This is a genomic window from Lysobacter sp. TAF61 (assembly GCF_052113485.1).
GTDB lineage: Bacteria > Pseudomonadota > Gammaproteobacteria > Xanthomonadales > Xanthomonadaceae > Lysobacter_J.
This window is the reverse complement of the sequence record NZ_JBFRDH010000005.1, coordinates 113,161-225,695: the sequence shown is the minus strand read 5'-3', so window position 1 is coordinate 225,695 and position 112,535 is coordinate 113,161. Positions and strand designations below refer to the sequence as shown.

The following is a 112,535-nucleotide window of genomic DNA, read 5'->3' as shown; positions in this document are numbered from 1 at the left end:
CGGCGAAGTCGAGGGCAAGGAGGCCGGGCTGATGTACGTGCGCGATCTGCTCCACGGCGCCCATGGCGACGTGCTCGCGCGCATCACGCTATTGCTGGTGCCGCTGTTCAACGCCGACGGCAACGAACGCATCGACCCGGAGAACCGCCGGCTCGACATCGCCCACTTCACCGGCCAGCTCGGCCCGGACAGCGGCGTCGGCACGCGCGTGAATGCCGCCGGCATCAACCTCAACCGCGACTACATGCGCCAGGATGCGGCGGAGATGCGCCTGCTGCAGACGCGCGTGATGCATCCGTGGAACCCGCACCTGAGCATCGACTGCCACGCCACCAACGGCTCGATCCACCGCTTCGATCTCACCTACGACATTCCGCACACGAGCCTGAGCGGGCGCAGCGAGCCGATCGAGTACATGCGCCAGCACCTCTTGCCGGCGGTGACCGCGGCGGTGAAGGAGAACGACGGCCGCGACACCTTCTACTACGGCAACTTCCTGCGCGACGAAGGCGGCGAGGGCAGCGGCTGGATCACCTATACCCACCACCCGCGCTTCGGCGGCAATTACCGCGGCCTGTGCAACCGCCTCGACCTGCTGCTGGAAACCTACGCCTACATCAGTTTCGAACAGCGGGTGCTGACCACTTATGGTTTCGTTCGCGAGACCCTGGCCTACGTGGCGGAGAACGGGGCGCAGATCGTGCAGCTGCTCGACAACTGCGAGATGCCGCCGGACGAGATCGCGGTGCGCTATCGCCTGGAGCCGTTCGAGGACGTCGAAGTCGAAGTGCTCACGCGTGCGCCGTACATGCTGGAAGGCGAGCCGATCAGTGTGAAGGTGCCCTATATCGGCCGCTTCGTCGGCGAGCAGGTGGTGCGCAGGCCGCTGGCGTACGCGGTGCCGGGCGACATCGCAGCGCGTCTGGAAGGCCACGGACTGGTGATCGAGCGGGCACCGGTGCCGCCTCAGCTCGATGCGGAAATCGCCACGGTGACCGCGCATGAATCATCGGCGGGGCGCGAGATACTGGAGGCCGATGCAACGCCATTCCTGGCGGTGGAATACAAGCGCGAGAAGCGACCGCTGCCCCAGGGGTGGGCGATCGTTCGCACCGAGCAACAGCGCGGTGCGGTCGCGGTGTATCTGTGCGAGGCCGGGAGCGATGACGGGTTGCTGGCTTGCGGCTGGATCGGGACGCCGGAAGTGGGCAGCGAGTTTCCGGCGTGGCGGGTGATTGCGATCGAGCACGGGTGAGTCGAATCACCGTTAGCATTGTGCGCAGCCCCCGCCACCGTTCGTCCTGAACGCAGCCCCCACCACCGTTCGTCCTGAGCGTAGGTGCGGAGCGCCGGAGTCGAAGGATCCACCGCGTATCACACGCGTCAGGCTGCCCTTCGACTTCGCGCCTGCGGCGCTACGCTCAGGGCGAACGGAGTTGTGGAATGGCCAGCGAGGCGATTCGAACGGGGGTGTGGGGTGGCCAGCCAGGCGCTGCCACTACGGCGCCGGCAACTCCGAGTCCGCCCGCAGCTCCAGCTCATCCAGACGATCCAGCAACCGGAACAGCAACGCCCGCTCGGTATCGTCGATGCCCTGCAACAGGCGGCGCTCGAACTGCAGCGCCAGCGGCGCGACCTCGTCGTAGATCCCATAGCCCGCTTCGGACAGGCGCAGCACCGAGCGGCGGCGGTCGTCGCCGTGGATTTCGCGCTGCAGCCGGCCGGCATCGAGCAAGCGCGCCACCGCGCGGCTGACGGCGACCTTGTCCATCGCCGTTCGCTGGGCGACCTCGTTGGCCGACAGGTCCGGGTAGCGCCCCAGCACGGCCATGACCCGCCACTCGGTAATGCTCAGGGCGAAGCGCTCGGTGTAGATGCGCGCGATCGTGCCGCTGACGCGGTTGCTCAGCACCGACAGGCGATAGGGCAGGAAATGCTCGAGGTCGAGCTGGGCGTGATCGGACCCTGCCTCGGGGCGGGTCGGACGCTGAACGGGCGTGCGGTCGTTCATTTGCTGCAATGGGCCTTGATTATGGTTTCAATTGAAACTATAACGGCCTCTTCCGATCCAGGCCGTCCCCAGCGGACGTCGCCGCTACCTGAGAACAATGCCATGAATGCGCAGCCCAACCTCGGCATGCAGGTCACCACGTTCGAGAACCCGCTCGGCATCGACGGTTTCGAGTTCGTCGAATTCGCCGCCCCGGCCGGCCAGGGCGAGCTCCTGCACGACTACTTCCGCAAGCTCGGCTTCACCGCCGTGCTGCACCACAAGACCCGGCCGATCACGGTGTACCGCCAGGGCGGGGTGAACTTCCTGGTCAACGAGGACCCGGACAGCTTCGCCGCCGATTTCGCCGCCAAGCACGGCCCGAGCGCCTGCGGCTTCGCGATCCGCTTCAAGAAGCCGGGCGCGGACGTGTTCGCCGCGGTCGTCGGCAACGGCGGCGAAGCGATCACCGACAAGGCCGACAGCCGCGCCGTCGATGCCCCGGTGGTGAAGGGCATCGGCGACTGCATGCTGTACCTGGTCGACCGCTACGGCAGCGCCGGTTCGATGTACGAAGACGACTACCTGCCTGTGCAGGGCGCCGAGCAGGACCCGAAGGGTTTCGGCCTGACCTTCATCGACCACCTGACCCACAACCTGTACTTCGGCAACATGCAGCAGTGGTCGGACTACTACGAGCGTCTGTTCAACTTCCGCGAGATCCGCTACTTCGACATCAAGGGCGCCAAGACCGGCCTGGTGTCGAAGGCGATGACCGCGCCGGATGGCATCGTCCGCATCCCGCTCAACGAATCGTCGGATCCGAAGTCGCAGATCAATGAGTACCTCGACGCCTACAAGGGCGAGGGCATCCAGCACATCGCCTGCTTCACCGACAACATCTACGACACGGTCGAAGCGATGCGCGCCCAGGGCGTGGAGTTCCTCGACACGCCCGAGACCTACTTCGACGTGATCGACCAGCGCGTGCCCAACCACGGTGAAGACGTGCCGCGCCTGGCGCGCAACAAGATCCTCATCGACGCCGACAAGGAAACCCACCAGCGCAAGCTGCTGCAGATCTTCACCCAGAACGCGATCGGCCCGATCTTCTTCGAGATCATCCAGCGCAAGGGCAACGAAGGCTTCGGCGAGGGCAACTTCCAGGCGCTGTTCGAGAGCATCGAGCGCGACCAGATGCGCCGCGGCGTGCTGTAAGGTCCACACCAGCCCTCACCCAACCCCTTTCCCGCGAGCGGGGGAGGGGCTTCAACAAAGCGACGCCTGCATGACCACCCGCAGCAACGGCTACCAATCCGGTTTCGGCAACGACTTCGCCAGCGAGGCAGTAGCCGGCTCGTTGCCGCAGGGGCGCAACTCGCCACAGCGGGTGGCGCACGGCCTGTATGCCGAGCAGCTGTCGGGCACGGCGTTCACTGCGCCGCGCCACGCCAACCGCCGCAGCTGGCTGTACCGGATCCGCCCGGCGGCGATGCATGGCACTTTCGCTGCGTACGCGCAGCCGCGCTTCCACAACGACTTCGGCGATTGGCCGGTGCCACCGGACCAGCTGCGCTGGAGTCCGTTGCCGATGCCGCAGCAGCCGGTCGATTTCGTCGACGGGCTGTTCACCATGGCCGGCAATGGTTCGCCGGCCGCGCAGCATGGTGTCGGCATCCATCTGTATGCCGCCAACCGCGACATGCAGGGCCGCTATTTCTACGACGCCGATGGCGAGCTGCTGATCGTGCCGCAACAAGGTCGCCTGCACATCGCCACCGAGTTGGGCGTGCTCGAGGTGGAGCCGCAGCAGATCGCGGTGATCCCGCGTGGCGTGCGCTTCGCGGTGTCGCTGCCCGACGGCGAGGCGCGTGGCTACGTCTGCGAGAACTTCGGCGCGATGCTGCAACTGCCCGACCTCGGCCCGATCGGCAGCAACGGCCTGGCCAATTCGCGCGACTTCCTCACTCCGAACGCCGCCTACGAAGACGTCGATGGCGCGTTCGAACTGATCGCCAAGTTCCAGGGTCACCTGTGGCGCGCCGAGATCGGCCATTCGCCGCTCGACGTGGTTGCCTGGCACGGCAACTACGCGCCGTACCAGTACGACCTGCGCCGCTTCAACGCGATCGGCTCGATCAGCTACGACCATCCCGACCCGAGCATCTTCCTGGTGCTGCATTCGCCCAGCGACACGGCCGGCACCAGCAACCTGGACTTCGTCATCTTCCCGCCGCGCTGGCTGGTGGCGCAGGACACGTTCCGGCCGCCGTGGTTCCACCGCAACATCGCCAGCGAGTTCATGGGCCTGGTGCACGGCGCCTACGACGCCAAGGCCGAAGGGTTCTCGCCTGGCGGCGCCTCGCTGCACAACTCGATGAGCGGGCACGGGCCGGACGCAGCGACGTTCGAAAAGGCCAGCGCCGCCGATCTCGCCCGGCCCGATGTGATCGCCGACACAATGGCGTTCATGTTCGAGACGCGTGCCGTGATCCGGCCGACGCTGCAGGCGCTGGACGCCGCGCACCGCCAGCGCGACTACCAGGCGTGCTGGACTGGCCTGAAGAAGCACTTCACCGCGAAGTGAGCACCGCGGTGTCGCGGCGCACCTATGCGCTGCGTTCACGGCGGCGGGGTAGTCTGCCCCACTGCCTTTGCGCGCCCGTGGGGTTGTGTCGTGAAGTGGTTGTTGTTCCTGGCCGTGACCAGCCTGTGTGCGTGCGCCGAGCGAGCGACCAATGTGCCGCCCGCATTGGGCACGGGTTCGTCGCCACTTGGCGCCGTCGCACCCGCGCCTGCATCGACCACGATGCCCTCAACCACGGCGGTTGGGTTTGGTGGCTTCGCGACGGCGCCGTTCGGTGCCGGCCAGGAGCGGGTGCGCATGGCCTGGGGCTCCGATCTTGGCGACGAGAAACCGCAGCAGCCGGGAGGCTGTTACTACCTGCTGCCGCAACCGCGCACCGCCAAGGGTTATCGCATCGCCTTCATGATCGAGCAGGACCGCTTCGCGCGCATCGACGTCGACGCCATCGACATCACTGCGCCCGGCGGCGGCAAGGTTGGCATGAGCACGCAGGACATCGACACGCTGTATGCCGGGCGCGTGCAGAAACAGCCGCACAAGTACGTCGAAGGTGGCCAGTATCTGCGCGTTGCCGATAGCGGCGGCGGGCCGGGCGTGCTGGTGTTCGAAACCGATGCCACGGGCCGGGTCAGCTCCTGGCGCGTGGGTGTATCGCCGCAAATTGATTATGTCGAAGGGTGTTCCTGAGACGCATTGCTGGACGCGGACAGGGACTGTGGGCATAGAATCGACGAGTGAATCGTCTTGTCACCGGGGGGGATGGGCGCGATGTTCGATGCCATGGGCTGGTTCGTATTGGGTCTGGTGCTGCTGGCACTGGGCGGCGACTCCATCGTCAAGGGTGCGTCCGGACTGGCGCAGCGCATCGGCGCCTCGCCGTTCGTCGCAGGCCTGGTGCTGGTTGCGTTCGGCACATCGCTGCCGGAACTGGCGGTCAATCTCCAGGCGATCCTGCGCGGGCAGCCGGCGCTGGCGCTCGGCAACGCGGTGGGCAGCAACGTCGCCAACTTCGGCCTGACCCTGGGCGCTGCCGCGCTGGTGTCGCCGGTGGTGCTGCGCTGGCGCGCGCTGTCGCCGATGCTGTTGATGCTGCTGGCCGGCACCGTGGCGGTGGTGATCATGGGCCTGGACGGCGTGCTTTCGCGCGTCGACGGGATCGTGCTGCTGCTTGCCTTCGTCGGCGTGGTGGCGTTCGCAGCGGCGCGCACGCGCCGGGAGTCGCCGGAACTGCAGGACGCCATCGCGGCGTTCGCGCGGACCAGCAACGACCTGGGCCTCAATCTCCTGCGCTTCGCCATCGCCGCGGTGCTGCTGTATTTCGGCTCCAGGCTCGTCGTCAACAGCGCGCCGACCCTGGGCGAAGGCCTGGGCATGGCGCCGTTGCTGACCGGCCTGCTGCCGGTGGCGATCGGCACGGCGCTGCCTGAAGTCGCCGCTGCCATTGCCGCTGCACGACGCGGCCAGGGCGACATCGTCGCCGGTCACGTGATCGGCGCGAGTCTGTTCAACCTGCTGGTAGTGGTGGGTGGCATGGCCGCCATCGACGGCTCGCTGGCCTTGCCCGAATCGTTTGTCCGCTTCGAACTGCCCGCCGCCGGCGTGTTCGCATTGATGCTCTATCCGATGCTGCGCGGCGACCTGCGCGTGAGCAAGAACGAAGGCGCGGCGCTGATGATCGCCTTCCTCGCCTGGGTGGCTTTCGAGATGCTGATCATGCGGGCCTGACGGTCCCTGCACCCGCGGTCGATATACTTCCGCGATGAACGAATCAGCCCATGGCCACCCCCGGCCTGCCAGTTCGCCGCGCGGACTGCGCGCCCTGAGCGAATTCTTCCGCCTCGAAGCGGCCGGCGGCATCATGCTGATCGCCGCGGCGGTGCTGGCGATGATCGCGGCCAACTCGCCGATGGCCGCGGCCTACGACGCTTTCCGCGACATGCCCGTGGATGTGCGCGTGGGCGGATTCGAGATCGCCAAGCCGTTGCTGCTGTGGATCAACGACGGCCTGATGGCGATCTTCTTCCTGCTGGTCGCGCTGGAGATCAAACGCGAATCGCTGAGCGGCCAGCTCGCCAGCCGCGAGCAACTGGTCCTGCCGATGGTCTGCGCCCTCGCCGGCGTGGCCGTGCCGGCCCTGTTGTTCACCGCCTTCAACCATGGCAACGCCGAAGCCATGCGCGGCTGGGCGGTGCCGACAGCGACCGACATCGCCTTCGCGCTGGGCGTGCTGGCCCTGCTCGGCTCGCGCGTGCCCAGCGGCATGAAGCTGCTGCTGTCGACGATCGCGGTGGTGGATGACCTGATCGCCATCGCCATCATTGCGCTGTTCTATTCGCACGGCATGTCGATGGTGGCCCTGGCGTGGGCGGGCGCGGCGATTGCCGGCATGTTCCTGCTCAACCGCCGTGGCGTCAGGAAACTGGCGCCGTACCTGCTGCTGGGCGTGGTGCTGTGGGTATGCGTGCTCAAGTCGGGCGTGCACGCCACGCTGGCCGGCGTGGTCACCGGCCTGATGATCCCGCACGTCGACCGCAGGAACGCCGTCGACGACGAGGTAGAACATTCGCCGCTGGAAACGCTCGAGCACGCGCTGCATCCCTGGGTGGCCTACGCGATCCTGCCGCTGTTCGCATTCGTCAACGCCGGCCTGGTCCTGGGCGGGCTGAGCGTGGACGACATGCTGTCGCCGTTGCCGATGGGCGTGGTGATCGGACTGTTCGTAGGCAAGCCGGTCGGAATAGTGGCGGCGGCGCTGCTGATGCGCGCGCTGGGCTGGGCGCGATTCCCCGACGGCATGGACCTGCGCGCGATGCTCGGCCTGGGCGTGATGTGCGGCATCGGTTTCACCATGAGCCTGTTCATTGGTTCGCTGGCCTATCGCGACCCCATGCTTTACGAAGAGGCGGTGCTGGGTGTGTTGCTGGCGTCGCTGGTGTCGGCGCTGGTCGGCTATGGCTGGTTGCGCATCACGCTGCCCGACCGCGCCAGGGCGGGTGCCTGATCGATGAGGCACGCACTGGTATTCGGCGCCAGCGGGCAGATCGGCTATCCGTTGCTGGGATTGCTCAACCGCGATGGCTGGCGCGTGACCGCGGTGTCGCGTACCGCGCAATCCGACGAGCCGGGCCTGCACTGGCTGCGCGGTGACCTGGGCCGTGCCGATGGCCTGCCCGGGCGGGTCGATGCGATCTACAGCTGCGGGCCGCTCGATGCATTCGCGCAGTGGTACGGCACCTCACCCATCGAGGCGGCGCGGGTGGTCGCATTCGGCTCGACCAGCATCGAGGTCAAGCGTGGCTCGGCCGACGCCGAAGAGCGCGATGTAGCCCGGCGCCTGCGCGAAGGCGAGCAGCGGCTGTTTGCGTCGGCCAGCGAACGTGGCGCTGCCGCCACCGTGCTCAGGCCGACGCTGGTGTACGGCGCCGGCCGCGATGCGACCCTGACGCGTATCGCCCACCTGGCGCAACGCTGGCGGCGATTTCCGCTGCCACGCGGTGCCAGTGGCCTGCGCCAGCCGGTGCATGTCGATGACCTGGCGGCCGCCGCGTTCGCCTGCCATGGCGCCGCCGCCACGCACGGCCAAGCCTATGCGCTGCCAGGTGGCGAAACGCTCAGCTACCGCGACATGGTCGCGCGCGTGCTTGCCTGCCTGCATCCTCCGGCGAGCCTGGTCGAACTGCCATCGCCGCTGTTCAACCTGTCGCTGCTGGTGGCGCAGATGACCGGTCGCGCGACCGGCATGGGCGAAGCGGCGGTGCGGCGCATGCGCAGCGACCTGGTGTTCGATGCGACGCCGGCGCAGCGCGATTTCGGCTATTCGGCACGCGTGTTCCGTCCGCGCGCCGAGATGTTCGAAGCGCGCGACGACGAGGCGTGATTCCTACAGCTCTTCGGCCATCGCGACCGGGCGCGACTTGCGCAGGGCGCGCAGCGCGATCAGCAGGACACCGCCGAGCACCATCGCCCCGCCCAGCAGCAGGCGCGGACCGGGGCGGTCGCCCCAATACGCCACGCCCAGGGCGATGGCCAGCACCGGCACCAGCAACAGCCACGGCGTGACCTGCGCGACGGGGTAGCGCTGCACCAGAACGTAGTACAGGCCGTGGCCGAGCAGCGATGAGACGAACGCGGCGTAGGCGGCGCCGGCCCAGGCGACAGCGCTGACATGCGGCAGCTGCGCAATGGCGCCCGGTTCGAGCCAGGCGCTGATCGCGATCAGCGGCAGCACGCTGAACACCGCGGTCCAGCCCTGCTGGCTGAATACATCCAGGCCGCGCAGGCCCTTCATCAATACCGTGCCGATCGCCAGGAACGCGGCAGAGATCAGCATCAGCACCAGCGCCATCGGCCGGTCCAGCACGATTGGATCGAAGCCCAGCACCAGCACGCCGGCGAAGCTCACCGCGATCGCCAGGCCGGTGCGCCAGGCGAAACGCTCACCCAGCCACCACCACGCCAGCAGTGTCGTCATCGGCACGTAGCTCTGCATCACGATCGCCGGCGACGACAGGTCGCCGGCAAGCTTGAGCGCGGTGAAGCTCAGGCCGAAGTGCAGCACGCCGATGCACAGGCACACCGCCAGCAGGCGCGGCCATTGCCCAGGCGCCGGCCGCTTGAGCAGCCAGACCAGCGGCAGCGCGAGCAGGGCGAAGCGCAGGGCGGTGAACAGGAACGGCGGAATCTCGCGCATCGCCAGCGCCGAGGTCAGGAAATTGACTGCCCAGGCGACAACGACAAGCAGGACGAGGACGAGATCGCGTGGGGTCATGAAGGTTCCGTCATTCCCGGCTGTGCGGGAACGACGGATTATCGCAGTGTGGCGATCAGTACGCCCAGCCCAGCTTGCGATACAGCTTGGCCAGCACCCACGCCGGCCCGATCAGCAGGTAGCGCAGGTCGGTGAAGAAGCTCGGGCGCTTGCCTTCGAACAGCTTGCTGTGGCCGACGAACTGGCCGATCCAGGCGACGACGAACACACCCACGCCGAGCCAGAGCAGCGTCGTGGTGCCGTAGCTGTCGTGGATCCAGCGCGTGAGCAGGCCCAGCAGCACATAGATGAAAGCCATGCCCAGGCCGAGCGCACGCGAGGCGCGGTAGTAGAACAGCACGCTGGCGAGCATCGCCAGCCCGGCCCAGAAGCCGGCGCGGAACCACGTGCCCGGCGCGGGAATGCACCACAGCAGCGCGATCACGCTCCACAGGATCGCCGGTACGCAGATCACATGGATGAGCTGGTTGGTGCTGTTGCGATGGTCGCCGGAGTAGTTGGCGAACCATTGGTCGATCTGGCGTTGCGATGACCCGGTCGTCGAGTCGGCTGCGGTGTTCATGGCGTCCCTCCCAGGCGCGCTCGGCCGACGCTCAATGCGGGGCCGAATGGGAGAATAGCTGGATCACGCGCACGCCGGCCACGATCGCGACCACTCAGGCCGCGATTGCGCCAGCCAGGCAAGGCAGGCGCCGGGAGGCCAGGCTCAGCCGACCGTGCTGGCCGGCTCGGCTTGGTCGACGCTGATGCCGGCCAGTTTCTGCAGCGCCTCGGCGTACTTGGCGCGGGTGCGCTCAATCACCGATGCCGGCAGCTTCGGCCCGGGCGGGGTCTTGTCCCAGTCGAGCGTTTCCAGGTAGTCGCGCACGAACTGCTTGTCGTAGCTCGGCGGGCTGGTGCCCACCTCGTACTGGTCGGCAGGCCAGTAGCGCGACGAGTCCGGCGTGAGCACTTCGTCCATCACGTACAGGTGGCCATCGGCATCCAGGCCGAACTCGAACTTGGTGTCGGCCAGGATGATGCCGCGCTGCGCGGCGTAGTCGCGGGCGAACTTGTACAGGCGCAGCGTGGCGTCTCGGACCTGCTCGGCGAGATCGGCGCCGACCGTGCGCACGGCGGTGTCGAAGTCGATGTTCTCGTCGTGGTCGCCGACAGCGGCCTTGGTCGACGGGGTGAAGATCGGTTCGGGCAGCATCTGCGCCTGGCGCAGGCCGTCGGGGAGGGCGATGCCGCTGACGCGACCGGTGCGCTGGTAGTCCTTCCAGCCGCTCCCGATGAGATAGCCGCGGGCGATGCACTCGATCGGAACCGGCTTCAGGCGTCGCGTCACCACCGCGCGTTTGGCGTACAGCGCGGCGTCGACACCGGCCGGCAGCACCGACGCGACGTCGATCCCGGTGAGATGGTTGCGGATGATGTGCTCGGTCTTGCCGAACCAGAAGTTGCTGATCTGGCAGAGCATCTCGCCCTTGCCCGGGATCGGGTCGGGCAGGACCACGTCGAAGGCGGAGAGGCGATCGGTGGCGACCATCAGCAGGCATTCGCCGGCACCGGCGGGCAGGCGCTCGGCAGGCAGGTCGAACACGTCGCGGACCTTGCCGCGGTGGCGCAGGTTCAGGCCGGGCAGATCGGATTGGAGCAGTGTCGTGGACAACGCGAAAACCCTCAGGATATGCACGAAGGCCCCGCCGCACGCTCGCCTTGACTCGGGTGTCCTCGCTGTCCAGGACCAGGCGGATCGCGCGCGTGCGCGACAGGGCCGGCCAGTGTACGCCGGCTTGGCGCGGCGTGCAGGTACACTGGCGTCCGCTCTGGACACGCGTCCGGGAAGGCGGCCGCCGGGGCCGCGGGGAGGACGATGAAACGCTGGTACGGCAAGTTGTTGGGCTTCTTCGCCGGAGCCGCCCTGTTCCGCACCAACCCGCTGTTCGGCGCCCTGGTCGGGCTGCTGATCGGGCATGCCTTCGATATCGACTGGTTCAGGCTGCGCCGGGACAACCCGTATGCCGCCCTGGGCCTGACCTCCGACGCCACCGATGCCGAGGTCGACCGGGCCTACCGGCGGCTGATGTCGCAGTACCACCCGGACCGCGTGGCCGGCGCCGCCGCCGAGCTGCGCCAGCAGGCCGAAACCAAGGCGCGCGAGATCAACCAGGCCTACGACCGCATCAAGACCCTGCGCCAGCGCAGGTGACGCCTTTCCCGCTCCCAAGCCTTCCCCCGGGCGCCGGGGAACAGGCAGACTCCAAAGCACCAGGACATCCCATGCAATCGACCGTCATCGCCCCGTCCATCCTTTCGGCCAACTTCGCCCGACTCGGCGAGGAGGTCGACAACGTGCTCGCCGCCGGCGCCGACTGGGTGCATTTCGACGTGATGGACAACCACTACGTGCCCAACCTGACCATCGGCCCGCTGGTCTGCGAGGCGCTGCGAAAGCACGGCGTGACTGCCCCGATCGACGTGCACCTGATGGTCGAGCCGGTCGATCGCATCGTTCCCGACTTCGCCAAGGCCGGCGCCAGCATGATCAGCTTCCACCCGGAAGCCAGCGCGCACGTGCACCGCACCGTGCAGCTGATCAAGTCGCATGGCTGCCAGGCCGGCCTGGTGCTGAACCCGGCCACGCCCATCGACGTGCTGGACTGGGTGCTGGAAGACCTCGACATGGTGCTGCTGATGTCGGTCAATCCCGGTTTCGGTGGACAGAGCTTCATTCCCTCGGCGCTCGACAAGCTGCGCCGCGTGCGCGCCATGATCGACCGCACCGGCAAGCCGATCCGGCTGGAGATCGACGGTGGCGTTAAGGCCGACAACATCGCCGGGATTGCCGCTGCCGGCGCCGATACCTTCGTCGCCGGTTCGGCGATCTTCAATGCCCCCGACTACGCCGATGTGATCGGCAGGATGAAGGCGGCCGTCAAAGGAGTGAGGACCGGATGAACACCTGCGACCTGTGCGATCTCCACGACGCGCAGGTGCGCGTGCTCGACCTGCCGCTGCGCGATTTCGGCGGCCGCCTGGCCTTCAATGGCCTGGTCAGCACGATCCGGGCCGACGAAGACAATTCGCGCGTGCGCGAAGCGGTGGCCGAGCCGGGGCTGGGCCGGGTGCTGGTGATCGATGCCGGCGGCTCCACCCGCCGCGCGATGCTCGGCGACCTGCTCGCCGCCAAGGCCTCCGAGAACGGCTGGGCCGGGGTGGTGGTGTTTGGCGTGATCCGCGACAGCGGCGCGATCGGCGGCCTCAACCTGGGCGTCAAGGCGCTCGGCGTGTGTCCGCGCAAGACCGACAAGCTCGGCGAGGGCGAGCGCGATATCGATGTGGAATTCGGTGGCATCCGCATCCGGCCGGGGGACTGGCTATGCGCGGATGAGGATGGGGTGGTGGTGGCCGACACCGACCTGCGCTGAAAGCAAAGCGGCAAGCCGTCACTGGCTTGCCGCGGAATATTTGGAGGCAATCCCGCCTCCGCCAGTCGTCCCTGTTATGGCCTCCTATTCTCCGGACGGACGATGACGTGCGTATTACATTGGCCGCCACCATTGGGCCGGCTGCATCGGGCCGCTTGCCCCCCGTGTTCCAAGGAATCGCCGCGTGACCTCTCCCGAACAGTTCCAGCAGCAGGCCGCTGACGGCCACACCCGCATCCCCGTCGTCCGCGAGGTCCTGAGCGATCTCGATACGCCGCTGTCGGTCTATCTCAAGCTCGCCGACGGGCCGCACACCTACCTGTTCGAGTCGGTCGAGGGCGGCGAGCGTTTCGGCCGTTATTCGATCATCGGCCTGCCGGCGCAACGCGTGTACGCCTTCGCCGGGCACACGCTGTTCGTCACCGAAGACGGCGAACTGGTCGAAAGCCGCGTCGTCGACGATCCCTTCGCCGAAGTCGAGCGCCTGCGTGCCGCGCACAGCGTGCCGAAGATCGCCGGGTTGCCGGGCTTCACCGGCGGCCTGGTCGGCTGGTTCGGCTTCGAGTGCATCCAGTACATCGAGCCGCGCCTGGCCGGCCCGGACAAGGACGGCACGCACAAGCCCGACGAGCTCGGCACGCCCGACATCCTGCTGATGCAGAGCGACGAGCTGGCGGTGTTCGACAACCTCAAGGGCCGCCTGTACCTGATCGTCCACGCCGACCCGCAGGAGCCGCGCGCGCTGGCACGCGCCAACCGTCGCCTCGACGAACTGGAACACCGCCTGCGCCAGGGTGGCCCGGGCTACCCGGAAACCCTGGAAGGCCGCGCGCTGGACGAAGCCGATTTCGTTTCCGGCTTCACCCGCGAAGGCTTCATCGCCGCGGTCGAGAAATCCAAGGAATACATCCGCGCCGGCGACATCTTCCAGGTGGTGCTGAGCCAGCGCCTGTCGGTGCCGTTCCAGGCGCGCCCGGTCGACGTCTATCGCGCATTGCGCGCGCTCAATCCCTCGCCGTACATGTACTTCCTCGATGTCGGTGGCACCCAGGTCGTGGGCAGCTCGCCGGAGATCCTGGTGCGCCTGCAGGACGGCCAGGTCACCGTGCGCCCGATCGCCGGCACGCGCCCGCGAGGCGCCACGCCGGAAGAAGACGCCGCGCTCGAAGCCGAACTGTTGGCCGACCCGAAGGAGCGCGCCGAGCACCTGATGCTGATCGACCTCGGCCGCAACGATGCCGGCCGCGTCTCCGAACCGGGCACGGTGCAGGTTGGCGAGCAGTTCGTGATCGAGCGCTACAGCCACGTCATGCACATCGTCAGCGAAGTCACCGGCAAGCTGAAACCCGGCCTGAGTTATGCCGACGTGCTGCGCGCGACGTTCCCGGCCGGCACCGTCAGCGGCGCGCCGAAGATCCGCGCACTGGAAGTGATCCGCGAACTCGAGCCCATCAAGCGCAACGTCTACGCCGGTTCCATCGGATACCTGGGCTGGAACGGCGACGCCGACACCGCCATTGCCATCCGCACGGCCGTGATCCAGGACGGACGCCTGCACGTCCAGGCCGGCGCCGGCATCGTCTACGACTCCGACCCCGCCAAGGAGTGGGAGGAGACGATGAACAAGGGGCGCGCATTGTTCCGCGCCGTCGCCCAGGCGGCCAAGGGGTTATGACCTCGGAATTGTGACGTCAGTCGCTGCCTGATCGGGTCGGCGCAATTCAGCCGCCGATTCGAGCGTTTGCGCTGTCCTCGATTACACGATCACAACGTTTTATTCACAAGCGAACCGGTATTCACTGGTCACGTGATGAGTGGTCGGCTTCAGGGCCTTGGGGATTCGCCCAGGGGACGCACATCAACGGGAGCAAGGCCAACGGGCAGGAGGCGGCGATGCAACTCGTCCAGGACACCCTCGTTCAATCCCGGTTTTCCAATACGTTCCCGCGTACGGTCGAAATGATCTGCCCGAACTGCCTGAAAGAGGCGGTTTTCGAGGCCAAAACCTGGCAGGAGCACGGACGGCAACTGGCCGCCAGCGAGCTGGCGTGCGCGCGCTGCGAAGAAGAGGTTCTGTTCGTGCAGCTGCTCGAGGCCGACAGCACGCGCAAACCGGGCGGCCTGTTCTGCTATCCCGGGCCGGCCGGACGCGATCCGATGTCCGGCGTGGAGCACCTGCAGAACCTGTCGGCGCCGCTGGCACGCAGCTACGAGTCCGCGCTCAAGCTCTACAACCGCGCCGAATGGGGCGCGACGGCATTGACGGTGCGCCACCTGCTGGCAGGCCTGGCGGCGCGTCTGCTGAGCGAGGACAAGCGCGACCAGTCACTGACGCAGAACCTGGAGGCGTTGCCGAAAGAGATGGACCTGGCAAAGCCGTTGCAGGATATCGCGCAGTTGCTTGCGCCGAGCGGCACGTTCGGTCGCCAGTTCGAGGACGAGGCGACGATCGACAAGGTCAGTGCCGATCTGCTGCTGGAGTTGGCGGAGCAGCTGATATCGTACCTGGTGGTGTTGCCCGGGACGATGACCGATCTCAAGGGGCGCATCGCGACGGCGCCGGTTCCAATCCGCCGCGGCAGCGGCGTGGGTTGATACCGCCACGAATTCCCGCCCCTGCGGACAGCGCCCCTCCGAAGTCCGCCAAGCCCGCCCGCACAACAAGCCCGCGCAACCCACCCGCGCAACCCACCCGCGCAACGCACCCGCGCAACCCACCCGCGCAGCCAGGCCCAAACATTACCGATTGTTCATGCTCCGGAAAGATCGACGAGAAGCGCCCCGGCGCAATCTGTCCCTGCGATGGGGAGCGACCCCACCAGCAAGAGAGATTCCCACTAAACGTACCCTCGTCAACGTACCTTCCAGGAGTCACATCACCATGAACATCCGCAAGCCCCTGATCGCCCTCGCCCTGACCGCCCTGGCCGGCTCCGCACTGGCCGCAACCCCGGCGACCACCCCGGCCGCACCTGCCAAGTCCTCGGTCAGCAAGCACAAGCACACCGCCAAGACCGACGCCAAGACCGACAAGAACGCCCAGAAGACCAACGACGGCAAGAAGAGCTGATCGAGACGTTGATCCAGACGGACTGACCAGCAGGTCCCTCCCCAGGACCTGATGATCAGGAGGACTCGATCCACGCCAGTCCGCACCAATCCGATCCACCGTTCCCCGGAGCCCGTGTGCAAGCGGGCGGATACCCCGTCGAGGCGCTTCGACGGGGTATCCTTTTTTGCGTTGCCGGAGCCAAGCCGAATGCGAGTCCTGCTGGTCGAAGACGATCCCCATACCGCGTCCTTCATCGTCAAGGGCCTGCGCGAGGATGGGCACGCCGTCGACCATGCCGACGACGGCCGCCAGGGACTGTTCCTGGCCACCACCGAAAAGTTCGACGCCATCGTGCTCGACCGAATGCTGCCGCTGGTCGACGGCCTGGTGCTGCTGCAGACCCTGCGCGGCGCTGGCAATCCCACCCCGCTGCTGCTGCTGACCGCCCTGGGCGAAGTTGAACACCGCGTCGAAGGCCTGCGTGCCGGCGCCGACGACTACCTCGTCAAACCCTTCGCCTACTCCGAACTGAGCGCGCGACTGGACAGCATCGTCCGCCGCACGCGCGACGGCGCCGAACGCGAACCCACCCGCCTGCGCGTCGGCGACCTCGAACTGGACCTGCTCGGCCGCGGCGCCCAGCGCGGCGACAAGCACATTGAACTGCAGCCGCGCGAGTTCCGACTGCTCGAATACCTGATGCGCCAGTCCGGGCGCGTCGTCACCCGCACGATGCTGCTCGAAGCGGTGTGGGACTACCACTTCGATCCGCAGACCAACGTCATCGACGTCCACATCAGCCGGTTGCGGCAGAAGATCGACCACGGGTTCGAACACCCGCTGCTGCACACGGTGCGCGGCGCCGGCTACCGGCTGGGGGAATGACGCCGATGCGGATGCGATGGCTGCGCTCGACCAGTGCGCAACTGGCGCTGGCGGTGATGGCCTCGTTCCTGCTTGCCTTCGTGCTGCTCGGCGCAGGTGTCTACTACGCCGTATCGACCCTGTTGCTGCAGGATGCCCGCGAACTGGTGCGCACCGACGCGGCCGGCCTGGCCGAGGTGTATCGCGACAGCGGCCGCGCCGCCCTGGTCGACGAACTGCAGGCGCGCATCGCCGCGCCCGAAGATCCCGATGCGGTCTATGCGCTGTCCGGTCGCGGCGGCGGCGAGATCGTCGCAACCGCGGGCATGCGCGCGCACGCGGCGACGACGGCGCGCTGGATCACCTTCGACGCCGCCGAGGCCGGCGATGCCGACGGCCACCGCCGCGTGATCGCGCACCTGCAGCCGCTGGGCGATGGCAGCACGCTGCTGGTCGGCCTGCGCCTGCATTCACAGGACCGCTTTCTCGCGTTGATGCTGCGCACGGCGCTGGCGGCATTGCTGGTCGCGGCCACCCTGGGCGCGCTGGTCGGCTGGTTGACCTCGCGCTGGGTCTCGCGGCGATTGCGCAGCCTGGATTCGACGGCCGAGCGCGTCGGCGGCGGCGAACTTGCATTGCGAGTACCGCTGGACGGCAGCGACGACGCCTTCGATCGCCTGGCCCGCCGCTTCAACGGCATGCTCGATCGCATCGAGGACCTGCTGGGCGGCGTCCGCCATGCCACCGATCACATTGCACACGACCTGCGCACGCCGCTGACGCGCCTGCGCAACGGCCTGGAGGAACTGCGCCGCCAGCCTGGCGATCCCGGCCGCGATGCGGCGCTGGACGCGGCGGTGGCCGAGACCGACCAGTTGCTGCGGACCTTTGCGTCGCTGCTGTGGCTGGCCCGCATCGAAGCGCAGGCGCCGGCGCGCGACGAGCCGGTACTGGAACTGGCCGCACTGGTCGCCGACGGGCTGGAGTTGTACACGCCCAGCGCCGGCGAACGCGGCATCCGCCTGCAGTCGCGGCTGCATCCGGTGCAGGTGCGAGGCGATCGCGACCAGTTGTTCCAGATGCTGGTGAACCTGCTCGACAACGCACTCAAGTACGCCCCGGCCGGAAGCGAGGTCGACGTCGTGCTGCAGGCGACCGGGCAGGGCGCCTTGCTGCAGATCGACGACCGCGGGCCCGGCATCCCCGAGGCCGAGCGCGAGCGCGTGTTCGACCGCTTCCAGCGCCTGGAAAGCCATCGCGGCTCCCCCGGCAGCGGCCTCGGCCTGAGCCTGGTGCGGGCGATCGTGCATCGCCATGGCGGTCGCGTGGTCCTGCTCGATCGCGCGCCCGGCCTGCGCGTGCAGGTGCTGTTGCCCGTAGCCGAAGCCACCGCGCACCGTGGCCTCCCGGGGGCCTGAAGCCAGGCGCGGCAGTGCGGCTGGCGGTAGCGGGTGCGGTATCCTTCCAGCAGCCGAGTCACGCTTCCCCCGGATACCAGGGCCAAGAGCGGGTATCTGAGCGGGTATCTGTCCATGAACATCGGACGCCCATCAAGTTCGGACGCCCACGAAGTACGGACATGGCCTCTTAACTGCCAAGGGGTTGCGTAAGCCATGCTGCTGATGATCGACAACTACGACAGCTTCACCTACAACCTCGTGCAGTACCTGCAGACGCTCGGGGCCGAGGTGAAGGTGGTCCGCAACGACGAACTGAGCGTCGCCCAGATCGAGGCGCTGCAGCCGGAGCGGATCGTGGTGTCGCCGGGTCCGTGCACGCCCAACGAAGCGGGCGTGTCGGTGGATGTGATTCGCCAGCTGGGCCCGCGCATCCCGATCTTTGGCGTATGCCTGGGCCACCAGAGCCTTGGGCAGGCCTACGGCGGCGACGTCATCCGCGCCAAGCGCATCATGCACGGCAAGACCTCGCGGATCCGCCACGAGGGCAAGGGCGTGTTCGCCGGCCTGCCGGACGGCTACGAGGCCACCCGCTACCACTCGCTGGTGGTGTCGCGCGAGACGCTGCCCGATTGCCTGGAAATCACCGCCTGGAGCGAGAACGCCGACGATGCAGGCGGCGCGGCCGGGTTCGACGAGATCATGGGCCTGCGCCACCGCGAACATCCGGTTGAAGGCGTGCAGTTCCACCCCGAGTCGATCCTCACCGAGCACGGCCACGCGCTGCTCAAGAACTTCCTGGAACGCTGACGTCCCGCCATGCCCATCACCCCGCAAGAAGCCCTGCAGCGCACGATCGAGCATCGCGAGATCTTCCACGACGAGATGGTCGAGCTGATGCGCATGATCATGCGCGGCGAAGTTTCGCCGACGATGACCGCGGCCATCCTCACCGGCCTGCGGGTCAAGAAGGAGACGGTGGGCGAGATCGCCGGCGCCGCCACCGTGCTGCGCGAGTTCGCGCGGCCGGTCGAGCTGGCCGATCGCACCGGCCTGGTCGATATCGTCGGTACCGGCGGCGACGGCGCGCACACCTTCAACATCTCCACCGCCAGCATGTTCGTGGTGGCCGCGGCCGGGGCCAAGGTCGCCAAGCACGGCAACCGCAGCGTCTCATCCAAATCCGGCAGCGCCGACGTGCTCGAGGCGCTCGGCGCGGCGATCGAGCTGCAGCCCGAACAGGTAGCGCAGTGCATCGAGCGCTGCGGCATCGGTTTCATGTTCGCCCCCGTCCACCACCCTGCAATGAAAGTGGTCGCGCCTGTGCGGCGCGAGATGGCGGTGCGCACGATCTTCAACATCCTTGGCCCGCTGACCAATCCCGCCGGCGCGTCGAACATCCTGATGGGCGTGTTCCATCCCGACCTGGTCGGCATCCAGGTGCGCGTGCTGCAGGAGCTTGGCGCAAGCCGCGCGCTGGTGGTCTGGGGCCGCGACGGCATGGACGAGCTCTCGCTCGGCGCAGGCAGCCTGGTCGGCGAGTTGCGTGACGGCGTGGTGCGCGAGTACGAAGTGCACCCGGAGGATTTCGGCATCGCCATGGCCGCCAGCCGCAACCTGCGCGTCAACGACGCCAACGAATCGCGCGCGCTGGTGCTGCAGGCACTGCGCAACGAGAGCGGGCTGCCGCGCGAGATCGTCGCGCTCAATGCCGGTGCGGCGATCTACGCTGCCGGCGTCGCCGACAGCATCGCCGAAGGCATCGACCGCGCCCGCGCGGCGCTGGCCTCCGGCGCGGCCCACGACAAGCTCGAGCAGTTCGTTGCGACGACGCGCGAGCTTGCCGGCCAGCCCGTTGGAGCCTGACGTGGACGAAGCATTCGCCCGCTTGCCGCAGCCGCCGTACTACGCGGTGATCTTCTCGTCCCGTCGCAACGGCGACGACGATGCCGGCTATGCCGAAGCCGCGCAGCGCATGGTCGAGCTGGCCGCTCAGCAGCCGGGCTACCTCGGCGTGGAGTCCACCCGCGGTGCGGACGGCTTTGGCATCACCGTGTCGTACTGGGAGAGCGAGGCGGCGATCGCGGCCTGGCGCCAGCACGCCGAGCACGCAGCGACGCGCGCCTACGGCCGCCAGCACTGGTACGAGCATTACGAGTTGCGCGTGGCGAAAGTCGAGCGCGCCTACGGCAGCGCGAAAAAGACGGAGAGGAACGAGTAACCAGTCCAGTCCGGCGCCGTCTCCTCCTCCCCCTTCGCGTCCAATTTCAGTGGTTCACTGCACATGAGCGACATCCTCAACACCATCCTCGCCCGCAAGGTGGAGGAGATCCAGCAACGCAGCCGCGTGCGCCCGCTCGCCGAAATGCGCGACCGTGCCCTGCAGCAGCCGCCGACGCGCGGCTTCGTCGACGCCATCCGCCGCCGCCACGTGGCCGGCGAAGCGGCGGTGATCGCCGAGGTGAAGAAGGCCAGCCCGTCGAAGGGCCTGATCCGCAAGGACTTCCATCCGGCCGACATCGCCCGCAGCTATGAGGCCGGCGGCGCGGCCTGCCTGTCGGTGCTGACCGACGTCGACTTCTTCCAGGGCAGCAACATGTTCCTTGGCGAGGCGCGTGGCGCCTGCTCGCTGCCGGTGCTGCGCAAGGACTTCACCATCGACCCCTACCAGGTCTATGAAGCCCGTGCGATCGGCGCCGATGCGATCCTGCTGATCGTCGCCGCGCTGGAGGACGGCCCGATGGTGGAGATGGCCACGCTGGCGATGGAGCTGGGCATGGACGTGCTGGTCGAGGTGCACGACATCGACGAGCTCGAGCGCGCGCTGCAGACCGACTGCGAACTCATCGGCGTCAACAACCGCAACCTGCGCACCTTCGAGGTCTCGCTCGACACCACTGTGGAGCTGAGCAAGGCCGTGCCGCGCGATCGCACCCTGGTCACCGAGAGCGGAATCGCGAGCGCGACCGACGTGGCGAAGATGCGCGAGGCCGGCGTGCAGACCTTCCTGATCGGCGAATCCTTCATGCGCGAGACCGACCCGGGCGCCGCATTGCACCGGCTGTTCGCGGCATGAGCACGATGGCCGGAGGCGAGTCCCAACTTCACGATCCGGGGCGTCCGTACTCGCCCCTGGTCGTGTTCGACTTCGACCACACGCTGTATGACGGCGATTCGGGCAGCCACCTGGTGCTGTGGCTGCTGCAGCGCCACTGGGCGCGCGTGACCGCGGCCGTGCTGCTGTCGCCGCTGCTGCTGCCGATGGTCGCCTGGTTGCCGACGCGGCGGCGCGCGATCTCGGCCTACCTGTGGATCGGCACCGTCGGCACCCACCGCCGCGCCGACATGGACGACCTGATCGACGAGTACGTGCGGCTGCACGCGCGCCAGATCCGCGCGCGGCTGCTGCCGGTGGCGCTGAAGGTGCTGCAGCGCCACCGCGATGCCGGCGATCGCGTGATCATCGCCACCGGCGCCTCGCCTGAGCTGGCGCGGGCAATCCTGGATTTCGTCGCCCACGAGGACCTGCCGGTGATCGGCAGCATCAGCGGCCCGTTCCTGGGCGGCATGATCACCGTGGAGCACTGCCACCACCGCAACAAGATGCGGATGATCTGGGATGCGGGTTACGACCAGGTCGGGGTGGCCTATTCCGACAGCAGCGCCGATCTTCCGCTGCTGCAGGCGGCGCGCAAGCCGGTGGTGGTCAACCCCAAGCACGGCCGCGTGGCGATGTTCCGCCGCGTGCTGCCGGCGGGGACGCCGATCCTCAACTGGGGCTGCAAGAGCCGCGGCGGCGACCGGGTGAGCTAGACGCGCCCCGGCGCGTCCATGTCCTGGAAGAACTCCAGCAGCGTGTGTTCGGCAAAATCGCGGTATGGCTGGCGGGGCAGCTCGGGCACTTGTTCTAGTCGCCGAGCGCCTTGATGAAGCGAAGCGAGCCATCCGCGTAGCCACAGTGGCGGTAGAACGCGTGGGCCTCGGCACGGCGGGCATTGCTGGTGACTTCGATCCGGCGCACACCGATGCGGCGGGAAATCGACTCGACCTCGCGCAGCAGGCGCCGGCCGATGCCCTGGCCCTGGCAACCGGCCTGCACGACCAGGCCCGTGATGCGCGCCAGTTCGTCGCCGTGGATCACCGAATACAGCGTGTACAGCGACACCAGGCCAAAGGTGTCGCCATCGATCTCGGCCAGCAGCAGGTGCTGGCGGGGGTCATGGCGGACGACGGCGATGCGTTCGGCCGCCTCGTCGCGGCTGCAGGGGTAGCCGAGCTCACCCAGCAGTCTGGCGACGTCGCTGGCGTCGCCCAGTTCCGCCGGCCGCACCCGGATGGAGGTGTCCGCGGAACCGGCGACGCGAGCCACTAGCGGGTGCCGAAGAGGACGACGGTCTTGCCGCGTGCGTGCAACTTTTCGTCGGCCTGGAGCTTCTTGAGGACACGGCCGGCCATTTCGCGCGAGCAGCCGACCAGACGCGAAAGCTCCTGGCGCGACACCCGGATCTGGGTGCCTTGCGGGTGGCTCATCGCCTCGGGTTCCTTGGCCAGGTCGTGCAGGGCACGGACGATGCGGTCGGTCACGTCGAGGAAGGCCAGGCGGCCGGCCTTGCGGCTGGTGTCGAGCAGGCGCCGCGAGATCTGCGCGCCGATGGCGTACAGCAGCTTGGGGGCGTCCAGCGACAGGCGGGTCAGGAACAGGTCGTACAGGCGCTCGTGACCGATCTCGGCCAGCTCGCAGGTGCTGCGCGTGCGCAGGATCACTTCGCGCTGGTCGCTGGCGATGAACAGACCGAGCTCGCCGACGAATTCGCCGGGGCCGAAATAGCCCAGGACCAGTTCGCGGCCGTCTTCTTCCTCGGTGATGATGCTGACCGAGCCGGAAACGATGTAGTAGAGGGTGCTGGCCGGGTCGCCCGGCCGGAACACGTCGGTGCGCGACGGGTAGCGACGGCGGTGGCAGTGAGCGAGGAATCGCTCAATGGTCGCGCCGTCCGGCAGCAGTGGGCTGTTGGTTCGGCGCAGGGCGGGCGAGGGAACAACCGGATTGGCGGACATGGGCGTGAAGGTTTTGTGATTCGGCGAGCTTAGGCCGAACTAACGCTTTGGGCAAATATCCGCCCTAGAGCGTCACCCCGGCCGGGAGCGAAGTTGTGACGGAATGCCGATTCAGGTTCGGCCAGGCGGGTCGCCCGGGAGGCGCCGAGGGCGTGCACGGATCCTGGCGGCATCTGCCCGGGATCGGGATGCGCGTTCCACCGTCACAACAATTGCCTCATAATCTCGCCCCTCACAGCCGTACCGGGATCCCACCGCCGTGGTCAAGCCGTTGCCTCGCCTGAGGTTGCAGGGTTTCAACAACCTCACCAAGGCCCTCTCGTTCAATATCTACGATGTCTGCTTCGCGGCATCCGAGGACGAGCGCCGTCGTTACATCGAATACATCGACGAGGCCTACAACGCCGACCGCTTGACGCAGATCCTGACGGATGTGGCGGAGATCATCGGCGCAAACATCCTCAACATCGCCCGCCAGGACTACGATCCGCAGGGCGCGTCGGTGACCATCCTCATTTCCGAGGAGCCGGTGATCGACAAGAAGGACGCCGGCAAGGAGTTGATCTCCGATGCGGTGGTCGCGCACATGGACAAGTCGCACATCACGGTGCACACCTATCCGGAGACGCATCCGGACAGCGGCATCGCGACGTTCCGCGCCGACATCGACGTGGCAACCTGCGGTGTGATCTCGCCGCTGCGGGCCTTGAACTACCTGATCGAGAGCCTCGAGTCCGACATCGTCATCATGGACTACCGGGTGCGCGGCTTCACCCGCGACATCAAGGGCAAGAAGCACTACATCGATCACAAGATCAATTCGATCCAGGATTACCTGGCCAAGAACATCAAGTCGCGCTACGAGATGCTCGACGTGAATGTCTATCAGGAAAACATCTTCCACACGAAGATGCACCTGAAGGAGTTCGACCTCGACAATTATCTGTTCGAGGAGAAGGCCAAGAATCTGTCTTTCAAGGAGCGCATGAAGATCGAGGCGCGCCTGAAGCGCGAGATCGAAGAGCTCTATCACGGGCGCAACCTGGCCGACTGAGGTCGGGGTGCGCGCTTGATGAAAAAGGCCGGCATTGCCGGCCTTTTTCTTTTTCGTGCCTTTTGGGTCTCTCGGTCTCGGGGGCGTGGAGCGCGGGGCGTTTGGGGGTGAGTCTTCCGAGGGGCGCCGTCCGCCGGGCCGGGGATTGCTCCGCCCCTTAATCAGCCATCCATGGCTGATGCGGGGCGCGGGACATCCGTGTCCCGCTGCGGATCAATCCCCGGCCCGCCGAACGACGCTCCGACTATTCATTGCCCGGTCCTCGTCCGGAAAGCCGTCCGGAAAGCCGTCCGAAAACCGTCATTCCCGCGAAGGCGGGAACCCAGTGACGTTGACCTTGCCTCGTCATCCCGGCGAACGCCGGGATCCACGTTGATCTTTGCTGTCGCCGACGAGACCTACGACACTGGGTTCCCGCCTTCGCGGGAATGACGGGGCCCCCGTTCTTTTGAACCACCTCATCCTTTCGCGGGCGTCCGGGACCGGGCTCACCGAGCGGACGCGCGAATGAGTCGAGGGCACGGACACTAGCGAAGCGGAGGTTCACGAAATGCACCCCACCTCCTCCCCCACGCCAAACCGACAAACCGCCCACAAAAAAGGCCGGCAGTGCCGACCTCCTCGACGCCCGACAGCAAAAACTCACAGCCGGTAAGCAACCGCCTTCATCAGCTTGGACGCAGCCGCCATGAGCGTAGGCACCGGCATCGGCAGAATGCGCGCACCGGCGGCTTCGGCGTTGTCGGCGTGGCGGGCCTCGTCGGCCTTCATCACTTCCAGGATCGCGCGGCTGCGCGCGTCGGCTACTGGCAATGAGTCCAGGTGCTCGTCGATGTGCGCCTCGACCTGGCGCTCGGTCTCGACCACGAACCCCAGATTCCAGCCGTCGCCGCGCAGGCCTGCCAACGCACCGATGGCGAAGCTGCCGGCGTACCAGATCGGATTGAGCAGGCTCGGCCGGCTGTCGAGCTCGCGCAGACGGTCCGCGCACCATGCCAGATGGTCAGTTTCTTCCTGCGCCGCCTCGAGCAGATGCTCGCGCGTGGACGGATCGCGCGCGACCGCCGCCTGGCCGCAATACAGCGCCTGCGCACAGACCTCGCCGACATGGTTGATGCGCATCAGCCCGGCCGCGTGCTGGCGCTCGTCGGCATCGAGCTCGATCTGCGCGATCCCGTCCGACGGGTTGGCGCGCAAGGCGGGCGGAGAGCCGAACACCGTGTCCAGCGCCCGCTGGGTGTCGGTGAGGAAGCGGTCGAGTTGCGTCAGTTCGCGTGTCGTGGCCATGGCCGAAGTTTAACCGGGTGCGATGGCTGGGGCCGATGAAGACGTCTGTTCAACCAGTCCTGCAAGAAACTCCAACGGGTGCTGCACCGGGATGGCGGTGCCTGCAGCCAGATGGAGGCGGCAACCGACGTTGGCGCTGAGCAGGCGCGTCGCTCCACTCTCGTGCAGTTGCTGCAGCAGCGGCGAACGGAACTCGTCGGCGCGCTGCGTGTCGGTCAGCATCTGCGTCCCGGCAGCGCCGCAGCAGCCCAGGCCACGGTCGAGTTCGATCACCTGCAAGCCCGGGACCTGCGCCAGCAGCCGGCGCAGTGAAGCGACCGAGCGCACCACATTGCGCTGCGTGCACGGCAAGTGCAGTGCAATGCGCTCGTCGCAGCGGCGCCAGCGCAGCGAGCCGGCGCGGGCGCTGGTCTGCGCCTCGAGGAAATCGATCGCATCGACCACGCGCGCATCGCCGGCGAGCGACTGCGCCAGGGATTCATGGCAGCCACTGGCCAGTGTCAGGACCGTTTCGGCGCCAGCGAAGGCGACGCGGTTGCGCCCGGCCAGCGCCGCGGCCGCGGTGTCGTTGCCTGCGTGAGCATGCAGGCTGCCGCAACAGGTCTGCGCAGCCGGTTCGCCAACTTCGATACCGAGGGCGGCCAGGCAATCGAGCAACCCCTTGCGCAGGCCCGCCTCGTATGGCCGGGCCACGCAGCCGGAGAACAGGGCGATGGCTGCGTGTGGGCGGCCCGACCGGGAATTGCCCCGGGGCGCCGGGGGCGGAGGGGGCAGGCGGCGCAGCCGTGCCGGCAGCCATCCCCTGGCATGCCGGTACAGACCCAGCAGGCTCGCCAGCAGATGCGGCCGGGCCGCCAGGCCTTCGATCCAGCGCTGTTGCCAGCCAGGAAGGCGCCGCTGCCGTTGCCGCGTTCGCGCCAGCACCAGCAATTGCCCATACTGCACGCCCGCCGGACACACCGCCTCGCAGCTGCGGCAGCCCAGGCATTGATCCAGGTGGGTCTCACCGCTGTCGCTGGGCTCGATCGTGCCCACCGCCCAGGCCTTGGCCAGGGCAATGCGGCCACGCGGGGATTCGCTCTCGATTCGCGCCAGTCCATAAGTAGGGCAGGCCGGCAGGCACAGGCCGCACTGCACGCAGCGGTCGGCCAGGGCGACCAGGGGGTCGGTATGGCCTGTGGCGGGCGAGGGGGCGGTTGGCGGCATCGGCGGAATGCTAGCACCGGGGGTTCACGCGGTTCAGTCCGGTGGGTTGCACGAGTTGGCCTGGCCCGTTATGATTCCGCTTCTTTCACAGCGCGTGGCGAAATTCCGCGGTTCGGCCCAGCCGGATTGCCTGCGGAATCAGCCCGACAACGCACCTACCAGACACGTCATGAAGACTTTTACCGCCAAAAACGAGACCGTCCAGCGTGACTGGTACGTGGTCAACGCCGAGGGCAAGACCCTGGGTCGCCTGGCCTCCGAACTCGCCCGCCGCCTGCGCGGCAAGCACAAGCCGGTTTTCACCCCGCACGTCGATACGGGTGACTACCTCATTGTGATCAACGCCGAAAAGATTGCCGTCACCGGCAACAAGCTCGCCGACAAGCAGTACCACCGCTTCACCGGCTACATCGGCAACCTGAAGACCGAGACCCTCGCCCAGGCGCTTGAGCGCCACCCCGAGCGCGTCATCGAGACCGCCGTCAAGGGCATGCTGCCGAAGAATCCGCTCGGCCGTGCCATGTACCGCAAGCTCAAGGTCTACAAGGGCTCCGAGCATCCGCACGCCGCCCAGCAGCCGCAGCAGCTGGATATCTAAGAGACATCACATGGCAATCCAGCAGAACTACGGCACCGGCCGCCGCAAGTCCTCCACCGCCCGCGTGTTCCTTCGCAAGGGTGCTGGCAACATCACCGTCAACCAGCGTCCGCTGGATGAATTCTTCGGTCGCGAGACCGCGCGCATGATCGTGCGCCAGCCGCTTGAGCTGACCCAGTCGACCGACAAGTTCGACATCGTGGTCACCGTCGCCGGCGGCGGCATCACCGGCCAGGCCGGTGCGATCCGCCTGGGCATCTCGCGTGCGCTGGTCGAGTACGACGACACCCTGAAGTCCGAGCTGCGCAAGGCTGGCTTCATGACCCGCGACGCCCGTGAAGTCGAGCGCAAGAAGGTCGGCCTGCACAAGGCACGTCGCGCAAGCCAGTTCTCCAAGCGCTAATTTCTGCGCTAAAATCGATCACATAGCCCCGTCGCCAAGCGGTAAGGCACCTGACTCTGACTCAGGCATTCGGTGGTTCGAATCCATCCGGGGCTGCCATATCGAACAAACAACCCGCCGAAAGGCGGGTTTTTTGTTGCCCGCAAAAGGCCGGGAGCGGGCTGCGACGGTTGTCATGTCCTGATTGGGTGGCCGCCTTACGTACTGGTGCAGGTAATGGGGACGCGCGGATCCCGTGGGGGCTGCTCCTACAATCGCCAGCAACGTCGCGTCGCGCATGGCGAGGCGGTTACAATTGAAACTAATGCGCCCTCGCGCCCGAGATCTGGAGTTTCGATGAAGCTTGGTTCCCTGAAGGAAGGTGGCCGTGACGGCACGCTGGTCGTCGTCTCGCGTGACCTGTCGCGCGCCGTGCGCGCCGTCGGCATTGCCGACACGATGCAGCGCGCACTCGAGGACTGGACCAACAGTGCGCCGCGGCTCAACGCCCTTTACGACGCCCTCAACGCCGGCACCGCAGACGGCGCATTCGATGTCGACCTTGCCGCGCTGGCCGCGCCGCTGCCGCGCGCGTACGAGTTCGTCGATGGCTCGGCCTACCTGCCGCACGTCGAGCGCGTGCGCCGCGCCCGTGGCGCCGAGGTGCCGGAAAGCTTCTATGTCGATCCGCTGATGTACCAGGCGGTCAGCGCCGGCTTCTATGGCCCGCGCGATCCGGTGCGCGTACCCAGCGAGGACTACGGCATCGACCTGGAAGCCGAAGTGGTCATCGTGACCGACGACGTGCCGATGGCGGCGACGCCGGCCCAGGCCGCCGCGCACATCCAGCTCGTCGGCCTGGTCAACGACGTGTCGCTGCGCAACCTGATCCCCAACGAGCTGGCCAAGGGCTTCGGTTTCCTGCAGTCCAAGCCGCGCTCGGCGCTGAGCCCGGTGTTCGTCACGCCCGACGAACTCGGCGACGCGTGGCAGGACAGCAAGGTGCACCTCGCGCTGACCACCCACATCAATGGCGAGTGGTTCGGCGCCCCGGAAGCGGGCGTCGACATGCAGTTCAACTTCGCCCAGCTGGTCGCGCATGCCGCCCGCACCCGCCCGCTGTCGGCCGGCACCATCGTCGGCTCCGGCACGGTCGCCAACGAGGACACCTCGCTGGGCGCGTCCTGCTTCGCCGAGAAGCGCACCGTCGAGACGCTCGAGCACGGCAAGCCGATCACGCCGTTCATGAGTTTCGGCGACGTGGTGCGCATCGAGATGCTCTCGCGCGACGGTGACAGCGTGTTCGGCGCGATCGAGCAGCGCATCGAGCGCGCGGGCTGATTCAAGGCTGCAAGCGCGGCGGGGCATTCCCGCCGCGTCGATGTCGTACCGGCGCCGGACGCGGCGAGGAGAGGGGACGTGGCAGAGCAACTTCGGCTGTATTCGTACTGGCGCTCAAGTGCGGCCTATCGCGTGCGGATCGGCCTGAACCTGAAAGGGCTGAGCTACGAAACCGTGCCGGTGCACCTGCTGCGCGACGGTGGCGAACAGCACGCGCCGGCATTCCGCGAAGCCAATCCGCAGGGTCTGGTGCCGGTGCTGCAGCATGGCGACCGGCTGATGCGCCAGTCGGTGGCGATCCTGGAATACCTGGACGAAACCTGGCCGCAGCCACCGCTGCTGCCGGCATCGGCGCGTGACCGCCAGCGCGTGCGCGCGCTGTCCCAGCTCGTCGCCTGCGACGTCCACCCGCTCAACAACCTGCGCGTGCTGCGCTTTTTCGACCGCAACTGGCATGTGCCGCAGCCCGAGCGCGACAACTGGGTGCTGCACTGGATCGAGGAAGGCTTCACCGCGCTGGAGGCGATGCTGGCCGATCATCCATCGACCGGGCGCTTCTGCGAAGGCGACCTGCCGACGCTGGCCGACTGCTGCCTGGTACCGCAGGTCTACAACGCGCGCCGTTTCGGCGTCGACCTGGCGAAGTATCCGACCATCGTGCGGATCGAACAGGCCTGCCTGGCGCTGCCGGCATTCGATGCGGCACGCCCGGAGCGGCAGCCGGATGCGCCGGAAGAAGTGGCGGCCTGAAGGAAAGCTTGCGGTGCAGGAGCCAATGGCTGGCCCCTGCATCGCGACGGCGGTTACTGCGTAACCGCGTCGTAGACCTCGGCGTAGGGGTCGTGTTCGCCGGTGGCGCCCTCGGACAGGCGGAACTTCAGCGACAGGCCTTCGCGCGAGTCGGCGGCCTTGAGCGCTTCCTCCATGTCGATCCGGCCTTCCTTGTGGAGGCGGAACAGGCACTGGTCGAACGACTCCATGCCTTCCTCCAGCGAGGCCTCCATCGCTTGCTTGATCTCGTGCACCTGGCCGCGGCGCATCAGGTCGCGCACGTGCGGGGTGTTGATCAGCACTTCGGCCGCCGGAAGGCGACGGCCGTCGCTGCCGACCACCAGGCGCTGGCTGACCACCGCGCGCAGGTTCAGCGCCAGGTTCATCAGCACGTTCTTGTGCGCGGCCTCGGGGAAGAAGTTGAGGATGCGCTCGAGCGTCTGGTCGGCGTTGTTGGAGTGCAGCGTGGCCAGGCACAGGTGACCGGTTTCGGCGAAGGCGATCGCCGCTTCCATCGTGGTCGCGTCGAGGATTTCGCCGATCAGGATCACGTCCGGCGCCTCACGCATCGCGTTTTTGAGCGCGTTGTGGAAGGCGTGCGTGTCGAGACCGACTTCGCGCTGGTTGACGATCGATTTCTTGTGCTTGTGCAGGTACTCGATGGGGTCCTCGATGGTGAGGATGTGCCCGGAGATATTGCTGTTGCGGTAGTCGATCATCGACGCCAGGGTGGTCGACTTGCCCGAGCCGGTGGAGCCGACGATCAACACCAGGCCACGCGGGGCCATGATGATGTCCTTGAGCACCTGCGGCAGCTGCAGTTCCTCGATCGACGGGATCACGCTGCGGATGGCGCGGATCACCATGCCGACTTCGCCGCGCTGCTTGAACACGTTGATGCGGAAGCGGCCGGCTTCGGGCAGGGCCAGGGCCATGTTCAATTCGAGGTCGCGCTCGAACAGGGGCACCTGGCCCTCGTCCATCAGCGAATAGGCGATCTTCTTGACCATGCCCGGGGGCAGCCCGGTGTTGCCCAACGGGTACAGGCGGCCTTCGACCTTGATGTACACCGGTGCGCCAGTCGTCAGGAACATGTCCGACGCATTCTTTTCCGTCATCAGCTTCAAGAAATAGCCGATGTCCATACTGCAACCCCTTTTGTGACCCATGGCAGGGTCGCAACAGCGTGTACCGTTGCAACCTCGCCAGCGGCTTCCGACAATGGCCGGGCATCAAACCACAAGGCACGGCCTCCCCAATGCGCCCAAGCTTCGCACAAATCCGATTTCATCTGCTGGCAGCAGTTCTCGCTTCCGCACTCTCCGCCTGCGCCTCGCTGCCGCCACCGACCAGTGAGCTGGCTGCCGCCCGCCAGGCGGTGACCCGGGCCGAGGGCGCCGACGCCGACCAGTACGCACCGCAGGACCTCGGCGTGGCGCGCAACGGCCTGAGCCAGGCCCAGTCGGCGATGAGCTCCGGGGACGAGGACGCCGCGCGCAGGTTCGCGCTCGCCGCCGCGGCCGATGCCGACCTGGCCTGGGCCAAGAGCCGCGAGGCCCTGGCCACGGCCGAGCTCAACCAGCGCAAGGGCGAAGTCACGCAACTGCGCCAGCGCCTGCAGGGAGAGCAGCCATGAGCCGCCTGTCCCTTCTGGGCCTGGCCCTGGTGGCGGCGCTGGCCTCCGCCTCGGCCGTCGCGGCCGACAATCCCGACGCCGCCAGGCTGTCGCAGCGCCTGACCGCGCTCGATTCCGACCCGGTGCTCAACCCGTTTGCCGCCTACGAGCGGCTGACGGCGCGGCAGGCGGTCGACGCCCTCAACCAGGCGTCCAGCCGCGAGCGCGCCGCTGCCCTGTACGTCGCCGAGCGCCGCGTGCAGGTGGCCGAGGCAATCGCCCGCACCGATTCGATGCAGCGTGAGATCGACCGGCTCGATCGCGAGCGCAGCGAACTGCTGGTCGAAGCCAGCCGCCAGGACGCCGCCCGCGCCCGCGCCGAGACCGAACGCCTGCGCCTGCAGGCGCAGATGCAGGCCGAGGAAGCCGAGCGCCTGCGCGTGCAGAGCGAGGCCGACGCGGCATCGCTGCAGGATGTGGAGACCGCCCTCAAGGGCGTCGCCGGCGCCCAGACCGCACGCCTCAATGCCGCCCGCGACCGCGAAGCCAAACTCGCCCGCGAAGAAGCAGAACTGACCACCGGTGGCAAGCTTCCGAGCGCCAAGCGCGACAGCCGCGGCGAGGTCTTCGGCCTGGCCAAGGACAGTTTCGCCGCGGGCAAGGCGACCCTGAGCGGCGGCGGCGACACCACCGTGCGGACCGTGGCGGCCTATGCGCAGGCCTCCTCGTCGCCGGCGCTGAAGGTCGAGGCCACCGGCAGCGACGCCAAGCTGGCCCAGCGCCGGGCCGACGCGGTGCGCGATGCGCTGGTCGCCGGCGGCGTTCCGGCCGGCAAGGTCCAGGCCACCGGTCGCAGCGGCAAGGGCGACCGCGTCGACGTCGTCGTGCAGTCCAAGTAACGCGACGAAATAACGGAAAATCAACCGCTTGGCGTCGTCCGGACGGCGCCAGGCGGGCGTGGCGAAACTGACTGCGACACGGTGCGCGATACCGCCAGACAAGGCCTTGCCGACCGCAAAACGGAGGAGTAGGGTCGGATACCCAAGCGGCCTGTTTTCCGCTTGGCGATGAGCCAGGTCGATGACGCCAACACCGATTGCGCAGGATCCAGCCGCCCCACGCTTGATGGTGGTCGGCCTGTGTGAAGCCGGCGATGTCCACGTCCAGACCGCTCAGTCCGATTCCGTAATCCAGTACCCCCACGACCCCGCTGCGCCCTGGTCCCACGACCGGGGCGTTTTCATTTGCGGGGCCTTCCGCATGGTCCGTGGCCGCCCGGCCACGGGTTCCCGAAACAGCTGAAGGAGGCTTTACATGTTCGAGGAACGACCGCAGCCAGAGATCGACGCGCTGATGAAGAGCAACCCGGAATTCAAGCAGCTTTATCAGCGCCACAAGGATCTCGACAAGAAGGTGATGGACGCCGAACTCGGCGTACTGCCTATCGATGACATGACGCTTGCGCAGATGAAGCGCGAAAAGCTGGCTGCGAAGGACCGCCTGGTCCGTCTCTACGACACCCAACATCACTGAGCTTCCTCACCCATTTCCTCGCCGCGGGTGGCGACTTCCTCGTCGGTCTCTCCATCCGCGTCTCCCGGAACCGGGGCGGCTGCTGGCAACGGCAGCCGCCCCGGTGCGAAGGAAAGCGGGGAGTCTTAAACTCCCCGCATGACCATCCATCAATCCGTGCTCGAACTGGTCGGCGCCACGCCGATCATCAAGGCGCAGCGCCTGGACACTGGCGTCTGCGAGCTCTTCCTCAAGCTTGAGTCGCAGAACCCGGGCGGATCCATCAAGGACCGCATCGGCCTGTCGATGATCGAGTCGGCCGAGAAGGCCGGCCGCATCAAGCCCGGCGACACCCTGGTGGAAGGCACTGCCGGCAACACCGGCATCGGCCTGGCGCTGGTGGCACAGCAGAAGGGCTACAAACTCATCCTGGTGGTCCCGGACAAGATGAGCCGGGAGAAGATCTTCAACCTCAAGGCGATGGGCGCGCAGGTCGTGCTGACCCGCTCAGATGTCGCCAAAGGCCACCCGGACTACTACCAGGACCTGGCCGAGCGCCTGGCCCGCGAGACCCCGGGCGCGTACTTCATCAACCAGTTCGGCAATCCGGACAACCCGGCCGCGCACGAGTTCGGCACCGGCCCGGAGATCCTCGAGCAGATGGCCGATGTCGGCGGCGTCGACGCGGTCGTGTTCGGCTGCGGCAGCTCGGGCACCATGACCGGCCTGTCGCGCTGCTTCGCCGAGAAGTCGCCGCACACCGAGCTGGTGCTGGCCGACCCGGTGGGTTCGATCCTCGAGGAATACATCAACCGCGGCACCATCTCGGAGAAGTCGGCCAGCTGGATGGTCGAGGGCATCGGCGAGGATTTCCTGCCGCCGATCTCCGACTTCACCCGGGTGAAAAAGGCCTATGCCATTACCGACAAGGAAAGCTTCCTCACCGCGCGCGAGCTGCTGGAGAAGGAAGGCATCCTCGGCGGCTCCTCCACCGGCACGCTGCTGGCGGCGGCACTGAAGTACTGCCGCGAGCAGACCACGCCGAAGAAGGTGCTGGTGTTCGTCTGCGACACCGGCAACAAGTACCTGTCGAAGATGTACAACGACTTCTGGATGCTGGACAACGGCTTCCTGGCGCGGCAATCGAGCGGCGACTTGCGCGACCTGATCCTGCGGCCGTACTCGCAGCGCGACACGGTGGTGGTGGGCCCCAACGATCTGCTGGTCACTGCCTACCAGCGCATGAAGCTCTATGACGTCTCACAGCTGCCGGTGATGGACGGCGACAACATCGTCGGCATCGTCGACGAGAGCGACGTGCTGCTGCATGTGTATGGCGACGAAGCGCGCTTCCGCGATCCTGTGTCGACGGCGATGGTCAGCAAGCTCGACAAGATCGACGTGAGTTCGCCGATCGAGACGCTGCTGCCGGTGTTCGACCGCGGCCACGTTGCGATCGTGGTCGACGGCGACAAGTTCCTCGGCCTGATCACCCGCATCGACCTGCTCAACTACCTGCGCCGACGCGTGCAATGAACAAGGCAGCCGAGGCGGCGGGCGAACGCTGGCTGCCGGGCGACCGCCTGCCCGACGTGCGCCTGCGCGCGCACGTCGGCAGCAGCCAGACCCTGCATGCCGAGTTCGCCGGCGCGCCGCTGTGGCTGGCGACGCCCGTCGACGAGGCGGCGGCTCGCGCGCTGCCGTCACCGCCGCCGGGTGTGGTGGCGTTGTGCGTGGGCGAGGCCATGCCGGGTGCGGCGCCGGCGCCCTGGCAGGCGTTCGCGGCCGACCCGCGCTGGTGTGCGGCGCTGGGCGTCGGCGTCCTCTGGCAGGTCGATGCCAACCTGCGCCTGCAGGCCGCGCATTCCTTGCCGGTTGCGGCGACTGTGGCGATCGCGGCCGCGCCGGCCCCGGTGCCGGAACTCTCGTGGCGGCAGACCGGGCTGATCGCGCCGGTCCTGCAGGTGCCCGACGTGTTCGAGCCCGAGCTGTGCGCGGCCCTGATCCGCCACCTCGAGGTGGACTGCGGCGGCGGTGAGGTCTCGGCGGTGCTGGTGCTCGAGGGCGGCCAGCAGCGGCTGCAGGTCGATCCGTCGATCAAGCAGCGCCGCGAAGTCATTCCGCGCGACCCCGCGCTCGAAGCGCGCATGCACGAGCGGCTGATGCGGCGGGCGTTGCCGGAAATCGCGCGCGTGTTCAATTTCGAAGTGAAGCGGCGCGATCCGTTCAAGTTGCTGGCCTATCCGCAGGACGCGGGCTACTTCCGCGCCCACCGCGACAACGAGACGCCCGATGTCGCGCACCGCAGGTTCGCGCTGTCGGTCAACCTCAACCAGGGCGATTACGCCGGCGGCGAATTCCGCTATCCGGAGTTCGGCCCGCACCGGTTCTCGCCGGCAACCGGGGCCGCGCTGGTGTTCTCGTGTTCGATGCTGCACGAGGTGCTGCCGGTCGAGAGCGGCACGCGTTACGCGATGACCACGTTCCTGGCCTGAGGCTCGGCCTTGCCCTTGCCCATCGCGGCGCAGCGCGTCAGGTGCCTGGTCGCAGACGCTCCAGCAGATCGACGGCGCCGGAGTTCCTGATCTCGCCTTCGGCCCAGGCCAGCCCCTCGGCAACGGTGTCGGCATGTTTTGCCGCCGCCGCCGCCAGTTCGCGCCGGCGCGCATCGGCATCGAAATGCACGGAATCGTCTTTCGCGTAGCGGCCGAGCAGTTTCGAGCCGGCGATCCGCTGCGGCCAGTCGGAGGGCAGCTGCAGCCCGTAGTGCGCGGCCAGGCGCGCGCTGGCGCCGGCCGGATCGGCCAGCACCCCGGCGAAATCCAGATCGAGCAGGCGCGGGGCCAGGGCGGGATCGCCGGCAAGGGTTTGCCAGCGCACCTGCTCGGCCAGCCAGGCCCGGGCGAGGCGCTCGCCGTCGGTCACCGCGGGCGTGTCGATCGGGAGCGACTGCAGGCGCAGGGATTCGGTGTCGAAGACGCCCTTGGCGAGCTGGGGGTCGCGCAGCATCGTCGCCAGCCAGGTCTGCAGGTCCACCCACAGCAGGCAGGCCTGCCCACCGCCGTCGAGCAGCGACTGGGCCATGGTCGTGACCAGGCTGGTCGGCTTGACCACCACGGCGCAGGTGTCGGCAAAGCCGCGGGCCAGCAGGGCGGTCACCGGCGCCTGCCAGGCGTCCGTTGCCGGATCGCCGCGACCATGGGCCAGGGTCAGCAGGGGCAGCGGCTCGCGCAGTCCGAGCACGCCGGGAACCAGGTCCAGCAACCGGCTCACCAGCGACGAGCCGCAGTGGCCGATGTGGAACAGCCAGTGCACCGGCAAGGCGGCGATATTGCCGGTCAGGGTTGCGTCGAGCTCCTCACGCGACAAGACCCAGCCGGAGACCTCGCGGTGCTGCATCGCCCGGCGGTCGAGGAAGCTCGCCCGCTGGTAGTCCTTCGGCTCGAAATGCAGCACCCAGGCCTGGCCCTGGGCCGGGTCGAAGGCGAACAGCGGATAGGCTGCACTGTGGCTGAAGTCGCCTGGAAGGCGCCTGGGAGCGGTCATGAGCGATGTTAGAATCGTCGGCCGCCCATGCTAGCGGAACTGGAAGGACTTGATGACCGATAGACAAGCAGGAGGCGGGGCCCGAAAGCCCGGTCTGGGAACCCTTGCGATCCACGCCGGACAGTCGCCAGACCCGACCACGGGCGCGGTGATGACGCCGATCTACGCGACCTCGACCTACGCCCAGTCCAGCCCCGGCGTGCACCAGGGGTTCGAGTACTCGCGCAGCCACAATCCGACCCGCTTCGCCTACGAGCGCTGCGTGGCCGGACTGGAAGGTGGCAGCCGCGGGTTTGCCTTCGCTTCGGGCCTGGCAGCCACCTCGACGATTCTCGAGCTGCTCGATTCGGGCAGCCACGTCATCGCGATGGATGACGTCTATGGCGGTACCTACCGCCTGTTCGAGCGCGTCCGCCGCCGCTCGGCCGGACTGGATTTCAGCTGGGTCGACCTCAGCGATGCCGCGGCCTTCGAAGCGGCGATCCGGCCCGAGACCAAGATGGTCTGGATCGAGACGCCGACCAACCCGCTGCTGAAGCTGGTGGACATCGCCCAGATCGCGGCGATCGCGCGCAAGCGCGGGTTGATCGTGGTGGTCGACAACACCTTCAGCTCGCCGATCCTGCAAAGGCCGCTCGAACTGGGCGCGCACATCGTCATGCACTCGGCGACCAAATACCTCAACGGGCACTCGGACATCGTCGGCGGCATGGCCGTGGTCGGCGAGGACGGCGAGATCGCCGAGCAGATGGGTTTCCTGCAGAACGCCATCGGTGGCGTGCAGGGCCCGTTCGACAGCTTCCTGGCGCTGCGTGGACTGAAGACGCTGCATCTGCGCATGAAGGCGCATTGCGAGAACGCGCAGGCGCTGGCGGAGTGGCTGGAAGGACACCCGGCGATCGAGAAGGTGATCTACCCGGGCCTGAAGTCGCATCCGCAGCACGAGCTGGCGAAGCGGCAGATGGATGGGTTTGGGGGGATGGTGAGCGTCTACCTCAAGGGTGGCGAAGCCGCCGCGCGCAGAATGATGGAGCGCTGCGAGCTGTTTGCCATCGCCGAGTCGCTGGGTGGCGTGGAAAGCCTGATCAACCATCCGGCGATCATGACCCATGCATCCATCCCTGCGGAACGCCGCGCCCAGCTTGGCGTCAGCGACAATCTCGTGCGACTGAGCGTTGGCGTCGAAGACTACGGGGATCTGGCTGCGGAGCTGGAAACAGCGCTCTCGTCCTGAGATGAAATTCGCGCAACAACGTGGAATCAGCAAGGATCTGCTAGCCCTCAGGATGCTCACCTGGGTGCGGGAGCATGCGTGGTTGCGGGCGGCGTATCGGATCATTCCCAAATCGTTGCGGAGTCAGGTGCGGCAGTCACTGACGGACGTTTCGGGTTCTAACGCGTCCTTCAAGCGCACGCCCGCCTGGGACAAGGTGCCGCCAGTGCGCAGCCACGACGAAATTCACGCCAGCGCTGGCGAGCACGGGAACGCGGGCGTGAACATTTACGCGTATTTCCGTGGCCAGTTCGGCCTGGCCGAGGGCGCGCGTCTGTACACCCAGGCGCTGCTGGACGAAGGCTATCCGGTCGCGCTCCATGACATCGAGCTCGATATTCCACACGGCTTCGACGACAGGACGATGGAAGGGCGCTTCGCACCCGATGCGCCGCACGAGATCCATCTGCTTTTCGTCAATCCGGATTACCTCGACGAGGCAATGGACAAAGTCGGGCGGGGCAAGTTCGATCATGGCTATGTCATGGCGTGCTGGTTCTGGGAGCTGGAACGGATTCCGGAGGCCTGGCTGCCTGCACTGGAGCGGGTCGACGAAGTCATCGTGGCGTCGACGTTCATCGAGAAAGGGTTCGAGCAGATCACGGCGAAGCCGATCTTCAAGCTGCCCATTCCAGTTGGCGAAGCCGAGGACAGCGGCTTGAGCCGCGCCGATTTCGGCCTGCGGCCCGGCGCCTTCGTCTTCCTGAGCACGTTCGATTTCAACTCGAGCGTCGAGCGAAAGAACCCGTTCGCGGCGCTGGAGGCCTTCCGGGCCGCATTCCCGCCCGAACGCCGCGACGTGCAGTTGCTGGTCAAGTCCAGCAATGGCCATCGCTACCCCGAGATGCTGCTGCGATTGCTGTCGGCGGCTGCGGCCGATCCCCGCATCGTCATCCGCGACGAGATCATCGAACGCAGGCACCTGCATGCGCTGCAGCGCTGCGTGGATGCCTACGTATCGCTCCACCGCGCTGAAGGTTTTGGTCTGGGGATGGCCGAAAGCATGCGCCTTGGCAAGCCGGTCGTCGCTACGGGCTGGTCCGGCAATACCGAATTCATGAGCGACCAAGACAGTTGCCTGGTCGGCTACCGCCTGCTGCCGCTGGCCCAGGACCAATACCCCTTCTGGGAGGGCCAGCGCTGGGCAGAACCAGACATCGCGCAAGCGGCCGGATACATGCGGCGGCTGGTTGACGAGCCGGAATACGCTGCTGCCGTCGGCGCGAGGGCGGCTGCACGGGTCAGACAGACGCTCTCGCCGCACGCTGTAGCAACGCGCCTGGCCTCGAGGCTGGATCAGATCCGGCTCGGGCGCGACGGCTCTCACCCACCAGGCGGGGCCCGGGACGTGAAAGCCGGTCGCCTTGCGCCGGACAGATAGCATTCGCGCGCCCCGCTCAGATCTAGAACATAGACAGGAAACCATGAGATCCAATTCGAACCATCCCGCCGGTATCGGCGAGCTATTCGGCAGCCTGTGGCGCAATCGCGAACTGGTGGTGAGGATGGCCAAGCGCGACGTCATCGGCCGCTATAGCGGCTCGGTGCTCGGACTGGCGTGGTCATTCTTCAATCCGCTGTTGATGCTGGCCGTATACACATTCGTGTTTTCGGTAGTGTTCAAGGCCCGCTGGGGCGAAGGCGTGTCCGACAGCAGGACCCAGTTTGCGATGCTGCTGTTCACCGGCATGATCGTGCACGGCCTGTTCGCCGAGTGCCTCAACCGCGCGCCGACACTGATCCTTTCCAACGCGAATTACGTCAAGAAGGTGATCTTTCCGCTGGAAATCCTCCCGTGGATTTCATTTGGCTCGGCGCTGTTTCATGCCGCCATCAGCCTGCTTGTGCTCCTGCTCGTGCAGTTGACGATCAACCAGCAGCTGCCCTGGACGGCAGTGTTGTTTCCGCTGGTGCTGGTTCCCTTGATGCTGGCGACCATGGGGTTGAGCTGGTTCGTCGCCTCGCTGGGCGTCTACATCCGAGACGTGGGGCAGGTCACGGCGGTGTTCACGATGATCCTGCTTTTCATGTCGGGCATCTTCTATCCGATCAGCGCCCTGCCGGAAGCGTATCAGTCGTGGATGCGCCTGAATCCGCTCACCTACATCATCGAGGAGGGGCGCAACACGTTGCTGCTGGGGAAGGTGCCCGATTTCCAGACGCTCGGCCTGTTCACCGCCGTGGCGCTGCTCGTCGCGTGGATCGGGTTCTTCTCGTTCCAGCGCAGCCGCAAGGGATTCGCCGATGTGGTCTGAAAATTCAGCTCGATGCGGCCACGGGTGGATGAACGGAGATCACGATGTCTGAAGAGTTTGCGATCGCGGTACGTGACGTATCGAAGTGCTACCAGGTCTACGAACAGCCGGGCGACCGGCTCAAGCAGGCCATCTATCCGCGCCTTCAGCGCGGCCTGGGTGCCGAGCAGCGCAAGTATTTCCGTGAGTTCTGGGCGCTGAGGAACGTGTCCTTGACCGTGCGTCCCGGCGAAACGATGGGCATCATCGGTCGCAATGGCTCGGGCAAGTCCACGCTCCTGCAGCTCATTTGCGGCACGCTGGCGCCCACCGCTGGCGAGGTCGAGACCAATGGCCGCGTCGCGGCGCTGCTCGAGTTGGGTTCGGGTTTCAACCCCGAGTTCACAGGCCGCGAGAATGTCTTCATGAACGGCGCAGTGCTGGGCCTGACCGACCAGGAGATCGCCGATCGTTTCGACCGCATCGTCGAGTTCTCCGAGATCGGCGACTTCATCGACCAGCCGGTCAAGACCTACTCCAGCGGCATGTTCATGCGGTTGGCCTTTGCGGTCCAGGCGCATATCGATGCATCGATCGTCGTCATCGACGAAGCGCTGACGGTGGGCGACGTGTTCTTCCGGCAGAAGTGCTACGCACGGTTGGAGCAGTTGCGCGATGCGGGCGCGGCGATCCTGCTGGTATCGCATTCGATGCCGGATATCGAGCAGCTTTGCGAACGAGCGATCCTGCTCGACCACGGGAACACACGATTCATCGGTCCTTCGGGCGACGCGGCCAAGCATTACTACCTGCTGCATCAGCCTCAGCGGCCTGAGGCGGCGATGATCGAGGCGGCCGACGAAGTCGAGACTGAAATGCCGTCGCCCTTGCCCAGCGCCGTGGAGGCCAACCGCCCTGCCGACAATGCCTTCCTGGACATCTCGGACAAGGTGCAGGTGAGCGATGGGCGGGCGCGTTGCACCGGAGTGGCGATCCTCGATGAGCGAGGGGCTGCGCGGCTCAATTTCAAGCAGCACGAGCGCGCATTCTTCTACTTCGAGTTCGAGGTCGACGGCGATATCGGCGTGCCGGTATGCGGAATGACGATCAGCAACGAGCGCGGAGTGATCGTCCATGGGAAGAACAACCTCCAGTATGCCGACGTGGCGCCTGTCACCACCTCGCGCACGCGTCGCGTTTCCTGTTACCAGGAAATTTCCCTGAACCTTGCGGCAGGCGATTACACGTTCCAGATCGGCTTGGCCAGCACGAGCCGGGAAGACTGGGACAACCGCGTGCGAATGCCGTACGAAGCTGAATTGGGCTTTGTGTCAAGGATCTGCCATATTTCAAATGCCGGAACGTTTTCGGTGCGAATGGGAACGAGAAATGGTGTGTCGTTCCTGACGCATCACGGGATTGCGGATCTACCGGGTGAGATCATCGTCCATGTGGGCTAGGCGCCTATCGGCGGGAACTCAATGAGTACGCCAGTGCTCACCAGGCCCATCGTGGTTTCGGAGTTTCCGAAATCCGGGGGATCCTGGATCGTCTCGCTGCTGGGAGCCGCCTTGCAGGTTCCTTGCCGGGATCTCTATGTGCGGCCGGGATTCGATCTGTTCGACATCAGCAGCCACCCCTGGTACCGCGATGTTGAGGCCCCCGACTTCCCTGTCGCCAGCGTCATCAAGAGTCAGGAGCTGCCGGGTTCGACGGCCGTGGACTTCGATGCCACCTTCGTACATCTGGTGCGGGACGGCAGGGACGTAGTGACCTCGAAATTCTTCTTCGAAAGGGATTTCTGCGTGAAGAATGGAATTTCCGCGTCATTCGACGAGGCGTTTGGCACGTACTCCGAGCGCCAGGCCCGAGAGTGGGCCGCTTATGTGGATGCCTGGAAGAGACAGAAGGACGTCCCCACAATCCGCTACGAGTCGTTTCTGGCCGATCCGGTGCGGTCGGTGGGGGCGCTCGTCGAAACGTTGACTGGCAGTTCGCACCGGATCGAGTATCTGGAGGCCGTGGTTCAACGGTTTGCCCGGGAGCGGTTCGCCGATTCGCTGGCCTCGACGTTCAAATACAACACGTTCGTCCGCAGGGGTGTTTCGGGCGACTGGCAGAATCATTTCTCGAACGAGGTCCTGGCGGCGTTTCTTGCGGCGGCCGGACAAGCGTTGGAAGCATTCGGCTACTCGTCCGAACCGAATGGAGATCTGAATGCGTGAAATGATCCTAACCTCGCAGTCGGTACTTGAAGGATACGACGCGGTCTGCGAGCTCTACGCTTACGTCCCTCCCATGAGTCACTGGCGTGCGTGGGAGTTCGGCGCGTACGCGCATTTCAGCCTGAGCGGCCGGGTCCTGGACGTGGGTTGCGGCGATGGCCGCTACTTCAGCCTCGTCTGGCCGAATGTAGACGATGTCACCGGCGTGGAGCGCGACGAAGGTGTCGCCGACGCGGGAGTGCGCAGTGGCGTGTATAAGGCCGTGCACGTTGCAAACGCCCATGAAATACCCGAGCCCGATGAGTCATTCGACCATGCCTTTGCCAACTGCTCGCTCGAGCATATGGATCAGCTGGACGAGGTCCTTGCCGAGATCCTTCGGTGCATCAAGCCCGGAGGCACGCTGTTGTGCAGCGTGGTAACGGATCGATTCCTGCACTGGAATCTGTTGCCGAACCTGCTGCAGTCGGCGGGTCACCAGGATGCATCCCAATCAATGGTGAGGCAGTTCCTCGACTTCCACAATCTTGTCAATCCGTTGTCGGTGGATGACTGGAGGCGGCGCTTCGAGTCGGCCGGATTCGCGCCGGAAGTCCATGTTCCGATCCTCCCCCAATGGAACTGCGGGATGTTCCTGCTGATGGATTGCCTCTGGCACGTACGAAGGCAAGGGGGCGGAGAGTTGGGCGATATCATCCACGCATCCCTTTCGGGTAACTCCAACTTCCCCGGGGGCTTCCGCACCATGCTGGCAGGTCTCATGGAGATGGAGTCCGATTGGCGCAACTGCGGCGGTGCCGTATTTCAAGTCCGCAAACCTTTACGGGTCATCGAATGAACTCGACTAATGTGCCAATGAGTGCGGTCAGATCGGACTGCTGGTGCGGTGCGAGTTCCTTCAGGGAATTCGGCCCGGACTATCTGGAGTGCACGACCTGCGGGACGCTCGTTTCGCAGAAGGGCTTGTCGAGCGACGAGCTTGTCGTGGTTGACGACGAATCGGACTTCTACGGTAAGAACTACTGGCTCGATCACCAGTCGGCGGAACTCGATCAGCCCGACATCAACGCGAGGACGCGCACCGACCTGCCGGAGCGGAACCTCTACTGGCTGCGAACGTTGCTCAAGTACCGGGTGCCATCCGCTCGCGCGGTAGAACTTGGTTGCGCCCATGGAAGCTTCGTCGCACTGATGAAGCAATGCGGTTTTCAAGCCTCCGGCGTGGAAATGAGCCCATGGGTCGTGGAGTTGGGCAAGAAGACCTTCGGAATCGACATCGAGCTGGGTCCGGTCGAGAACCTCGACATCGAGCCGGGAAGCATCGACGTGATCGCAATGATGGACGTCATGGAGCACCTTCCGGATCCGGTGGCGACCATGTCCCACTGCCTGAGCCTGTTGAAGCCTGATGGCATCCTGCTTATACAGATGCCCGAGTTCAGGGAAGGGATGCAGTTCGAAACGCTAGTCGAATCGAAGTCGTCATTCATGGAGCAGCTGAAGGAAGACGAGCACCTCTACCTCTACAGCAAGCGGTCTGCCGTCGAGTTCTTCCATCGGCTCGGCGCCGACCACGTCGCCTTCGAACCCGCGGTCTTCGCCCACTACGACATGTGTATCGTCGTCAGCCGGTCGCCCCTGCAGGTCAACGACCAGGCGCGGATCGATGCCTCGCTGCTGGCGACGCCCCAAGGGCGCATTGGCCTGGCGCTGCTCGACATGAAGGACCGGTACGATCGCGCGCCCGTCCTGGAATCGGAGATCGGCGCGCTGCATCAGCAGCTGCAGGAGCTCTATGTGCGTGCGGATGCGTTCTCGAATGAGCGCAACCTCGCCCGGGCGCAACTGGCCGACCTGCAGGGCCACTTCGAAGAGGCCGAGCGCGACCGGGCTGATCGCTGGGTCGTCATCCAGTCGCAGGGCGCGCGCATCTCCGAGCTCGAAGGACAGATTCACCAAAGGATCCAGGACCTCAACGATGCCCATGCGCGGATAAAGCCGTATACCCCCGCGGAATGGGAGACCCACCCCGCCCAGGCACAGCTGCTGGAGTTGCAGGGGCACCTGGCCGCGGTCGAGCGCGACCGGGCCGACCGTGGGGCATTGATAGAGGCACAGGGTCGGCAGATATCCGAACTGGAAGCAATGCACCACGCCCGGCTGGAGGAGCTCAACGCGTTGTATGCGGGCAATGGCGCGGCCGCGGCCATCGTGCATGCGCATCTCGAGGAAATGGAGGCCCGCTACGTCGCTGCAGAACGCGACCGGCACGACCGTGGCGCGGTCATCGAAGACCAGGGCCAGCGTATTGCCGAGCTTGAGGGGCAGCTGCATGTGCGCCTTGGTGAACTATCCGGGCTGTATGCCCAGCTCGAGGAAGTCCTGCGAAAGTTTGCGCAGGTCGAGCAGGACCGGTGCGATCGCGCTGCTGTCATCCAGGCGCAGGGTCAACGGGTATCGGAACTGGAAGGCGAAGTGCACCGCCGCCTGCAGGAGTTGAACGGGCTGTATCCTGCGCTGGATTCCGAGCGCGCGAGGGCGGCACAACTCGAGTCGTTGCATGCGAACTTCCAGGCGGAGGTATGCAGAAGGGATGCCGAACTGGAAGCGTTGCGGCAGCGCTGGTGGTGGAAACTGGGGAGTTTCTTCAAAGTACTATGAGCAAAGCGAACGAAAAGCCGGGTGCGCTTGTCCTGACGACGGACCTGCCGTACTTCCCGGGGAAGATGGGGGTCGACTATTTCAACCTGCGCCACCTGGCGCAGCACTACCGGGTGGGCGTCGTCGCGCCCTGCTACGACAGTTTTCCCGCGCAGGGCGTTGCGAACCTCGAGTCATTCCTGAGCGGGTCGTACTTCTGGCCGCGCCCGCCGGCGCCGGTAGTGACAATGCTTGCGGAGGAACCCCGCGCGCAACTGCGTGGATGGGTGCACCGGGTGCCCGGCCGGGTCCGGCACTGGCTGTACCGTCGCCTGTTGAAGCTCGAAGGGCGGCCAGCCGATACGCTCGAAAAGCTCTGCATACTGTCCAATTGCGCGCCACAGTTGCTCCATGCAATCAACGGTGGCCACTGGCAAGCAGTGGTTCTCATCCAGACAAATATCGAGCCATGGATGGACTACCTGCCGCCGATGGGGGGCAAGGTGGTGTACTTCCACGACGTTCGCGCCGACTACTTCAATCGTGCAATTGCCACGCCGGGACGCCAGCCAGTCAGCGCAGCCGAGGTTGCGGCGGTCCATCAGCAGGAACAAAAGGTCGTCGATCGAGCCGACGTGGTTGGGTTTGTGTCCGCGCTGGACCAGGAGCGCGCCAGCAAGCTCTTCACCATGCGCGCCGAATCGGGCGTCGCCGCCATTTCGGTTGACACCGAGTACTACACGCCTCCCGACCCGGCCTGGCCACGCGATGGGCGTCGGATCGTGTTGTTCACCGGCCATCTCGCCCATCCCCCCAACGTCGATGCCGTCCTCTACTTCCTGAAGGAGATATGGCCGAAGGTGCTGGAGCAGGCGCCGGACGCCGTGTTCCAGGCGGTGGGCATGGTCCCAGCGGAGGCGCTGAAAAGCGCGATGGCCGAGACCCGGCAGTGCGAACTCCACGCCAACGTGCCCGACATCCGTCCCTATTTCTGGAATGCGAGCGCCTACATCGTTCCGATGCGCTACGGCGGTGGCGTTCGCCAGAAGATCTTCGAAGCGTGGTCGATGCAGGTCCCGGTCGTCTGCACGACAATGGCCGCGGAGGGCACGGGCGCCGTCGACGGCATCCAGTGCTATCTGCACGATGATCCCTCCAGGTTCGCCGGCCAGCTCGTCGAAGCGCTTACCGAGCCTGCATCCTGCGCCAACGTCGTGGCGACCGCCAAGCAATACCTGCAGGCCAACAACTCCATTCCCGCTGCTGCACCAGGCTTCCAGAAGCTTGTGGACAAGGCCGTCCGGATCAAGGAGCGCAAGCCGTTCAAGCTCCTGTTCGACCTGCGCTGGATGGAGCTCGGCCACGCAGGCGGCATCGAGCAGGCCACCTATGAGCTGGTCTCGGCAATCGGGCAGGTCGACCGTCGCAACGAGTACCGGGTGCTGGCACCGCGCAGCGCCTGCTGCGAATGGAGTTTCCCGCCGGAATTCAAGATCAGGACGCATTACTCGGATCACGCCGAGCGCGAAACCGAGGCGCTGCGTTCGTTGCTGGTGAATGGTCTGGGCGAGAGTGTCGGCAGGTCGCCGATCCTCAACACCGCCATGCGCAACCTCGCCAACTACCGGCGCCTGGATTTCGACATGGTGCACTCCGTGGCGGGCTATACCCATCCCGATCTCCTCGGGTTTCCGGGAATCCTGACGATCAACGATCTGCAGCATCTCCACTACCCGGAGTTCTTCACGCCGGAGCAGTACGAGGAGCGCGAGCTTCTGTATCGCACCTCGGCCGAACGCGCGAGCCACATCATCTGCATCTCGGAGTTCACTCGCCAAGACGTGCATCGCCAGTACGGCGTGCCGCTGGAGAAGATGACGACGATCTGGATCATTCCCAGTCGCAACGTCTGGCAGGCAATCGCGCCGGCAAAGCGCACGCAATTACTGGCTGCGCTTGGAATCGACACGCCGTTCCTGTTCTTCCCGGCGCACTGTTGGCCGCACAAGAACCATGCGCGCCTGATCGATGCCTTCAGTCGCGCCATGGACCGGTTGCCCCGTGACGTGAAGCTGGTGCTGACCGGAGGTGCCTTCCCGGCGGATCATCCGGCGGCAACGATGATTCGCGAGCGTAGCCTGGAGTCGCGGATCGTGCACTTGGGTTACCGCTCGCCGCTGGAGATCCGAGCCCTGTTCCAGGGCTGCCTGGCACTGGTGTTCCCGTCGTTGTTCGAGGGCTACGGCATGCCCGTGGCCGAAGCGATCATCGCCGGCAAACCGGTCCTGTGCTCGAACGCGACCTCCTTGCCCGAAATCGCCGGCGATGCCGCGCTGACCTTCGACCCGAAGGAGGTCGACGCCATCAGCGATGCCCTCGTCGAGATCACCACGAAGCCCGAACTGCGTGCCGAATTGAGCGAGGCCGCGCTCCGTCGCAGGGGCCTGTTCGCGTCACGGCGCAGCGCCGTGCAAACCCTCTCTGTCTATCAGCGCGTCTACAACGAGCTATACGGTGCGAATTCATGAGCAACCTGCCGACCATCTCGATCGTGGTCCCGTCCTTCAACCAGGGGCAGTACCTGCGCGAGACCCTGCAAAGCCTGGTCGACCAGGAGTACCCCGCACTGGAAGTGATCATCCAGGATGGCGGTTCTCGCGACGATTCGGTGGCGATCGCGCAGGAGTTCGTGCAGGCATATCCGGGCGTGTTCAGGCTGTTCGCGGAGAAGGACGACGGCCAGGCCGACGCGCTGAATCGCGGCTTCCGTCGCGCGACCGGCACCATCCTGGGTTTCCTGAATTCCGATGACACGCTGTATCCGCGGGTGCTCCATAGCGTCGCGCGCGAGATCGATCCGTCGCGTGACCGCCATGTGGTCATGGGGCGCAGTCTGTTCACCGGAGTGAACTCACGTTATGTCGGCGTCGAGCACCCGGCGGAGTACATTTCGCACTTCGAGCACCTGGCGATCTGGAAGCGTGGCTACAACACGATCCCGCAGCCGTCGGTGTTCTGGCACAAGGAGGTCAGCGAGCGCTGCGGCCTGCTCGACGTCAACGAACACCACGCCCTCGATTACGATTTGTTCTGCCGTTTCAGTCGTCACTACTGGATCCACAAGGTCGACGAGCTGTGGAGCACCTATCGCATGCACGACGAATCAAAGTCGGCGCAGCGAACAGAAGCGGAAGTGCTGGAGTTGTCGATCGGGGTCAGCAGGAAGCATTGGGGCAGCTGGCTGTCGCCGCTCCGGTGGCGCTGCGAGCTGTCGCACTGGGCCTATCGAAAGCACTTCAGCGACCATGCCCGCCATCACGCGCGCCGGGCGGAGCAGGCGTTCAGGCAGCGCAAGCTGTTGTCGGCGATGTGGGAGCTGCTCATGACTACGCTGTACTCGCCGAAGATGGCGCGGGACCGGTTGGTCTATGGATGGTTGTCGCAACGCGTGCCAGGTCTCCTGCGAAAGGTCGTGACCAGGGACACCAGTTTCCATGGCCAGCACAACGATGGCTGGATCGGTCCGAGCTTCATCGCCCAACTGGAGATCCCGGGCGACGCGCAGACGCTGCAGTACCGCCTGGAGCACGTGCCACAGGTGCGACATGACCGGTTTGAGGTCCAGCTGCTCGTGGAAGGTACCGTGGCGGACCGTCGCTTGCTCGATGATCCTGGGCAGTTCAGATTGGCTGCCGACGTGAGTGGTCTGCAGGGACAGCGGGTCCACGTCGAGATCAAGAGCGGCTCGTATTTCATTCCACGCGAGATCATGGGGCTCGATGACAACCGCGAGCTCTCGATCAAGCTCAACGAGGTCAGGTTCGATCACATCTGAGGTGGGGAATGTCGTCAGGACGGCGTTGGCTGGGTCTCAGGCAGTACCTCCGCAAGTGGACCTCCCGGGGTTCCGCTGGCGCAATCAATCCGCTCGACGGAGCAGGGGAGCTGCGGGCCTTCATCGATAGCATCGACCTGTTCAACGCATCGCAGACGAATTCGGCGATGCTGGACGAGATACGCGCCTACAACCATCTGGTCGTGGGCGAGTTCAACAAGGTCCGACCGCTGCAAGGGGCCTGCCTGCTGGACATCGGTGCCTCCCCCCATGGCTATGCGATGGAGAAATGCTTCGAGCTGGGAGTTTCGCGTTACGTCGGGGTCGGGCTGGACATCGAGGCCGACGAGGACAGGAAGGTGGGCGGCACCCACGGGCAGCTGCGCTACATGAACGCCCAGGACCTGTCGTTCGCCGATTGCACGTTTGACGCGGTAGTGTCGATGTCGACGTTCGAGCACATCGCCGATGTTCCCCAGGCGCTACGCGAGATCCATCGCGTGCTCAAGCCCGGCGGCAAGGTGTTGCTGAGCTTCGAGCCCCTATGGACGTGCGCCTACGGGCACCACCTCCACCACTTTGGCGAGATGTCGCAGCTCGTGCCGCCGTGGGCGCACCTAGTCTGGGATCGCGAGCAGATGATGTGCTACCTGGAAGACAAATGGCCTGCAACTGCGGCCATCGACCTCCAGGAGGCGATCCAATGGATCTATGACAGCGAAGCCATCAACCGGGTCGGTATCCAGAAAATGCGCGAGCACTTCGAAGCGTGCCCGCTGAGCATTGAGTGGGTCGTGCCGATGATGCACGGTGAGGTCGACCCTGCGCTCCTGGACCTCGCCAGTGGCTTGACTGGACTTGACTCCGACGAACTCCACACGAAGGGTTTGTCGGTCCTGATGTATCGGGATACACATTGAGCGCATGAAAATCAGCGTCGTCACCCCTTCCTACAACCAGGGGCAGTTCATCGGTCGCACGCTCGAAAGCGTCGCGGGCCAGCAGGGCGTCGAGGTCGAGCACGTGGTATTCGACGGAGGCAGCACCGATTCCACTACGTCGGTGCTGGCAGGCTTTGGCCGCGGTGTTCGCTGGACGTCCGAGCCGGACGGGGGGCAGACGCACGCGGTCAACAAGGGGCTGGTGGCCAGCGATGGTGAAATAATCGGCTGGCTCAACTCCGACGACGTTTACTATCCGGGTGCGCTTGCCCGCGTCCACGCGTACTTCGCAGCCAATCCGGATGTCGATGTCGTCTACGGAATGGCCGACCACATCGATATCGACGATGTTGCGTTCGAATCGTATCCGACCGAAGACTGGAGTCCTGAGCGGCTGATCCAGACCTGCTTCATCTGCCAGCCCGCACTGTTCATGCGTCGCCGCGTCGTGGCCACGCATGGCCTGCTGGACGAGTCGCTGAACTACTGCATGGACTATGAGTACTGGCTACGGCTGGCCAGGGCCGGGGTGCGATTCGGCTATCTGCCCGAGAAGCTCGCAGGGTCGCGACTGTACTCGGACAACAAGACGCTGGGTGCCTCGATTGCGGTGCATGCGGAAATCAACGGCATGCTCAGGCAGAAGTTCGGCGCAGTCTCGGACATATGGCTCTACAAGTACGCACACGTGGTCGTTCGGAGTCGGGTCGATGAACGCCTACATCCGACGCGGTTTGCCCGCGAAGTGTCCGTGCGGACGATGCTGGCGTCCCTGCGGTGGAACAGAGGGGTCAGCCGTTCACTTTTGGCGCGCCTGTTCCCGAGATGGATCTCTCCTTAGTCAGTGACGCTGGGGCGTGGGAGCGCAGGCGCCCCCTGGCGTCAGAGCTCCGCTTGAGCCGTTCCCTGGGCGCTGACACATGACTGTTCCCGAGCATATATGATCCCGCTTTGCCAAACCAACCGGTACTCTGATGAACATCCGTGCATTACTTTACGCGGGGTGCGCGTGCGCTCTGTTGACAACGGGGGCTTGCAGCCGGGATCCGGCGCCGTCCACCCTAGCGGACACGGGCGGAACTTCCGCAGCCCAGACACAGGAAAGCGCCGAAGCCAAGTCCTTGGTCGTCGCCAATGCCGGATCGGTAATTCCCCGTTATGCGGCGACGCTCGCAGAGGGTATGGACTTCTCGCGGCCGGGCGCACCGGAGTTCGTGACAGAAATCACCGGCTTGTCTGGACCGGAAAGCTGGGGCCGCTGGACTGATGCCAATCTGGGGCCGACGAAGCTTCGCCTGCGGTCGCCGCTGCCGCAGCACTTTACCCTTCGGATCAAAGCTCGCGATTACTTTGGTCTCAATGCCCAGCAGAAACTGACCGTGCGCGTCGGCAACCAGGAAAAGGGTTTCATCCTGCTTGGGAGTGAAGATCAGTCCGCCAACCTGGTGTTCGACGGTGTATCAAATGTCGATTCAATCGAGATCAGCGTTCCCAAGACCTCGTCACCATCCGCGAACGACTCACGCAGGGTAGGCGTGGGTTTGATCTCGTTTAGCATCCACGAATAACTCATCCGGCTCCCTGAGTCGGCAACACATCGGCTGGGCGGACGCTCGTAGCGGGCAGGCTCCTTTGCATGGCGCGGCGCAATGCTCTTTACTGATCCGTTGTTTCTCTTTTACTTTCTGCCACTGGCCCTCATGGGCCTGCGCCTTTGTTCGTTCAACCGACGATTTCAGCTGGCTGCTCGGGTTGCCATCGTCACGTCGACATTGCTGTTCTACGGCTACGGAAACGTGCTTTGGCCGCTGTTGTTCCTGTTCGTCGTGGGCGGCACGTACCTGTGTACGCTGCCGATCCTGCTGTCGAACAATCGGGTCGTCCAGCGAATCTCCGTTGCAGGCGCGGTCGTATTCGCGCTGGTCGTGCTGGCCCTCTTCAAGTATCTCAACTGGTTCGCGACCCTTTGGCCGGCGCTCGTGCCGCTTCAGACGGCGATGCTTCCATACTTTGGCGGTGGCGGCGTCGTGGTGCTGCCTCCGGGTATTTCCTTCTATGTGTTCGAGGCTTTGAGCTTCGCAATCGACGCCTACCGGGGAAAGATTAAGCGGCCCATCCGATGGGTGGATTACCTGACGTTCCTGGCGATGTTCCCGCGATTCATCGCCGGCCCTATCGTCCGTTACACCGACATGGCGTCGCAGTTTGGCAGCTGGTCTGGGCAGTACCTCAGTCGGGGGTTCTCGGTGTTCGCGCTTGGATTCGCCATCAAGAGCCTGTTCGCCGATCATTTCGCGGTGTTCGTACCGTATGCGTTCTCGACGGAAAAGCCCGATCTCGTCCAGAGCTGGATCGGCGCCGCCGCGTATACATTCCAGCTCTATTTCGATTTCTGGGGATACTCCCTGATGGCGACGGGTCTGGGCCTCTGCATAGGTTTCGGGTTTCCCGACAACTTCCGTTCGCCGTACCGCGCCGTAAGCATCACGCAGTTCTGGCAGCGTTGGCACATGACCTTGTCGCAGTGGCTGCGCGACTACTTGATACATCAGCCTCGGTGGCAATCGCTGTCCACGTTGGCGGGTTGCGTTGAATCTGTTCCTCACGATGCTCATCGGAGGGCTCTGGCATGGTGCCAACTTCACCTTCGTCGCGTGGGGGGCCTACCATGGCGTGCTTCTGGTGTTCGAGCGGCTGGTCGGTGAGGATCGCCTAGCCCGTATTCCGGTGCTGGCGAGGCAGGCAATTACGTTCCTGCTCGTGGTGGTGGGCTGGGTCTTCTTCCGCAGCGATTCGTTTGAACAGGCGGGGCGCATCTTTTCCGGCATGGTCGGCCGCAACGGGCTAATGGAGCAGTTCAATCCCGCGCTGATGCAAAGGCATGTTCCGGCCGTGCTGATGGCGCTGGTCGGCTGGTGGTTCTGGATCAAGCTCGAACCGCGGGTAGTTGGAACAGGGCCAATGCACGAGCGGCAGTTTTCGCTCAGTTCGCAGTGGATCCTTTTTGCTGTGTTCGTCCTCGCACTGGTGATCTCTGCGAGCAGCAACGAAATTCCCTTCCTCTATTTCCAGTTCTGACCATGAAGAGGCTCATCAATCCCGTTCTCCTGGCTTACTTCGGGCTAGCCGCTATGTTCATCGGCATCAGCGCTTTCGGCCTGCCTGGCAGGTCGACGTCGCCATGGCCGTGGACGACCATAATCCGCAACCCCGCGCAGACCTTCGACGGTCTGATGCCGAACGGCCTGTGGCAGCCTGACTACGTCGCGCTTAAAAGGAGTATCAACGGCCTCGCTGGCGTGAGGCTGGTCGCCCAGGCGGGTAACAGTATCCGCGTCGCTCTTGGTCAATCGCCCGAATGGATCTTCATGGGCGGACGCAAACCGATAGCGCTGTTTCTGACGGGCGAGATCTGGGTGGCGCGGGGATCGAGCCCGCGGATCGACGCGGAGGTCGACCGTGTCGCGGAGATAATCGCAGCCTACAACGAGCAGCTCGAGCGCGAGGGCTGGAAGCTGGTGGTCGTACCGGTTCCGCCCAAGCTGGGGGTGCACCAGGAGTGGATCGCTTGGCCGATCTCCGGGGTTGATCTGATCAGCAGGGACCCGCTGTCGAGTGACAGGTCCGGCGAGGTGTACGGTGAGTTCCACCGGGCGCTTGATGCACTAAAGGTGACGAACGTCGATCTTTGGCAGGTGTATCGCGGTGCATTGATGGGCCATCCCGATGCTGTGCTGTATCCACGCGGTGAAAGCCATTGGAGTGGCGAAGGCATCCGCCTGGCTGCCGACGCAACGGCCAGGTCGATCGCTAGCGTGACGACCATCAAGGCGAGGAGTCCGATCAGCCCCACTTACTACGTGGGCCACTTCGTGGCTGACATGGCCGAAGCGTACGATCCGCTGCCGAAAGTGACTACCAGGCTTCGGTCGATATACGAGTACGAGGATCGCCTGCTCAATGGAGAAGAGGGTCGCGGCTATCCCTTCCCGACGGCGCCGACGTCGTTGGTCGTTGCGATTGGGACCAGTTATACGGGGCAATACACCTCGGTTCCTCAGCCGGTCGGTTTTGCCGGCCAGCTCGGGTTGCACCTGGACAACGCGGAGGTGCAGAACCGCCCAGTGGCCGGGCAGGGGTCATTCAAGACATTCGAGGCGTTCTGGGCGAACCGACGCGAGATCGAGTCCGAGTTTGCGCGGCGCCGTGGGACAGGGCTGCCGAAGGTCTTGGTGTGGGAAATGCCGATCCGGGACATACCGGGGTTTGGTGAATCAATGCTCAACTACAACCAGAAGCAAGGCTGGCATTAATGGTGAGGGAGTTGAAGTCGATGGAATCGGGGAGAAATGAAATGACCGCAGGCGCAGGAATAGGGGAGCCGTCGCAGCGGAGGTCGTTCATGCCGTTAATGCTCGTGGCGGCGGTTTTGCTGTGCGCATATCTGTTGCTCCGGAATGCCGGCCTGTACCTGTCGGTTCCGGACGAGTGGGTTTATAGCAAGTCGGCGCGCCTGCTCGCGCTGGATGTGGTGGGTGTTCCGTCATATCTGTATTTCCTGGCATTCAAGGGAACCAACGTCTGTGGAACTGGTTTCCTCGATTGCACGCGGATGTTGAACGTCGTCTTCCTCGTCTCGGCGTTGCCGTTCGTGTACCTGGTGTGCAGGCGCGTGGCCAGCAAGCCTGTGTCGCTGCTGGTTGCGATCCTCGCGTTGCTGGGGCCGATCAACACGTACACGGCGTACTTCATGCCGGAGTCGATGTATCTGCTGATGTTTTGGGTGCTGGCGTGGCTGGCGCTCAAGGGCAGTGGATCGCGCCCCTTCCTCTATGGCATGACCCTTGGCGCCGTGTTAGCCATGATGGGCCTGGTCAAGGCGCACGCGATTTTCCTCTTGCCCGCGGTGATGGCGTTTGTTGCCGGACGTTTCGCCGTCCTTCGCCACGCACGGCCCGCAACCAGTGCCCTTATGGCCCTGGCCGGGCTGGTCATCGCGGCTCTGGTCGTGCGGTTCGGCCTTGGGTACCTGCTGGCAGGGCCATCTGGGCTGAGCCTGTTCGGGCAGGTGTATGGCTCGGTTACTCCATCGTCCCAGGACGAAGGCAGGGCCCTGCGCCTGGTCATCCAGGGGTTGCTCAGTCTCAAGGGTCACGCCATGGCGTTGGCTGCGCTCTATGCGCTTCCCCTCGCCGCGGTCTTCTACTTTCCGCCGCGCAGCGAAGGCTCCGCCGCAATTCGAGCGGAGTGTGACCAGGTTCGACTCTTTACGTTCTTCGTGTTTGCATGCCTGCTTGCGATGACGACGTTGTTCACGGCGAATGTTGCGGGGTCCAACGCCATGGAATCGATCGCGCGGCTGCATATGCGTTACTACAATTTCGCGATCCCGTTGCTGCTGGTTGTGGTGGCAGGGCAGATTTCTCCATCGACAATCCGCCCCGGTATCCGTGGAGCCCTGCCCGCCGCAGCGTTTGGCGTGCTGGCGATCCTTGCCATCACCGGCCTCCTCGACGGATTCGTTCCAGGCATTGTCGACAGCCCGGAACTGCGGGGGCTGACGATCAGTCCGGTGGTGTTCCGCGTAATGGCCGCACTTGGCGTGGTGACTATGGTCACCTGGATATTCAACGCCAAGGTCGGGTCGCGCGTGTTTCTCTTCGCACTGTTTCCACTGGTGGTGGCGATCTCTGGCTGGAGGGCCAACGGCGAGTTGCGCCAGGCCATGGTGGCCGACAGTTATGCGTCGGCCGGCATTTTTGCCCGCCAGTACATTGGGCGCTCCGTCGAGCCGACACTGGTCGTTGGCGCGGACCACTCGGCCTCGTATCGGGCGATGTTCTACCTGGACAACCCCAATGCGACCAATGTGGTTATCCCGGAGGGTGAGATCGTGCCTGACGCCAAGGTGCCTGGAACTGCCCGCTGGTTGCTCGTGATCGGTGAGCACGCGCTGCCCGCGTCTGCCCGCGAACAGGCGCAGTTCGGTGGCTTCACGCTCGCGCGACTGGGACCGGAGGTCCAGAGCATCGATTTCACCGCCGGATCCTGGCCTGGTGTGATCTCGTCCAAGCAGGGGCTTTCTTCACCCGAGCCGTGGGGAACCTGGTCCGACGGCACCCGCGTCGTCCTTCAGTTCTCCAATCCGTTGCCCAGAGAATTCACGTTGCTTCTCAAGGGCCACACGATCGGAGACACGAACGAGCCGATCGGAGTCGTAGTAGGCACGGATCGGCGGGAAATCCGCCTCCCTCAGCCCCAGGAGTTGTCCTTGGACTACAGCACGGACGGAAACCAGAGGGCGATTGCCTTCGAAATTCCGTGGGCCAAGTCCATGAAGGAGCTCCGTATCAGCGAGGACCCGCGACGATTGGGCATCGGCTTCGTCTCTCTGCAGGTCACCTCCCGGGCGCCTGCGAGTCCCGCCCCGAAGGCACTCGCCGACCAGCCGGCCGAGACCGAAGTCACGTCGCCGTGATAGCATGCGAGGTTAATTCGCTCGGCGTACACAGCAACTGGGGTCCGCCTGAGCGCCCGCACCATGGAGGCTCCAGACGTTGACGAAGCGTGCGCTAATTACCGGCATCACGGGCCAGGATGGATCGCTTCTCGCGGAGTTTCTGCTCGACAAGGGGTATCAGGTCGCGGGGCTCGTTCGCCGCGAAAGCTGGTTCAGGCATAACGCCGCCAGCCATCTGGCCGGTCGGATTGAAGTCCTGTTCGGTGACATGGCTGAGGGCGTCGATATCGCCTCGGCTATTCACGAGGCCGCCCCAGACGAAATTTACAATCTGGCTTCGCAGTCGCGGCCGGGCGAGTCTTGGTCGCGCGCGCCCGAGACCCTGTTGGTCAACGGGCTTGGAGCCGTGCGGCTGTTTGAAGCGGTGCGCCACCACCGCCCTGACTGCAAGGTCTACCACGCGTCGTCGTCCGAAATGTTCGGTCCGACGGCAGGGGCGTCCCAGGACGAGACCACCGCATTCAACCCCGTCAATCCCTATGCCGCCGCCAAGGTGTACGCACACCAGATGGCGAGGATCTATCGCGACAGCTACGGGTTGTTCATCTCCAACGGAATTTTGTTCAATCATGAGAGCGAACGGCGGCCTCTCCATTTCCTGACTCAGAAAATCTCTCATGGCGCTGCCTGTGCCGCATTGGGTATCGTCGACTCGCTGGAAGTCAACGAAATGGGGCGGCCGATAGTCGAAGGCGGGCGCTTGGCGCTCGGCAATCTCGATATCGCGCGAGACTGGGGCTATGCCGGCGATTTCATAAGGGCAATGTGGCTGATGTTGCAGCACGACGCTGCCGATGACTTCGTTATCGGCACCGGCAAGCTGCACAGTCTGCGCCAGCTATGTGAGGTCGCCTATCGCTCGGTCGGACTCGACTGGCGCGACAGCGTGGTCAGCGACCCGGACCTCGTCAGGCCGCTTGAATCGGGGCAGACGCAAGCCAATCCTGCGAAAGCCCGGCGCGTGCTCGGATGGGAGCCGACGGTGAGCTTCGAGGACATGGTTCAAAAGATGGTGATGGTGCAGGTCGAAAACCTGCGTTCGTCAAACAAGAAAAGCGAACTTTGACTTTAGTTTGGGAATTGACATGAAGAAAGCACTTATAACTGGCGTCACGGGACAGGATGGAGCCTACCTGGCCGAGTTTCTGCTCGGAAAGGGATACATCGTGCACGGCATCAAGCGCCGCACGTCACTTTTCAACACCGATCGCATCGACCATCTGTACCAGGATCCGCACGTACGCGACCGGAATTTCGTCCTTCACTACGGTGACATGACCGATTCCAGCAGCCTGATCCGCATCATCCAGGACGTGCAGCCGGACGAGATCTACAATCTCGCCGCGCAGAGCCATGTCGCCGTCTCATTCGAAGAGCCGGAATACACCGCGAACTCCGACGCCCTGGGCGCACTGCGCGTGCTGGAAGCCATCCGCACGCTGGGCCTGGAAAAGAAGACGCGCTTCTACCAGGCCTCGACCTCGGAGTTGTACGGTCTGGTCCAGGAAGTCCCGCAGAAGGAGACCACACCTTTCTATCCGCGTAGCCCCTATGCGGTTGCCAAGCTCTATGCCTACTGGATCACGGTCAACTACCGCGAGTCGTATGGCATGTATGCCTGCAACGGCATTCTGTTCAACCACGAGTCGCCGATCCGCGGTGAGACATTTGTCACGCGCAAGATCACGCGCGCACTGGCGCGAATCAAGCTGGGCCTGCAGGACTGCCTTTTCCTCGGGAACCTGGACTCCCTGCGCGACTGGGGCCATGCGAAGGACTATGTGGAAATGCAGTGGCTGATGCTCCAGCAGGAGACGGCCGAAGACTTCGTCATCGCCACGGGCGTCCAGTTCAGCGTCCGTGACTTCGTCAACGCCGCCGCCGCCGAGCTGGGAATCAACGTGCGCTGGGAAGGCGAGGGCGTCGACGAGAAGGGCTACGACGACAAGGGCAATTGCATCGTTGCCGTCGACGAGCGCTATTTCCGGCCGGCCGAAGTGGAAACCCTGCTCGGCGACGCCAGCAAGGCGAAAGAGAAGCTGGGCTGGTCGCCGAAGATCACGTTCAACGAACTCGTCTCGGAGATGGTCCGCGAGGACCTGAAGGCGGCTGAACGTGACGAGCTGGTCAAGCGCCACGGTTACTTCGCACCCAACCGCCACGAATAAGAGTTCCAGGTTAGCCAATGAGCACTGACGTACTTCGCAAGGATTCCAAGATATTCGTTTCCGGCCACCGGGGAATGGTGGGGTCTGCGATCGTTCGGCGGCTGCAGGTGGGTGGGTACACCAACGTGGTGACCCGCACCCGCGAGCAGCTGGACCTGCTCGACCAGGCGGCTGTCGTCGATTTCATGCAGGCGGAAAAGCCCGAGTACATTTTCCTGGCCGCAGCCAAGGTGGGTGGCATCCAAGCGAACAATACGTTGCGGGCTGATTTCATCTACCAGAACCTGCTGATCCAGTCGAACGTCGTCGGTGCTGCGCATCAAGCCGGGGTGCAGCGCCTGTTGTTCTTGGGATCGAGCTGCATCTACCCGCGTGACTGCCCACAGCCCATCAAGGAAGAGTACCTGCTGACCGGTCCGCTCGAGCAGACCAACGAGCCGTATGCGATCGCAAAGATCGCCGGCATCAAGCTCTGCGAAAGCTTCAATCGCCAGTACGGCACGTCGTACGTGTCGGTGATGCCGACCAACCTATACGGTCCGAACGACAGTTACGACCTCAACAACAGCCATGTGCTGCCGGCATTGATCCGCAAGACGCACGAGGCGAAGGCGCGGGGCGACAAGGAACTCGTCGTCTGGGGGAGCGGCAAGCCTCGTCGCGAATTCATGTACGTGGACGACATGGCCGACGCGTGCGTGTTCCTGATGGAAAGCGACGTGCGCGAAGGGCTCTTCAATGTCGGCCTTGGGACGGATGTCACCATCCGCGAGCTGGCGGAGACGATCATGGAAGTCGCGGGCTTCGAAGGCGAGATTGTGTTCGATTCGAGCAAGCCCGACGGGACGCCGCGCAAGCTGCTCTCGGCCAATCGGCTCAATGCGCTGGGTTGGCGCGCGCGCACGGGCCTGAAGGACGGCATCGAGAAGGCCTACGCTGATTTCAAGAGCCGGGAATTCTAGGCCCCTGACAGCCTCCGGGTAGCACGATCTGGAGAGCCGCCGGCGCGCTGATGACAGACACTGAGCGCCGGAGCTGCCTCCACGGCAGCTGCCGGAGGTCTTTCCTGCGGATCAACGACCAATCCATGCCAATCCCATCCAGCAGCAGTTCCCGTCCCGGCAAACGGGAAGACGCGGAAGTCGTGCGGTCCCCCAAGGCACGCAGTCCAGGCGGCTCGGTGCGGACGTGGGCTCGTGAAGGGCTGAGCTACACTCTAGTCGGACTGGTCCAGATCTGCGTGGACTGGTTGTGTTTCGTTGTCCTCACATACTTCGGGATGGCCACGATCGGAGCCAACATTATCGGCCGGGTCGGTGGCGCGATGCTGGGCTTCTGGTTGAACGGCCGCTTCACCTTCTCCGCCAGCGGCGCTCGGCTGGACCGGGGCGCGCTGCTGCGTTTTGCACTGAGTTGGGGCACGATGACCGCGATCAGCACCCTGGCCGTCAACTGGACCGACCAGGGGCAGGGGTTGCATGTGGCCTGGCTGGCGAAGCCGCTCATCGACGCGGCGCTTGCTGCCGCCGGGTTTTTGATTTCCAAGTGCTGGATATACCGATGAGGCAGGAAGTAGGCGTCCAAACGCATGTCGCGGCCGGCCGGCGCACCTGGCGCACCGGCGTGGCTGTGGTCATCCCCTGCTACAAGGTGTCGAGCCACATCGCAGGCGTGCTTGCCGCCATTGGCCCGGAAGTCGATTGGATATATTGCGTCGACGATGCTTGTCCGGCGGGCAGTGGCGACTTCATCGCGCGCAACATCGCCGACACGCGAGTGATCCTGCTGCGCAATGCTCAGAACGAGGGGGTCGGCGGCGCCGTCATGCACGGTTATCGCCGTGCGATCGAAGATGGCGCCTCGGTGATGGTCAAGATCGATGGCGATGGACAGATGGATCCGGCCCTGCTGGGCGCTTTCGTCGCTCCGATCCTGGCTGGCGACGCCGACTATACGAAGGGCAACCGCTTCTTCGACCTTCGCGAAATCAAGTCGATGCCGCTGGTGCGAAGGATCGGCAACCTAGGTCTGTCCTTCATGGCCAAGGCCTCCAGCGGATACTGGGACATTTTCGATCCGACCAATGGATACACGGCAATCCATGCGGAAGTGGCAAAGCGGTTGCCGTTCGAATCGATCAGTCACCGTTATTTCTTCGAGACCGACATACTCTTCCGGTTGAACACGCTGCGTGCCGTCGTGCTCGACATCCCGATGGATGCCCGTTATGGCGACGAGACAAGCGGCCTTTCCGCCTCCAAGGTCATTGGCGAGTTCTTCGTGAAGCATCTCCGGAACTTCTCAAAGCGCATCCTCTATAGCTACTTCCTGCGCGACATGTCATTGGCTTCGCTTGAGCTCGTGGCGGCGGTGGCAATGCTGGGCTTCGGCGGAATCTTTGGCGGATGGCACTGGTGGGCTGCCATCGCTCATGGCACCACCACGCCGGTGGGTACCATCATGATCGCCACCGTGCTGCTGGTTTCTGGCCTGCAGCTCCTCCTGGCCTTTTTTGGTTACGATATCGCCAGCACGCCCCGCCAGGCACTCCATCCCCGACTGCAGCGCAGGCGCTTCACGGGGCTCGATTAGGGAAGGCAGATCAGAGAAGACAACGGTTCACCACGCCAGCGAGACCGGGGACATGTTCCGTGTGCAGGCTGGCCCGCCACTGAGGACTGCGACATGCAGCATGGTAACGGTTTGAACTTTGTGACCCTGGCGATGATCATCGCCACCATTGCCATGCTTGCCAGCGGGCAGGTACTGTTCAAGTATGCCGCTGCGTCGATCGACTTTGGCAACATTCGCAGTTACTTCTCGCTGCCCCTGTTGGTCGCACTGGCGCTTTATGGGATTGCGACGATCGCTTGGCTGGCAGTGTTGGCGCGGGTACCGCTGTCCGTAGCATTCCCGTTCTACGGGCTGGGCTTCCTGTTGGTGCCGCTGCTGTCAGTGCTGGTCCTGGGCGAGAGATTGCGCTATTCGAGCCTGCTCGGGGGGCTGATCATCCTCATCGGGATCGCCATTAGCTCCAGGGACTGGTGAGATGGAGACTCAATGCGAAGCCTGCGGCGGACGTGTTGTAGACGGCCTGAAGGACTGGCACAAGCGATGCGCCGGTTGCGGGCTGGAGACCTCTGCGCTGATGGGGTTCATCACGGATCGCAAAGGCGTCGATATCGACGAGGATGCGCGTGAGCAGGCGCTGCGTCCGCTAAGGGAAAACAATTTCGACACGCTGCTGGACTGGACCCTGCAGCACCTGGGCCAACGCGATGCGAAAGCCGGCAAGCCGCGCCTGCTTGAAGTCGGTTGCGCGCATGGCTGGTTCATCGAGAAGGCCGCTCGTTCGTTCGACGTGATCGGCATCGAGCCCGATGCCGCCGTGGCCACACGCACGCTCGCGCGCGGACTGCCGGTCCGACGGGGATACTTCCCAGGCACTCTTGCCGATGGCGAGATGTTTGATGTGATTGTGTTCAACGATGTACTTGAGCACATTCCCAGTGTCGGCGAAGCGCTCAGGCATTGCGTGCGCCACCTCAATCCCGCAGGCGTCGTCGTGGTCAATGCGCCGGATCGCCGTGGGGCGCTCTATCGCCTGTCGACCTGGCTGGTGCGACTGGGAATGTCGGGACCATTCGACAGGCTATGGCAAAAGGGCTTGCCCTCTCCGCACCTGTATTACTTTGACTCGCGTTCGCTGGCCAGCGTCGCCCGATCGGCGGGGTTGGAAGTCGTAGCCAGCCGGCGACTGCCATCGCTCACGGCACGCGGTCTGTATTCGCGTATTCGTTGCGCCGGCGATGTACCTGTTGCGAAGGCGCTCTTGCTGGCGGCTGGTGTCTTACCGCTGGTGCCCTTGCTGCATGCATTACCTTCCGACATCACGGCTTGGGTGCTCGCTCCCGGTCAGCCAGGCAATTGACACGCAAGGAGTCGAATGGAAATCCGACCGGTAAGCACCGATCCCAAGGCAATGGCCGCCTATGAGCAGCTGTTCCGCACCTGCTTTCCCAATGCGCCACATCTGAACGCGACGTACCTGCGCTGGCTGTATGCCGACAACCCCGCAGGCGAAGTCATCGGTTGCGATGCGTGGGAGGGCGACGTGCTTGCCGCGCACTACGTCTGCGTGCCGGTTGGCGCCGTCGTCGACGGCAAGCCGATGCGCGTGATGCTCTCGCTCAACACCGCCACCCATCCGGATTTCCAGGGTAAAGGCTTGTTCACGCGACTGGCGGAGGCGACCTATGAACTCGGCGAACGCCTGGGCATCGCGGCGGCCTATGGCGTTGCCAATGCAAATTCGACTCCTGGGTTCCTGCGCAAGCTCGGATTCACCTTGGTCAGACCGCTCGATGCCCGCGTCGGCATCGGTCGCATCGAGGGCTCCGACCCTTTGGCGACCCGCCGCGAAGCATCGTTCTACCGCGACTGGTCACCTGCGTCCCTGAGTTGGCGCGTGAGCAATCCGGCGCGGCCGTATCGCCTGGTCGACGCCGGTAGCGGCGTCCTGGGTGCACAGGCGACGACGGGTCACACGCGGTTGTGGGCCTGGGATGAGTTGCCGATGCAGGCTGCCGGCCAACAGGCGTTGTCAGCCGGCTATTTCGGCGCACGCCTGCACCTTGGACTGCGACCGCGGCACCGTTACCCGGCCATGAGATGGTTCGAGATCCCGCAGCAGTTCCGACCGAGTCCGCTGAACCTGATCTTCAGACCGCTGCGACCGGAGGCGGGCGTTCCCGATGCCGATGCCGTCGTGCTGGGTCAACTCGACTTTGATGCGTTCTGACTCGTTGCCATTGCTGGCGATACTGGCCCATCCGGACGACGAGTTCGCCATCTTTGCGTATCTGGAGCGCGCGACGGCCAATGGCCGTGAGGTTCACGTCGCCTGGCTGACCGACGGCGGCTGGGGTGGCCAGTCGATCGAGCGCCGTCGCCTGGAAAGCGTCGAAGTCCTGCGCATATTGGGTATTCCCCAGGATCGCCTGCACTTTGTCGGCGAGGAGCTGGGCATTGCAGACGGGTCGTTGCACGAGCGCCTGGATCAGGTCGTGCCGCACCTGCGCAATAAGCTGGCGCCGACTGCAGCCGGAGAAGTGCTGGTGCCGGCCTGGGAAGGCGGCCATCACGATCATGACGCGGCGCATCTGGCCGCGCTGGCCCTAGTTGCCGGGCGCGAGTGCGAAGTGCGCCAGTTCAGTCTCTATCACGGCGCCGGCCTGCCGGGCCCACTGTTCCGTGTGTTGTCGCCGCTGTCCGTGAACGGCCAGGCGCGCGTGGTGCCGACGACACTGGCCATGCGCGCGCGGTACGTTGGCCTGTGCCTGCGCTTTCGCTCGCAGCGGAAGAGCTTTCTGGGCCTGTTGCCGTTCTACGCGTTAAAGATGCTGCGGTCGGACGCCTTCGTCACGCAGCCGGTTGCGCGTGAGCGTACGGTGCAACGGCCGCATCCAGGCCCGATGCTGTACGAGCGCCGGGGTGGGCCGTCATGGGAAGCGTTTGCGCGGGCGACCGAACGGTATCGCTGGTCGGATTGAGCTGCCGAATTGCGCGCCGCGTCCGGTCAGTCCTGCAACAACGACGCGATGACATCCGTCATGGTGGTCACCCGCTTTGCGTCTCCGTGGCCCTCGACGTTCAGGCGCAGCAACGGTTCCGTGTTCGAACTGCGCAGGTTGAAGCGCCAGGCGCCGAAGTCGGCACTCATGCCGTCGGTGTAGTCGAGCTCGGGTTGGAACGGTGCGAAACGTGCCATCACCCGATCGATCGACGCCTTGGCGTCCGCAACCTTGAAATTGATCTCACCGCTGCACGGGTACGCCGCCATCCGGTCTTCGACCATGTCGGCCAGTGACTGCCCCGTGCGCGAGACCAGCTCGGCAATCAACAACCAGGGAATCATCCCCGAGTCGCAATAAGCGAAATCACGGAAGTAATGGTGCGCACTCATTTCGCCGCCATAGATAGCGTCTTCGGCGCGCATGCGTTCCTTGATGAAGGCATGCCCGGTCTTGCTTTGCACGGGGATGCCGCCGGCCTCGCGCACCATCTCGATGGTGTTCCAGGTCAGGCGCGGGTCGTGGATGATCTTTCCACCTGGATTTCGCGCGAGTAGCGCCTTGGCCAGCAGGCCTACGAGGTAGTACCCCTCGATGAAGCGTCCCTGGGCATCGAAAAAGAAACAGCGGTCGAAATCGCCGTCCCAGCCGATGCCGAAGTCAGCGCCGTGTTCGCGCACCGCGACCGAGGTCGCCTCACGGTTTTCCGCGAGCAGCGGGTTCGGAATGCCATTGGGAAAGCTTCCGTCGGGCTCGTGCTGGATGCGGATGAACTCGAACGGCAGGTGCGAAGCCAACTGGTCGATTACCAGACCGGCGCCGCCATTGCCGGAGTTGACCACGATCTTCAAGGGTTTCAGCACCGTCCGATCGACGTAGCCCAGCAGGTGTTCGATGTAGGCCGACTTGTCTTCGTTTGTGTGCTGGGTTCCGCGCACAGGGGCGTTGCTGAATTCACCACGCGCGGCGGCGTCACGGATCGTGAACAGGCCCGAATCGCCGCTGATCGGCCGCGAGCCTTCGCGCACCAGCTTCAACCCGTTGTAGTCCATCGGGTTGTGGCTGGCGGTCACCATGATTCCGCCCGCGGCGCCAAGATGGAAGGTCTGGAAGTACACCTCCTCGGTTCCACCCAGGCCGATGTCGATGACGTCACGGCCAGCGTCCATCAGGCCGTCGGCGAGCGCGGCCTGCAGGGCGGGGCTGCTGAGGCGGACGTCGCGGCCGAGGACAACCGGGCCGGGTCCGAGCACGGCGGCCGTAGCGTGCCCGATGCGGCGGGCGATGTCTTCATTGAGTTCATCCGGAACCCGACCACGGACGTCGTACGCCTTGAAGCAACGCAATTCCATTGTTCGTCTCTTCTGATCAGGCCAGTGCGCGTTCAAGTTCCGGTAGCAGTGCGAACAGATCTCCTACCAGCCCGATATCGGCAATCTCGAAGATCGGCGCATCGCCGTCCTTGTTGATCGCCACGATCGTGCCGGCGTCCTTGATGCCCGTCAGGTGCTGGATCGCGCCGGAGATGCCGACGGCGATGTAGAGCTCCGGAGCAATGATCTTGCCGGTCTGGCCGACCTGCAGTTCGTTGGGCACATAGCCGGCATCCACTGCGGCTCGCGAAGCACCAACAGCAGCGCCGAGCTTGTCGGCCAGGTCATAGACGATCTTGAAGTTCTCAGCCGAGCCGACGCCGCGGCCACCGGACACCACGCGCCTGGCGCTCTGCAGGTCGGGACGGTCGGACTTGCCGGCGGCCAGGCCGACATAGCGCGTGTGGACCGGCAGCGCTGCATCGACGGCCAGCGATTCGACGGCGGCACTGCCACCCTCGGCCGCTTCCGGCCACGAGGCGGTGCGCACGGTCGCGACGACGGCGTGGTCGCTCGGCGCTTCGACCGTAATGATCGCGTTGCCGGCATAGATCGGGCGCTTGAAGGTATGGCTGCCTTCCACCGCCATCACGTCCGACACCTGCGCCACGCCGAGCAGCGCGGCGACGCACGGCATCAGGTCCTTGCCGAAGGTGGTGCTGGGGCCGAACACATGGCTGTAGCCGGCGGCGGCCTTGGCCACTTGCGGAGCCAGCACCTGGGCGATGGCATTGGCGTTGGCGGCATTGGCGACAGCCAGGACCTTGCCCACGCCGGCGATCTGCGCGGCCTGCGCGGCGACGGCGGCCGGGTCGGCGGCCAGCACGACGACGTCGATGGAATCAGGCTTGAGCGCCTGCGCGGCGGACACGCACTTGGCGGTCGATGCGTTGAGCTTGCCGTCCAGGTGTTCGGCGACGATCAGTACCTTGCTCATCACAGCAGCCCCTTTTGCTTGAGTGCGGCGACCAGTTCGGCCGCGTCCTTCACCATCACGCCCTTGCTGCGCTTGACCGGCGCGGCGAAGTGGGTGGTCTTGAGCGTATCGCCGGTGTCGACGCTGAGGTCGGCGAAGGCGATGGTTTCCATCGGCTTGCTCTTGGCCTTCATGATGTCGGGCAGCTTGATGAAGCGCGGCTCGTTGAGGCGCAGGTCGGTCGTGACCACGGCCGGCAGGTCGACTTCCAGCGTTTCCAGGCCTGCGTCGACCTCACGGGTGACCGTGGCCTTGCCGTCGGAAACTTCCAGCTTCGAGGCGAACGTCGCCTGCGGGCGGCCCCAGAGCGTGGCCAGCATCTGGCCGGTCTGGTTGGCGTCGTCGTCGATGGCCTGCTTGCCCAGGATGACCAGGTCCGGCTGCTCTTTCTCGATCAGCTTGAGCAGGGCGCGGGCCGCGGTCAGCGGCTGGATCGGGGCATCGCTGACGACGTGGATGGCGCGGTTGGCGCCCATGGCCAGGCCGTTGCGCAGGTGCGCCTGGGCATCGGCCGGGGCGATCGTGGCGACCACGACCTCGGTCGCGATGCCCTTGTCGCGCAAGCGCAGGGCCTCTTCCAGGGCGATTTCATCGAACGGGTTCGGCGACAGCTTGACGCCGTCGGTGACCACGCCGGAGCCGTCCGGCTTGACCTGGATGCGGACATTGAAGTCCACCACGCGCTTGTAACCGACGAGAATCTTCATCGTGCGGGGGTTCCTGTGGGGTTGCGCGGCCAAAAATCAGGCCGTGGACCTTGAATTCTAGCGGACTGGAGGTTCCTACGCTGTCTCGCTGGTTCCACTGCCGGGGAACTGAACGGGGGGGAACTGCGCAAATGTCTCAATGGCCCTTTGGTCCGTGTGGCGGGCAGTCCGCTATCCTTAAGGGCCGTATGAAATGTAGTCCGGAGCCAGGATGCTTCATCCCGTTGTCCTTAGCGGCGGTAGCGGTTCCCGCCTTTGGCCGCTCTCTCGCCAGAATCAGCCCAAACAGTTCCTGACCCTGATCGGGGATCGCTCGCTTTACCAAGAGACTGTGGTTCGCGCCTCGAAATTGCCGGGCGCCCAGGCACCCGTCACCGTATGCAGCGGTGATCACCGGTTCATGGTTGGCGAGCAGTTGCAGGAAATCGGCATTTCCAATGGTGGAATACTGCTGGAGCCGATCGCGCGCAACACGGCTCCAGCCATTGCTCTGGCCGCTCTGCACGTCATTGCCAACGACGCGGACGCTTCCCTCTTGGTGATGCCCGCTGACCACCTGATCGAGGACGAGTCTGCCTTCCGCAATGCGGTGGCGGCGGCCACGGGCCTGGCCGAGGCGGGCTGGCTGGTGACGTTCGGAATCACTCCTGACTATGCTGAAACGGGCTACGGCTACATCCTGCGCGGAGAAGGTCTGAGCGACGACGGCTTCAAGGTCGAACGCTTTGTTGAGAAGCCTGACGCGACTACCGCCGAGCGCTATGTCGCCGAGGGCGGATACGCGTGGAACTCAGGCATGTTCCTGTTCAAGGCCAAGAGCTATCTCGACGAACTCGCCAGGCATGCTCCGGAGATCTTTGAAGCCGCGCAATTGTCCTACGCGGCGTCGGAGGGTGACCTGGATTTCATCCGCGTCGGCAAGGATCAGTTCGCGGCCAGTCCCAATGATTCCATTGACTACGCTGTGATGGAGAGGACTGATCGTGCCGCCGTGGTCCCAGTGAGCTGTGGCTGGAGCGACATCGGTTCGTGGTCGTCATTGTGGTCCGTTGCTAAGCGCGACGTCGATGACAACCGCCATGATGGCGATGTCATCTCGATCGATACCAAGGGCTGTCTGGTACGCGCCTCTGACCGTCGCATGATCGCTACCATCGGTGTCGAAGATCTCGTCATCATCGATACGCCCGACGCCACGCTGGTCGCGCGGAAAGATCGGGTCCAGGACGTCAAGACGATCGTCGACCACCTAAAGGCGGCCGGTCGCCAGGAGCACCTGTTCCATCGAAAGGTTTACCGCCCGTGGGGCAGCTACGACTCGATCGACGTGGGCGAGCGCTTCCAAGTCAAGCGGATCGTGGTCAAGCCCGGCGCGGCGCTGAGCCTGCAGAAGCACCACAAGCGGGCCGAGCACTGGATCGTCGTGTCCGGCGTCGCCGAAGTCACGTGCGATGACAAGGTGTTCGACCTGCACGAAAACCAGAGCACCTACATCCCGCTCGGCAGCGTGCATCGCCTGCGCAACAACGGCAGCGAGCCGGTCGAGCTGATCGAGGTGCAGTCGGGCAGCTACCTCGGCGAGGACGACATCGTCCGTCTCGAGGACGTTTACGGACGATCCTGAGGCAGCCCCGGGCGCTCAGATGGCCGGCGCGCTGCTGCGCAGCGTGTCGGCCAGCAGCGCGGCGAAGCGGTCCGCGCTGCCTGCGGCATGCGCGAAGAACAGCGACGGTTCGCACAGCTCCAGCTCGAGCAGGCGCGGGCTGCCGTCGTCGTCGCGGATCAGGTCGACGCGCGCATAGGTCAGCGGGGATTGCAGCTGCAAACTCGCCGCCGCGGCGGCAAGAACGTTCTCCGCCAGCGCCAGCTCATCCTTGCCTGGAATTCGCGCCGTGATCTCCTCGGCGGCAAACAGATGCTCGGTCGGGCCTTCGTCGCGCTGCAGCAGCGGTCCCTTGCGGATGGCGTGGCTGAAGCGGCCCTCGAAAAACAACAGCGCGGTTTCGCCGTCACGGTCGACAGACGCCAGGTACGGCTGCAGCATCGCGCTGCGGTCGGCCTCGAGCAGGCGCGCGACATGGTTGGCCGCAGCGAACTCCTGCTCGCGCGAGTAGCGCTGCGCGTCGCGGGACCCGGCTCCGACCGCCGGCTTGACGACGAACTCCGCCGCATCGGGATGGGCGGACAGAAATGCCTGCAGCGTTGGCAACGGGTCCATGTCCGGCTCGACGAAACGCGTCGCGACCACGGGCACGCCGCGTTCGGCCAGGGCGGCCAGATAGTGCTTGTCGGTGTTCCAGGCGATCACCGGCAGCGGATTGAGCAGCTGGCTGCGCGTGGACACACGCCCGCACCAGTCGAGGAACTCGCGCAAGCGCTCGGTGTAGTCCCAGGGCGAACGCAGCAGCACGGCGTCGAATCGCGACCAGGCGACGGACGGGTCGTCCCAGGCGCGGACCTGGGTGGCGATGCCGGCGCGCGCGCAGGCGTCGAGCAGCGGCACGAGGTCGTCGTCCAGGGCGGCTGCAGCGATGGCGGTGACGAGGGCGAGTCGTGGCATGGATCGAAGTCTAAAGGCAGGGCGCGCTTGCGGGATGGTTGGGGGTGGGGTTGGCGCGCGCTCGGTGATGGCTTCCCCCCCCCCAAATGGTCCATCCACCATGCCCGAAGGTACGGTGGCCGCATGGATGCGGCGCGGTAAACTGCAGAAATTCGCAGACCCGAACCGGAGCCCCCCATGGCCGCGACGCAAGCCGGCGCCAGCAGCAAGAGCAAGGTTTTTCCAGACGCCCGGACCGCACTGGCAGGCGTCGTCGCCGATGACCAGACCCTCGCCGTCGGCGGTTTCGGCCTGTGCGGCATTCCCGAAGCGCTGATCGCGGCCCTGCGCGACAGCGGGGTCAAGGGCCTGACCGCGATCTCCAACAACGCCGGCGTCGATGGCTTCGGCCTGGGCCTGCTGCTGACGACGCGGCAGATCAGGAAGATGATTTCGTCGTACGTCGGCGAGAACAAGGAGTTCGAGCGCCAGTTCCTGTCCGGCGAGCTCGAGCTCGAGTTCAACCCGCAGGGCACGCTGGCCGAGCGCCTGCGAGCCGGCGGCGCCGGCATTCCCGCGTTCTTCACCCGCACCGGCTACGGCACGATCGTGGCCGACGGCAAGGAGACGCGCGAATTCGACGGCCAGCACTACGTGATGGAAACCGCGCTCAAGGCCGACGTCTCGCTGGTCAAGGCGTGGAAGGCCGACAAGTCGGGCAACCTGGTGTTCCGCAAGACCGCGCGCAACTTCAATCCGGCGTGTGCAATGGCGGGCAAGGTCTGCATCGTCGAAGTCGAGCAACTGGTGGAAGTGGGCGAGATCGATCCTGACCAGGTGCACCTGCCGGGCATCTACGTGGATCGCATCGTCCACAACCCGACGCCCGAGAAGCGCATCGAGCAGCGCACCGTGCGCGCCGATTGACCCACGAATACTGAGGACATAACCCCATGCCCTGGACCCGCGACCAGATGGCGCAACGCGCCGCGCAGGAACTCACCGACGGCGCCTACGTCAACCTCGGCATCGGCTTGCCGACGCTGGTGGCCAACTTCATTCCCGACGGCATGGACGTCTGGCTGCAGAGCGAAAACGGCCTGCTCGGCATCGGCCCGTTCCCGACCGAAGCCGAAGTCGACGCCGACCTGATCAACGCCGGCAAGCAGACCGTGACCGCGCGTCCGGGTGCGAGCTACTTCGGCAGCCACGACTCGTTCGCGATGATCCGCGGCGGCCACATCGACCTGGCCATCCTCGGCGCGATGCAGGTCACCGACCAGGGCGACCTCGCCAACTGGATGGTGCCCGGCAAGATGGTCAAGGGCATGGGCGGGGCGATGGACCTGGTCGCCGGCGTCAAGCGCGTGGTGGTGCTGATGGAACACACCGCCAAGAGCGGCGAGCACAAGATCCTGCCGCAGTGCACGCTGCCGCTGACCGGGGTTGGCGTGGTCAACCGGATCATCACCGAGCTGGCAGTGATGGATGTGACGCCGCAGGGTCTGCAACTGGTCGAGCTGGCGCCGGGTGTCAGTGCGGACGAACTGCGCGAGAATACCGGCGTCGCCATTCACTCCTGACGTACCCGGGCAGGCACGCTGCTTGGTGCCTGCCTCGACAGGTGGTCACGCAATCGAATCAGCTGCGACCGGCGAACGGGTAGGGTTGCGATGCGTCTGCCTCGGGCTCGCCGCATACGGCGGCGGCGCTGCTGATCCTGAAGCCGGCGCTGGCCGCACAGCAGGCGAAGATCCGCTCCACAGCGTGCGCGAAGGTGCCGTCGATCTGGCCGGCTTCCGCTTCGAACTCCCATTCGTCCAGGTGCGCGTCCAGCAACGTGCGTAGCGCCTCGGGTCGCACCCAGAACATCGTGCCGGAGACGAATCGATCGTATCGGCGTGATTCCGCGTCCAGGCCCAGGCGCGCGCTGAGGTACTCGAGTTGCGGCCGGTTGCCACCGAGATACTCTCCGGTCGACAGCAGGTGACCTTCCGGTGCCACGATCCCCAGATCCGGCTCGCGCCCGAAGGCATCGATGATCGCCGCCGCCCGGTTTGCCGAGAGGAGCCGGTCAACCAGGTCGCGCCGCCACGATTCGCCATTGTCGCGATGCACCGAACGTTTGGTGTGCAGTTTCAGCACGAGTTGTTCGCCCTCGTCGAGCAAGCGGTCTGCCAGCTTCAGGAACGGCAGGATGTCGCGACCGCGATTCTCGACCGGCACGATCTCGGCGGCCATGCCCTGCGCGGCAAGGCATGCCGCGACGGCGTCGACCTTGTCCGGCGAGGTGGTGATGATGGTCCTGAACGCTTCTCCGCTGGCTTTCAGCGCGACCAGGATTTCGTCGAGAACTTCCGGGTACCACGCGTGGATCAAGGCGCATGGCCGCCGCGGTGAGGTCTGGGCTTGCCTGGCGCGCGCTTGCAAAGCGTCGCGCGTGGCTTGCAGCCACGCATGTCCGAGCCTCGCGTCGGGCTCCAGCAACGCGCCTTCCGCCCACTCGTTCCAGGCGTTGATGAAGACCAGCCGGTCACGCTGCGGCGAACCGGAGAGGCGCGCATCAACGGTGTGCTGCAGCCAGTCGCGATAGCGACGAGGTGCCGCATGCAGGTAGGTGCGCCCTTGCCCGGGACGCCGGGCCTCGTTGTCCCAGCCGCAGTTCACGCCGGGGAACAGGCGATAGGCGGGCATGGGCCGCCGACTGTAGTCCTTCGCCAACTCGCGCCAATCCAGTACCTGGCCCCGGTAGTCGGCATTGAGCAGTTGCTGGTCGGCGGTGACGTTGTTCGGCGTGGCCAGGTTCGGCGGGAACTCCACGGCCGCGTCGAAACCGAATTCCTCTGGCGCGGCGCGGTCGAAGCTCTGCGTGTAGGCGATGCAGATCTCGCCTATACCGTTGGCAAGACACCAATCGCGCCAGCGCTTCGCGGTTGCACTTGCATCGGGCAGCAAGCCGGGGCGATACACCAGCAGCAGCGGCTTTCCATCCACGCGCAGGTAACGCCGGTCGCGCAGGTAAGGGGCGATGTGGGCGATGAACGAGAGGTCATCGGCTTCGCTGTGCTGCTGACCGATCAGGATGTCGTCGGCCCGGCCGTCCCAGCGTCGCGACCAGTTCTCGTTGGCCCAACACAGGCAGAACGGCAGCGTGATCGAGTCATCGCGCAGCCACTGCTCCAGCGGCGCCTCGAGCAGTGTCTTTCCGCCAAACCAGTAGTAATAGAAGCAGAACGCGCCGATGCCGTACGCCTGCGCGAGGCTGGCCTGGTCGCGCATGACCTGCGGGTTGCGCAGGTCATAGTGGCCCAGGTCGGAGGGGATTCGCGGCTGCGCATGCCCACGGAATTGCGGCAGCGCACGCGACACGTTGCGCCATTCCGTAAAGCCCTTTCCCCACCAGGTGTCGTTCTCGGCAATGGTGTGGAACTGCGGCAGGTAGAACGCGACCAGCGTGGCTGGCAGCGGCGAGGGCAGGGCCTCTTCGCGATACGGGACGAAGCCGAGTGCCGGCTGGTCGCTGCGCACGCGTGCGCGGTGTGAGGGCATCTCCGCAGCGCCGACCCTGCCGCGTGGCCCCTGCGGAACCAGGTCCTGGTAGCGGTCGAGGAAACTCTGGCGAAGACGGTCGCGCGTGCGCTCGGGCATCGGCGCGATGCGGAATGCAAGGCGCAGGCTGTCGAACAACGCGCTGCGGAGCCGGTCTTGCAGGCGGGACGTCATCGGATCACAGGTTCTGGTAATTCGGCCCCGAACCACCTTCAGGCGTCACCCAGTCGATGATCTCGTACGGGTCCTTGATGTCGCAGGTCTTGCAGTGCACGCAGTTGGCGGCGTTGATCTGCAGTCGCTTGCCCTTGCTTCCATCGGCATGCACGTCCTCCACGATCTCGTAGACATTGGCCGGGCAGAATCGCGTGCAAGGGTTGTCGTACTCCTCGACGCAGCGTGTGACGCAGATCGAGGTGTCGCGCACCTTCAGGTGCACCGGCTGGTCTTCGTCGTGCTCGGTCGCTGCGTAGTAGACGCTCTGCAGGCGGTCGCGCGGGGCGAGGTCGCGGGTGACGTAGTCGCGCTTTGGCGACTCGTGCTCGGCGACCTTGTCGAGCGTCGACCAGTCGGCCTTGACCTTCAGCGTCCACGGCGACAGGCCGGCGGTGATCGTCTCCCATGCCGAGTTGAGGATGCCGAACCACAGGCCGCGCTTGAACCCCGGCTTGATGTTGCGGACCTTCTTCAGCTCGGCCATGGCCTCGGACGCGCGCAGCTTCGCGTCGAAGCCCTGCGGTGCAAGTTGCGAAGCCACCAGGTGTTCGGCGGCGAGCATGCCCGAGCGGATCGCCTGGTGCGTGCCCTTGATCTTGGGCACGTTGAGCAGGCCGGCGGTGTCTCCGATCAGCAGCGCACCGGGCATCTCGACCTTGGGCAGCGACTGCCAGCCGCCGCAGACGATCGCGCGCGCACCGGCCGACAGGATGCTGCCGCCTTCCAGCAGCGGCTTGACCGAGGGGTGGTTCTTCCATTGCTGGAAGGCTTCCCACGGCTTGTATTCCGGGTCCTTGTAGTCGAGCCCGCTGACATAGCCCAGGGCGATGCGGCCCTTGTCGAGGTGATACAGGAAGCTGCCACCGTAGGTCTGGCTGTCGGCCGGCCAACCGAAGCTGTGGACGATCTTGCCCGGTTCGACACGGTCTTCCGGCACCTGCCACAGTTCCTTCAGGCCGATCGAATAACTCTGCGGGTCGCAGTCGGCGTCGAGTTTGAACTGCTTGACCAGGCGCTTGGTGAGGTGGCCGCGCGCACCTTCGGCGAGCACGGTGACCTTGGCACGGATGTCGATGCCGGCGGTGTAGCCGGGCTTGTGCGAACCGTCCTTGGCCACGCCCATGTCGCCGATGCGCACGCCTGCCACGGTGCCGTCGGCATCGTGCAGCGTCTCGGCGGCGGCGAAGCCCGGGTAGATCTCGACGCCCAGGGCCTCGGCCTGCGGCGCCAGCCAGGCGCACAGCGCGCCGAGGCTGACGATGACGTTGCCGCGGTTGTGCATGCCCGGGGGGATCGGCAGCGGGGTATGGCCGGTCTTGCTCAGCAGCCAGAACTCGTCCTTGACCGCCGGCACGCAGATCGGCGGCGGGTTGTCGCGCCAGTTCGGCAGCAGGGCGTCGAGCGGGCCGGTCTCGATCACCGCGCCGGAGACTATCTGGGCGCCGATGGTCGAGGCCTTCTCGATCACGCAGACCGAGATTTCGGGATTGAGCTGCTTGAGCCGGATCGCGAAGGCCAGGCCGGATGGACCGGCGCCGACGGTGACGACGTCGTACTCCATCACGTCGCGTTCCACCGTGGGCTCGCTCGCCGCGTCGGCGGTGGTCTCGTATTGGCTCATGCTGGCGGCTCCGCTGCGGCTGGCTTTACAACCGTGGATTGTCGCGGTTTTGCGCAGGGACGGGCAAATCGCCGTGCTAGCGTGATCGCATGACCCTGTCGCCACTGCCTCTGGCCGCCGCCGAACTGCGTCTGGACCCGCACTGGCTGGGCGCCGGGCAGGCCGATGCGCTGTTTGCCGCCCTGCGCGAACAGGTGGCGTGGGACGTGCACCGGATCCGCCTGTTTGGCCGTGAAGTCGATTCGCCGCGCCTGAGCTGCTGGATCGGCGATCCCGGCACCGGCTACCGCTATTCGGGAACCCGCTTCGAGCCGCGCCCCTGGCCGCCGGCGCTGCTGCCGGTCCGCGCGCGCTTGTGCGAGGAACTGGGGGTGAGTTTCAACAGCGTGCTGGCCAACCTCTACCGCGACGGCCACGACGCCATGGGCTGGCACAGTGATGCCGAGCCCGAACTGGGGCCGTCGCCGGTGATCGCCTCTGTCAGTCTCGGCGCGCCGCGGCGGTTCGCGCTGAAGTCACGTGCGGAGCCGACGCAGCGGCTCGCGCTGGAGTTGCCCCACGGCAGCCTGCTGGTGATGGCGGGAGCGACGCAGCGCAACTACCGTCATGCGTTGCCGCGCACGGCCAAGCCGGTGGGCGCGCGCATCAATCTCACGTTCCGGGAAATCCTCGCCACGCGCCCGTGATGGCTCCCGCCCGTCAACGACGTGGTCAGGAGCGCGGTGCGGGCTGGTAGCCCTGGCCGCTGGTCAGCGTCCAGCCGGCGATGTCGTGGCCGACCGTTGTCAACGACTGCTCGAACGCGCGGGCGACGTCGGGCACCGAAGTGCTCGTTGCCGGTTGCGCCTGCAGGAACGTGCGCGAGGCGACGATCTTCTGGTCGCGCGTGTGCAACAGCTTGGCCGAGACTTCGATGGTCGCCGAGGGCACGGCCTGGCCGGCGTAGTCCGACTCGAAGCGGCGGATCTCCAGCAGCAGCCTGAAATCGGCGGCGATGCCGCTGCCCTGGCGGGCGACGGCGGCGATGCGGCCGGAGTCCTCGAAGGTCCGCAGCAGGGTGTCCTGCAGCATCTCCGACGGCGGGCGCGCCCATTGCGCGCCGCTGTAGACCTGGATCTCGCCCGGGGTCGGCCGCACCGCGATGCGCAGGCTGTCGATCACCCGCGCGCCGGTCGGCGGCGTCAGCGCCAGCTGCCAGTTCACCGTCGGCCATGCCGGGTCGGGCTGCACATGCGGCTCGGGCGCGTAGATGGTCGCGGTGCCCTGGGGCTTGTCGCTCAGGATCGAGCAGCCCGAAAGCAGCAGGGCCACGGCCAGCCCGAGTCCGAGCCGCCATGCGTGGGCAGGCGCTGTGTTCGCTCGCGTCGTCATTTGGGTTCGAACTCCTTGGGCGCGTCGCGGCCAAGCAGATAGCGGGTCGGGTTGCCGTCGAGGCGGTCGGAGATGCGGCGCAGGTCGCGCACCAGCGAGCGCAGTTCGGACAGGGTCGGGCCGAGTTGGGCCAGGCCGTCGTTGGCGAAGCTGTTGATCGCGTTGCGGTTGTCGGCGAGCACGCCGTTGGCGTTGTTCGCAGCCGAATCCAGGCGGGTCAGCGTGCTGTCGAGCTTGGCGATCAGGCCAGGCAGTTTGGCGACCAGTTCGCGGTCGACGCTTTCGACGGCATGGTTCGTGGTGACCAGGGTCCTGGACAACTGCTCGCTGGACTTGCGCGCGCTGGTGATCAGCGTGCTCAGGTCTTCGCGCTGGTCGGCGATCGTGCTGGTCATCGCTTCGATGTTGGCCAGGGTGTTGGAGACGCGTTTGACGTTCTCGTCGCTCAGCACCTGGTCCATGCGCGCGACCAGGCGGTTGGCGGTGTCGGCGATGTTCTGCAGGGCCGAGGCCTCGGTCTGGATCACCGGCGTTTCGCGACGGTCGACATCGGCCAGCGCCGGGCTGCCGGGATTGCCGCCGGTGAGCTGGATGAAGGGGCTGCCGGTGATGCCCTGCATCGACAGCTTGGCGCGGGTGTCGGTCTTGATCGGTGCGCTGGCCTGCAGGCGCAGCAGCGCGATCACCCGGCGCGGATCGTCCGGCGCCAGGCGCAGGGTTTCGACCGTGCCAACCGAGATGCCGTTGTACTGCACCGGGCTGCCTTCGGTCAGGCCGGTCACCGGTTCGTTGAACAGCACGGCGTAGTTGCGCCAGTCCTTCTCCGAGGTGTATTTGGCCGCCCACAGGGCGAACAACAGCAGCAGCAGCGTCATCACGATGGTGAAGGCGCCGATGAGGACGTAATTGGCCTTGGTTTCCATGTCAGGACCGCAGGTCGGGGTTGTGGTGCGTGACGTTCATCGGATTGCCGATCTCCTGCTCACGGTGCCTGTTCTGTTGCGCGGCTCGCGCGCGTGGCCCGTGGAAATACTCCTGCACCCACGGGTGGTCCATCTGTTCGACTTCCGCCAGCGGTGCGCAGGCGATGATCTTGCGATCGGCGATCACCGCGATCCGGTCACAGATAGCGTAAAGGGTGTCGAGGTCGTGTGTGATCAGGAACACGGTCAGGCCCAGCGCCTGCTGCAGGGTCCGGATCAGGCGGTCGAACGCGGCCGCGCCGATCGGATCGAGGCCGGCGGTGGGTTCATCGAGGAACAGCAGCGGCGGGTCCAGCGCCAGTGCGCGGGCCAGCCCGGCGCGCTTGCGCATGCCGCCCGACAGTTGCGACGGCAGCTTGTTGAGTGCATCGGCCGGCAGCCCGGCCAGCTTCACTTTCAGCAGCGCCAGTTCGTAGCGCAGCGAATCGGGCAGGTCGCTATGGTATTCCTTCAGCGGCACCTGCACGTTCTCGCCCACGGTCAGCGACGAGAACAGCGCGCCGTCCTGGAACAGCACGCCGGTATTGCGCTCTATCGCCCGACGCACGTCCGGGTCTTCGCTGCGCGCATCCAGGCCGAGCACTTCGATCTCCCCGGCATCGGGCTTGCGCAGGGCCAGGATCGAGCGCATCAGCACCGACTTGCCGGCACCGGAGCCGCCAACGACGCCCAGGATCTCGCCAGGACGCACGTCCAGATCGAGGTTCTCGTGCACGACCTGCTCGCCGAAGCGGTTGGTCAGGCCGCGAACGCGCACGATCGGCTCGTTGCTGTCGGGGGCGTGGTGGAGGGCGTCGACCATGCTCAGATGCCCATCTGCATGAACCAGATGGCGAAGAACGCGTCGAGCACGATCACCATCGAGATCGATTGCACGACGCTGGAGGTGGTGCGCTCGCCGACCGACTGCGCGGTGCCTTCGACCTGCAGGCCCTCCAGGCATCCGATCAGGCTGATCAGCAGCGCGAAGACCGGCGCCTTCGACAGGCCCACCAGGAAATGCCGCAGCTCCATCGTTTCGTGCATGCGCGCCAGGTATTGCTGCGGCGGGATGCCCAGGCTGTAGGCGCCGACGGTGAGGCCGCCGATCAGGCCGAAGACCATGCCGACGAAGGTCAGCAGCGGCAGCATGACCAGCAGCGCCAGCATGCGCGGGATCACCAGCAGGTCGACCGGGTCCATGCCGAGCGTGCGGATGGCGTCGACTTCCTCGCGGCTGACCATGGCGCCGATCTGCGCAGTGAAGGCGCTGGCGGTGCGGCCGGCCAGGACGATGGCCGTCAGCAGCACCGCGAACTCGCGCAGGAACGAAATGCTGACCAGTTCGACGACGAAGATCTGCGCGCCGAAGTCGGCCAGGATGTTCGCGCCCAGGAACGCCACCACGGCGCCGACCAGGAAGCACAGCAGGGCGATCAGCGGCACCGCGTCGAGGCCGACCTGCTCCATGTGGTGGACGGTCGCGGTCGGGCGGAAGCGCGAGGGTTCCTTGAACATGCGCAGCAGTTTCAGCTGCGCCTCGCCGAAGAAGCCGATCAGCGCCCGCGCCTCGCGGTAGTTGTCGGTGACCGCAAAGCCCAGGCGGGCCAGCGCCGCGCTCACGCCGTACTCGCGCTTGCGGCGCGGGCGGTCGTCGGCGACGTCTTCGATCGCCGACACCAGCGCGCGATGGTCGTCGTGGAAACTGAAGACATCGAACTCGATGCCGTGGCGGCGGGCGAATCGCAGCAGTTGCAGCACGCCCACCGAATCCAGCCGTTCGACACCGGTGGCGTCGACCGCATCGATCGCATCGGGCGCCTGCGAAAGCGCCTCGCCGATCTGGGTGGCGTAGTCGAGCGTCCAGCGACCGCTCAAGCGCAGTCGCGACGGCGCTTGGCCATCGGCGGCGATCTGCGGCGGGTGCGCGGTCGTATCGGTCATGGAGCCTCGGGCGCGAGGATACCTGAGTCGAGGGCGGCGGTAGGCGAAGGCGGCCCGCCCCGGGGCGAATGCGCGATGGACCGCCGCTGCGCTCCCGCATTCGCGTTGCGCATGCCATCCTTCGCGCCATGTCCAATCCTTCCCCTCTGAGCGCTGCCAGCTACGCTGCCCGGATCAATTTCGTGATCGAGCTGGCCGAACGCCTGCATGCCTACGGCACCACCGCGCAGCGGCTGGAGGGGGCGATCAGCGCGGTCGCGCAGCAGCTGCGGCTGGAGTGCGAACCGTGGTCGAACCCGACCGGGATGATCCTGACCTTCAGCGACCCGCAGCGTCCGCCGGGCGACAGCGACACCACCCGCGTGATCCGCTTGCCTCCCGGCGAGAACGACCTGTACCGCCTGGCCGAGACCGACCGCATCGCCGAGGACGTCGTCGCCGGTCGCCTGGGCCTGGCCGAGGCGCACGCGCAGATGAGCGCCCTGGACAAGCCGCCGACGTGGCGCTCGCGCGCGATGCAGGTGCTGGCCTATGGCCTGGCCGCGACCGCCATCGCCGGGGTGTTGCGGCTGCCCTGGCTGGACATCGCCGTGGCCGGTGCCAACGGGCTGTTGATCGGCCTGTTCGTGCAGGTGTCGGAAGCGCAGCCGCGCTTCAAGGAACCGCTCGAAGCGGTGGCGGCGATGTTCGCCGCCAGCGTCACGCTGCTCATTGCCGCCTACGTGGCGCCGTTGAACCAGAACACCGTGATCATCGCCTCGCTGATCGTGCTGCTGCCCGGCATGGCGCTGACCAATGCCGTCAACGAACTCACCAGCCAGCACCTGGTATCGGGCACCGCCCGCTTCGCCGGTGCATTGACCACCGTGCTCAAGCTGGCGATCGGCACGGTCATCGCGCTGTACCTGGCGCAGATGGTGGGCCTGGATGCGCAGGTGCGCGCCTCGCGGCCGCAGCCCGAATGGGTGGAGTGGGCGGCGCTGGTGGTGGCGTCGTTCGCGTTCGCAGTGCTGTTCCGCGCCAATCGCCGTGATTACCCGAAAGTGATGGCGGCCGCCGCGAGCGGCTATCTGATTTCGCGATTCGGCGGCCAGGCCTTCGGCAGCCCGGCCGGTATCTTCCTCGCCGCGCTGCTGCTGACCGCCGCCGGCAATGCCTACGCGCGCTGGTGGAATCGCCCCGGCGCGATCATCCGCGTCCCCGGCATCATCATGCTGGTGCCCGGCAGCGCCAGCCTGCGCGGGTTTCTCACCCTGATCCAGCAGCAGGATATCGACGCCGGCCAGGCGGCACTGCTGGCGGTGCTCAATATCCTGCTGGCGCTGGTCGCCGGGCTGCTGTTCGGCAACCTGTTGCTGCCGGCGCGGCGGAATCTGTAACAGGCCGGCAATACCCGCCGCGGTACTCCTGGCGAGGCCTCCGGCCATAACCGACCCGGTTATGGGCCGGTCAAGACCCATATGGCGTCCGGTTATCGGCGCAATTACCGGATCAGAAACTCGTCCAGGTGGCGCCCGGTCGCGGTAAGGGCCGCCAGCCAGCGCGGCTGCTTGCCACGGCCGGTCCAGGTTTCGGTGGGGCTGGCCGGATTGCGGTACTTGGGGGCGACCTTGCCCATCGGCTTGCGGGGCTTCTTCGGAGCGGCCTTGGCCGCGGGCCGGGCGCTGCGGGGCGGCGCGCCGCCACCAAACAGTTCGGCGATGCTGTAACCCTCGGCCTTGGCCAGCTGGGTCAGCTTGCTGCGCACGGTGGCGATCGGCTTGCGCTTGTTCAGCGTGGTCTTGCGCTTCTTGGCCTGGTTGATCAGGACGTCGAGTTCTTTCGCCGACAGCGAGGTGATATCGATCGACATGAAACCTCCGTAATGGGCAGGAAATTGCGGGCGGGAGTTATCCGGGGGATGGCTGGGCTGACTTCCGCGGAAATGTCGGTTAAATGCCGCCGGCTAACTGCCGGTGATCGGGCGGGCCCGGAATATCGGCGAGACAGCCGAATCCGTGCAGGCAGCGCAGGATCATAATCCCGCGCCGCCCGCCGAGTAAATCAGGCGAATATCCAGGATTATCCGGCGCGGCCGTTGTGCCCGCGCCGGAGGTGCCAGATTACTTGCCGAACTTGGCGAAGACGCCGGCCCGGTCGAGATTCTCGGCCTCGCTGGCGCGGCGGTGGCGGTACTCGAACGTACCGGCCGCCAGGCCGCGCTCGGATACGACGATCCGGTGCGGGATGCCGATCAGTTCCATGTCGGCGAACATCGCGCCCGGGCGCAGGCCACGGTCGTCCAGCGCGGTTTCGACCCCGGCCGCGTTGAGTTCGGAGTACAGGTTCTGCGCCGCTTCGGTGACGGCGGCATCGCCCTTGGGGTTGATCATGCACACCACCGCCTGCCACGGCGCCATCGCCTCGGGCCAGATGATGCCGTTGTCGTCATTGTTCTGTTCGACCGCGGCAGCCACGATCCGCGACACGCCGATGCCGTAGCAGCCCATGGCCGGCGTGGCCGCCTTGCCGTTGGCGTCGAGCACGGTCAGCTTCATCGCTTCGGCGTACTTGCGGCCGAGCTGGAAGACATGGCCGACTTCGATGCCGCGCGCCAGGCCGATCGTGCCCTGGCCGTCCGGGGCGATGTCGCCCTCGACCACGTTGCGGATGTCGGCGACTGTCTCCGGTTCGGGCAGGTCGCGGCCCCAGTTGACGCCGGCCAGGTGATAGCCGGCCTCGTTGGCGCCCACCACGAAGTCCGCCATCGCCGCGACGCTGCGGTCGGCGATCACGCGGATGGCCTGGCGCGGAGCGACCGGACCGAGGAATCCCGGTTCGCTGCCCAGGTGATGGACGATCTCCGCTTCGGTGGCCAGACGGTACTCGGCCAGGCCCGGCAGCTTCGACAGCTTGATCTCGTTAACGACGTGGTCGCCGCGGACCAGCGCCAATACGAACCGGGCATTGCCCTCGCCATCGGAGCCGATGATCGCCACCGACTTGACCGTGCGCTGCAGGGGGATGCCCATCAGCGCGGCGACGTCCTCGCAGGTCTTCTGCGTCGGCGTGTCCACCTTGCGCATGGCTTCGCCAGCGACGGCGCGTGGCCCCGGCGATGCGGCTTCGGCCAGCTCGACGTTGGCGGCGTAATCCGAGCCACTGTGGAAGGCGAGCGCGTCCTCGCCCGAATCGGCGAGCACGTGGAACTCGTGCGAGACGGCGCCGCCGATGGCGCCCGAATCGGCCGAGACCGCGCGGAACTTCAGGCCCAGGCGGGTGAAGATGCGGCCGTAGGTGTCGTACATGTTCTTGTACTCGACCCCCAGGTCCTCGTCGCTGAGGTGGAAGGAGTAGGCGTCCTTCATCAGGAACTCGCGCGCGCGCATCACGCCGAAGCGCGGGCGGATCTCGTCGCGGAACTTGGTCTGTATCTGGTAGAAGTTGACCGGCAGCTGCTTGTAGCTCGACAGCTCCTGGCGCGCGAAGTCGGTGATGACTTCCTCATGCGTGGGGCCGTAGCAGTACCAGGCTTCCTTGCGGTCCTGGATCTTCAGCAGCTGGCCGCCGAACTTCTCCCAGCGACCGGTTTCTTCCCACAGCTCCCTGGGCTGCACCGACGGCATCAGCACTTCGATCGCGCCGGCGGCGTTCATTTCCTCGCGCACGGCACGCTCGACCTTGCGCAGCACGCGCAGGCCCAGCGGCGACCAGGTGTACAGGCCGGCGGCAAGCTTGCGGATCATGCCGGCCTTCAGCATCAGCTTGTGGCTGACGATCTCGGCCTCGGCGGGCGTTTCCTTGCTGGTGTGGAGGTGGAACTGCGACAGGCGCATCGGCTCGGCTTCAGACGTAGGGAAGCGGCCATTTTGCCATGCGCCGGCCAGCCTGGCCGGCGAGACGGTCGGAATGCGGCCCCGTCGAAAGCCGGTCAGCCGCCGCTGGCGACCGCGCCGCCCTCGCAATAGGTCTTGATCTGCGCGTGTGCCAGGTCGGTGCGATTGGCGCGTTCGCTGTCGCTGAGGTTGCGGTCGGGCTTGCCGTCCTTGTCCTCGTCGATGCCGACCGGGTTGGTCCCTTCGAGCACCGCCAGGTTGCTGCGCGCGTTGCTGCAGTTGGCGTTCACCACCGGCTTGGCGGCCGTGGGTGCGGCCGGCTTGCTGGTGTCTTCGTGCTGGCCGCGGTTCTTGTATTCCTGGCCCGCCGGCGGGGCATCGGTGTAGTGGGTGACGCCCTGGGCGTCTTTCCACTGGTACACCTTGGCCGCCGAAGCGGGCAGGGCGGCGACCAGGCACAGGCCGGCAAGAAGGCCGGGCAGCAGACGGAAGGACTGGCGGGGCATGGTGGCTCCAGGCGGTTGGGAGCGGGAGAAGGTCCGATTGCATCACCGCGCCGGGGCGCAGGCAAGCGCTACACTTCCAAATATGGACGAATTGCAACAAACCCCGCGACCGCGCGGTCGCGGCATCTACCTGCTGCCGAACCTTTTTACCACCGGCGGCCTGTTCGCAGGCTTCTACGCGATCATCGCCGCGACCCAGGGCCGTTTCGACGACGCCTGCATCGCGGTGTTCGTCGCTGGCATCCTCGACGGCCTAGACGGCCGGGTGGCGCGCCTGACCAACACCCAGAGCGAGTTCGGGGTGCAGTACGACTCACTGGCCGATCTGGTCAGCTTCGGCCTGGCCCCGGCGCTGGTGATGTACCACTGGGCACTGGCGGCGACCCGGCTGGACGGGCCCATTCCCGGCAAGATCGGCTGGGTTGCGGCGTTCCTGTATGCCGCCTGCGCGGCGCTGCGGCTGGCGCGCTTCAATTCCCAGGTCGGCCAGGTCGACAAACGCTGGTTCATCGGCCTGGCCAGCCCGGCGGCGGCGGGGCTGGTCGCCAGCTTCGTCTGGACCTGCGACGACATGGGTTTCAGCGGCGAGCAATTGCGTTACGCCGCGCTCGCGGTGACCGTGGTCGCCGGCTTGCTGATGGTCAGCCGGATGCGTTATTTCAGCTTCAAGGGCGGCGGCCCCAAGCATGACCGGGTGCCGTTCCTGGCGATCATCGTGGTGCTGGCCGTGCTGGTGGCCATCGCCATCGATCCGCCGCGGGTGCTGCTGGTGATCGGCGCCCTGTATGCGCTGTCCGGCCCGGGCTACGTCGCTTTCCGCCGGATGCGGCGCCCGGCCGCGGTCGAGGCCGGCACATGAGCGCGCTATGGACGTCGCAGCAGCGCGAGTGGCTGCAGGCCATGGGTCACCAGGTGTGGGCACTTGGCGGCGCGCAGTCGATCGAGGCCGCAGTAGAGGCCGCACCCGAGGTGGCCAGCCGCTCCGGGAACGGTCCCGACAGGGCCCGGCGCGAAGCGGCGGCACTGCTCCGCGGTGAGGCCGCCGCGCCTCAGGCCCGACCGGCGAGAGGCGAGGCCGCGCCGCAGGCGCGACCGGCTCCGCGCCCGGCAGCGGGCGGCGACCGGCTGCTGGCTGCCGTATTGCGTGCGGCTGGGCGGCAAAGTGGCGATGCCGACGTCGCCGCGCTGGTTCCCGATCCGGCGGCCCTGCGCGGCAACGCCGCGGCCAAGCGCGCGCTTTGGCCGAACCTGCGCGCCCTGCGGCGACGGGGTGGTGTGGCGTGAGCGCGCTGGCCGTCGATACCGGCCAGGCGTCGCCCGCCGGCGCATTGCGGCCCATGCGTGAGGACGATCTCGACGCCGTGCACGCGGTCGAGATACGCGCCTACGAATTTCCGTGGACGATCGGCATCTTCCGCGACTGCCTGCGCGCCGATTACCCGGCCTGGCTACTGCAGCAGGGCGGCCAGATCGTCGGTTATTTCCTGATGAGCATCGCGGCTGGCGAGGCGCACGTGCTCAACATCTGCATCGATCCAGCCGCACAAGGGCGCGGCCATGGCCGCCATCTGCTGCGGGCGATGATGCATGTCGCCCGGGGCCGCGGCGCCGAGCGCGTGTTCCTGGAAGTGCGGCCGTCCAACGCCGGCGCCATCGCGCTGTACCACTCCGAAGGCTTCAACGAGATCGGCCGGCGCCCGCGCTACTATCCGGCGCGCGATGGTCGCGAGGATGCGCTGGTCATGGCGATCGAGCTGTTGCCGCCGGAGATGTAGGGACCGCAGCTGCGTCGGCACTGCGGAAGGGGGTTGGAGTCGGGGACAAGGAGCAAGCATGCCTTTGCAGTCGCGCCCGTCGTTATTGGTCATCACGCTGATGGCGGTGTTGCCGTCCGTGCTGCCTTCTGTATCCGCGAATGCGGGGGAAGTCGCACCGGTCGTACCGGTGGTCTGGGAATCGCCCGGATGCGACTACGACAAGCTCGGTTCGGTCGAGATCACACTGGGCCAGCGCGTCAGTGAAACCACCATGGATCCCAACGTGCCCACGGTCGATTACGGTCGCGCCATGGCCAGGCTCGCCGAAGCTGCCCAGGCCAGGGGCGCCAACGCGGTGGTCCTGCGCCAGCACCAGGGTGTCTACTTCACCCTCAAGGGCAAGCGCAGTCGCGAACCTGTGTACGTGAAGCTCAGCGGCGGCGCGATCCGGCTCACACCGGAAGCCATGGCGAAATGCCCGCTCATGCCGGTATCGGTCGCCGATCTGCGCGAGCGCTCGCGCAGCGAGAAAGCGGTCAACGCGACATCGCGCGAAGCATTCGAGGGCGGCTGAGTTACCGCCCCCGAGACCGCAATCAGCCCAGCTTGGCCCGCTGCGACGCCAGTGCCTCGCGCTGCAGGTTCCAGTCGGCCAGTCGCTTGCGCTCCTGTTCGACCACGGCCGGCGGTGCGTTGGCAACGAAGGTTTCGCTGGCCAGCTTGTTGTGGCACTTGCCGATTTCGCCGTCGACGCGCTTGATCTCCTTGTCCAGGCGCGCGCGCTCGGCATCGAGGTCCACCAGGCCTTCCAGCGGTACCAGCAGCTTGAGCTCGCCAACCAGCGCAGTCGCGGCGGCGGGCGCGGCGTTGGCATCGTCGAGGATGGTGATCGCGTCCAGCTTGTTCAGGAAACGCAGCTGCGAGTCGAAGCGCGCGACGCGGTTGCGATCAGCGTCGGTGCAACCGGCAATCAGCAACGGAATCGTCTTCGACGGCGCCACGTTGAGTTCGCTGCGGATCTTGCGCAGCGCGCTGACCATGGCCATCAGCCACTCGACGTCGGCTTCGGCGCCGGCGTTGTCCTGCCCGCCGAAATCGGCGGCCTGCGGGTACGGGCGAACCATGATGGTGGTGTCGGCCAGGCCGAGCTTCGGGCCGATCTGCTGCCACAGCTCCTCGCTCACGAACGGCACCAGCGGGTGCAGCAGACAGAGCAGTCGCTCGAGCACGAACAGCAGGGTGTGACGGGTGCTGTCGGCCGCGGCGGCGTCATCGCCCTGCAGCGCCGGCTTGGACAGCTCGACGAACCAGTCGCAGAACTCGTTCCAGGCAAACTCGTACAGCGCCTGCGCGAGCAGGTCGAAGCGGTAGCTGGCGAAGTGGGTCTCGGCCTCGGCGGACACCTTGGCCAGGCGCGAGAGGATCCAGCGCTCGGGGTCGGTGACGGGCTGCGGCTGCGAGGCAAGCCCATCCCCACCCAACCCTCCCCTTGAAGGGGAGGGCTTGAAACCCTCGGTGTTCATCAGCACGAAGCGCGTGGCGTTCCACAGCTTGTTGCAGAAGTTCTTGTAGCCCTCGGCGCGACCGAGGTCGAACTTGATGTCGCGGCCATGGGTGGCGAGCGCGGCGATGGTGAAGCGCAGCGCGTCGGCGCCGAACGCCGGGATGCCGTCCGGGAATTCCTTGCGCGTGGCCTTCTCGATCTTCTCCGCCATCTTCGGCTGCATCAGGCCGTCGGTGCGCTTGGCCAGCAGGTCTTCCAGCGAGATGCCGTCGATCAGGTCGAGCGGATCGAGGACGTTGCCCTTCGACTTGGACATCTTCTGGCCATGGGAATCGCGGATCAGGCCGGTGATGTAGACGTCCTTGAACGGCACGCGACCGGTGAAATGGTCGGTCGCCATGATCATGCGCGCGACCCAGAAGAAGATGATGTCGAAGCCGGTGACCAGCACGCTCGACGGCACGTAGCGGTCGAAGCCGCGTTCGGCCATCGCCTGCTCGTCCGGCCAGCCCATCGTGCTGAACGGCCACAGTTGCGAGGAGAACCACGTTTCCAGCACGTCGCTGTCCTGCGACAGGGTGACGGTGTGGTCGAGAGAGTGGCGTTCGCGAACCTCGTCTTCGTTGCGGCCGACGAAGATGTTGCCCTCGTCGTCGTACCACGCCGGGATGCGGTGGCCCCACCACAGCTGGCGGCTGATGCACCAGTCCTGGATGTTCTCCATCCAGTGGCGATAGGTGTTGATCCAGTTGCCGGGGACGAGCTTGACGTCTCCGGGCTTTCCATCAATACCCCCGACGAGTTCGAGACCGCGCGCGGCCAGGCCGTCCATCTTCACGAACCACTGGTCGGTCAGGTACGGCTCGATCACCTGGCCGGTGCGGTCGCCGCGCGGCACCTGCAGTTTGTGCGGCTTGGTCTCGACCAGGCGGCCGGCGGCCTCCAGGTCGGCGAGCACGACCTTGCGTGCTTCGTAGCGGTCGAGGCCGCGGTACTTCTCGGGCGCGTTATCGTTGATCGCAGCGACGCGGGTGAAGATGTTGATCAGCGCCAGGCCATGACGCTGGCCGACGGCATAGTCGTTGAAGTCATGCGCGGGCGTGACCTTGACCACGCCGGTGCCGAACTCGCGGTCGACGTAGTCGTCGGCGATGATCGGGATCTCGCGATCGCTCAGCGGCAACCTGACCGTCTTGCCGATCAGGTGGGTGTAGCGCTCGTCGAGCGGATGCACCATCACCGCGACGTCGCCGAGCATCGTTTCCGGGCGCGTGGTCGCAACCACCAGTTCGCCGCTGCCGTCGCTCAGCGGGTAGCCGATCGACCACAGGAAGCCGTCTTCCTCTTCGTTGACGACTTCAAGGTCGGAGATCGCGGTCTTCAGCACCGGATCCCAGTTGACCAGGCGCTGGCCACGGTAGATCAGGCCGTCATCGAACAGGCGCACGAACGCCTCGATCACCGCCTGCGCGGCCATCGGGTCCATCGTGAAGACGCTGCGCGACCAGTCGCCGGACGTGCCCAGGCGGCGCATCTGCCGCTCGATCGTGTCACCGGACTGCTGCTTCCACTCCCACACCTTTTCGATGAAGCCGTCGCGGCCGAGATCGTCGCGGGTCAGGCCGTCACGGCCGAGGTTGCGCGCCACCACCATCTCGGTGGCGATGCCGGCGTGGTCGGTGCCCATCTGCCACAGCGTGTCGTAGCCCCGCATGCGGTGGTAGCGGATCAGCGCGTCCTGCAGCGTGTGCTGGAAGGCGTGGCCCATGTGCAGCGTGCCGGTGACGTTCGGCGGCGGCAGCAGGATGGTATAGGGCTCGCCCTTGCCGCTGGGCTTGAATACACCGCTGCGCTCCCACGCTTCGTACAGGCGGGTTTCGAACTGCTTGGGGTCGTAGCTGGAGGCGAGGGTGTCGGTCATCTTCGTATCGATTGATGGGCGTCGTCCCGGCGAATGCCGGGATCCACCTGGATGTTGCCTGTGACGTTGACCACGAAGATCAACGTCAAAATGGGTCCCGGCGTTCGCCGGGACGACGGTGCGGCGGGGCGGTGGGCGGTGAGCGGTACTACATGTCGTGCTTCTTGAGATCGAGCCCGCGCGCCTGGTACTGCTTCCAGCGTTCGCGCAGGGGACCGCGCGCCGAGTCGTCGGCCGGAACCACTTCGAGCACACGCTCGAAGCTGCCCGCCACCGGCTCGTCGCGCAGGTTGATCACCACCGGCCGCAACGGCGTGTCCGAATCGGGCGTGGCGATCAACACCGGCGCCAGTTCGTCCTCGTCGTCGCCGGCGACCTGGTGCGGGATGTAGGCGTTCTCGTCGAACTCCCACAGCAACTCGTCCAGGCGCTCGGCCTGCTCGTCGTCGCGTACCAGCACCAGCGTCCACAGGTTGGCGTCATGCGCCTTGCGCGCGAGTTCGCACACCAGCAGCAGCGGTTCCTCGCGGAACCGCTCTTTCTGGATCAGGTAAAAGTCCGCGCGCGCCACGCGGTCAGGCCGCCCGGTCCAGCAGCCACTGGCTCAGCAGGCCGACCGGGCGACCGGTGGCCATGCCGCGCTTGCCTTCATCCGACGCGCTGCCGGCGATGTCCAGGTGCGCCCAGCGCTGGCCTTCGGTGAAGCGGCCGAGGAAGCAGCCTGCGGTGATCGCGCCGGCCCAGCGTCCGCCGATGTTGTAAACGTCGGCGAAGCTCGACTCCAGCAGGGTCTGGTACTCGTCCCACAGCGGCAGGCGCCAGGCGCGGTCGAACACGTTCTCGCCGGCATCGAGCAGTTCGGCGGCGAGGTCGTCGTGCTTGCTCATCAGGCCCGAGGCGAACTTGCCCAGCGCAACCATGCACGCGCCGGTGAGCGTTGCCACGTCGACCAGCGCCTGCGGCTCGAAACGCTGCGCGTAGGTCAGCGCGTCGCACAGGATCAGGCGGCCTTCGGCGTCGGTGTTGCCCACTTCAATCGTCTTGCCGGACATGCTGGTCAGCACGTCGGACGGACGGTAGGCATCGGCGTCGGGCATGTTCTCCACCGCCGGCACGATCACCACCAGGTTGACCGGCAGCTGCATGCCGACGGCCGCGACGAACGTGCCCATGACGGTGGCGCCACCGCACATGTCGTACTTCATCTCCTCGATACCGCCTTGGGTCTTGAGGTTGATGCCGCCGGTGTCGAAGGTGATGCCCTTGCCGACCAGCACATAGGGCTTGGCGTCGCCGCCGTTGCTGTACTTGAGGACGATGAGCTTGGGCGGATTGGCCGAGCCGCGGCCGACCGCGAGCAGCGAGCCCATGCCCAGTTCGGTCATCTGCGCCACGTCGAGCACGTCGCACGCAGTGGTCTCGAAGCGACCGGCGAACTCCTGCGCCTGCTGCGCCAGGTAGGCCGGGTTGCAGACGTTCGGCGGCAGGTTGCCCAGCTCGCGGGAGAACTGCACGCCGGCGGCGATGGCCTGGCCCTGCGCCAGGGCGACCGCGTCGTCTCCCAGGATCGAAAACTTGCGCAGGCCCGGCTCTTCCTTCTTCTTGCTGGTGCCGAGCGTGGCCGTGTAGCGGTAGCAGGCGTGGTCGGCGGCGATCGCGGCCTGGCGGATCGCCCAGGCGCTGTCGCGGCCGGCGACCGGCACTTCCGACAGGGTGAACAAGGCATTGGCGACCGGGCCGTTGCGCAGGGCGCGGGCGGCGTCGCCGGCGGCCTTGAGGTACTGCGGCACGCCGAACTTGCCGGCGTCGCCCAGGCCGATCACCAGCACGCGCGGAGCGCTGACACCCGGCAGGTCGTAAAGCAGGGCGGTCTTGCCGGTCTTGCCACTGGCGTCGCCGCGCTCGAGCAGGGCAGCCAGGCGGCCGCCGCTGGCCTCGTCCACGGCCTTGGCCGCGGGCGTGAGGCTGTTGTCGGCAAAGGCGCCGACGACAACGCAGTCAGTGTGAGCGGCGGCAGGCGCGTCGCGGTTCAGGTCGAATTCGAGGGCCATCCAACAGATTCCCAAAAGCAGACAAAAATGGAGCCTGGCCAGAAACGTGGGCAGACGTACAACCAAACTCCGTACAATCGAGCGGCTGTGAGGGGGATGCAATGTCCCCGGCCGCGCTTCGCGCAGCCACCTCACGCCCTCGGACGAATTCCCCCGATTTTAGATCAACTTCCCAGATCAAGCCGCCCCGAAGCCAAAATCGATGCCCAAGCTTGACCGTTACCTGCTGAGCGAATTCTCCCAGGCGATCTTCGCCACCCTGGTGGTATTGCTGATCGTCACGGTGGGCGGGGCTTTCACCGACGTCCTCCAGGACATCGCCCGCGGCCGGGTCCCGGCCGGCCTGATGCTGGCCCAGCTGGGCCTGGTGCTGATCAAGTGGCTGCCGCTGATCCTGCCCCTGGCCCTGATGCTGGGCCTGATGATGGGCGTCGGCCGCCTCTACCGGGACTCGGAAATGCCGGTCATCGCCTCCATTGGCGTCGGCCCGCGGCGGATGCTCAAGCCCTTGATGCTGGTGGTCGGGCCGCTGGTGCTGGTGGTGGCGGCCTGCTCGCTGTGGCTGGGGCCGTGGGCGGACCGCCTGTCCAAGCAGATGATCAACGACGCCAACCGCAACCTGCTGATGGCCGGGCTCGAGCCGGGGGCCTTCGTTGGCATCCCCAATGGCCGCGGGGTGATCTATGTGGCCAACATGTCCAAGGACGGCCACCAGCTGCAGCGCGTGTTCGTCTACCGCGACGCCGGCGAGGGCCGGATCGACGTTACCACGTCGAACACCGGCGAGCTGACGATCGATGCCGCCGGGAACCGCTACCTGACGCTGTCGGGCGGCTTCCAGATCGAGGGCGCTCGCGCCGGCGCCAAGGATTTCCGCCTGCTGCGCTATGCCAGCAACGAGATCCTGCTGCCGGCCAACGAACTGAAGTTCGACCCCGATGCACCGGAGATGCAGTCGACCCTGGCCCTGCTCGGCGACAGCCGTCGCGAGGCCCGGGCGCAGCTGCATTACCGGATTGCGCCGCCGCTGCTGGCGCTGGCATTCGCGCTGATGGCGGTACCGCTGGCGCGCAGCATGCCGCGCCAGGCCCGCTACGGGCGGATCCTCATTGGATTCCTGGCCTTCCTGATCGGGCAGAACCTGATGACGGCGGGGGTAGGCTGGTTGGAGAGCGGCAAGGTTGCCAGCTGGCTCGGCTTGTGGTGGCTTGTTTTGCCGATCATGGCCATTGCCACCTGGATGTACTTCACCGATGGGCGACTCGGGCGACCGAGGCAGGCGTTCGCCACCGCGAGGCTGAGGTCATGAGGCTGATGCCGCGGATCCATGACATTTATGTGGGCAAGACTGTGCTCGGCACGGTGCTGCTGGCCTGGGCCGTTCTCGGCGGCCTCGACGTGATGCTGGCGCTGGTGAGCGAGTTTGGCGACATCGGCAAAGGCAAGTACGGCATCGTCGAGGCGTTTGCCTATATCGGCCTGAGCGTACCTCGACGCATGTATTACCTGTTCCCCTATTCGGCGGTGATCGGCTCGCTGATGGCGCTGGGGCAGCTTGCTGCGACGTCGGAGCTGACCGCATTGCGTGCGGTCGGCCTGTCGCGCCGCCGCCTCGGCCTGGCCGTTGCCGGTGCGCTGGCGATCCTGACCGCATTGATGGTGTTCAGTGGCGAAAGCGTGTCGCCGTGGACCCAGCAGCGCGCCGATTCGCTCAAATCGGCGGCGAAGTCCGGCAACGCGGTGGTCGCGCAGTACAGCGGCCTGTGGGCGCGCGAGGGCGAAACCATCCTCAATGCCCAAGGCGGCGAAGAGCGCGAGCGCAATGGTGATCAGTGGCTTGAGCTGCGCGACGTCACCCTTTACCAGTTCGCGGACGACGGTCGCCTGAACTCGCTGGCATTCGTCAAGACGGCCGAGCATCGCCCCGGCGGCTGGCTGCTGCGCGACGTGACCCGCACCCATTTCGATGCCCGTTCGGTGCGGCGCGAGCATGTCGCACTGGAGCGCTGGCAGTCGCAGCTCGACGCGGCCGCGCTGTCGGCCGGCACCGAGCGGCCGCGCTATCTGTCGGCGATGGATCTGCGCACCGCGATCGAGTATCGCCGCCGCAATGGCCTGGATGCCTCGGAGTTCGAGGAACACTACTGGGGCCGCTGGTTTTATCCGATCAACGTGCTTGCGCTGTGCCTGGCGGCGGTACCGTTCGCCTTCGGTACGCTGCGCAGCGGCGGCATGGGCAAGCGCCTTTTCATCGGCATCGTCTTCGCGCTGGGGTTCTGGTTGCTGCAGACGCAGTTCGTGAAGCTGGCGACGGTGTACAAGTTCGACTACCGCATCGCCTACCTGCTGCCGACGTTGATCATGCTGGGCGTGTCGGCGTTCCTGTTCAAGAAACGCAGCGGCTGACGCGCCTTACTTCGGTCGCTTCGGCAGCCGCACCATGCGCGTGCGGCTCGCGCGGTCGTGCCAGGTCAGGCGATCGCGATCCAACCACGCCCACCAGAAGCCCAGGCCGGCGAGCAGCAGCGAGACCGTGCCGACCGCGTAACGCGTCAGCAGCGCGCGCCAACCCGGTGCTCCGCCACCCTCGGCGATGACCTGCAACCGCCACGGGCGCATGCCCAGCGTCTGTCCACCGCGCCGCCAGCTCAGCACCGAGTAGGCGGCGCCGATCAGCCAGCACACCAGCCACAGCAACCACTGCAGCGCACTGAAGGGCGCGATGTTCTCGTGGCTGTCGTGGCCACTGGCCGTGTAGGCGAAGGTGAAGATCGCCGACGCCAGCATCCACAGCGCCACCACTGGCCACAGGTCGTAGAACAGCGCCAGCAGGCGCCGGCCGATCAGGGCGGCGGGCGCGGAGGCTGCCGCGGGCGCAGCGGACGCGGGCGCAGCGGAATGGGGTTCGGAGGAGGGCGATGCCATCGCATCAGGATAGCCGCTGCGCTGGCCGGCCGCTAAGCTGCGTGCATGAGTGCACGAACGCCCGCATCGACACCCGCGCATCGCCGCGGCGTGGCGATGGCATTGCCGCAACTGCGCGATGGCGACGGCAATGTCATCGCGGCGTTCATCGATGCGATCTGGGCCGAGAACGGCCTGGCCCAGCCGTCGCTCGACAGTTACCGCCGCGACCTGGAGCTGCTCGCGCGCTGGCGCGACGGCCGCGGTGGCGGTCTCGCCGGTGCCGACCGCGCCACCCTGTTCGATTACCTCGCCTGGCGCGCCCAGCTCGGCTATTCGCCGCGCAGCAATGCCCGGTTGCTGTCGGCGCTGCGCGCGTTCTACGCCTGGCAGGTGCGGCGCGGTGAACGGGCCGACGATCCGACCGCGCTGCTGGAGCCGCCGAAGCTGCCGCGCTCGCTGCCCAAGGCGCTGGCCGAGAGCCAGATCGAAGCCCTGCTGGCCGCGCCTGACATCGAAGACCCCAATGGCCTGCGCGACCGCGCGATGCTCGAGTTGATGTACGCCGCGGGCCTGCGTGTCAGCGAACTGGTCAACCTGCCGGCAACCGCGGTCAACCTGCGCCAGGGCGTGATGCGGGTGATGGGCAAGGGCAGCAAGGAGCGCCTGGTGCCGCTGGGCGAGGAGGCGCAGCACTGGCTCGAGCGCTACCTCGCCAGCGCCCGGCCGCAACTGGCCGGCAAGCGCGCGTTGGCGCCGCTGTTCCTGACTGCCGGCGGGGTCGCGCCGACGCGGCAGCAGTTCTGGGTGCTGGTCAAGCGCTATGCCGGATTCGCCGGCATCGACCCGGCCCGGATCAGTCCGCACGGCCTTCGCCACAGTTTCGCCACGCACCTGCTCAATCACGGCGCCGACCTGCGCGCGCTGCAGATGCTGCTCGGCCACAGCTCGCTGTCGACGACCCAGATCTACACGCTGGTCGCGCGCGAGCAGCTCAAGCAGTTGCATTCGCGCCATCACCCGCGCGGGTAGCTCGCCGGCGTGGGAGCTCATCCGGCAAGGCCCGCGGGCCGCGAAGGTGAACGGTAGCGGGACCAAGGGCACTGGCCGCGCCGGGGTCTCATGCCACAATCCGGGGCATCCCCCACCACGCGGGCCGTCGACCGGCGCCCCTGTCAGGAATCCCACATGAAGCGAATCCTCCTTGCCGCGCTCGGCGCCCTGAGCCTTTCCGCCTGTGCCCAAGCGCCCGGTGGCGCGGCGCAGGCGCCAGGCAGCGCCAAGCCGGCAATGGCCGTCGCCGCCAAGCCCAAGGCCGGCACCGCCGATGCGCGGGCCGTCGAAGCGGTGCGGCTGCTCAACCCGCGGGTCGAGGTCGACCGCGTCGGCGCGGCGCCGCTGCCGGGCTTTCGCGAAGCGATCGTGGCCGGGCAGGTGGTCTATGTCAGCGATGACGGCAAGTACCTGTTCCTGCCGGGTTCCGGCGGCGCCCTGTTCGACGTCAACTCCAGGAAGAACCTGAGCGAAGACTCGATGGCGGCGGTGCGCAAGCAGCTGCTCGACACCATTCCGGTCAGCGAGCGCATCGTGTTCGCCCCGGCCAAGCCCAAGTACACCGTGGCGGTCTTCACGGACGTGGAGTGCGGCTACTGCCGCAAGCTGCACAGCGAGATCGCCGAGTACAACCGCCAGGGCATCGCCATCCAGTACCTGGCGTTCCCGCGCATGGGCCTGGGCAGCGACGACTACAAGAAGATGGTGGCGGTGTGGTGCGCGCCGGACCGGCGCAAGGCGCTCACCGATGCCAAGAACGACCGCATCCCGCCGTACAGCAACTGCAAGAGCACGGTGAACATGCAGTACGACGTCGGCCAGCGCGTCGGCCTGACCGGCACGCCGATGATCCTCAGCAGCGAAGGTGTCCAGCTGGGCGGTTACATCCCGCCGGCGGCACTGCGCGAAGCCCTCGACAAGCTGGCGGCCGAGCAGGCCAGCCACGCGACGGCGGTCAAGCCCGGCGCCTGACCGGGCCGGACCGCTCCGGTCCGGTCCGCCAAGGTCCGGTTCTGGGGGCCGCGGCCGCCGGCCCGGTCCCCTGCGCAGCGTGCGCAACGCCTGCTGCCAGTGGGTTTCGCGGCTCATTCCGCCCGTGGCGCGAGCCGCTTCCAGTCGCCGTTCGATCCGGGCCGGTTCGCGCCAGACTCGAAAACAGGCGGGGCAGCGGCCTCTTCGCTACAATGTCGGGCCCGACGTTGCACGGTTCCCCGGACATGATCGTCCTCGAGGGCGCATCCGCCCTGTCGCCGTTCCGCCGCGAGCGGCTCCAAGCCCGCCTGCAAGCCCTCCATCCGTCTGTCCGAATCCTTGGTGCCTGGCCCGTCTACTGGGTCGAGCCCGAGACCGGTGCGGCGCCTGACGCAGAAGCCCTGCGCCGCATCCTCCAGGCCGAGCCGGGCGAGGCTGCGCGCGAGGACGGTGCTGTCTCCCGCTTCGTCACGCCGCGCCTGGGCACGCTGTCGCCCTGGGCAAGCAAGGCGACCGAGCTGCTGCGCGGGGCCGGCCTGCCGGTCAAGCGCGTCGAACGCGGCACCCGCTACGACCTGACCGGATGGCCGACCGATGCCGCCAGCCAGGGCGCATTGGCCAAGGTCCTGCACGATCCGATGACACAGTCGCTGCTGGACGCGCGCGACGACGCCGCGGCGCTGTTCGCCACGCCCGCGCGCGGCCAGCTCGAGCGCATTGCGCTGGCCGACCTGGAGAACGCCAACATCCGCCTCGGCCTGGCCCTGGCCGAGGACGAGATCGCCTACCTGCGCGAGCGCTTCAACGTGCTCGGCCGCGAGCCGGCCGACGTCGAGCTGATGATGTTCGCGCAGGCGAACTCCGAGCACTGCCGGCACAAGATCTTCAACGCGTCGTGGACGCTCGACGGTGCGGAACAGCAGCAATCGCTGTTCAAGATGATCAAGCACACCCACGCCACCACGCCCGAGCACACGCTCTCGGCGTACAGCGACAACGCGGCGGTCGTCGAAGGCTACGCCAGCCGTCGCTTCCGTCCCGATCCGGTCACGAAGGGTTACCGCGCCGAAGCGCAGGTCGACTCGGCGTTCGCGATCAAGGTCGAGACGCACAACCACCCGACCGCGATCGCCCCGTTCCCCGGCGCGTCGACCGGCAACGGCGGCGAGATCCGCGACGAAGGCGCCACCGGCCGCGGTGGCCGTCCCAAGGCCGGCCTGTGCGGTTTCAGCGTCTCGCACCTGCGCATCCCGACCCTGCCGCAGCCGTGGGAGCGCGAGCGTTCGCTCAACCCGCGCATGGCCTCGGCGCTGGAAATCATGCTCGACGGCCCGATCGGCGCGGCCGCGTTCAACAACGAGTTCGGCCGCCCGAACCTGACCGGCTACTTCCGCAGCTTCGAGCTCGACGAAGGCACGCACGCGCGCGCCTACGACAAGCCGATCATGCTCGCCGGCGGCCTGGGCGCGATCGACCGCGTGCAGGTCACCAAGCTGGGCATGCAGCCGGGCGATGCGGTGATCGTGCTCGGTGGCCCGGCGATGCTGATCGGCCTGGGCGGCGGCGCCGCCAGTTCGGTCGCCTCCGGCGACAGCCACGAAGAACTCGATTTCGCCAGCGTCCAGCGCGACAACCCGGAGATGGAGCGTCGCTGCCAGGAAGTGCTCGACCGCTGCGTCGCCCGCGGCCTCGACAATCCGATCGCGACCGCACACGACGTCGGCGCCGGTGGTTTGTCGAACGCGATCCCGGAGCTGCTGCACGACTCCGGCCTGGGCGGCATCATCGACCTGGCCAAGGTGCCCAGCGACGATCCGTCGTTGTCGCCGATGCAGTTGTGGTGCAACGAATCGCAGGAACGCTACGTGCTCGGCCTGCCCGCCGACCGCGTCGAGGAATTCGCGCAGATCTGCGAGCGCGAGCGTTGCCCGTTCGCCGTGGTCGGGCATGCCACCGCCGAGGAACACCTGGTCGTCGGCTACGGCGCCACCCGCGAGAATGCGCGCGAAGCCGGACATGACTGGCCGATCGACCTGCCGATGGACGTGCTGTTCGGCAAGCCGCCGAAGATGCACCGCGACGCCCGCCGTCCGCCGCCGGCGCCGTGGCCGGCGCTGGACTGGAACGGCCTGGAACTGCGCGACGCGGCCCTGCGCGTGCTCGCGCATCCGTCGGTCGCCTCCAAGAACTTCCTCGTCACCATTGGCGACCGCACCGTCGGCGGCCTGACCGCGCGCGACCAGATGATCGGTCCGTGGCAGCTGCCGATGTCCGACTGCGCCATCACCCTGTCGGGCTTCGACGGTTTCGTCGGCGAGGCCATGTCGATCGGCGAGCGCACCCCGCTGGCCCTGATCGACGCCGCCGCCGCTGCGCGCATGGCCGTGGGCGAGGCCATCACCAACCTGTGCGCGGCCCCGGTCGAATCGCTCAACCGCATCAAGCTGTCGGCCAACTGGATGGCCGCCGCCGGCCATGCCGGCGAGGACGCGCGCCTGTTCGACGCGGTCAAGGCCGTCGGCATGGAGCTGTGCCCGGACCTGGAGCTGAGCATCCCGGTCGGCAAGGACTCGCTGTCGATGCAGGCGCAGTGGCACAGCGACGGCGTGCAGTCCAAGTCGGTCTCGCCGGTGTCGCTGATCGTCAGCGCGTTCGCGCCGGTGGTCGATGTGCGCCAGCAGCTGACCCCGCTGCTCGACCGCAACGAGGAGTCGGAGCTGTGGCTGATCGGCCTGGGCGCCGGCAAGCAGCGCCTGGGCGGTTCGGTGCTGGCGCAGTGCCACCCCGATGCCATCGGCAAGCAGGACTCGCAGCTGCCGGCCTTCGCCGGTGCGCTCGGCGTGCCCGACCTGGACAACCCGCAGCGCCTGCGCGACTTCTTCGAGCTGATCCGCGATGCGCGCGAAGCCGGCCTGTTGCGCGCCTACCACGACCGTTCCGACGGCGGTGCGCTGGCGGCGCTGTGCGAGATGGCGTTCTGCTCGCGGCTGGGCCTGGACATCGCCCTCGACGGTTGGGGCCATGACCCGTTCCGCACGCTGTTCAACGAGGAACTCGGCGCGATCGTGCAGGTCGCCGACGAGGACCGCGCGATCTTCGCCGACATGGTCTCCCGCCACGGCCTGATCGACTGCGCGCAGCGCATCGCGCGCCCGACCACGGCACCGGCGATCCGTGTCCGCGACGAAGGCCAGACCCTGGCCGAATGGCGCTGGGACGAGCTGTTCGACGCCTGGTGGTCGACCAGCCACGCCCTGCAGAAGCTGCGCGACAACCCCGAGTGTGCCGACGAGGAGCGCGCGCTGGCGCGCGACTTCAACGCACCGGGCCTGAAGACGCGACTGTCGTTCGACCCGTCGGAGGATGTGGCTGCACCGTTCATCAACACCGGCGTACGGCCGAAGGTGGCGATCCTGCGCGAGCAGGGCGTCAACGGCCAGATCGAAATGGCGGCGGCGTTCGACCGCGCCGGCTTCGAGGCGTTCGATGTGCACATGAGCGACCTCATCGGCGGTCGCGTTTCGCTGGCCGACTTCAAGGGCATCGCCGCCTGCGGTGGTTTCAGCTACGGCGACGTGCTCGGTGCCGGCCGCGGCTGGGCGACCTCGGTGCTCGAGCGCAGCGCGCTGCGTGACGCCTTCGCTGCGTTCTTCGCGCGCGAGGACAGCTTCTCGCTGGGCGTGTGCAACGGTTGCCAGATGCTGTCGCAGCTCAAGCCGATCATCCCCGGCGCCACCCACTGGCCGAAGTTCCTGCGCAATGCCAGCGAGCAGTTCGAGGCGCGCCTGGGGCTGCTGGAAGTGGTCGAGTCGCCATCGCTGTTCTTCCGCGGCATGGCCGGCTCGCGCATCCCGGTCGCGGTCGCGCACGGCGAAGGCCGCGCAGACTTCGACAGCGCCCTGGACCAGAGCGCCGCGCACGTTTCGTTGCGCTATGTCGACGGCAACGGTGCGGTCGCCACGCGCTACCCGCTCAACCCGAACGGTTCGCCTGACGGCATCACCGGCCTGACCAGCGACGACGGCCGCGCCACCATCCTGATGCCGCATCCGGAGCGCACCCTGCGCAGCGCCAACCTCAGCTGGGCGCCGGCGGAGTGGGGCGAGGACTCGCCGTGGCTGCGGATGTTCCGCAACGCCCGGGTGTGGGTCGGCTGATGCCGCTCTGAGCCCCTCTCCCGCTGGCGGGGGAGGGGTAGGCGCGGGGAATCGACCTGATCAAATCGCGTTGCGGGCAAGGCCATGGCTTCGCCCGCGCCGGGATGTGACGTAAAGTCCATGGCCTGAAAGCCACGGAGGACGGCGTGAACGCAGTCGCCAACGACACCGGCCAAGCCAGCCTCGATGACCGCATCGTCGCAGCCCTGCTCGCCAAGGGGCGGCTGAAGGACGCCGACCTGGCGCGCGCACGTCGCCTGCAGGAAGAAACCGGCGGCGGCCTGCTCGGCCTGCTGGCGCGACTGGGCCTGGTGTCCGAGCGCGACCACGCCGAAACCTGCGCCGAAGTACTCGGCCTGCCGCTGGTCAGCATCAAGGACGCACCGGAGCTGCCTCCGGAGGGCGTGGCGATGTCGGCCCGCTTCATGAAGCAGTTCGCGGTCTGTCCCGTCGGCGAAAGCGACACCGCGGTCGACGTGTTGATGGCCGACCCGCAGGACCTGTACAGCATCGATGCACTGCGACTGGCCACCGGGCGCGATATCCGCCCGGCCGTTGCGCTGCGCTCGGAGATTGGCGACCTGGTCGAACGCTGGTACGGCCAGGGCCGCAGCGCCATGGGCGCGATCGTGGAGACCGCCGAAGGCGAGGGCAGCGCAGGCGACCTGGACGACGTCGAGCACCTGCGCGACCTGGCCTCGGAAGCGCCGGTCATCCGCCTGGTCAACCTGGTCATCCAGCGAGCGGTCGAACTGCGCGCATCGGATATCCACATCGAACCGTTCGAGAGCCGGCTGAAGGTGCGCTACCGCGTCGACGGCGTGCTGACCGAAGGCGAAAGCCCGCCGGCCAACCTCACCGCGGCGGTGATCAGCCGCGTCAAGATCATGGCCAAGCTCAACATCGCCGAGCGCCGCCTGCCGCAGGACGGCCGCATCATGCTGCGCGTGCAGGGCAAGGAACTCGACCTGCGCGTGAGCACGGTGCCGACCGCGCACGGCGAGAGCGTGGTGATGCGATTGCTCGATCGCGAAACCGTGGTGTTCGACTTCAAGCGCCTGGGCTTCACCGACGCCTTCCTGCCGCAGTTCCAGAAGGTGCTCGACCAGCCGCACGGCATCTTGCTGGTGACCGGCCCGACCGGCTCGGGCAAGACCACCACGCTGTACACCGCGCTGAGCAAGCTCAACACCACCGACGTCAAGATCATCACGGTGGAGGACCCGGTCGAGTACCAGATCGAAGGCATCAACCAGATCCAGGCCAAGCCGCAGATCGGCCTGGATTTCGCCCATGCCCTGCGCAGCATCGTCCGCCAGGACCCCGACATCATCATGATCGGCGAAATGCGCGACCTGGAGACGTGCCGCATCGCGATCCAGTCCGCTCTGACCGGCCACCTGGTGCTGTCGACGCTGCACACCAACAACGCCGCCGGCGGCATCACCCGCCTGCTCGACATGGGCGTGGAGGACTACCTGCTGACGTCCACCATCAACGGCATCCTCGGCCAGCGCCTGGTGCGCAAGCTGGAGCTGACTCACGCCGAGAAGTACCTGGCGTCGCCGGAGGAAATCGAGAAATTTCACCTGCGCCGCCACCAGCCCACCGGCGACATCTACCTGTACCACCCGCGCCCGTCGGCGATCGCGCCGAACGGTTACCTCGGCCGCACCACCATCGTCGAATTCCTGGTGATGAACGACGAGTTGCGCCGCGCCGTGATGCGCCATGCCGGCATGGGCGAGATCGAACAGATCGCCCGCCAGTCCGGCATGCGCACGATGTACGAAGACGGCATCATCAAGGCGCTGGCAGGGGAAACGACGATAGAGGAAGTGCTGCGGGTGACCGAGGATGCCTGACTGGGTCCTCCGCGCCCCAGCCACCCGTCATTCCCGCGAAGGCGGGAACCGACCAACCCGTCATTCCCGCGAAGGCGGGAACCGACCAACCCGTCATTCCCGCGAAGGCGGGAACCGACCAACCCGTCATTCCCGCGAAGGCGGGAACCGACCAAACCGTCATTCCCGCGAAGGCGGGAACCGACCAAACCGTCATTCCCGCGAAGGCGGGAACCGACCAAACCGTCATTCCCGCGAAGGCGGGAACCCAGTGACTTGGACGTGCACTGCCTATGGACAGGCAACCGGCCGTATACATCCTTGCGAGCCGTCGCAATGGCACCCTGTACATCGGCGTCACCAGTGACCTCGTTGCCCGGATCTGGCAGCACCGGCAGCATCTGGTCGCAGGCTTCACGTGCGCACATGGAACGACATGCCTGGTGTGGTACGAACAGCACGAGACAATGGACTCCGCGATCACGCGAGAGAAGCGGCTCAAGAAATGGAATCGCGCCTGGAAAATCCGCTTGATTGAACAGATGAACCCGTACTGGAATGATCTGTGGCAGGACATATGCGGCTGAGGAGCGAAGTCACTGGGTTCCCGCCTTCGCGGGAATGACGGAATGGCCCGCCTTCGCGGGAATGACGGAATGGCCCGCCTTCGCGGGAATGACGGAATGGCCCGCCTTCGCGGGAATGACGGAATGGCCCGCCTTCGCGGGAATGACGGATTGGCCCCCTGCGCGGGAACGACGAGTAAAGATGCCCCTCTACCACTACAAAGCCCTCAACCCTCGCGGTGAACTGCTCGACGGCCAGATGGAGGCCGCCAGCAATGCCGAGGTGGTGGCGCGCCTGCAGGAACAGGGGCATCTGCCAGTCGAGGCGAAGCTGGCCAGCGAGGCGTCCGGCGCTTCGTTCTGGCGGGGGCTGTTCAAGCCCAGGCCATTTGCCGGTGCGCGCCTGGTGCAGTTCACCCAGCAACTGGCCACTCTGCTCGGCGCCGGGCAACCGCTCGACCGCGCCCTGACCATCCTGCTGGAATTGCCCGAGGACGAACTCGCGCGACGCACGATCGGCGATGTCCGCGATGCGGTGCGCGGCGGCAGTTCGCTGTCGTCGGCGCTGGAGCGCCAGCACGGCACGTTCTCGCGCCTGTACGTCAACATGGTCCGCGCCGGCGAGGCCGGTGGCAGCCTGCACGAAACGCTGTCGCGGCTGGCCGATTACATGGAACGTTCGCGCGCGCTGCAGGGCCGCGTGATCAATGCGCTGATCTATCCGGCGATCCTGCTGGTGATGGTCGGCCTGAGCCTGCTGTTCCTGCTGGGTTACGTCGTGCCGCAGTTCGCGGCGATGTACGAGAGCCTCGACGCCGCGCTGCCGCTGTTCACCCGGATCATCCTGGGCATCGGCCTGTTCGTGCGCGACTGGTGGATCGTGCTGCTGGTGGTGCCGGCGCTGGCGCTGTGGTGGTTTGATCGCAAGCGCCGCGATCCGGTGTTCCGCGAGGCCTTTGATCGCTGGTTGCTGCAGCGCCGGTTCGCCGGCGCACTGGTGGCCAAGGTCGAGACCGCGCGGCTGGCGCGGACGCTGGGCACGCTGGTACGCAACGGCGTGCCGCTGATGGCCGCGCTCGGTATCGGTCGCAACGTGCTCGGCAACCGCGTGCTCGCGGCCGATGTCGCCGCCGCGGCCGAGGAGGTCAAGAACGGCGTGGCGCTGTCGACCGCGCTCGGGCGCGGCAAGCGTTTCCCGCGGCTGGCGCTGCAGATGATCCAGGTCGGCGAGGAGTCGGGCACGCTCGACGCGATGCTGGTCAAGACCGCCGAGACGTTCGAGCAGGAAACCGCGCTGGCGCTGGACCGGATGCTGGCGGCGCTGGTGCCGCTGGTGACGGTGGTGCTGGCCTCGGTCGTCGGCACGGTGGTGCTGGCGGTGCTGACGCCGTTGTATGACCTGACCAACGCCATCGGCTGATCCGGACCGGCGCAGGAATGGGGAACTGAATGTACCCGCGCGCAGTCAGCCCACTGGCAACCGATTTCGGGTAAACATCCCGTTTTGAACATCGCCTTCCGGACGTACCCTGTTCCGTACCGTCTTCGTCACCGCTTTCCGACAAGGATCCCCCACATGCGTAACCGTCGCTCGTTGACCCGCTCCCCGTCCGCTGCCCGCCAGCGCGGCATGAGCCTGATCGAGATCATCATCGTGATCGTGCTCATCGGCGCGGTGCTGGCATTCGTCGGCAGCCGTGTGCTCGGCGGCAAGGACCGCGGCGACTACAACATCGCCAAGGCCCAGGTGCAGACGATGGCGGGCAAGGTCGACGCGTTCCAGATGGACACCGGCCGCCTGCCGACCTCGCTCGAGGAGCTCGTGACCCAGCCGACCGACGTCAACGGCTGGCTCGGCCCGTATGCGAAGCCGGCCGAACTGAAGGACCCGTGGGGCCACCCGATCGAATATCGCGCCCCGGGCGAAGGCGGCCCGTTCGACCTGGTGATCCTCGGCAAGGATGGCAAGGTCGGCGGCACCAGCGTCGACGCCGACATCAAGTACGAGTAAGCCATCACGCCACTGCCACCAGGTTCGAGTCGGATGCAGCATCCCGCCCGCGGCGCATCGTTGCTGGAGATGCTGCTGGTGATCGCGCTGATCGCCGCGATCAGCGTGCTGGCGACGGCGGCGCTGGGCGGTGGCATCCAGGGCATGCAGTTGCGCTCGGCGGCCAAATCGGTGGCCGCGCAGCTGCGCTACACGCGCACGCAGGCCATCGCCACCGGCAGGAAACAGAGCTTCACCCTCGACCCGGCCGCGCACACCTGGACCGCACCCAATGGCCGCAAGGGCGAGATCGCTCCCGCCCTGCGCATCACCTTCACCGGCGCCCGTGAATTGCAGCCGCGGCGCGGCGAAGGCGCGATCGTCTTTTTCTCCGACGGCGCCAGCAGCGGTGGCCGGGTCCAGCTCAGCGCCCGCGACGCTGCGTGGAACATCGACGTGGCGTGGCTGACCGGCGAAGTGCGCCTGCGCAGGGCGACGGGAGCGCCGCAATGAGGGCGATGACGCGCCAGCGCGGCTATACGCTGCTCGAGGTCATCGTCGCCTTCGCCCTGTTGGCGTTGGCGCTGACGTTGTTGCTGGGCATTCTTTCGGGCGCGGCGCGCCAGGTTCGCGGCTCCAGCGATGGCGCGCGCGCGGCGCTGTACGCGCAGTCGCTGATGGCGGAGGTCGGCACCGGTGAAGCGCTCGTCGCCGGCCAGCGTACCGGTGACTTCGAGGACGGCCGCTATCGCTGGCAACTGCGCATAGCGCCGTGGCGCGACCGCGCGCTTGCGGCGGCACGGCAGCAGGTCGATCCCAATACCGCCGCGTTGTTCGAGGTCACCCTGGCCATCCAGTGGGGCGATGCCGGGCCGGCCCAGCGCCTGCAGTTGCGTTCGTTGCGGATGGTCGCCGGAGAGAGCGAAGGGGCGTTGCCATGAGTCCTGGCGCCGTCCGTCGCATGCGTGGCTTCACCCTGATCGAAGTGCTGCTGGCGACGGTGCTGCTGGTGGCCGGCCTGGCGCTGGCGTTCACCACGCTCGGCGCGGCCAACCGCACGGCCATCCGCGGCGAGGCGATGGCCGACCGCAGCGAACACATGCGCGCCGTCGCCGGTTTCCTGCGTAGTCGCCTGACGGCCACGCGACCGGTGTCGTTCGCCTTCGACGAAAGCAGCGGCACGCCGATCCGCTTCGTCGGTGAGCCCGACCGCCTGCGTTTCGTCGCCGACCTGCCCGACTACCTGGGCCGTGGTGGCCCGTACCTGCACGACCTGACGATCGAGGACGACGGGGGCGACACGCGGATCTCGCTCGCGCTGGGCATGGTGCTGGCCGGCCAGGTGGTCGAAGAGCAGCCGCCGCGCCCGCCGGAATTGCTGGTTGATGGATTGCGCGAAGCGCATTTCCGCTACCGCGCATTGAACGAAGACGGGCGCCTGGGCGACTGGCAGGACACGTGGGAGGCCAGCCAGCGCCTCCCCTTGCTGGTCGAGGTGACCCTGGTCGACCGCGACGGCCGCGCCTGGCCGCCGCTGGTGGTGTCGCTGCCGCTGTCGGCGCAGCTCGACGCCTCCGGACTGCCGGTGCAGCAGCTATGACCACGCTGCGGCCAGGCAACCCGGTGCGGGTAACCGCACAAGGAGCCGCACGAGGCACTGCCCTGATCCTGGTCCTGTGGCTGATCGTGCTGCTGACCTCGGTGATCGGCGCCTTTGCCTTGATGGCGCGAATCGAGAGCCTGCAGGGCAAGGTGCTGGTGCGCGGGCTGGTCGCCTCCGGTGCCGCCCGCGCCGGCATGGAGTATTCGTTGACCCGGGTCGGCCTCAGCGATCCGCGGCTGAAATGGCGTCCGGACGGACGCGCCTACCGCTGGCGCTACGGCGACGCCGACGTCGAAGTGCAGATGACCGACGAGAGCGGCAAGGTCGATCTCAACCAGGCCGATGCGCAGTTGCTGGCGATGCTGATCCAGGGCGCCGGCGGCGGCGAGGATGGGAGCAGGATGGACCAGACGCAGGCGGCGCGCCTGGCCGGGGCGATCATCGACTGGCGCGACAGCGACCCGCTGACGCAGCCCAGCGGTGGCGGCGAGGACGCCGACTACGCTGCGGCCGGGCTGCCGTACGGGGCCAAGGACGCCGAATTCGAAAGCGTGGCCGAGCTCGAGCAGGTCATCGGATTCACGCCGCGGTTGTACGCGCGGCTGGAACCGTATCTCACCGTCTACAGCGGCCGCGACCGTCCGGACGCGACCTACGCGGCAGGGCCGGTGCTCGATGCCATGGGCCTGAGCGGCGACGAACTGGTCGCGCAGCGGCAGCGGCCCGATGCGAACGGGCTGGCACAGGGCGTGCCGCAAGGGTTGCCGCAGGACATCGCCGGCGTGGCCGGAGGCGGCACCGGCACCTATAGTATCGACAGCCGTGCACGGCTCGCCGATGGTCGCGAGTCGGTGTTGCGGGTCGTTGTCCGCGTCGGGGGTGGGGCTTTGCCCGGCATGGCCTACACTCCGCTGCGCTGGGAGGAGGGAGCTTCACCACGATGAATGCAGGCAGCCAGACACGGCAGGGAGCCGACTGGGCGCAGGACCGGCTGCGGCGCATGGGCGCGCGGCTGGCCCCTGGCGCGGGTGGGTTTCTGGGCTGGTGGGGGCACAACCTCGCCGCCTGGCTGCCCTTGCGCGTGCGCCGCGTGCTTGGCTTCGACCGCGGCCGGCTGCTGCTGCAGCTGCATGAGCAGTCCCTGCAACTGCGCCTCCAGCAGGGCGGGCAACTGCACGAACTCGGATCGATTCCGGCCGTGGCCCTGGATGCGGTCGTCGACCCGTTGGCGCCGTTGCTGCCGCCGCGGCTGGCCGACCTGCCGCGCTGGCTGTTGCTGCCCGCCTCGGCCGGGCTGCGCCGCCGTCTCGCACTTCCTGCCGCCGCCGCCGAACGACTGCGCGACGTGGTCGGGTTCGAGATCGACCGGCAGACGCCGTTCACCGCCGACGCGGTCGCCTTCGATGCGCGCGTGCTCGGCCGCCGCGACAGCGACGGCATGCTCGACACCGAGCTGGTGGTCGTGCCGCGGCAGGGGCTGGATCCGCAACTGGCGGCGCTCGGTCCGCTGGCGCAGAGCCTTGCCGGCATCGATGTCGCCGGCGGCGCCGGCGTTCCGCTGGGCGTCAACCTGTTGCCACCGGCGGCGCGTCGCCACCACGGCGACCCGTTCCGGTTCTGGAACCTGGCTTTGGTCGCGATCGCGGTGCTCGCCGTCGCCGCAACCATGTGGCAGCTGCTGGGCAATCGCCGCGCCGCCGCCGACGACCTCGAACAGACCATCGCCCGACACGCCGCTGCCGCGCGCGCCGCGGCGACGCAGCGACAGACGCTGATCGAACTGACCGAAGGCCAGGCGTTCCTCGACCGCACCCGCGCCGAACGGCCGACCACCCTGGAAGTGATCGACGAGCTGACCCGGCGCCTGCCCGACAGTACCTACCTGGAAAAGCTCGCGATCGAGGACAGCACGCTCACCATGATCGGCCTCAGCCGCGAGGCGCCATCGCTGATCCAGCGCCTGCAGGGCTCGCCGCTGTGGCGCGCGCCGGCGCTGACCGGTGCGCTGATCCCCGATCCGGCCAGCGGACGCGACCGTTTCACGCTGACGGCCGAACTCGGACCGGCGGCGCCGCCGCAACCGGCCGCGCGCCCACGCGAGGAGGCCGACAATGGCCAGTAACGCCGCCTCGGCCGTACAAACCGCGCAGCGCCGCATCGATCGCGATCGCTGGCTGGCGCTGGGCCTGTTCCTGGCGGCGCTGGCGCTGGCCTACCTGGTCCTGGTGCATCCGTGGTGGTCCGTGCCCATGCTCGATGCCGGTGAACGCCTGCAAACGCTGCAGGAGCGCGAACTTCGCCAGCGCATGCAATTGCAGCAGGCGCCCCTGGTGAGCAAGCGCCTGCAGCAGCTGCAGACGCAACAGGCGAGCCTGCCCGGCTTCCTGCCCGAAAGCAGCGCCGAACTGGCCACCGCCAACCTGGTGCAGCGACTGGAAGCGGTCGTCGCCCAGGCCAGCCCCGGCAATCGCAGCTGCGCGATCAGCAACCGTTCGCCGCTGAGCGAACCGCGGCGCGAGCGCTATGCGCGCGTGGTGGTGCAGGTGCGCATGCGCTGCGGCAATCCGGAACTGGCCGCCGTGCTGCATGCGCTTGAAAGCGGCGCGCCGCGGTTGTTCGTCGGCAATCTCAACATCCTGTCCTCGCGCGGTTATTTCCTGCCAGGCAACACCCAGCCTGGCGGCGATGGCGGACTGGATGTCAGCTTCGACCTGTCCGGCTACCTGCGCCCCGGCGCCGCACCGGCGGAGGTGAAGCGTGCGCCTTGACGATGCCGGCCCGCGCACCTGGTTGCTCGCCGCCGTGGCCGGCTGGGCCGTGCTGGCCTGGGTGCTGGCCCTGGCCGGCATGGGCCGGCATGCACCGGAACTGGACGCCGACCCGAGCCTGCTGCGGCCGTTGCCGAACGCGCGTGCGCAAGCCGCCGAGCGGCTGGGGCCGCTGGCGCAGTACGCGCCGATCGGCGCGCGTCCGTTATTCAGCCAGGACCGCCTGCCCAAGCCGTTCTTCCTGCAGGGAAAGGGCGAAGGCGACGGCAAGGACAACGCCTTCGACTATCTGCTGACCAGCGTGCTGATCACGCCCAACCTGCACATGGCGATCCTGCAGCCGGCCGATGGCAGCGAATCGGTCCGGGTCAAGCTCGGCGACGTGCCCGAGTCGCACCCGTCGTGGCGCCTGACCGCACTCAACGCGCGCAGCGCGGTCTTCGAAGGCCCGGATGGGCGACGCGAGATGACACTGCGCGTGTTCGATGGCCAGGGCGGTCAACCGCCGACACCACTCAACGCCGGGCTACCGCCGCAGGGGCTGCCGGCCGGAATTTCGGCGGCGCCGCAGCCCAGGCCGCAGTCGGGCCGCGCACCGGCCGTTCCACCCCGCGCGGGAACGGCGCAACCCAACGCATCCTCAGCGCCGCCCGCGCTGAAGGGGGCCTCGGGTGCGCAACAGCAATCGGGCGCGGCAGACGAGGATGCGCCGGTGACTCCCGAGGCGCAGATGGAAGCGATCCGCAAGCGGATCGAAGCGCGACGTGCGCAGATGCGGCAGCAGCAGGCCGCGCAACCCCCGGCCAAGACGCCTTAGAGTGAACGAATGAAGCCCAGCGCCCGGAAGCTCGCCGCCCGCCAATTCGCCACCCAGGCGATCGTCACCACCACCATCGCCAGCCTGCTGGCGGCCTGCGCAAGCGCGCCGGTGCCGAACGTGCGACGCGATGGCCGGCCCGCCCCGGTGCAGCAGGAGACGGCCACGACGGCCGGCACGACGACGCAGCCGCTGCCCGATCCGGCCACCGGTGGTGATGCCCGTCCGCAGATCCGTCGCGGCACGGGCCAGGTGATCAACAAGAGCGCCGGATCGGCGCCGCCGCCGAACCTGGGAGCCACCAGCGGCTCGGCCACCTTCAACTTCGAAGGCGAATCGCTGCATGCGGTGGTCAAGGCGATCCTCGGCGACATGCTCGGCCAGAACTACGTCATCGCCCCGGGCGTGCAGGGCACCGTGACCCTGGCCACGCCCAAGCCGGTCAGCCCGGCCGAGGCGCTGAACCTGCTCGAGATGGTGCTGGGCTGGAACAACGCGCGCCTGGTCTACAGCGGTGGCCGTTACAACGTGGTGGCCGCCGACCAGGCCCTGGCCGGCAACGTCGCCGCGCGCACCGGCGGGGCGGCCAACGCGCGAGGTTTCGAGGTGCGCACGGTGCCGCTCAAGTACGTCTCGGCGACCGAGATGGAAAAGATCCTCAAGCCCTACGCGCGACCGAACGCGATCGTCAACGTCGACAATTCCCGCAACGTCATAACCGTTGGCGGCAGCCGCGCAGAGCTCGAGAACTACCTGCGCACGATCGAGGTGTTCGACGTCGACTGGCTGGCCGGCATGTCGGTGGGCGTGTTCCCGCTGCAATCGGGCAAGGCCAGCAAGGTCGTGGCCGATCTGGAGAAGGTGTTCGGCGAGCAGAGCAAGTCGCCGGTGGCGGGCATGTTCCGTTTCATGCCGCTGGAAGGCGCCAATGCGGTGCTGGTGATCACGTCCCAGGCGAACTATCTCGACGACATCCAGCAGTGGCTCGACCGGATCGATAACGCCGGCGGCAGCGTCCAGCTGTATTCCTACGAGCTGAAGTACATCAAGGCCAAGGACCTCGCCGACCGCCTGAGCGACGTGTTCGGCAACGGCCGCAGCGGCAACGGGGGCGGCGGCAACGGCGCACCGTCGCTGATGCCGGGCCTGGAACCGGTCGAGCTCAAGGACGGCGACTACGGCAGTACGGCGACGCTGGGCGGTGGCGACACCGGCAGCTCCGGCGGCAGCGGTGGTGGTGGCCTGGGCGAGGGGTCGCTTTCGCTCAATGCCCGCCAGAGCGGCAACGCCGGCCTTACCCTCGAGGTCGACGGCGACCGCGTCGGTGTGTCGGCGATCGAGGAGACCAACTCGCTGATCGTGCGCAGCAGCCCGTCGGCGTGGAAGTCGATCCGCGACGTGATCGAGCGCCTCGACGTGATGCCGATGCAGGTGCACATCGAGGCGCAAGTGGTGGAGGTGCAGCTGCAGGGCGAACTGCGCTACGGCGTGAGCTGGTTCCTGGAAAAGGCGGCGACCGACAACGGCTTTCCGGACGTGACCGCGCCCGGCACCGGCATCCCGCAAAAATGGAGCACGCTGGGCGCGAGCATTGGTGGCGTCGGCGGCAACGGCCTGGTCTGGTCGCTGTTCAAGAATGACGCCGCGGCCGTGATCAGCGCGCTCGACAGCATCACCGACCTGCAGTTGCTGCAGACGCCCTCGGTGATGGTGCGCAACAACGCCGAGGCCACGCTCAATGTCGGCAGCCGCATCCCGATCTCGTCGGTGACGGTCAATTCCGGCGTCAACACCGACAACACCTACAGCCAGGTCCAGTACCTCGACACCGGCACCATCCTCAAGGTGCGCCCGCGCGTGGCCAAGGATGGCGTGGTGTTCCTCGACATCGTCCAGGAAGTCAGCACGCCCGGCAGTCCCGATACGGCAGATCCGAACGGCAACGTGCGCATCGACACGCGCCGGCTCAAGACCGAGGCCGCGGTGCAGAGCGGCGACACGGTGATGCTCGCTGGCCTGATCAACGATGGCGTCACGCGCGGCGCCTCCGGCTTGCCGGGGTTGAGCCGGATTCCGGTCATCGGTGCGCTGTTTGGCACGCAGAGTTCGCAGAAGACGCGCAACGAAGTGATCATCCTGCTGACGCCGACCATCGTCCAGAACCCGCAGGAGGCACGCGACCTGACCGACGAGTACGGCCGCCGCTTCCGCGCGATGGAGCCGTTGCAGAACAAACCGCGCCGGCCGGGACAGCAGTGACGCCAGCGTCTGGCGCGGCACCCATCGTGGTGGTGCCGGTGGGCAGCGACGACGAGGCGCTCGATGGCTGCCTCGCCGCGCTCGATGCCGCCACCGCGCCGGGCACGCACGTGTGGCTGGCCGACGATGCCCAGGCCGGTCCGCGCGGCTACGCCATCATCGAGCGCTGGATCGCGCGCACCGCGCTGAAGGCCGACTACACGCGGCGCCAGCGCAGCGTTGGCGAGGTCGCGCATCTCGACGAAGTGCTGGCCGCATGCGGCGATGCCGATGTCGCCGTGCTGGCGGCCGATGCGACGCCTTCGCCGGGTTGGCTGCTGCGATTGTCCGCCGGGCTCGCCAGCGACGGCGCCATCGCCACCGCGACGCCCTGGAGCAACGCCGGCGAAGCCGCATCATGGCCGCGCATCGGCGAGATCGACGCCATTGCGCATGACCTCGATCGCCTGTCCCGCGCGGCCGCCGGCATGCCGGCACTGCATCCGGAACTGCCTGCCGCCGTGACCCATGCGGTGCTGATCCGCGGCAGTGCGCGCCGCCGCGTCGGCGGTCTGGATGCCAGCAGCTACGGCTCGTGGTACGCGGCCCTGATCGACCTGTCGTTGCGACTGGCCGGCCTGGGCTGGCGCAACGTGCTGTGCGACACCGCCTTCGTCGGCCGCCGCGGCGAAGGCGTGCCGTTCGACGGCGACATGGACGCACTTGCGGCGCGCTGGCCCGACTGGCATCCGCGGCTGGCAAACTTCCTCATGCAGGACCCGTTGCGACCCTCGCGCACGCAACTGGCCCTGCTGCTCGACAGCATCGGCCCGCCGGAACCGCAACGTGATCTCTTCGCCTGATTCTCCCGCCCCTGCAGTCGCTGTTGCCGACGGCATCGCCGTCGTCGTGGTGACCTACCGCAGCGGCGAGACCATCGACGACTGCCTGCAGCGCCTGC

General features: G+C 66.4%; 110 protein-coding genes and 1 tRNA gene (2 of these 111 only partly in view). 84 read left to right on the top strand and 27 right to left on the bottom strand.

Features of this window, described 5'->3' with window-relative positions; translation table 11 throughout:
* On the top strand, positions 1-1,255 hold the 3' portion of the coding sequence (locus AB4Y64_RS13050) for a M14 family metallopeptidase (protein ID WP_441816885.1). Its footprint begins 254 nt before the window's first position; only the last 1,255 of its 1,509 coding nucleotides appear in the window; its start codon lies beyond the left edge, outside the window; it ends in the stop codon at positions 1,253-1,255.
* A gap of 243 nt (positions 1,256-1,498) precedes the next feature.
* Here AB4Y64_RS13050 and AB4Y64_RS13045 read toward each other — a convergent pair whose 3' ends face one another.
* Positions 1,499-2,011, bottom strand: a complete 513-nt coding sequence (locus AB4Y64_RS13045) for a MarR family winged helix-turn-helix transcriptional regulator (RefSeq protein ID WP_441816884.1) — start codon at positions 2,009-2,011, stop codon at positions 1,499-1,501.
* A 102-nt stretch (positions 2,012-2,113) separates the two neighbouring features.
* On the opposite strand from AB4Y64_RS13045, the gene hppD reads away from it, so the two are divergent.
* From hppD to AB4Y64_RS13015, 6 genes are all read left to right on the top strand, one after another.
* Complete coding sequence (gene hppD, locus AB4Y64_RS13040) at positions 2,114-3,208, top strand: 4-hydroxyphenylpyruvate dioxygenase (RefSeq protein ID WP_441816883.1); 1,095 nt, start codon at positions 2,114-2,116, stop codon at positions 3,206-3,208.
* A 70-nt stretch (positions 3,209-3,278) separates the two neighbouring features.
* Positions 3,279-4,577 carry a homogentisate 1,2-dioxygenase gene (gene hmgA, locus AB4Y64_RS13035; protein ID WP_441816882.1) on the top strand — a complete coding sequence of 433 codons (1,299 nt, stop codon included), beginning with the start codon at positions 3,279-3,281 and terminating at the stop codon, positions 4,575-4,577.
* A gap of 222 nt (positions 4,578-4,799) precedes the next feature.
* Positions 4,800-5,264 carry a lectin gene (locus tag AB4Y64_RS13030; protein ID WP_441816881.1) on the top strand — a complete coding sequence of 155 codons (465 nt, stop codon included), beginning with the start codon at positions 4,800-4,802 and terminating at the stop codon, positions 5,262-5,264.
* 81 nt (positions 5,265-5,345) lie between these two features.
* Complete coding sequence (locus tag AB4Y64_RS13025; protein WP_441816880.1) at positions 5,346-6,302, top strand: sodium:calcium antiporter; 957 nt, start codon at positions 5,346-5,348, stop codon at positions 6,300-6,302.
* A 34-nt stretch (positions 6,303-6,336) separates the two neighbouring features.
* Positions 6,337-7,578, top strand: a complete 1,242-nt coding sequence (nhaA, locus tag AB4Y64_RS13020; RefSeq protein WP_441816879.1) for a Na+/H+ antiporter NhaA — start codon at positions 6,337-6,339, stop codon at positions 7,576-7,578.
* A 3-nt stretch (positions 7,579-7,581) separates the two neighbouring features.
* On the top strand, positions 7,582-8,454 hold the full coding sequence (locus AB4Y64_RS13015) for an NAD-dependent epimerase/dehydratase family protein (protein ID WP_441816878.1): 873 nt from the start codon (positions 7,582-7,584) through the stop codon (positions 8,452-8,454).
* Positions 8,455-8,457: 3 nt separating this feature from the next.
* On the opposite strand, the gene AB4Y64_RS13010 is transcribed toward AB4Y64_RS13015, so the two are convergent.
* The 3 genes from AB4Y64_RS13010 to AB4Y64_RS13000 form a co-directional block, all read right to left on the bottom strand.
* Positions 8,458-9,345, bottom strand: coding sequence for a DMT family transporter (locus AB4Y64_RS13010; protein WP_441816877.1), 888 nt, complete (start codon positions 9,343-9,345; stop codon positions 8,458-8,460).
* Positions 9,346-9,400: 55 nt separating this feature from the next.
* The gene (locus AB4Y64_RS13005; RefSeq protein WP_441816876.1) at positions 9,401-9,907 is read right to left on the bottom strand and encodes an Mpo1 family 2-hydroxy fatty acid dioxygenase; all 507 of its coding nucleotides are present in this window, start codon (positions 9,905-9,907) and stop codon (positions 9,401-9,403) included.
* Positions 9,908-10,051: 144 nt separating this feature from the next.
* Positions 10,052-10,999 carry a phosphoribosylaminoimidazolesuccinocarboxamide synthase gene (locus tag AB4Y64_RS13000; RefSeq protein ID WP_441816875.1) on the bottom strand — a complete coding sequence of 316 codons (948 nt, stop codon included), beginning with the start codon at positions 10,997-10,999 and terminating at the stop codon, positions 10,052-10,054.
* Positions 11,000-11,203: 204 nt separating this feature from the next.
* Between AB4Y64_RS13000 and AB4Y64_RS12995 the strand changes: the two genes are divergently transcribed.
* The 13 genes from AB4Y64_RS12995 to AB4Y64_RS12935 all read left to right on the top strand — a co-directional run bounded on the left by AB4Y64_RS12995 (position 11,204) and on the right by AB4Y64_RS12935 (position 21,884).
* A complete protein-coding gene (locus AB4Y64_RS12995) occupies positions 11,204-11,539 on the top strand; it encodes a J domain-containing protein (RefSeq protein WP_441816874.1) in 336 nt (111 codons plus the stop codon).
* 71 nt (positions 11,540-11,610) lie between these two features.
* Positions 11,611-12,288: a ribulose-phosphate 3-epimerase gene (gene rpe / locus AB4Y64_RS12990; RefSeq protein ID WP_441816873.1), complete on the top strand. Its 678-nt coding sequence runs from the start codon at positions 11,611-11,613 to the stop codon at positions 12,286-12,288.
* Positions 12,285-12,758 carry a ribonuclease E activity regulator RraA gene (gene rraA / locus AB4Y64_RS12985; protein WP_441816872.1) on the top strand — a complete coding sequence of 158 codons (474 nt, stop codon included), beginning with the start codon at positions 12,285-12,287 and terminating at the stop codon, positions 12,756-12,758. Before rpe ends, rraA begins: the two co-directional genes overlap by 4 nt.
* A gap of 184 nt (positions 12,759-12,942) precedes the next feature.
* A complete protein-coding gene (gene trpE, locus AB4Y64_RS12980) occupies positions 12,943-14,433 on the top strand; it encodes an anthranilate synthase component I (protein ID WP_441816871.1) in 1,491 nt (496 codons plus the stop codon).
* 218 nt (positions 14,434-14,651) lie between these two features.
* Positions 14,652-15,353: a hypothetical protein gene (locus AB4Y64_RS12975; protein ID WP_441816870.1), complete on the top strand. Its 702-nt coding sequence runs from the start codon at positions 14,652-14,654 to the stop codon at positions 15,351-15,353.
* Positions 15,354-15,639: 286 nt separating this feature from the next.
* Positions 15,640-15,828, top strand: a complete 189-nt coding sequence (locus tag AB4Y64_RS12970) for a hypothetical protein (RefSeq protein WP_441816869.1) — start codon at positions 15,640-15,642, stop codon at positions 15,826-15,828.
* Between the two features lie 189 nt (positions 15,829-16,017).
* Complete coding sequence (locus AB4Y64_RS12965; RefSeq protein WP_441816868.1) at positions 16,018-16,695, top strand: winged helix-turn-helix domain-containing protein; 678 nt, start codon at positions 16,018-16,020, stop codon at positions 16,693-16,695.
* A gap of 5 nt (positions 16,696-16,700) precedes the next feature.
* A complete protein-coding gene (locus AB4Y64_RS12960; protein ID WP_441816867.1) occupies positions 16,701-18,092 on the top strand; it encodes an ATP-binding protein in 1,392 nt (463 codons plus the stop codon).
* A 195-nt stretch (positions 18,093-18,287) separates the two neighbouring features.
* Positions 18,288-18,881, top strand: a complete 594-nt coding sequence (locus AB4Y64_RS12955) for an anthranilate synthase component II (RefSeq protein WP_441816866.1) — start codon at positions 18,288-18,290, stop codon at positions 18,879-18,881.
* A gap of 9 nt (positions 18,882-18,890) precedes the next feature.
* Complete coding sequence (trpD, locus tag AB4Y64_RS12950) at positions 18,891-19,937, top strand: anthranilate phosphoribosyltransferase (protein WP_441816865.1); 1,047 nt, start codon at positions 18,891-18,893, stop codon at positions 19,935-19,937.
* 1 nt (position 19,938) lies between these two features.
* Positions 19,939-20,292, top strand: a complete 354-nt coding sequence (locus tag AB4Y64_RS12945; RefSeq protein ID WP_441816864.1) for an antibiotic biosynthesis monooxygenase family protein — start codon at positions 19,939-19,941, stop codon at positions 20,290-20,292.
* Positions 20,293-20,355: 63 nt separating this feature from the next.
* Entirely contained in the window at positions 20,356-21,147 is a 792-nt protein-coding gene (gene trpC, locus AB4Y64_RS12940) for an indole-3-glycerol phosphate synthase TrpC (protein ID WP_441816863.1), read from the top strand.
* Positions 21,148-21,152: 5 nt separating this feature from the next.
* The gene (locus AB4Y64_RS12935) at positions 21,153-21,884 is read left to right on the top strand and encodes a haloacid dehalogenase-like hydrolase (protein ID WP_441817017.1); all 732 of its coding nucleotides are present in this window, start codon (positions 21,153-21,155) and stop codon (positions 21,882-21,884) included.
* 94 nt (positions 21,885-21,978) lie between these two features.
* Here AB4Y64_RS12935 and AB4Y64_RS12930 read toward each other — a convergent pair whose 3' ends face one another.
* Positions 21,979-22,440, bottom strand: coding sequence for a GNAT family N-acetyltransferase (locus AB4Y64_RS12930; protein ID WP_441816862.1), 462 nt, complete (start codon positions 22,438-22,440; stop codon positions 21,979-21,981).
* Positions 22,440-23,129 carry a cAMP-activated global transcriptional regulator CRP gene (gene crp / locus AB4Y64_RS12925; RefSeq protein WP_441816861.1) on the bottom strand — a complete coding sequence of 230 codons (690 nt, stop codon included), beginning with the start codon at positions 23,127-23,129 and terminating at the stop codon, positions 22,440-22,442. Before crp ends, AB4Y64_RS12930 begins: the two co-directional genes overlap by 1 nt.
* A gap of 259 nt (positions 23,130-23,388) precedes the next feature.
* Between crp and speD the strand changes: the two genes are divergently transcribed.
* Positions 23,389-24,183, top strand: a complete 795-nt coding sequence (gene speD / locus AB4Y64_RS12920; protein ID WP_441816860.1) for an adenosylmethionine decarboxylase — start codon at positions 23,389-23,391, stop codon at positions 24,181-24,183.
* A 642-nt stretch (positions 24,184-24,825) separates the two neighbouring features.
* Here the strand turns inward: speD and coq7 are convergent.
* Together coq7 and AB4Y64_RS12910 are read right to left on the bottom strand one after the other, a co-directional pair.
* Positions 24,826-25,470: a 2-polyprenyl-3-methyl-6-methoxy-1,4-benzoquinone monooxygenase gene (coq7, locus tag AB4Y64_RS12915; RefSeq protein ID WP_441816859.1), complete on the bottom strand. Its 645-nt coding sequence runs from the start codon at positions 25,468-25,470 to the stop codon at positions 24,826-24,828.
* Positions 25,471-25,479: 9 nt separating this feature from the next.
* Entirely contained in the window at positions 25,480-26,676 is a 1,197-nt protein-coding gene (locus AB4Y64_RS12910; protein WP_441816858.1) for a (Fe-S)-binding protein, read from the bottom strand.
* 169 nt (positions 26,677-26,845) lie between these two features.
* On the opposite strand from AB4Y64_RS12910, the gene rplM reads away from it, so the two are divergent.
* From rplM to maiA, 5 genes are all read left to right on the top strand, one after another.
* Entirely contained in the window at positions 26,846-27,274 is a 429-nt protein-coding gene (gene rplM / locus AB4Y64_RS12905) for a 50S ribosomal protein L13 (RefSeq protein ID WP_158733500.1), read from the top strand.
* A 10-nt stretch (positions 27,275-27,284) separates the two neighbouring features.
* On the top strand, positions 27,285-27,677 hold the full coding sequence (gene rpsI, locus AB4Y64_RS12900) for a 30S ribosomal protein S9 (RefSeq protein ID WP_241918404.1): 393 nt from the start codon (positions 27,285-27,287) through the stop codon (positions 27,675-27,677).
* A 24-nt stretch (positions 27,678-27,701) separates the two neighbouring features.
* Positions 27,702-27,776, top strand: a tRNA-Gln gene (locus tag AB4Y64_RS12895).
* A 237-nt stretch (positions 27,777-28,013) separates the two neighbouring features.
* The gene (locus AB4Y64_RS12890; RefSeq protein WP_441816857.1) at positions 28,014-28,997 is read left to right on the top strand and encodes a fumarylacetoacetate hydrolase family protein; all 984 of its coding nucleotides are present in this window, start codon (positions 28,014-28,016) and stop codon (positions 28,995-28,997) included.
* Between the two features lie 78 nt (positions 28,998-29,075).
* Entirely contained in the window at positions 29,076-29,747 is a 672-nt protein-coding gene (maiA, locus tag AB4Y64_RS12885; protein WP_441816856.1) for a maleylacetoacetate isomerase, read from the top strand.
* Positions 29,748-29,800: 53 nt separating this feature from the next.
* On the opposite strand, the gene AB4Y64_RS12880 is transcribed toward maiA, so the two are convergent.
* Complete coding sequence (locus AB4Y64_RS12880) at positions 29,801-30,913, bottom strand: PilT/PilU family type 4a pilus ATPase (protein WP_441816855.1); 1,113 nt, start codon at positions 30,911-30,913, stop codon at positions 29,801-29,803.
* A gap of 113 nt (positions 30,914-31,026) precedes the next feature.
* Between AB4Y64_RS12880 and AB4Y64_RS12875 the strand changes: the two genes are divergently transcribed.
* From AB4Y64_RS12875 to AB4Y64_RS12855, 5 genes are all read left to right on the top strand, one after another.
* The gene (locus AB4Y64_RS12875) at positions 31,027-31,404 is read left to right on the top strand and encodes a DUF4398 domain-containing protein (RefSeq protein WP_441816854.1); all 378 of its coding nucleotides are present in this window, start codon (positions 31,027-31,029) and stop codon (positions 31,402-31,404) included.
* Complete coding sequence (locus AB4Y64_RS12870; RefSeq protein ID WP_441816853.1) at positions 31,401-32,282, top strand: OmpA family protein; 882 nt, start codon at positions 31,401-31,403, stop codon at positions 32,280-32,282. The genes AB4Y64_RS12875 and AB4Y64_RS12870 overlap by 4 nt, the downstream gene beginning before the upstream one ends.
* A 415-nt stretch (positions 32,283-32,697) precedes the next feature.
* The gene (locus tag AB4Y64_RS12865; protein ID WP_158733494.1) at positions 32,698-32,916 is read left to right on the top strand and encodes a YdcH family protein; all 219 of its coding nucleotides are present in this window, start codon (positions 32,698-32,700) and stop codon (positions 32,914-32,916) included.
* Between the two features lie 138 nt (positions 32,917-33,054).
* Positions 33,055-34,431: a pyridoxal-phosphate dependent enzyme gene (locus AB4Y64_RS12860; protein ID WP_441816852.1), complete on the top strand. Its 1,377-nt coding sequence runs from the start codon at positions 33,055-33,057 to the stop codon at positions 34,429-34,431.
* Complete coding sequence (locus tag AB4Y64_RS12855) at positions 34,428-35,390, top strand: 2OG-Fe(II) oxygenase family protein (protein WP_441816851.1); 963 nt, start codon at positions 34,428-34,430, stop codon at positions 35,388-35,390. The genes AB4Y64_RS12860 and AB4Y64_RS12855 overlap by 4 nt, the downstream gene beginning before the upstream one ends.
* A 37-nt stretch (positions 35,391-35,427) precedes the next feature.
* Here AB4Y64_RS12855 and AB4Y64_RS12850 read toward each other — a convergent pair whose 3' ends face one another.
* Positions 35,428-36,441 carry a hypothetical protein gene (locus AB4Y64_RS12850; RefSeq protein ID WP_441816850.1) on the bottom strand — a complete coding sequence of 338 codons (1,014 nt, stop codon included), beginning with the start codon at positions 36,439-36,441 and terminating at the stop codon, positions 35,428-35,430.
* Positions 36,442-36,493: 52 nt separating this feature from the next.
* Between AB4Y64_RS12850 and AB4Y64_RS12845 the strand changes: the two genes are divergently transcribed.
* From AB4Y64_RS12845 to AB4Y64_RS12725, 25 genes are all read left to right on the top strand, one after another.
* Positions 36,494-37,675: a cystathionine gamma-synthase gene (locus tag AB4Y64_RS12845; protein ID WP_441816849.1), complete on the top strand. Its 1,182-nt coding sequence runs from the start codon at positions 36,494-36,496 to the stop codon at positions 37,673-37,675.
* Between the two features lies 1 nt (position 37,676).
* A complete protein-coding gene (locus AB4Y64_RS12840) occupies positions 37,677-39,095 on the top strand; it encodes a glycosyltransferase (protein ID WP_441816848.1) in 1,419 nt (472 codons plus the stop codon).
* Positions 39,096-39,219: 124 nt separating this feature from the next.
* Positions 39,220-39,969: an ABC transporter permease gene (locus AB4Y64_RS12835; RefSeq protein ID WP_441816847.1), complete on the top strand. Its 750-nt coding sequence runs from the start codon at positions 39,220-39,222 to the stop codon at positions 39,967-39,969.
* 44 nt (positions 39,970-40,013) lie between these two features.
* Complete coding sequence (locus tag AB4Y64_RS12830; RefSeq protein WP_441816846.1) at positions 40,014-41,408, top strand: ABC transporter ATP-binding protein; 1,395 nt, start codon at positions 40,014-40,016, stop codon at positions 41,406-41,408.
* A gap of 21 nt (positions 41,409-41,429) precedes the next feature.
* Positions 41,430-42,173 (top strand): sulfotransferase domain-containing protein, encoded by a 744-nt coding sequence (locus AB4Y64_RS12825; protein WP_441816845.1) that lies wholly within the window; start codon positions 41,430-41,432, stop codon positions 42,171-42,173.
* Positions 42,166-43,011 (top strand): class I SAM-dependent methyltransferase, encoded by an 846-nt coding sequence (locus AB4Y64_RS12820; RefSeq protein WP_441816844.1) that lies wholly within the window; start codon positions 42,166-42,168, stop codon positions 43,009-43,011. The genes AB4Y64_RS12825 and AB4Y64_RS12820 overlap by 8 nt, the downstream gene beginning before the upstream one ends.
* A 17-nt stretch (positions 43,012-43,028) precedes the next feature.
* Positions 43,029-44,834, top strand: a complete 1,806-nt coding sequence (locus AB4Y64_RS12815; protein WP_441816843.1) for a methyltransferase domain-containing protein — start codon at positions 43,029-43,031, stop codon at positions 44,832-44,834.
* On the top strand, positions 44,831-47,341 hold the full coding sequence (locus AB4Y64_RS12810; protein ID WP_441816842.1) for a glycosyltransferase: 2,511 nt from the start codon (positions 44,831-44,833) through the stop codon (positions 47,339-47,341). The genes AB4Y64_RS12815 and AB4Y64_RS12810 overlap by 4 nt, the downstream gene beginning before the upstream one ends.
* Entirely contained in the window at positions 47,338-48,648 is a 1,311-nt protein-coding gene (locus tag AB4Y64_RS12805; protein WP_441816841.1) for a glycosyltransferase family 2 protein, read from the top strand. The genes AB4Y64_RS12810 and AB4Y64_RS12805 overlap by 4 nt, the downstream gene beginning before the upstream one ends.
* A gap of 8 nt (positions 48,649-48,656) precedes the next feature.
* Entirely contained in the window at positions 48,657-49,568 is a 912-nt protein-coding gene (locus tag AB4Y64_RS12800; RefSeq protein WP_441816840.1) for a methyltransferase domain-containing protein, read from the top strand.
* Between the two features lie 4 nt (positions 49,569-49,572).
* Positions 49,573-50,430, top strand: a complete 858-nt coding sequence (locus tag AB4Y64_RS12795) for a glycosyltransferase family 2 protein (RefSeq protein WP_441816839.1) — start codon at positions 49,573-49,575, stop codon at positions 50,428-50,430.
* A 133-nt stretch (positions 50,431-50,563) separates the two neighbouring features.
* Entirely contained in the window at positions 50,564-51,157 is a 594-nt protein-coding gene (locus tag AB4Y64_RS12790; protein WP_441816838.1) for a DUF7024 domain-containing protein, read from the top strand.
* Between the two features lie 81 nt (positions 51,158-51,238).
* Positions 51,239-52,294 (top strand): MBOAT family O-acyltransferase, encoded by a 1,056-nt coding sequence (locus AB4Y64_RS12785; protein WP_441816837.1) that lies wholly within the window; start codon positions 51,239-51,241, stop codon positions 52,292-52,294.
* A complete protein-coding gene (locus AB4Y64_RS12780) occupies positions 52,272-52,667 on the top strand; it encodes a hypothetical protein (protein WP_441816836.1) in 396 nt (131 codons plus the stop codon). The genes AB4Y64_RS12785 and AB4Y64_RS12780 overlap by 23 nt, the downstream gene beginning before the upstream one ends.
* A 2-nt stretch (positions 52,668-52,669) precedes the next feature.
* Complete coding sequence (locus tag AB4Y64_RS12775; RefSeq protein WP_441816835.1) at positions 52,670-53,902, top strand: alginate O-acetyltransferase AlgX-related protein; 1,233 nt, start codon at positions 52,670-52,672, stop codon at positions 53,900-53,902.
* An 89-nt stretch (positions 53,903-53,991) separates the two neighbouring features.
* Positions 53,992-56,067, top strand: a complete 2,076-nt coding sequence (locus AB4Y64_RS12770) for a DUF7024 domain-containing protein (RefSeq protein WP_441816834.1) — start codon at positions 53,992-53,994, stop codon at positions 56,065-56,067.
* 79 nt (positions 56,068-56,146) lie between these two features.
* Complete coding sequence (locus AB4Y64_RS12765) at positions 56,147-57,175, top strand: GDP-mannose 4,6-dehydratase (RefSeq protein WP_441816833.1); 1,029 nt, start codon at positions 56,147-56,149, stop codon at positions 57,173-57,175.
* A 19-nt stretch (positions 57,176-57,194) separates the two neighbouring features.
* On the top strand, positions 57,195-58,277 hold the full coding sequence (gmd, locus tag AB4Y64_RS12760; RefSeq protein ID WP_441816832.1) for a GDP-mannose 4,6-dehydratase: 1,083 nt from the start codon (positions 57,195-57,197) through the stop codon (positions 58,275-58,277).
* A 17-nt stretch (positions 58,278-58,294) separates the two neighbouring features.
* A complete protein-coding gene (locus AB4Y64_RS12755; protein WP_441816831.1) occupies positions 58,295-59,239 on the top strand; it encodes a GDP-L-fucose synthase family protein in 945 nt (314 codons plus the stop codon).
* A 50-nt stretch (positions 59,240-59,289) separates the two neighbouring features.
* Positions 59,290-59,841, top strand: a complete 552-nt coding sequence (locus AB4Y64_RS12750; protein WP_441816830.1) for a GtrA family protein — start codon at positions 59,290-59,292, stop codon at positions 59,839-59,841.
* Entirely contained in the window at positions 59,838-60,869 is a 1,032-nt protein-coding gene (locus AB4Y64_RS12745; protein WP_441816829.1) for a glycosyltransferase family 2 protein, read from the top strand. The genes AB4Y64_RS12750 and AB4Y64_RS12745 overlap by 4 nt, the downstream gene beginning before the upstream one ends.
* A 93-nt stretch (positions 60,870-60,962) precedes the next feature.
* On the top strand, positions 60,963-61,325 hold the full coding sequence (locus tag AB4Y64_RS12740) for an EamA family transporter (RefSeq protein WP_441816828.1): 363 nt from the start codon (positions 60,963-60,965) through the stop codon (positions 61,323-61,325).
* A gap of 100 nt (positions 61,326-61,425) precedes the next feature.
* Positions 61,426-62,208, top strand: coding sequence for a class I SAM-dependent methyltransferase (locus tag AB4Y64_RS12735; RefSeq protein WP_441816827.1), 783 nt, complete (start codon positions 61,426-61,428; stop codon positions 62,206-62,208).
* 15 nt (positions 62,209-62,223) lie between these two features.
* Positions 62,224-63,078, top strand: coding sequence for a GNAT family N-acetyltransferase (locus AB4Y64_RS12730; RefSeq protein WP_441816826.1), 855 nt, complete (start codon positions 62,224-62,226; stop codon positions 63,076-63,078).
* Positions 63,032-63,829, top strand: coding sequence for a PIG-L deacetylase family protein (locus AB4Y64_RS12725; RefSeq protein ID WP_441816825.1), 798 nt, complete (start codon positions 63,032-63,034; stop codon positions 63,827-63,829). Before AB4Y64_RS12730 ends, AB4Y64_RS12725 begins: the two co-directional genes overlap by 47 nt.
* 26 nt (positions 63,830-63,855) lie before the next feature.
* Here AB4Y64_RS12725 and AB4Y64_RS12720 read toward each other — a convergent pair whose 3' ends face one another.
* The 3 genes from AB4Y64_RS12720 to AB4Y64_RS12710 are packed head-to-tail and all read right to left on the bottom strand — an operon-like array spanning position 63,856 to position 66,906.
* The gene (locus tag AB4Y64_RS12720; protein WP_441817016.1) at positions 63,856-65,202 is read right to left on the bottom strand and encodes a phosphomannomutase; all 1,347 of its coding nucleotides are present in this window, start codon (positions 65,200-65,202) and stop codon (positions 63,856-63,858) included.
* A gap of 16 nt (positions 65,203-65,218) precedes the next feature.
* On the bottom strand, positions 65,219-66,160 hold the full coding sequence (locus AB4Y64_RS12715) for an electron transfer flavoprotein subunit alpha/FixB family protein (protein WP_441816824.1): 942 nt from the start codon (positions 66,158-66,160) through the stop codon (positions 65,219-65,221).
* A complete protein-coding gene (locus AB4Y64_RS12710) occupies positions 66,160-66,906 on the bottom strand; it encodes an electron transfer flavoprotein subunit beta/FixA family protein (protein ID WP_441816823.1) in 747 nt (248 codons plus the stop codon). The genes AB4Y64_RS12715 and AB4Y64_RS12710 overlap by 1 nt, the downstream gene beginning before the upstream one ends.
* Before the next feature lie 211 nt (positions 66,907-67,117).
* On the opposite strand from AB4Y64_RS12710, the gene AB4Y64_RS12705 reads away from it, so the two are divergent.
* Positions 67,118-68,530, top strand: coding sequence for a mannose-1-phosphate guanylyltransferase/mannose-6-phosphate isomerase (locus AB4Y64_RS12705; protein ID WP_441816822.1), 1,413 nt, complete (start codon positions 67,118-67,120; stop codon positions 68,528-68,530).
* A 15-nt stretch (positions 68,531-68,545) separates the two neighbouring features.
* Here the strand turns inward: AB4Y64_RS12705 and AB4Y64_RS12700 are convergent, their stop codons facing one another.
* A complete protein-coding gene (locus AB4Y64_RS12700) occupies positions 68,546-69,466 on the bottom strand; it encodes an ATP-grasp domain-containing protein (protein WP_441816821.1) in 921 nt (306 codons plus the stop codon).
* 177 nt (positions 69,467-69,643) lie between these two features.
* Here AB4Y64_RS12700 and AB4Y64_RS12695 point away from each other — a divergent pair, with 177 nt between their 5' ends.
* Both AB4Y64_RS12695 and AB4Y64_RS12690 read left to right on the top strand, forming a co-directional pair.
* The gene (locus tag AB4Y64_RS12695; protein ID WP_441816820.1) at positions 69,644-70,372 is read left to right on the top strand and encodes a CoA transferase subunit A; all 729 of its coding nucleotides are present in this window, start codon (positions 69,644-69,646) and stop codon (positions 70,370-70,372) included.
* Positions 70,373-70,398: 26 nt separating this feature from the next.
* Positions 70,399-71,028, top strand: coding sequence for a CoA transferase subunit B (locus tag AB4Y64_RS12690; RefSeq protein ID WP_441816819.1), 630 nt, complete (start codon positions 70,399-70,401; stop codon positions 71,026-71,028).
* A gap of 58 nt (positions 71,029-71,086) precedes the next feature.
* On the opposite strand, the gene AB4Y64_RS12685 is transcribed toward AB4Y64_RS12690, so the two are convergent.
* Both AB4Y64_RS12685 and AB4Y64_RS12680 read right to left on the bottom strand, forming a co-directional pair.
* Entirely contained in the window at positions 71,087-73,168 is a 2,082-nt protein-coding gene (locus tag AB4Y64_RS12685) for a glycoside hydrolase family 99-like domain-containing protein (protein ID WP_441816818.1), read from the bottom strand.
* A 4-nt stretch (positions 73,169-73,172) separates the two neighbouring features.
* Complete coding sequence (locus AB4Y64_RS12680) at positions 73,173-74,831, bottom strand: electron transfer flavoprotein-ubiquinone oxidoreductase (RefSeq protein ID WP_441816817.1); 1,659 nt, start codon at positions 74,829-74,831, stop codon at positions 73,173-73,175.
* 89 nt (positions 74,832-74,920) lie between these two features.
* Between AB4Y64_RS12680 and AB4Y64_RS12675 the strand changes: the two genes are divergently transcribed.
* Positions 74,921-75,517 carry an alpha-ketoglutarate-dependent dioxygenase AlkB family protein gene (locus AB4Y64_RS12675; RefSeq protein WP_441816816.1) on the top strand — a complete coding sequence of 199 codons (597 nt, stop codon included), beginning with the start codon at positions 74,921-74,923 and terminating at the stop codon, positions 75,515-75,517.
* 25 nt (positions 75,518-75,542) lie between these two features.
* On the opposite strand, the gene AB4Y64_RS12670 is transcribed toward AB4Y64_RS12675, so the two are convergent.
* The 4 genes from AB4Y64_RS12670 to AB4Y64_RS12655 are packed head-to-tail and all read right to left on the bottom strand — an operon-like array spanning position 75,543 to position 79,108.
* On the bottom strand, positions 75,543-76,202 hold the full coding sequence (locus AB4Y64_RS12670) for an ABC-type transport auxiliary lipoprotein family protein (protein ID WP_441816815.1): 660 nt from the start codon (positions 76,200-76,202) through the stop codon (positions 75,543-75,545).
* Entirely contained in the window at positions 76,199-77,125 is a 927-nt protein-coding gene (locus tag AB4Y64_RS12665; RefSeq protein WP_441816814.1) for an MlaD family protein, read from the bottom strand. The genes AB4Y64_RS12670 and AB4Y64_RS12665 overlap by 4 nt, the downstream gene beginning before the upstream one ends.
* A 1-nt stretch (position 77,126) precedes the next feature.
* Positions 77,127-77,987 (bottom strand): ABC transporter ATP-binding protein, encoded by an 861-nt coding sequence (locus AB4Y64_RS12660; protein WP_441816813.1) that lies wholly within the window; start codon positions 77,985-77,987, stop codon positions 77,127-77,129.
* A gap of 2 nt (positions 77,988-77,989) precedes the next feature.
* On the bottom strand, positions 77,990-79,108 hold the full coding sequence (locus AB4Y64_RS12655; RefSeq protein WP_441816812.1) for an ABC transporter permease: 1,119 nt from the start codon (positions 79,106-79,108) through the stop codon (positions 77,990-77,992).
* Positions 79,109-79,236: 128 nt separating this feature from the next.
* Here AB4Y64_RS12655 and AB4Y64_RS12650 point away from each other — a divergent pair, with 128 nt between their 5' ends.
* Entirely contained in the window at positions 79,237-80,487 is a 1,251-nt protein-coding gene (locus tag AB4Y64_RS12650; protein ID WP_441816811.1) for a threonine/serine ThrE exporter family protein, read from the top strand.
* Between the two features lie 104 nt (positions 80,488-80,591).
* On the opposite strand, the gene AB4Y64_RS12645 is transcribed toward AB4Y64_RS12650, so the two are convergent.
* From AB4Y64_RS12645 to AB4Y64_RS12635, 3 genes are all read right to left on the bottom strand, one after another.
* Complete coding sequence (locus tag AB4Y64_RS12645) at positions 80,592-80,960, bottom strand: H-NS histone family protein (RefSeq protein WP_441816810.1); 369 nt, start codon at positions 80,958-80,960, stop codon at positions 80,592-80,594.
* Between the two features lie 250 nt (positions 80,961-81,210).
* Complete coding sequence (locus AB4Y64_RS12640; RefSeq protein ID WP_441816809.1) at positions 81,211-82,923, bottom strand: proline--tRNA ligase; 1,713 nt, start codon at positions 82,921-82,923, stop codon at positions 81,211-81,213.
* A 95-nt stretch (positions 82,924-83,018) separates the two neighbouring features.
* The gene (locus AB4Y64_RS12635; RefSeq protein ID WP_441816808.1) at positions 83,019-83,429 is read right to left on the bottom strand and encodes a DUF4124 domain-containing protein; all 411 of its coding nucleotides are present in this window, start codon (positions 83,427-83,429) and stop codon (positions 83,019-83,021) included.
* Positions 83,430-83,511: 82 nt separating this feature from the next.
* Here AB4Y64_RS12635 and pssA point away from each other — a divergent pair, with 82 nt between their 5' ends.
* The 4 genes from pssA to AB4Y64_RS12615 are packed head-to-tail and all read left to right on the top strand — an operon-like array spanning position 83,512 to position 85,760.
* Positions 83,512-84,288, top strand: a complete 777-nt coding sequence (gene pssA / locus AB4Y64_RS12630) for a CDP-diacylglycerol--serine O-phosphatidyltransferase (protein ID WP_441816807.1) — start codon at positions 83,512-83,514, stop codon at positions 84,286-84,288.
* Entirely contained in the window at positions 84,285-84,713 is a 429-nt protein-coding gene (locus tag AB4Y64_RS12625; RefSeq protein ID WP_441816806.1) for an alanine acetyltransferase, read from the top strand. Before pssA ends, AB4Y64_RS12625 begins: the two co-directional genes overlap by 4 nt.
* A gap of 53 nt (positions 84,714-84,766) precedes the next feature.
* A complete protein-coding gene (gene rimI / locus AB4Y64_RS12620) occupies positions 84,767-85,204 on the top strand; it encodes a ribosomal protein S18-alanine N-acetyltransferase (protein ID WP_441817015.1) in 438 nt (145 codons plus the stop codon).
* A 58-nt stretch (positions 85,205-85,262) separates the two neighbouring features.
* Positions 85,263-85,760, top strand: coding sequence for a hypothetical protein (locus AB4Y64_RS12615; protein WP_441816805.1), 498 nt, complete (start codon positions 85,263-85,265; stop codon positions 85,758-85,760).
* A gap of 22 nt (positions 85,761-85,782) precedes the next feature.
* Here the strand turns inward: AB4Y64_RS12615 and AB4Y64_RS12610 are convergent, their stop codons facing one another.
* From AB4Y64_RS12610 to AB4Y64_RS12600, 3 genes are all read right to left on the bottom strand, one after another.
* Complete coding sequence (locus tag AB4Y64_RS12610) at positions 85,783-88,611, bottom strand: valine--tRNA ligase (protein WP_441816804.1); 2,829 nt, start codon at positions 88,609-88,611, stop codon at positions 85,783-85,785.
* Positions 88,612-88,759: 148 nt separating this feature from the next.
* Entirely contained in the window at positions 88,760-89,182 is a 423-nt protein-coding gene (locus AB4Y64_RS12605) for a DNA polymerase III subunit chi (RefSeq protein ID WP_441816803.1), read from the bottom strand.
* Positions 89,183-89,186: 4 nt separating this feature from the next.
* On the bottom strand, positions 89,187-90,662 hold the full coding sequence (locus AB4Y64_RS12600) for a leucyl aminopeptidase (protein WP_441816802.1): 1,476 nt from the start codon (positions 90,660-90,662) through the stop codon (positions 89,187-89,189).
* Between the two features lie 202 nt (positions 90,663-90,864).
* On the opposite strand from AB4Y64_RS12600, the gene lptF reads away from it, so the two are divergent.
* Together lptF and lptG are read left to right on the top strand one after the other, a co-directional pair.
* The gene (lptF, locus tag AB4Y64_RS12595; protein ID WP_441816801.1) at positions 90,865-91,971 is read left to right on the top strand and encodes an LPS export ABC transporter permease LptF; all 1,107 of its coding nucleotides are present in this window, start codon (positions 90,865-90,867) and stop codon (positions 91,969-91,971) included.
* The gene (gene lptG / locus AB4Y64_RS12590; RefSeq protein WP_441817014.1) at positions 91,899-93,068 is read left to right on the top strand and encodes an LPS export ABC transporter permease LptG; all 1,170 of its coding nucleotides are present in this window, start codon (positions 91,899-91,901) and stop codon (positions 93,066-93,068) included. The genes lptF and lptG overlap by 73 nt, the downstream gene beginning before the upstream one ends.
* A 6-nt stretch (positions 93,069-93,074) precedes the next feature.
* Here lptG and AB4Y64_RS12585 read toward each other — a convergent pair whose 3' ends face one another.
* A complete protein-coding gene (locus tag AB4Y64_RS12585; protein ID WP_441816800.1) occupies positions 93,075-93,587 on the bottom strand; it encodes an RDD family protein in 513 nt (170 codons plus the stop codon).
* Positions 93,588-93,632: 45 nt separating this feature from the next.
* Between AB4Y64_RS12585 and xerD the strand changes: the two genes are divergently transcribed.
* The 17 genes from xerD to AB4Y64_RS12500 all read left to right on the top strand — a co-directional run.
* Positions 93,633-94,598, top strand: a complete 966-nt coding sequence (gene xerD, locus AB4Y64_RS12580) for a site-specific tyrosine recombinase XerD (protein WP_441816799.1) — start codon at positions 93,633-93,635, stop codon at positions 94,596-94,598.
* 156 nt (positions 94,599-94,754) lie between these two features.
* Positions 94,755-95,591, top strand: coding sequence for a DsbC family protein (locus tag AB4Y64_RS12575; RefSeq protein ID WP_441816798.1), 837 nt, complete (start codon positions 94,755-94,757; stop codon positions 95,589-95,591).
* Positions 95,592-95,836: 245 nt separating this feature from the next.
* Positions 95,837-99,748, top strand: coding sequence for a phosphoribosylformylglycinamidine synthase (gene purL / locus AB4Y64_RS12570; RefSeq protein WP_441816797.1), 3,912 nt, complete (start codon positions 95,837-95,839; stop codon positions 99,746-99,748).
* Positions 99,749-99,894: 146 nt separating this feature from the next.
* Positions 99,895-101,613, top strand: coding sequence for a type II secretion system ATPase GspE (gspE, locus tag AB4Y64_RS12565; protein WP_441816796.1), 1,719 nt, complete (start codon positions 99,895-99,897; stop codon positions 101,611-101,613).
* 272 nt (positions 101,614-101,885) lie between these two features.
* The gene (locus AB4Y64_RS12560) at positions 101,886-102,179 is read left to right on the top strand and encodes a GIY-YIG nuclease family protein (protein ID WP_441816795.1); all 294 of its coding nucleotides are present in this window, start codon (positions 101,886-101,888) and stop codon (positions 102,177-102,179) included.
* A gap of 181 nt (positions 102,180-102,360) precedes the next feature.
* Positions 102,361-103,578, top strand: a complete 1,218-nt coding sequence (gene xpsF / locus AB4Y64_RS12555; protein WP_441816794.1) for a type II secretion system protein XpsF — start codon at positions 102,361-102,363, stop codon at positions 103,576-103,578.
* Positions 103,579-103,734: 156 nt separating this feature from the next.
* Positions 103,735-104,169 carry a type II secretion system major pseudopilin GspG gene (gene gspG / locus AB4Y64_RS12550; RefSeq protein WP_441816793.1) on the top strand — a complete coding sequence of 145 codons (435 nt, stop codon included), beginning with the start codon at positions 103,735-103,737 and terminating at the stop codon, positions 104,167-104,169.
* 33 nt (positions 104,170-104,202) lie between these two features.
* Complete coding sequence (gene xpsH / locus AB4Y64_RS12545) at positions 104,203-104,661, top strand: type II secretion system protein XpsH (RefSeq protein WP_441816792.1); 459 nt, start codon at positions 104,203-104,205, stop codon at positions 104,659-104,661.
* 5 nt (positions 104,662-104,666) lie between these two features.
* The gene (gene xpsI, locus AB4Y64_RS12540) at positions 104,667-105,089 is read left to right on the top strand and encodes a type II secretion system protein XpsI (RefSeq protein ID WP_441817013.1); all 423 of its coding nucleotides are present in this window, start codon (positions 104,667-104,669) and stop codon (positions 105,087-105,089) included.
* On the top strand, positions 105,086-105,748 hold the full coding sequence (locus AB4Y64_RS12535; RefSeq protein ID WP_441816791.1) for a prepilin-type N-terminal cleavage/methylation domain-containing protein: 663 nt from the start codon (positions 105,086-105,088) through the stop codon (positions 105,746-105,748). Before xpsI ends, AB4Y64_RS12535 begins: the two co-directional genes overlap by 4 nt.
* Positions 105,745-106,695 (top strand): general secretion pathway protein GspK, encoded by a 951-nt coding sequence (locus AB4Y64_RS12530; RefSeq protein WP_441816790.1) that lies wholly within the window; start codon positions 105,745-105,747, stop codon positions 106,693-106,695. Before AB4Y64_RS12535 ends, AB4Y64_RS12530 begins: the two co-directional genes overlap by 4 nt.
* A complete protein-coding gene (locus AB4Y64_RS12525; protein WP_441816789.1) occupies positions 106,692-107,873 on the top strand; it encodes a PilN domain-containing protein in 1,182 nt (393 codons plus the stop codon). The genes AB4Y64_RS12530 and AB4Y64_RS12525 overlap by 4 nt, the downstream gene beginning before the upstream one ends.
* On the top strand, positions 107,863-108,519 hold the full coding sequence (gene gspM / locus AB4Y64_RS12520; protein WP_441816788.1) for a type II secretion system protein GspM: 657 nt from the start codon (positions 107,863-107,865) through the stop codon (positions 108,517-108,519). Before AB4Y64_RS12525 ends, gspM begins: the two co-directional genes overlap by 11 nt.
* Complete coding sequence (locus AB4Y64_RS12515) at positions 108,509-109,336, top strand: type II secretion system protein XpsN (RefSeq protein ID WP_441816787.1); 828 nt, start codon at positions 108,509-108,511, stop codon at positions 109,334-109,336. The genes gspM and AB4Y64_RS12515 overlap by 11 nt, the downstream gene beginning before the upstream one ends.
* A gap of 9 nt (positions 109,337-109,345) precedes the next feature.
* Complete coding sequence (gene gspD / locus AB4Y64_RS12510) at positions 109,346-111,595, top strand: type II secretion system secretin GspD (RefSeq protein WP_441816786.1); 2,250 nt, start codon at positions 109,346-109,348, stop codon at positions 111,593-111,595.
* Positions 111,592-112,437 carry a glycosyltransferase family 2 protein gene (locus AB4Y64_RS12505; RefSeq protein WP_441816785.1) on the top strand — a complete coding sequence of 282 codons (846 nt, stop codon included), beginning with the start codon at positions 111,592-111,594 and terminating at the stop codon, positions 112,435-112,437. Before gspD ends, AB4Y64_RS12505 begins: the two co-directional genes overlap by 4 nt.
* Positions 112,438-112,471: 34 nt before the next feature.
* On the top strand, positions 112,472-112,535 hold the 5' end (the start) of the coding sequence (locus tag AB4Y64_RS12500; RefSeq protein WP_441817012.1) for a glycosyltransferase family 2 protein. It continues 782 nt past the right edge of the window; 64 of the gene's 846 nt are visible here — the first part of the coding sequence; its start codon is at positions 112,472-112,474; the stop codon falls past the right edge of the window.

Coding starts and splice junctions, on each gene's coding strand:
- AB4Y64_RS12875 (WP_441816854.1), top strand. CDS start 31,027: ATGCGCCCAAGCTTCGCACAAATCCGATTTCATCTGCTGGCAGCAGTT.
- AB4Y64_RS12745 (WP_441816829.1), top strand. CDS start 59,838: ATGAGGCAGGAAGTAGGCGTCCAAACGCATGTCGCGGCCGGCCGGCGC.
- xerD (WP_441816799.1), top strand. CDS start 93,633: ATGAGTGCACGAACGCCCGCATCGACACCCGCGCATCGCCGCGGCGTG.
- AB4Y64_RS13005 (WP_441816876.1), bottom strand. CDS start 9,907: ATGAACACCGCAGCCGACTCGACGACCGGGTCATCGCAACGCCAGATC.
- AB4Y64_RS12640 (WP_441816809.1), bottom strand. CDS start 82,923: ATGCGCCTGTCGCAGTTCCACCTCCACACCAGCAAGGAAACGCCCGCC.
- AB4Y64_RS12845 (WP_441816849.1), top strand. CDS start 36,494: ATGACCGATAGACAAGCAGGAGGCGGGGCCCGAAAGCCCGGTCTGGGA.
- crp (WP_441816861.1), bottom strand. CDS start 23,129: ATGTCCGCCAATCCGGTTGTTCCCTCGCCCGCCCTGCGCCGAACCAAC.
- AB4Y64_RS12870 (WP_441816853.1), top strand. CDS start 31,401: ATGAGCCGCCTGTCCCTTCTGGGCCTGGCCCTGGTGGCGGCGCTGGCC.
- AB4Y64_RS12770 (WP_441816834.1), top strand. CDS start 53,992: ATGCCGTTAATGCTCGTGGCGGCGGTTTTGCTGTGCGCATATCTGTTG.
- AB4Y64_RS12755 (WP_441816831.1), top strand. CDS start 58,295: ATGAGCACTGACGTACTTCGCAAGGATTCCAAGATATTCGTTTCCGGC.
- AB4Y64_RS12970 (WP_441816869.1), top strand. CDS start 15,640: ATGAACATCCGCAAGCCCCTGATCGCCCTCGCCCTGACCGCCCTGGCC.
- AB4Y64_RS12675 (WP_441816816.1), top strand. CDS start 74,921: ATGACCCTGTCGCCACTGCCTCTGGCCGCCGCCGAACTGCGTCTGGAC.
- AB4Y64_RS12530 (WP_441816790.1), top strand. CDS start 105,745: ATGACCACGCTGCGGCCAGGCAACCCGGTGCGGGTAACCGCACAAGGA.
- AB4Y64_RS12825 (WP_441816845.1), top strand. CDS start 41,430: ATGAGTACGCCAGTGCTCACCAGGCCCATCGTGGTTTCGGAGTTTCCG.
- rimI (WP_441817015.1), top strand. CDS start 84,767: ATGCGTGAGGACGATCTCGACGCCGTGCACGCGGTCGAGATACGCGCC.
- AB4Y64_RS12955 (WP_441816866.1), top strand. CDS start 18,288: ATGCTGCTGATGATCGACAACTACGACAGCTTCACCTACAACCTCGTG.
- AB4Y64_RS12995 (WP_441816874.1), top strand. CDS start 11,204: ATGAAACGCTGGTACGGCAAGTTGTTGGGCTTCTTCGCCGGAGCCGCC.
- AB4Y64_RS12795 (WP_441816839.1), top strand. CDS start 49,573: ATGAAAATCAGCGTCGTCACCCCTTCCTACAACCAGGGGCAGTTCATC.
- AB4Y64_RS12750 (WP_441816830.1), top strand. CDS start 59,290: ATGACAGACACTGAGCGCCGGAGCTGCCTCCACGGCAGCTGCCGGAGG.
- AB4Y64_RS12890 (WP_441816857.1), top strand. CDS start 28,014: ATGAAGCTTGGTTCCCTGAAGGAAGGTGGCCGTGACGGCACGCTGGTC.
- AB4Y64_RS12585 (WP_441816800.1), bottom strand. CDS start 93,587: ATGGCATCGCCCTCCTCCGAACCCCATTCCGCTGCGCCCGCGTCCGCT.
- AB4Y64_RS12965 (WP_441816868.1), top strand. CDS start 16,018: ATGCGAGTCCTGCTGGTCGAAGACGATCCCCATACCGCGTCCTTCATC.
- AB4Y64_RS13010 (WP_441816877.1), bottom strand. CDS start 9,345: ATGACCCCACGCGATCTCGTCCTCGTCCTGCTTGTCGTTGTCGCCTGG.
- lptF (WP_441816801.1), top strand. CDS start 90,865: ATGCCCAAGCTTGACCGTTACCTGCTGAGCGAATTCTCCCAGGCGATC.
- AB4Y64_RS12730 (WP_441816826.1), top strand. CDS start 62,224: ATGGAAATCCGACCGGTAAGCACCGATCCCAAGGCAATGGCCGCCTAT.
- AB4Y64_RS12935 (WP_441817017.1), top strand. CDS start 21,153: ATGGCCGGAGGCGAGTCCCAACTTCACGATCCGGGGCGTCCGTACTCG.
- AB4Y64_RS12650 (WP_441816811.1), top strand. CDS start 79,237: ATGTCCAATCCTTCCCCTCTGAGCGCTGCCAGCTACGCTGCCCGGATC.
- AB4Y64_RS12535 (WP_441816791.1), top strand. CDS start 105,086: ATGAGTCCTGGCGCCGTCCGTCGCATGCGTGGCTTCACCCTGATCGAA.
- AB4Y64_RS13025 (WP_441816880.1), top strand. CDS start 5,346: ATGTTCGATGCCATGGGCTGGTTCGTATTGGGTCTGGTGCTGCTGGCA.
- hppD (WP_441816883.1), top strand. CDS start 2,114: ATGAATGCGCAGCCCAACCTCGGCATGCAGGTCACCACGTTCGAGAAC.
- AB4Y64_RS12960 (WP_441816867.1), top strand. CDS start 16,701: ATGCGGATGCGATGGCTGCGCTCGACCAGTGCGCAACTGGCGCTGGCG.
- AB4Y64_RS12695 (WP_441816820.1), top strand. CDS start 69,644: ATGGCCGCGACGCAAGCCGGCGCCAGCAGCAAGAGCAAGGTTTTTCCA.
- AB4Y64_RS13030 (WP_441816881.1), top strand. CDS start 4,800: ATGCCCTCAACCACGGCGGTTGGGTTTGGTGGCTTCGCGACGGCGCCG.
- AB4Y64_RS12735 (WP_441816827.1), top strand. CDS start 61,426: ATGGGGTTCATCACGGATCGCAAAGGCGTCGATATCGACGAGGATGCG.
- AB4Y64_RS12840 (WP_441816848.1), top strand. CDS start 37,677: ATGAAATTCGCGCAACAACGTGGAATCAGCAAGGATCTGCTAGCCCTC.
- nhaA (WP_441816879.1), top strand. CDS start 6,337: ATGAACGAATCAGCCCATGGCCACCCCCGGCCTGCCAGTTCGCCGCGC.
- AB4Y64_RS12655 (WP_441816812.1), bottom strand. CDS start 79,108: ATGACCGATACGACCGCGCACCCGCCGCAGATCGCCGCCGATGGCCAA.
- AB4Y64_RS12800 (WP_441816840.1), top strand. CDS start 48,657: ATGTCGTCAGGACGGCGTTGGCTGGGTCTCAGGCAGTACCTCCGCAAG.
- AB4Y64_RS12855 (WP_441816851.1), top strand. CDS start 34,428: ATGAACAAGGCAGCCGAGGCGGCGGGCGAACGCTGGCTGCCGGGCGAC.
- AB4Y64_RS12635 (WP_441816808.1), bottom strand. CDS start 83,429: ATGCCCCGCCAGTCCTTCCGTCTGCTGCCCGGCCTTCTTGCCGGCCTG.
- AB4Y64_RS12560 (WP_441816795.1), top strand. CDS start 101,886: ATGGACAGGCAACCGGCCGTATACATCCTTGCGAGCCGTCGCAATGGC.
- xpsH (WP_441816792.1), top strand. CDS start 104,203: ATGCAGCATCCCGCCCGCGGCGCATCGTTGCTGGAGATGCTGCTGGTG.
- AB4Y64_RS12710 (WP_441816823.1), bottom strand. CDS start 66,906: ATGAAGATTCTCGTCGGTTACAAGCGCGTGGTGGACTTCAATGTCCGC.
- trpC (WP_441816863.1), top strand. CDS start 20,356: ATGAGCGACATCCTCAACACCATCCTCGCCCGCAAGGTGGAGGAGATC.
- AB4Y64_RS12850 (WP_441816850.1), bottom strand. CDS start 36,441: ATGACCGCTCCCAGGCGCCTTCCAGGCGACTTCAGCCACAGTGCAGCC.
- AB4Y64_RS13015 (WP_441816878.1), top strand. CDS start 7,582: ATGAGGCACGCACTGGTATTCGGCGCCAGCGGGCAGATCGGCTATCCG.
- AB4Y64_RS12725 (WP_441816825.1), top strand. CDS start 63,032: ATGCCGATGCCGTCGTGCTGGGTCAACTCGACTTTGATGCGTTCTGAC.
- AB4Y64_RS12600 (WP_441816802.1), bottom strand. CDS start 90,662: ATGGCCCTCGAATTCGACCTGAACCGCGACGCGCCTGCCGCCGCTCAC.
- AB4Y64_RS12660 (WP_441816813.1), bottom strand. CDS start 77,987: ATGGTCGACGCCCTCCACCACGCCCCCGACAGCAACGAGCCGATCGTG.
- AB4Y64_RS12700 (WP_441816821.1), bottom strand. CDS start 69,466: ATGCCACGACTCGCCCTCGTCACCGCCATCGCTGCAGCCGCCCTGGAC.
- purL (WP_441816797.1), top strand. CDS start 95,837: ATGATCGTCCTCGAGGGCGCATCCGCCCTGTCGCCGTTCCGCCGCGAG.
- AB4Y64_RS12670 (WP_441816815.1), bottom strand. CDS start 76,202: ATGACGACGCGAGCGAACACAGCGCCTGCCCACGCATGGCGGCTCGGA.
- AB4Y64_RS12685 (WP_441816818.1), bottom strand. CDS start 73,168: ATGACGTCCCGCCTGCAAGACCGGCTCCGCAGCGCGTTGTTCGACAGC.
- AB4Y64_RS12775 (WP_441816835.1), top strand. CDS start 52,670: ATGAAGAGGCTCATCAATCCCGTTCTCCTGGCTTACTTCGGGCTAGCC.
- pssA (WP_441816807.1), top strand. CDS start 83,512: ATGGACGAATTGCAACAAACCCCGCGACCGCGCGGTCGCGGCATCTAC.
- AB4Y64_RS12715 (WP_441816824.1), bottom strand. CDS start 66,160: ATGAGCAAGGTACTGATCGTCGCCGAACACCTGGACGGCAAGCTCAAC.
- AB4Y64_RS12525 (WP_441816789.1), top strand. CDS start 106,692: ATGAATGCAGGCAGCCAGACACGGCAGGGAGCCGACTGGGCGCAGGAC.
- rpe (WP_441816873.1), top strand. CDS start 11,611: ATGCAATCGACCGTCATCGCCCCGTCCATCCTTTCGGCCAACTTCGCC.
- xpsI (WP_441817013.1), top strand. CDS start 104,667: ATGACGCGCCAGCGCGGCTATACGCTGCTCGAGGTCATCGTCGCCTTC.
- AB4Y64_RS12805 (WP_441816841.1), top strand. CDS start 47,338: ATGAGCAACCTGCCGACCATCTCGATCGTGGTCCCGTCCTTCAACCAG.
- AB4Y64_RS12625 (WP_441816806.1), top strand. CDS start 84,285: ATGAGCGCGCTATGGACGTCGCAGCAGCGCGAGTGGCTGCAGGCCATG.
- AB4Y64_RS12810 (WP_441816842.1), top strand. CDS start 44,831: ATGAGCAAAGCGAACGAAAAGCCGGGTGCGCTTGTCCTGACGACGGAC.
- gmd (WP_441816832.1), top strand. CDS start 57,195: ATGAAGAAAGCACTTATAACTGGCGTCACGGGACAGGATGGAGCCTAC.
- AB4Y64_RS12835 (WP_441816847.1), top strand. CDS start 39,220: ATGGCCAAGCGCGACGTCATCGGCCGCTATAGCGGCTCGGTGCTCGGA.
- AB4Y64_RS12690 (WP_441816819.1), top strand. CDS start 70,399: ATGCCCTGGACCCGCGACCAGATGGCGCAACGCGCCGCGCAGGAACTC.
- AB4Y64_RS12865 (WP_158733494.1), top strand. CDS start 32,698: ATGTTCGAGGAACGACCGCAGCCAGAGATCGACGCGCTGATGAAGAGC.
- AB4Y64_RS12820 (WP_441816844.1), top strand. CDS start 42,166: ATGCGTGAAATGATCCTAACCTCGCAGTCGGTACTTGAAGGATACGAC.
- AB4Y64_RS12815 (WP_441816843.1), top strand. CDS start 43,029: ATGAGTGCGGTCAGATCGGACTGCTGGTGCGGTGCGAGTTCCTTCAGG.
- AB4Y64_RS12975 (WP_441816870.1), top strand. CDS start 14,652: ATGCAACTCGTCCAGGACACCCTCGTTCAATCCCGGTTTTCCAATACG.
- AB4Y64_RS12790 (WP_441816838.1), top strand. CDS start 50,564: ATGAACATCCGTGCATTACTTTACGCGGGGTGCGCGTGCGCTCTGTTG.
- AB4Y64_RS13045 (WP_441816884.1), bottom strand. CDS start 2,011: ATGAACGACCGCACGCCCGTTCAGCGTCCGACCCGCCCCGAGGCAGGG.
- AB4Y64_RS12880 (WP_441816855.1), bottom strand. CDS start 30,913: ATGGACATCGGCTATTTCTTGAAGCTGATGACGGAAAAGAATGCGTCG.
- xpsF (WP_441816794.1), top strand. CDS start 102,361: ATGCCCCTCTACCACTACAAAGCCCTCAACCCTCGCGGTGAACTGCTC.
- AB4Y64_RS12665 (WP_441816814.1), bottom strand. CDS start 77,125: ATGGAAACCAAGGCCAATTACGTCCTCATCGGCGCCTTCACCATCGTG.
- AB4Y64_RS12705 (WP_441816822.1), top strand. CDS start 67,118: ATGCTTCATCCCGTTGTCCTTAGCGGCGGTAGCGGTTCCCGCCTTTGG.
- hmgA (WP_441816882.1), top strand. CDS start 3,279: ATGACCACCCGCAGCAACGGCTACCAATCCGGTTTCGGCAACGACTTC.
- AB4Y64_RS12720 (WP_441817016.1), bottom strand. CDS start 65,202: ATGGAATTGCGTTGCTTCAAGGCGTACGACGTCCGTGGTCGGGTTCCG.
- AB4Y64_RS12740 (WP_441816828.1), top strand. CDS start 60,963: ATGCAGCATGGTAACGGTTTGAACTTTGTGACCCTGGCGATGATCATC.
- coq7 (WP_441816859.1), bottom strand. CDS start 25,470: ATGGCCACGACACGCGAACTGACGCAACTCGACCGCTTCCTCACCGAC.
- rraA (WP_441816872.1), top strand. CDS start 12,285: ATGAACACCTGCGACCTGTGCGATCTCCACGACGCGCAGGTGCGCGTG.
- rpsI (WP_241918404.1), top strand. CDS start 27,285: ATGGCAATCCAGCAGAACTACGGCACCGGCCGCCGCAAGTCCTCCACC.
- AB4Y64_RS12860 (WP_441816852.1), top strand. CDS start 33,055: ATGACCATCCATCAATCCGTGCTCGAACTGGTCGGCGCCACGCCGATC.
- AB4Y64_RS12575 (WP_441816798.1), top strand. CDS start 94,755: ATGAAGCGAATCCTCCTTGCCGCGCTCGGCGCCCTGAGCCTTTCCGCC.
- AB4Y64_RS12610 (WP_441816804.1), bottom strand. CDS start 88,611: ATGACCGACACCCTCGCCTCCAGCTACGACCCCAAGCAGTTCGAAACC.
- AB4Y64_RS12910 (WP_441816858.1), bottom strand. CDS start 26,676: ATGCCGCCAACCGCCCCCTCGCCCGCCACAGGCCATACCGACCCCCTG.
- trpD (WP_441816865.1), top strand. CDS start 18,891: ATGCCCATCACCCCGCAAGAAGCCCTGCAGCGCACGATCGAGCATCGC.
- gspG (WP_441816793.1), top strand. CDS start 103,735: ATGCGTAACCGTCGCTCGTTGACCCGCTCCCCGTCCGCTGCCCGCCAG.
- AB4Y64_RS12615 (WP_441816805.1), top strand. CDS start 85,263: ATGCCTTTGCAGTCGCGCCCGTCGTTATTGGTCATCACGCTGATGGCG.
- gspD (WP_441816786.1), top strand. CDS start 109,346: ATGAAGCCCAGCGCCCGGAAGCTCGCCGCCCGCCAATTCGCCACCCAG.
- gspM (WP_441816788.1), top strand. CDS start 107,863: ATGGCCAGTAACGCCGCCTCGGCCGTACAAACCGCGCAGCGCCGCATC.
- AB4Y64_RS12830 (WP_441816846.1), top strand. CDS start 40,014: ATGTCTGAAGAGTTTGCGATCGCGGTACGTGACGTATCGAAGTGCTAC.
- AB4Y64_RS12785 (WP_441816837.1), top strand. CDS start 51,239: ATGCTCTTTACTGATCCGTTGTTTCTCTTTTACTTTCTGCCACTGGCC.
- rplM (WP_158733500.1), top strand. CDS start 26,846: ATGAAGACTTTTACCGCCAAAAACGAGACCGTCCAGCGTGACTGGTAC.
- AB4Y64_RS12680 (WP_441816817.1), bottom strand. CDS start 74,831: ATGAGCCAATACGAGACCACCGCCGACGCGGCGAGCGAGCCCACGGTG.
- AB4Y64_RS12645 (WP_441816810.1), bottom strand. CDS start 80,960: ATGTCGATCGATATCACCTCGCTGTCGGCGAAAGAACTCGACGTCCTG.